Origin of the sequence: Bacillus sp. 95MFCvi2.1, from assembly GCF_000374965.1 — a bacterium.
GTDB lineage: Bacteria > Bacillota > Bacilli > Bacillales > Bacillaceae_G > Bacillus_A > Bacillus_A pseudomycoides.
This window is the reverse complement of sequence record NZ_KB895690.1, coordinates 346029-461371: the sequence shown is the minus strand read 5'-3', so window position 1 is coordinate 461371 and position 115343 is coordinate 346029. Positions and strand designations below refer to the sequence as shown.

At 33.8% G+C, this 115343-nt stretch carries 119 protein-coding genes and 7 pseudogenes (1 of these 126 only partly in view); 93 read left to right on the top strand and 33 right to left on the bottom strand.

Features of this window, described 5'->3' with window-relative positions; all coding sequences use genetic code 11:
• The 9 genes from C568_RS0102520 to C568_RS0102480 form a co-directional block, all read left to right on the top strand.
• Positions 1-19 carry the 3' portion of a DNA alkylation repair protein gene (locus C568_RS0102520; RefSeq protein WP_018780696.1) on the top strand. It extends 665 nt beyond the left edge of the window, so the window shows 19 of its 684 coding nt (coding positions 666-684); its start codon lies off the left edge, out of view; its stop codon occupies positions 17-19.
• 15 nt (positions 20-34) lie between these two features.
• Positions 35-736: a nucleotidyltransferase domain-containing protein gene (locus C568_RS0102515; RefSeq protein ID WP_018780695.1), complete on the top strand. Its 702-nt coding sequence runs from the start codon at positions 35-37 to the stop codon at positions 734-736.
• 15 nt (positions 737-751) lie between these two features.
• Positions 752-1306 (top strand): GNAT family N-acetyltransferase, encoded by a 555-nt coding sequence (locus C568_RS0102510; protein WP_018780694.1) that lies wholly within the window; start codon positions 752-754, stop codon positions 1304-1306.
• A gap of 64 nt (positions 1307-1370) precedes the next feature.
• Positions 1371-1871, top strand: coding sequence for a GNAT family N-acetyltransferase (locus C568_RS0102505; RefSeq protein WP_018765729.1), 501 nt, complete (start codon positions 1371-1373; stop codon positions 1869-1871).
• A 9-nt stretch (positions 1872-1880) separates the two neighbouring features.
• Entirely contained in the window at positions 1881-2825 is a 945-nt protein-coding gene (locus C568_RS0102500) for an alpha/beta fold hydrolase (protein ID WP_029426847.1), read from the top strand.
• Positions 2822-3337 carry a DinB family protein gene (locus C568_RS0102495; protein ID WP_018780692.1) on the top strand — a complete coding sequence of 172 codons (516 nt, stop codon included), beginning with the start codon at positions 2822-2824 and terminating at the stop codon, positions 3335-3337. The genes C568_RS0102500 and C568_RS0102495 overlap by 4 nt, the downstream gene beginning before the upstream one ends.
• Positions 3338-3430: 93 nt before the next feature.
• Positions 3431-4369 carry a DMT family transporter gene (locus C568_RS0102490; protein WP_006095128.1) on the top strand — a complete coding sequence of 313 codons (939 nt, stop codon included), beginning with the start codon at positions 3431-3433 and terminating at the stop codon, positions 4367-4369.
• A gap of 232 nt (positions 4370-4601) precedes the next feature.
• On the top strand, positions 4602-5330 hold the full coding sequence (locus C568_RS0102485) for a histidine phosphatase family protein (protein ID WP_018780691.1): 729 nt from the start codon (positions 4602-4604) through the stop codon (positions 5328-5330).
• Between the two features lie 120 nt (positions 5331-5450).
• The gene (locus tag C568_RS0102480; RefSeq protein ID WP_018780690.1) at positions 5451-6665 is read left to right on the top strand and encodes a GNAT family N-acetyltransferase; all 1215 of its coding nucleotides are present in this window, start codon (positions 5451-5453) and stop codon (positions 6663-6665) included.
• 106 nt (positions 6666-6771) lie between these two features.
• Here the strand turns inward: C568_RS0102480 and C568_RS0102475 are convergent, their stop codons facing one another.
• Positions 6772-7500, bottom strand: a complete 729-nt coding sequence (locus C568_RS0102475) for a CPBP family intramembrane glutamic endopeptidase (protein WP_018780689.1) — start codon at positions 7498-7500, stop codon at positions 6772-6774.
• Positions 7501-7830: 330 nt separating this feature from the next.
• Here C568_RS0102475 and C568_RS0102470 point away from each other — a divergent pair, with 330 nt between their 5' ends.
• From C568_RS0102470 to C568_RS35140, 6 genes are all read left to right on the top strand, one after another.
• Positions 7831-8637 (top strand): aminoglycoside N(3)-acetyltransferase, encoded by an 807-nt coding sequence (locus C568_RS0102470; RefSeq protein ID WP_018780688.1) that lies wholly within the window; start codon positions 7831-7833, stop codon positions 8635-8637.
• A 3-nt stretch (positions 8638-8640) separates the two neighbouring features.
• Positions 8641-9354 carry a phosphopantothenoylcysteine decarboxylase domain-containing protein gene (locus C568_RS0102465; protein WP_003198137.1) on the top strand — a complete coding sequence of 238 codons (714 nt, stop codon included), beginning with the start codon at positions 8641-8643 and terminating at the stop codon, positions 9352-9354.
• A 16-nt stretch (positions 9355-9370) separates the two neighbouring features.
• Positions 9371-10174, top strand: a complete 804-nt coding sequence (locus C568_RS0102460) for a Cof-type HAD-IIB family hydrolase (protein WP_018780686.1) — start codon at positions 9371-9373, stop codon at positions 10172-10174.
• Complete coding sequence (locus C568_RS0102455) at positions 10158-10631, top strand: tetratricopeptide repeat protein (protein WP_018765719.1); 474 nt, start codon at positions 10158-10160, stop codon at positions 10629-10631. Before C568_RS0102460 ends, C568_RS0102455 begins: the two co-directional genes overlap by 17 nt.
• Before the next feature lie 14 nt (positions 10632-10645).
• Entirely contained in the window at positions 10646-11707 is a 1062-nt protein-coding gene (locus C568_RS0102450) for a hypothetical protein (RefSeq protein ID WP_018780685.1), read from the top strand.
• Positions 11708-11855: 148 nt separating this feature from the next.
• Entirely contained in the window at positions 11856-11948 is a 93-nt protein-coding gene (locus tag C568_RS35140; RefSeq protein ID WP_001289320.1) for a putative holin-like toxin, read from the top strand.
• 229 nt (positions 11949-12177) lie between these two features.
• On the opposite strand, the gene C568_RS0102440 is transcribed toward C568_RS35140, so the two are convergent.
• A complete protein-coding gene (locus tag C568_RS0102440; protein WP_018765717.1) occupies positions 12178-13005 on the bottom strand; it encodes an HNH endonuclease in 828 nt (275 codons plus the stop codon).
• A 151-nt stretch (positions 13006-13156) separates the two neighbouring features.
• Here C568_RS0102440 and C568_RS0102435 point away from each other — a divergent pair, with 151 nt between their 5' ends.
• Together C568_RS0102435 and C568_RS35135 are read left to right on the top strand one after the other, a co-directional pair.
• Positions 13157-14242, top strand: a complete 1086-nt coding sequence (locus C568_RS0102435; RefSeq protein WP_018780684.1) for an AI-2E family transporter — start codon at positions 13157-13159, stop codon at positions 14240-14242.
• 202 nt (positions 14243-14444) lie between these two features.
• On the top strand, positions 14445-14690 hold the full coding sequence (locus C568_RS35135) for a hypothetical protein (RefSeq protein WP_006095119.1): 246 nt from the start codon (positions 14445-14447) through the stop codon (positions 14688-14690).
• Between the two features lie 277 nt (positions 14691-14967).
• Here C568_RS35135 and C568_RS0102430 read toward each other — a convergent pair whose 3' ends face one another.
• From C568_RS0102430 to C568_RS0102410, 5 genes are read right to left on the bottom strand one after another with little or no spacing between them, the layout of a single operon-like run.
• A complete protein-coding gene (locus tag C568_RS0102430) occupies positions 14968-15108 on the bottom strand; it encodes a YrzI family small protein (protein ID WP_006095118.1) in 141 nt (46 codons plus the stop codon).
• Positions 15109-15135: 27 nt separating this feature from the next.
• Positions 15136-15276 carry a YrzI family small protein gene (locus C568_RS0102425; protein ID WP_006095117.1) on the bottom strand — a complete coding sequence of 47 codons (141 nt, stop codon included), beginning with the start codon at positions 15274-15276 and terminating at the stop codon, positions 15136-15138.
• Between the two features lie 29 nt (positions 15277-15305).
• A complete protein-coding gene (locus tag C568_RS0102420) occupies positions 15306-15449 on the bottom strand; it encodes a YrzI family small protein (protein ID WP_006095116.1) in 144 nt (47 codons plus the stop codon).
• A gap of 30 nt (positions 15450-15479) precedes the next feature.
• A complete protein-coding gene (locus C568_RS0102415) occupies positions 15480-15623 on the bottom strand; it encodes a YrzI family small protein (protein ID WP_003198152.1) in 144 nt (47 codons plus the stop codon).
• Positions 15624-15650: 27 nt separating this feature from the next.
• On the bottom strand, positions 15651-15791 hold the full coding sequence (locus C568_RS0102410; RefSeq protein ID WP_016115192.1) for a YrzI family small protein: 141 nt from the start codon (positions 15789-15791) through the stop codon (positions 15651-15653).
• Between the two features lie 645 nt (positions 15792-16436).
• On the opposite strand from C568_RS0102410, the gene C568_RS0102405 reads away from it, so the two are divergent.
• The 7 genes from C568_RS0102405 (at position 16437) to C568_RS0102375 (ending at position 22342) form a co-directional block, all read left to right on the top strand.
• The gene (locus C568_RS0102405; RefSeq protein ID WP_006095115.1) at positions 16437-16814 is read left to right on the top strand and encodes a GntR family transcriptional regulator; all 378 of its coding nucleotides are present in this window, start codon (positions 16437-16439) and stop codon (positions 16812-16814) included.
• Positions 16811-17686: an ABC transporter ATP-binding protein gene (locus tag C568_RS0102400; RefSeq protein ID WP_018780683.1), complete on the top strand. Its 876-nt coding sequence runs from the start codon at positions 16811-16813 to the stop codon at positions 17684-17686. The genes C568_RS0102405 and C568_RS0102400 overlap by 4 nt, the downstream gene beginning before the upstream one ends.
• A gap of 2 nt (positions 17687-17688) precedes the next feature.
• The gene (locus C568_RS0102395) at positions 17689-18348 is read left to right on the top strand and encodes a DUF4052 family protein (RefSeq protein ID WP_033794338.1); all 660 of its coding nucleotides are present in this window, start codon (positions 17689-17691) and stop codon (positions 18346-18348) included.
• 51 nt (positions 18349-18399) lie between these two features.
• Positions 18400-18867: a CcdC family protein gene (locus C568_RS0102390; RefSeq protein WP_018780681.1), complete on the top strand. Its 468-nt coding sequence runs from the start codon at positions 18400-18402 to the stop codon at positions 18865-18867.
• 74 nt (positions 18868-18941) lie between these two features.
• Positions 18942-19412, top strand: coding sequence for a 2'-5' RNA ligase family protein (locus C568_RS31695; protein ID WP_029426844.1), 471 nt, complete (start codon positions 18942-18944; stop codon positions 19410-19412).
• 211 nt (positions 19413-19623) lie between these two features.
• Complete coding sequence (gene helD / locus C568_RS0102380) at positions 19624-21972, top strand: RNA polymerase recycling motor HelD (protein WP_018780679.1); 2349 nt, start codon at positions 19624-19626, stop codon at positions 21970-21972.
• 64 nt (positions 21973-22036) lie between these two features.
• Complete coding sequence (locus C568_RS0102375) at positions 22037-22342, top strand: hypothetical protein (RefSeq protein WP_018780678.1); 306 nt, start codon at positions 22037-22039, stop codon at positions 22340-22342.
• Positions 22343-22440: 98 nt separating this feature from the next.
• Here the strand turns inward: C568_RS0102375 and coaW are convergent, their stop codons facing one another.
• The 3 genes from coaW to C568_RS0102360 form a co-directional block, all read right to left on the bottom strand.
• Entirely contained in the window at positions 22441-23262 is an 822-nt protein-coding gene (gene coaW / locus C568_RS0102370; protein WP_018780677.1) for a type II pantothenate kinase, read from the bottom strand.
• Between the two features lie 52 nt (positions 23263-23314).
• Positions 23315-23722: a 3-hydroxyacyl-ACP dehydratase FabZ family protein gene (locus C568_RS0102365; RefSeq protein ID WP_006095105.1), complete on the bottom strand. Its 408-nt coding sequence runs from the start codon at positions 23720-23722 to the stop codon at positions 23315-23317.
• Between the two features lie 72 nt (positions 23723-23794).
• Entirely contained in the window at positions 23795-24994 is a 1200-nt protein-coding gene (locus tag C568_RS0102360; protein WP_018780676.1) for an LL-diaminopimelate aminotransferase, read from the bottom strand.
• 182 nt (positions 24995-25176) lie between these two features.
• Between C568_RS0102360 and pduL the strand changes: the two genes are divergently transcribed.
• Positions 25177-25746: a phosphate propanoyltransferase gene (pduL, locus tag C568_RS0102355; RefSeq protein ID WP_018780675.1), complete on the top strand. Its 570-nt coding sequence runs from the start codon at positions 25177-25179 to the stop codon at positions 25744-25746.
• 32 nt (positions 25747-25778) lie between these two features.
• Here the strand turns inward: pduL and C568_RS0102350 are convergent, their stop codons facing one another.
• Complete coding sequence (locus C568_RS0102350) at positions 25779-26981, bottom strand: MFS transporter (protein WP_016115179.1); 1203 nt, start codon at positions 26979-26981, stop codon at positions 25779-25781.
• A gap of 231 nt (positions 26982-27212) precedes the next feature.
• Here C568_RS0102350 and C568_RS0102345 point away from each other — a divergent pair, with 231 nt between their 5' ends.
• The 10 genes and pseudogenes from C568_RS0102345 to C568_RS0102295 all read left to right on the top strand — a co-directional run bounded on the left by C568_RS0102345 (position 27213) and on the right by C568_RS0102295 (position 33626).
• Positions 27213-27800: a hypothetical protein gene (locus tag C568_RS0102345; protein ID WP_018780674.1), complete on the top strand. Its 588-nt coding sequence runs from the start codon at positions 27213-27215 to the stop codon at positions 27798-27800.
• Between the two features lie 70 nt (positions 27801-27870).
• Complete coding sequence (locus tag C568_RS0102340) at positions 27871-28656, top strand: class I SAM-dependent methyltransferase (RefSeq protein ID WP_018780673.1); 786 nt, start codon at positions 27871-27873, stop codon at positions 28654-28656.
• A 69-nt stretch (positions 28657-28725) separates the two neighbouring features.
• Positions 28726-28917, top strand: a complete 192-nt coding sequence (locus tag C568_RS0102335; protein ID WP_003198184.1) for a YvzF family protein — start codon at positions 28726-28728, stop codon at positions 28915-28917.
• Between the two features lie 422 nt (positions 28918-29339).
• Entirely contained in the window at positions 29340-29780 is a 441-nt protein-coding gene (locus C568_RS0102330) for a LytTR family DNA-binding domain-containing protein (protein ID WP_003198186.1), read from the top strand.
• A 12-nt stretch (positions 29781-29792) separates the two neighbouring features.
• Positions 29793-30263, top strand: coding sequence for a DUF3021 domain-containing protein (locus C568_RS0102325; protein WP_018780672.1), 471 nt, complete (start codon positions 29793-29795; stop codon positions 30261-30263).
• Positions 30263-30991, top strand: coding sequence for an ABC transporter ATP-binding protein (locus tag C568_RS0102320; RefSeq protein WP_006095099.1), 729 nt, complete (start codon positions 30263-30265; stop codon positions 30989-30991). Before C568_RS0102325 ends, C568_RS0102320 begins: the two co-directional genes overlap by 1 nt.
• Positions 30988-31713 (top strand): ABC transporter permease, encoded by a 726-nt coding sequence (locus tag C568_RS0102315; RefSeq protein WP_018780671.1) that lies wholly within the window; start codon positions 30988-30990, stop codon positions 31711-31713. Before C568_RS0102320 ends, C568_RS0102315 begins: the two co-directional genes overlap by 4 nt.
• A gap of 243 nt (positions 31714-31956) precedes the next feature.
• A pseudogene (locus C568_RS35130) lies at positions 31957-32679 on the top strand (nucleoside hydrolase); the annotation flags it as partial.
• A 207-nt stretch (positions 32680-32886) separates the two neighbouring features.
• The gene (locus tag C568_RS0102300) at positions 32887-33135 is read left to right on the top strand and encodes a GlsB/YeaQ/YmgE family stress response membrane protein (protein WP_003197984.1); all 249 of its coding nucleotides are present in this window, start codon (positions 32887-32889) and stop codon (positions 33133-33135) included.
• 95 nt (positions 33136-33230) lie between these two features.
• Positions 33231-33626, top strand: coding sequence for a hypothetical protein (locus C568_RS0102295; protein ID WP_003197987.1), 396 nt, complete (start codon positions 33231-33233; stop codon positions 33624-33626).
• Positions 33627-33872: 246 nt separating this feature from the next.
• Here the strand turns inward: C568_RS0102295 and C568_RS0102285 are convergent, their stop codons facing one another.
• Positions 33873-34235: a hypothetical protein gene (locus C568_RS0102285; RefSeq protein ID WP_018780670.1), complete on the bottom strand. Its 363-nt coding sequence runs from the start codon at positions 34233-34235 to the stop codon at positions 33873-33875.
• A 198-nt stretch (positions 34236-34433) separates the two neighbouring features.
• Positions 34434-35639, bottom strand: coding sequence for an MDR family MFS transporter (locus tag C568_RS0102280; RefSeq protein WP_018780669.1), 1206 nt, complete (start codon positions 35637-35639; stop codon positions 34434-34436).
• Between the two features lie 48 nt (positions 35640-35687).
• Between C568_RS0102280 and C568_RS0102275 the strand changes: the two genes are divergently transcribed.
• The 5 genes from C568_RS0102275 (at position 35688) to C568_RS0102255 (ending at position 41279) form a co-directional block, all read left to right on the top strand.
• The gene (locus tag C568_RS0102275; RefSeq protein WP_006095094.1) at positions 35688-37478 is read left to right on the top strand and encodes an SgrR family transcriptional regulator; all 1791 of its coding nucleotides are present in this window, start codon (positions 35688-35690) and stop codon (positions 37476-37478) included.
• 161 nt (positions 37479-37639) lie between these two features.
• Positions 37640-38263: a YhbD family protein gene (locus C568_RS0102270; protein ID WP_018780667.1), complete on the top strand. Its 624-nt coding sequence runs from the start codon at positions 37640-37642 to the stop codon at positions 38261-38263.
• Positions 38264-38276: 13 nt separating this feature from the next.
• Positions 38277-38987, top strand: a complete 711-nt coding sequence (locus tag C568_RS0102265) for a polymer-forming cytoskeletal protein (protein WP_006095093.1) — start codon at positions 38277-38279, stop codon at positions 38985-38987.
• A gap of 25 nt (positions 38988-39012) precedes the next feature.
• Entirely contained in the window at positions 39013-39720 is a 708-nt protein-coding gene (locus C568_RS0102260) for a hypothetical protein (RefSeq protein WP_018780666.1), read from the top strand.
• 23 nt (positions 39721-39743) lie between these two features.
• Complete coding sequence (locus C568_RS0102255) at positions 39744-41279, top strand: MDR family MFS transporter (RefSeq protein WP_018780665.1); 1536 nt, start codon at positions 39744-39746, stop codon at positions 41277-41279.
• Between the two features lie 57 nt (positions 41280-41336).
• Here C568_RS0102255 and C568_RS0102250 read toward each other — a convergent pair whose 3' ends face one another.
• The gene (locus tag C568_RS0102250) at positions 41337-41657 is read right to left on the bottom strand and encodes a hypothetical protein (protein WP_003197999.1); all 321 of its coding nucleotides are present in this window, start codon (positions 41655-41657) and stop codon (positions 41337-41339) included.
• 292 nt (positions 41658-41949) lie between these two features.
• On the opposite strand from C568_RS0102250, the gene C568_RS0102245 reads away from it, so the two are divergent.
• Positions 41950-42348, top strand: coding sequence for a YxeA family protein (locus tag C568_RS0102245; RefSeq protein WP_018765696.1), 399 nt, complete (start codon positions 41950-41952; stop codon positions 42346-42348).
• Positions 42349-42458: 110 nt separating this feature from the next.
• Here C568_RS0102245 and C568_RS0102240 read toward each other — a convergent pair whose 3' ends face one another.
• Positions 42459-42890 carry a GNAT family N-acetyltransferase gene (locus C568_RS0102240; protein ID WP_003198003.1) on the bottom strand — a complete coding sequence of 144 codons (432 nt, stop codon included), beginning with the start codon at positions 42888-42890 and terminating at the stop codon, positions 42459-42461.
• A 263-nt stretch (positions 42891-43153) separates the two neighbouring features.
• On the opposite strand from C568_RS0102240, the gene C568_RS0102235 reads away from it, so the two are divergent.
• Positions 43154-44014 (top strand): DegV family protein, encoded by an 861-nt coding sequence (locus C568_RS0102235; RefSeq protein ID WP_006095090.1) that lies wholly within the window; start codon positions 43154-43156, stop codon positions 44012-44014.
• A gap of 152 nt (positions 44015-44166) precedes the next feature.
• Here C568_RS0102235 and C568_RS35125 read toward each other — a convergent pair whose 3' ends face one another.
• Positions 44167-44370, bottom strand: coding sequence for a hypothetical protein (locus C568_RS35125; protein WP_018780664.1), 204 nt, complete (start codon positions 44368-44370; stop codon positions 44167-44169).
• 211 nt (positions 44371-44581) lie between these two features.
• Between C568_RS35125 and C568_RS0102225 the strand changes: the two genes are divergently transcribed.
• Together C568_RS0102225 and C568_RS0102220 are read left to right on the top strand one after the other, a co-directional pair.
• Positions 44582-46003 carry a zinc dependent phospholipase C family protein gene (locus tag C568_RS0102225; RefSeq protein WP_003198006.1) on the top strand — a complete coding sequence of 474 codons (1422 nt, stop codon included), beginning with the start codon at positions 44582-44584 and terminating at the stop codon, positions 46001-46003.
• A 112-nt stretch (positions 46004-46115) separates the two neighbouring features.
• Positions 46116-46964, top strand: coding sequence for an endonuclease I family protein (locus C568_RS0102220; protein WP_003198008.1), 849 nt, complete (start codon positions 46116-46118; stop codon positions 46962-46964).
• 295 nt (positions 46965-47259) lie between these two features.
• On the opposite strand, the gene C568_RS35120 is transcribed toward C568_RS0102220, so the two are convergent.
• A complete protein-coding gene (locus C568_RS35120; RefSeq protein WP_158319624.1) occupies positions 47260-47409 on the bottom strand; it encodes a hypothetical protein in 150 nt (49 codons plus the stop codon).
• A 312-nt stretch (positions 47410-47721) separates the two neighbouring features.
• Between C568_RS35120 and C568_RS0102210 the strand changes: the two genes are divergently transcribed.
• Both C568_RS0102210 and C568_RS0102205 read left to right on the top strand, forming a co-directional pair.
• A complete protein-coding gene (locus tag C568_RS0102210) occupies positions 47722-48408 on the top strand; it encodes an N-acetylmuramoyl-L-alanine amidase family protein (protein WP_018780662.1) in 687 nt (228 codons plus the stop codon).
• 436 nt (positions 48409-48844) lie between these two features.
• Complete coding sequence (locus C568_RS0102205; protein ID WP_018780661.1) at positions 48845-49834, top strand: aldo/keto reductase family protein; 990 nt, start codon at positions 48845-48847, stop codon at positions 49832-49834.
• 122 nt (positions 49835-49956) lie between these two features.
• Here the strand turns inward: C568_RS0102205 and C568_RS0102200 are convergent, their stop codons facing one another.
• Entirely contained in the window at positions 49957-50856 is a 900-nt protein-coding gene (locus C568_RS0102200) for a LysR substrate-binding domain-containing protein (RefSeq protein ID WP_029426842.1), read from the bottom strand.
• A 403-nt stretch (positions 50857-51259) separates the two neighbouring features.
• Here C568_RS0102200 and C568_RS31690 point away from each other — a divergent pair.
• The 5 genes and pseudogenes from C568_RS31690 to C568_RS0102175 form a co-directional block, all read left to right on the top strand.
• Positions 51260-52134 (top strand): annotated as a pseudogene (locus C568_RS31690) (APC family permease); the annotation flags it as partial.
• A 144-nt stretch (positions 52135-52278) separates the two neighbouring features.
• Positions 52279-53919 carry a M3 family metallopeptidase gene (locus C568_RS0102190; RefSeq protein ID WP_018780658.1) on the top strand — a complete coding sequence of 547 codons (1641 nt, stop codon included), beginning with the start codon at positions 52279-52281 and terminating at the stop codon, positions 53917-53919.
• A 44-nt stretch (positions 53920-53963) separates the two neighbouring features.
• Positions 53964-54716, top strand: a complete 753-nt coding sequence (locus C568_RS0102185) for a WecB/TagA/CpsF family glycosyltransferase (RefSeq protein WP_018780657.1) — start codon at positions 53964-53966, stop codon at positions 54714-54716.
• 49 nt (positions 54717-54765) lie between these two features.
• Positions 54766-55467, top strand: a complete 702-nt coding sequence (locus tag C568_RS0102180; protein WP_018780656.1) for a 5'-methylthioadenosine/adenosylhomocysteine nucleosidase — start codon at positions 54766-54768, stop codon at positions 55465-55467.
• A gap of 76 nt (positions 55468-55543) precedes the next feature.
• Positions 55544-55993, top strand: coding sequence for a GNAT family N-acetyltransferase (locus C568_RS0102175; protein WP_371389012.1), 450 nt, complete (start codon positions 55544-55546; stop codon positions 55991-55993).
• A 51-nt stretch (positions 55994-56044) separates the two neighbouring features.
• Here C568_RS0102175 and C568_RS0102170 read toward each other — a convergent pair whose 3' ends face one another.
• A complete protein-coding gene (locus C568_RS0102170) occupies positions 56045-56464 on the bottom strand; it encodes a hypothetical protein (protein WP_018780654.1) in 420 nt (139 codons plus the stop codon).
• Positions 56465-56638: 174 nt separating this feature from the next.
• Here C568_RS0102170 and C568_RS0102165 point away from each other — a divergent pair, with 174 nt between their 5' ends.
• The 7 genes and pseudogenes from C568_RS0102165 to C568_RS36195 all read left to right on the top strand — a co-directional run.
• The gene (locus C568_RS0102165; protein ID WP_006095078.1) at positions 56639-57286 is read left to right on the top strand and encodes a response regulator transcription factor; all 648 of its coding nucleotides are present in this window, start codon (positions 56639-56641) and stop codon (positions 57284-57286) included.
• Positions 57279-58676, top strand: coding sequence for a sensor histidine kinase (locus C568_RS0102160; protein WP_018780653.1), 1398 nt, complete (start codon positions 57279-57281; stop codon positions 58674-58676). The genes C568_RS0102165 and C568_RS0102160 overlap by 8 nt, the downstream gene beginning before the upstream one ends.
• A 118-nt stretch (positions 58677-58794) precedes the next feature.
• Positions 58795-59223 carry a cell wall hydrolase gene (locus C568_RS0102155; protein ID WP_006095076.1) on the top strand — a complete coding sequence of 143 codons (429 nt, stop codon included), beginning with the start codon at positions 58795-58797 and terminating at the stop codon, positions 59221-59223.
• Positions 59224-59515: 292 nt separating this feature from the next.
• Positions 59516-60010 (top strand): transglycosylase SLT domain-containing protein, encoded by a 495-nt coding sequence (locus C568_RS0102150; RefSeq protein WP_018765688.1) that lies wholly within the window; start codon positions 59516-59518, stop codon positions 60008-60010.
• A 104-nt stretch (positions 60011-60114) separates the two neighbouring features.
• Positions 60115-61911 (top strand): Xaa-Pro dipeptidyl-peptidase, encoded by a 1797-nt coding sequence (locus tag C568_RS0102145; protein ID WP_018780652.1) that lies wholly within the window; start codon positions 60115-60117, stop codon positions 61909-61911.
• A 248-nt stretch (positions 61912-62159) separates the two neighbouring features.
• Positions 62160-62390 (top strand): hypothetical protein, encoded by a 231-nt coding sequence (locus C568_RS0102140; RefSeq protein ID WP_003198034.1) that lies wholly within the window; start codon positions 62160-62162, stop codon positions 62388-62390.
• 504 nt (positions 62391-62894) lie between these two features.
• Positions 62895-63050 (top strand): annotated as a pseudogene (locus C568_RS36195) (DJ-1/PfpI family protein); the annotation flags it as partial.
• 76 nt (positions 63051-63126) lie between these two features.
• Here the strand turns inward: C568_RS36195 and C568_RS0102130 are convergent.
• Positions 63127-64053, bottom strand: coding sequence for an aldo/keto reductase (locus tag C568_RS0102130; protein WP_018780651.1), 927 nt, complete (start codon positions 64051-64053; stop codon positions 63127-63129).
• A gap of 283 nt (positions 64054-64336) precedes the next feature.
• Between C568_RS0102130 and C568_RS0102125 the strand changes: the two genes are divergently transcribed.
• From C568_RS0102125 to dltD, 8 genes are all read left to right on the top strand, one after another.
• Positions 64337-64690 (top strand): FtsB family cell division protein, encoded by a 354-nt coding sequence (locus C568_RS0102125; RefSeq protein WP_018780650.1) that lies wholly within the window; start codon positions 64337-64339, stop codon positions 64688-64690.
• Positions 64691-64867: 177 nt separating this feature from the next.
• Entirely contained in the window at positions 64868-65620 is a 753-nt protein-coding gene (locus C568_RS0102120; protein ID WP_018780649.1) for a serine hydrolase, read from the top strand.
• Between the two features lie 129 nt (positions 65621-65749).
• Positions 65750-66076: a DUF3870 domain-containing protein gene (locus C568_RS0102115; protein ID WP_003198042.1), complete on the top strand. Its 327-nt coding sequence runs from the start codon at positions 65750-65752 to the stop codon at positions 66074-66076.
• 68 nt (positions 66077-66144) lie between these two features.
• Positions 66145-67194, top strand: a complete 1050-nt coding sequence (locus C568_RS0102110) for a dipeptide epimerase (protein ID WP_018780648.1) — start codon at positions 66145-66147, stop codon at positions 67192-67194.
• Between the two features lie 67 nt (positions 67195-67261).
• Positions 67262-68263, top strand: coding sequence for a C40 family peptidase (locus C568_RS0102105; protein WP_006095070.1), 1002 nt, complete (start codon positions 67262-67264; stop codon positions 68261-68263).
• A 39-nt stretch (positions 68264-68302) separates the two neighbouring features.
• Positions 68303-69925 (top strand): peptide ABC transporter substrate-binding protein, encoded by a 1623-nt coding sequence (locus tag C568_RS0102100; RefSeq protein WP_018780647.1) that lies wholly within the window; start codon positions 68303-68305, stop codon positions 69923-69925.
• 149 nt (positions 69926-70074) lie between these two features.
• The gene (locus C568_RS0102095) at positions 70075-70599 is read left to right on the top strand and encodes a GNAT family N-acetyltransferase (protein WP_018780646.1); all 525 of its coding nucleotides are present in this window, start codon (positions 70075-70077) and stop codon (positions 70597-70599) included.
• Positions 70600-70967: 368 nt separating this feature from the next.
• Entirely contained in the window at positions 70968-72149 is a 1182-nt protein-coding gene (gene dltD, locus C568_RS0102085; RefSeq protein WP_018780645.1) for a D-alanyl-lipoteichoic acid biosynthesis protein DltD, read from the top strand.
• A 52-nt stretch (positions 72150-72201) separates the two neighbouring features.
• Here the strand turns inward: dltD and C568_RS0102080 are convergent, their stop codons facing one another.
• A complete protein-coding gene (locus tag C568_RS0102080) occupies positions 72202-72426 on the bottom strand; it encodes a hypothetical protein (RefSeq protein WP_006095066.1) in 225 nt (74 codons plus the stop codon).
• 305 nt (positions 72427-72731) lie between these two features.
• A complete protein-coding gene (locus tag C568_RS0102070) occupies positions 72732-73337 on the bottom strand; it encodes a DedA family protein (RefSeq protein WP_003198056.1) in 606 nt (201 codons plus the stop codon).
• 571 nt (positions 73338-73908) lie between these two features.
• Between C568_RS0102070 and C568_RS34565 the strand changes: the two are divergent.
• Positions 73909-75036: pseudogene (locus C568_RS34565) on the top strand (HD domain-containing protein).
• A 42-nt stretch (positions 75037-75078) separates the two neighbouring features.
• Here the strand turns inward: C568_RS34565 and C568_RS0102050 are convergent.
• Positions 75079-75843, bottom strand: a complete 765-nt coding sequence (locus C568_RS0102050; protein ID WP_006095061.1) for a DUF1836 domain-containing protein — start codon at positions 75841-75843, stop codon at positions 75079-75081.
• 265 nt (positions 75844-76108) lie between these two features.
• Between C568_RS0102050 and C568_RS0102045 the strand changes: the two genes are divergently transcribed.
• Positions 76109-76558, top strand: a complete 450-nt coding sequence (locus tag C568_RS0102045) for a hypothetical protein (protein ID WP_003198066.1) — start codon at positions 76109-76111, stop codon at positions 76556-76558.
• On the top strand, positions 76546-76854 hold the full coding sequence (locus tag C568_RS0102040) for a YxcD family protein (RefSeq protein WP_018765672.1): 309 nt from the start codon (positions 76546-76548) through the stop codon (positions 76852-76854). The genes C568_RS0102045 and C568_RS0102040 overlap by 13 nt, the downstream gene beginning before the upstream one ends.
• A gap of 152 nt (positions 76855-77006) precedes the next feature.
• On the opposite strand, the gene C568_RS0102035 is transcribed toward C568_RS0102040, so the two are convergent.
• The 4 genes from C568_RS0102035 to C568_RS0102020 all read right to left on the bottom strand — a co-directional run bounded on the left by C568_RS0102035 (position 77007) and on the right by C568_RS0102020 (position 80584).
• Complete coding sequence (locus tag C568_RS0102035; protein WP_018780642.1) at positions 77007-78251, bottom strand: NAD(P)/FAD-dependent oxidoreductase; 1245 nt, start codon at positions 78249-78251, stop codon at positions 77007-77009.
• The gene (locus C568_RS0102030; RefSeq protein WP_018780641.1) at positions 78248-78580 is read right to left on the bottom strand and encodes a (2Fe-2S)-binding protein; all 333 of its coding nucleotides are present in this window, start codon (positions 78578-78580) and stop codon (positions 78248-78250) included. Before C568_RS0102030 ends, C568_RS0102035 begins: the two co-directional genes overlap by 4 nt.
• Positions 78577-78849, bottom strand: a complete 273-nt coding sequence (locus C568_RS0102025) for a (2Fe-2S)-binding protein (protein WP_018765669.1) — start codon at positions 78847-78849, stop codon at positions 78577-78579. The genes C568_RS0102030 and C568_RS0102025 overlap by 4 nt, the downstream gene beginning before the upstream one ends.
• Positions 78850-78922: 73 nt before the next feature.
• Positions 78923-80584, bottom strand: coding sequence for a sigma-54 interaction domain-containing protein (locus C568_RS0102020; RefSeq protein ID WP_018780640.1), 1662 nt, complete (start codon positions 80582-80584; stop codon positions 78923-78925).
• A gap of 180 nt (positions 80585-80764) precedes the next feature.
• Between C568_RS0102020 and C568_RS0102015 the strand changes: the two genes are divergently transcribed.
• The 8 genes and pseudogenes from C568_RS0102015 to C568_RS35115 all read left to right on the top strand — a co-directional run bounded on the left by C568_RS0102015 (position 80765) and on the right by C568_RS35115 (position 88467).
• Positions 80765-81940 carry an NAD(P)/FAD-dependent oxidoreductase gene (locus C568_RS0102015; RefSeq protein WP_018780639.1) on the top strand — a complete coding sequence of 392 codons (1176 nt, stop codon included), beginning with the start codon at positions 80765-80767 and terminating at the stop codon, positions 81938-81940.
• Complete coding sequence (locus C568_RS0102010; protein WP_018780638.1) at positions 81937-82974, top strand: proline racemase family protein; 1038 nt, start codon at positions 81937-81939, stop codon at positions 82972-82974. The genes C568_RS0102015 and C568_RS0102010 overlap by 4 nt, the downstream gene beginning before the upstream one ends.
• Positions 82971-83924 carry a proline racemase family protein gene (locus C568_RS0102005; RefSeq protein ID WP_018780637.1) on the top strand — a complete coding sequence of 318 codons (954 nt, stop codon included), beginning with the start codon at positions 82971-82973 and terminating at the stop codon, positions 83922-83924. Before C568_RS0102010 ends, C568_RS0102005 begins: the two co-directional genes overlap by 4 nt.
• A gap of 52 nt (positions 83925-83976) precedes the next feature.
• The gene (dapA, locus tag C568_RS0102000; RefSeq protein ID WP_018780636.1) at positions 83977-84873 is read left to right on the top strand and encodes a 4-hydroxy-tetrahydrodipicolinate synthase; all 897 of its coding nucleotides are present in this window, start codon (positions 83977-83979) and stop codon (positions 84871-84873) included.
• A 20-nt stretch (positions 84874-84893) separates the two neighbouring features.
• Positions 84894-86378 carry an aldehyde dehydrogenase family protein gene (locus tag C568_RS0101995; RefSeq protein WP_018780635.1) on the top strand — a complete coding sequence of 495 codons (1485 nt, stop codon included), beginning with the start codon at positions 84894-84896 and terminating at the stop codon, positions 86376-86378.
• A gap of 113 nt (positions 86379-86491) precedes the next feature.
• A complete protein-coding gene (locus C568_RS0101990; RefSeq protein ID WP_018780634.1) occupies positions 86492-87982 on the top strand; it encodes an alanine/glycine:cation symporter family protein in 1491 nt (496 codons plus the stop codon).
• Between the two features lie 46 nt (positions 87983-88028).
• Positions 88029-88211 (top strand): annotated as a pseudogene (locus C568_RS30380) (carboxymuconolactone decarboxylase family protein); the annotation flags it as partial.
• Between the two features lie 103 nt (positions 88212-88314).
• The gene (locus C568_RS35115) at positions 88315-88467 is read left to right on the top strand and encodes a MarR family transcriptional regulator (protein ID WP_080740304.1); all 153 of its coding nucleotides are present in this window, start codon (positions 88315-88317) and stop codon (positions 88465-88467) included.
• Positions 88468-88578: 111 nt separating this feature from the next.
• Here C568_RS35115 and C568_RS0101980 read toward each other — a convergent pair whose 3' ends face one another.
• Entirely contained in the window at positions 88579-89385 is an 807-nt protein-coding gene (locus C568_RS0101980) for an alpha/beta fold hydrolase (protein WP_018780632.1), read from the bottom strand.
• A 199-nt stretch (positions 89386-89584) separates the two neighbouring features.
• On the opposite strand from C568_RS0101980, the gene ppaC reads away from it, so the two are divergent.
• Together ppaC and C568_RS0101970 are read left to right on the top strand one after the other, a co-directional pair.
• Positions 89585-90517: a manganese-dependent inorganic pyrophosphatase gene (gene ppaC / locus C568_RS0101975; RefSeq protein WP_018765661.1), complete on the top strand. Its 933-nt coding sequence runs from the start codon at positions 89585-89587 to the stop codon at positions 90515-90517.
• 282 nt (positions 90518-90799) lie between these two features.
• Complete coding sequence (locus tag C568_RS0101970) at positions 90800-91252, top strand: DUF6884 domain-containing protein (protein WP_006095049.1); 453 nt, start codon at positions 90800-90802, stop codon at positions 91250-91252.
• A gap of 342 nt (positions 91253-91594) precedes the next feature.
• Here the strand turns inward: C568_RS0101970 and C568_RS0101965 are convergent, their stop codons facing one another.
• Together C568_RS0101965 and C568_RS0101960 are read right to left on the bottom strand one after the other, a co-directional pair.
• Positions 91595-91957 carry a hypothetical protein gene (locus C568_RS0101965; RefSeq protein WP_016115111.1) on the bottom strand — a complete coding sequence of 121 codons (363 nt, stop codon included), beginning with the start codon at positions 91955-91957 and terminating at the stop codon, positions 91595-91597.
• A gap of 978 nt (positions 91958-92935) precedes the next feature.
• Positions 92936-94198 carry an APC family permease gene (locus C568_RS0101960; RefSeq protein WP_018780631.1) on the bottom strand — a complete coding sequence of 421 codons (1263 nt, stop codon included), beginning with the start codon at positions 94196-94198 and terminating at the stop codon, positions 92936-92938.
• A gap of 125 nt (positions 94199-94323) precedes the next feature.
• Here C568_RS0101960 and C568_RS0101955 point away from each other — a divergent pair, with 125 nt between their 5' ends.
• The 9 genes from C568_RS0101955 (at position 94324) to C568_RS36050 (ending at position 105872) form a co-directional block, all read left to right on the top strand.
• On the top strand, positions 94324-95238 hold the full coding sequence (locus C568_RS0101955) for a LysR family transcriptional regulator (protein WP_018780630.1): 915 nt from the start codon (positions 94324-94326) through the stop codon (positions 95236-95238).
• Positions 95239-95287: 49 nt separating this feature from the next.
• Positions 95288-97405 (top strand): DNA helicase RecQ, encoded by a 2118-nt coding sequence (gene recQ, locus C568_RS0101950; RefSeq protein WP_018780629.1) that lies wholly within the window; start codon positions 95288-95290, stop codon positions 97403-97405.
• Positions 97406-97428: 23 nt separating this feature from the next.
• Positions 97429-97806 (top strand): gamma-glutamylcyclotransferase family protein, encoded by a 378-nt coding sequence (locus C568_RS0101945; RefSeq protein ID WP_018780628.1) that lies wholly within the window; start codon positions 97429-97431, stop codon positions 97804-97806.
• 468 nt (positions 97807-98274) lie between these two features.
• Positions 98275-98562, top strand: coding sequence for a hypothetical protein (locus tag C568_RS0101940; protein WP_003197969.1), 288 nt, complete (start codon positions 98275-98277; stop codon positions 98560-98562).
• A gap of 92 nt (positions 98563-98654) precedes the next feature.
• Positions 98655-99641, top strand: a complete 987-nt coding sequence (locus C568_RS0101935) for an LLM class flavin-dependent oxidoreductase (protein WP_018780627.1) — start codon at positions 98655-98657, stop codon at positions 99639-99641.
• A 338-nt stretch (positions 99642-99979) separates the two neighbouring features.
• Positions 99980-102076 (top strand): HelD family protein, encoded by a 2097-nt coding sequence (locus tag C568_RS0101930; protein ID WP_018780626.1) that lies wholly within the window; start codon positions 99980-99982, stop codon positions 102074-102076.
• Between the two features lie 682 nt (positions 102077-102758).
• The gene (locus C568_RS0101925) at positions 102759-104462 is read left to right on the top strand and encodes a M4 family metallopeptidase (protein WP_018780625.1); all 1704 of its coding nucleotides are present in this window, start codon (positions 102759-102761) and stop codon (positions 104460-104462) included.
• A gap of 205 nt (positions 104463-104667) precedes the next feature.
• A complete protein-coding gene (locus C568_RS0101920) occupies positions 104668-105738 on the top strand; it encodes a Rap family tetratricopeptide repeat protein (RefSeq protein ID WP_018780624.1) in 1071 nt (356 codons plus the stop codon).
• Between the two features lie 5 nt (positions 105739-105743).
• Complete coding sequence (locus tag C568_RS36050) at positions 105744-105872, top strand: hypothetical protein (protein WP_006095044.1); 129 nt, start codon at positions 105744-105746, stop codon at positions 105870-105872.
• Positions 105873-106312: 440 nt separating this feature from the next.
• Here C568_RS36050 and C568_RS30375 read toward each other — a convergent pair.
• A pseudogene (locus C568_RS30375) lies at positions 106313-106639 on the bottom strand (phospholipase); the annotation flags it as partial.
• A 739-nt stretch (positions 106640-107378) separates the two neighbouring features.
• Here C568_RS30375 and hblC point away from each other — a divergent pair.
• From hblC to C568_RS0101890, 4 genes are all read left to right on the top strand, one after another.
• Complete coding sequence (gene hblC, locus C568_RS0101905; RefSeq protein WP_018780622.1) at positions 107379-108698, top strand: hemolysin BL lytic component L2; 1320 nt, start codon at positions 107379-107381, stop codon at positions 108696-108698.
• A 70-nt stretch (positions 108699-108768) separates the two neighbouring features.
• Entirely contained in the window at positions 108769-109989 is a 1221-nt protein-coding gene (gene hblD, locus C568_RS0101900) for a hemolysin BL lytic component L1 (RefSeq protein WP_018765647.1), read from the top strand.
• Between the two features lie 36 nt (positions 109990-110025).
• Entirely contained in the window at positions 110026-111153 is a 1128-nt protein-coding gene (hblA, locus tag C568_RS0101895; protein WP_018780621.1) for a hemolysin BL binding component B, read from the top strand.
• Between the two features lie 281 nt (positions 111154-111434).
• A complete protein-coding gene (locus tag C568_RS0101890) occupies positions 111435-112562 on the top strand; it encodes an HBL/NHE enterotoxin family protein (protein WP_003210117.1) in 1128 nt (375 codons plus the stop codon).
• An 840-nt stretch (positions 112563-113402) separates the two neighbouring features.
• Here the strand turns inward: C568_RS0101890 and C568_RS0101885 are convergent.
• Entirely contained in the window at positions 113403-113792 is a 390-nt protein-coding gene (locus tag C568_RS0101885) for a hypothetical protein (protein WP_018780620.1), read from the bottom strand.
• Between the two features lie 417 nt (positions 113793-114209).
• Here C568_RS0101885 and C568_RS30370 point away from each other — a divergent pair.
• Positions 114210-114572 (top strand): annotated as a pseudogene (locus C568_RS30370) (SAM-dependent methyltransferase); the annotation flags it as partial.
• Positions 114573-114753: 181 nt separating this feature from the next.
• On the opposite strand, the gene C568_RS0101875 reads toward C568_RS30370, so the two are convergent.
• Positions 114754-115119 carry a hypothetical protein gene (locus tag C568_RS0101875; protein WP_003203567.1) on the bottom strand — a complete coding sequence of 122 codons (366 nt, stop codon included), beginning with the start codon at positions 115117-115119 and terminating at the stop codon, positions 114754-114756.
• Positions 115120-115343: the final 224 nt, after the last annotated feature.

The following is a 115343-nucleotide window of genomic DNA, read 5'->3' as shown; positions in this document are numbered from 1 at the left end:
AAATAAAAAAAGAAAATGAAAGAAGGAGAACAGCATGAAAGCAATTGACGCTGCACAAAAAATTATTGAATCACAATTTCCACATTGTGACGTCGCTTTATTAGGAGGAAGTATTGCAAGGGGAGAAGCGACAAAAACATCTGACCTTGATATTGTAATATTTGATGAAAGTCTATCTCATTGTTATCGTGAATCTTTTTTTAGCAATGGTTGGCCAGTTGAAGTGTTTGTACATACTTTTGAAACATATAAAGAATATTTTAGGAGTGACTGCAAGCGTGGGAGACCTAGTTTACCACAATTAGTTTCGGAAGGGATTATTTTAAAAGGGGAGGAAGGAATTGTAACTAGCTTAAAACTGGAAGCACGGCAATTATTAGATAAAGGTCCTGAAAAGTGGACAGAAGAACTTATCAGACAGAAGCGTTACTTTATTACCGATGTGCTAGATGATTTTATTGGTGCGACAAAGAGGGAAGAAGAATTGTTTATTGCTAATCTTCTGGCAGACTTAGTTCATGAATATGTCCTTAGAGTAAATGAACAATGGGTTGGAAATTCTAAATGGTTTATTAGGGTGTTAAGAAAATATGATGAATTATTTGCAGAGCAATTTGTTGAAGCTTTTGATCATTTTTATAAAACTGGAGAGAAGAAGAAACTTATTGCTTTTGTAGAGAACACTTTAGAAAACTATGGAGGCAGGTTGTTTGAAGGTTTTTCTATAGGGAAATAAAAGGGAGATGGAAAAATGAATGTACCAATTGTTCAATTAAGAGAACTTTCACTAGAAGATATAGAAGATCGATATCAATGGTCATTAGATAAAGAAGTAACAAAACATTTAGTTGTACCTGATCAATATCCACCGTTTACACGTGATGAGACAAAAAGATGGATTGAGATGTGTATGAATCGAGAAAATGGGTATGAACAACGAGCTATTGTTACTAGAGATGGTGTGCATATCGGCTGGGTCGATTTAAAAAACTTTGATACAACGAATAAAAATGCTGAATTAGGAATTGCAATTGGTAACAAAGAATATTGGGGGCGAAGATATGGTATTGCGGCCCTATACAGCATGTTACAAATTGGATTTTATGAATTTGGTCTAGAGAAAGTGTGGCTACGTGTTGATGCGGATAACATAAATGCGATAAAAAGTTATGAAAAGGCTGGGTTTGTTTGTGAAGGAATCATGAGAAATGATAGATTACGAGAAGGTGCATTTATTAATCGGTATCGTTTTAGTATGTTGAAAGAAGAATATGAAATTATTAATAAAAAAGTTTCGAACATATAATATTATTATGTAAACAAAAGTGGATTAAGTTTAGAAATTTAATGATATGAGAGGATGCATACAAATGATTCGAGTTTTATCAGACTTAGATGCAGTACAATATTGGAACTTACGCTTACAAGCACTACAAATGAATCCAGAATCATTCGTGACGACTTACGAAGAAGCGATGCAAAAAGAAAACCCTGTTGAGGAAGTTGTTCGAAATTTAAATTCAAAAACTAGTTACACATTCGGTGCTTTTAATAAAGAGAATCAACTAATGGGTGTAGTAACGTTACTAACGGAACAAAAAGCAGCATATAAGCATAAGGGGCATCTTGTTGCCATGTATGTAGATCATCAAAGTAGAGGGAAAGGCTTAGCAAAATGCTTAATTCGAGCGTTAATTGAAAAGGCAAGAGAACTAAAAATAGAGCAAATTAGTTTAGGGGTTGTTTCAGATAATGAAGCAGCAAAAAAATTGTATCAATCAATGAGTTTTACAACGTATGGGATAGAAAAAAAGGCACTAAAAATGAATGGCATATACCGCGATGATGAACATATGGTTTTATTTCTCTAAGCGTATATGATGTTTAAAAGTAAGAAGCGTATTGCTTTGTTTATCGTGTCAATTGTTTTGGTTGCTAGTGTACTGTATCAAGCTATTTGTGTAAATAATTATACGGAAGTACCTGGTAAGATAATTGAAGTTAACAATCATGATATGCACATTTTTGCAACAGGAAAACGTGAGGATAAACCAGTGATAGTTATTACAGCAGGAAGTGGAACGACTACACTGTATGCAGATTTTTATCCACTGTATAATAAGTTAGAAAAAGAAAATAGAGTAGTTGTGTATGAGCGACCTGGCTACGGATACAGTGAAAAAACAGAGAGAAGTAGGGATATTGATACAGTTGTAAGCGAATTGCATGCATTATTAATAGAGTCTGATGAGAAACCTCCCTTTATATTAGTAGGACATTCAATGGGAGCATTAGAAAGTATTCGTTATGCACAATTATATCCAAATGAAATTGAGGGATTAGTTTTTATCGATGGAATTAGTCCGGAATACGCACAGAATTTTGAAATGGATATAGGTATGAAAGTTAGTTGGCACACAATGAATACAGCTAAAAATATCGGCATATTGCGTACGTTATCATTGTTTGGAATCATGGATAACGTATTTATAGATATCCCTAATTTACCAAAAGAATTACAAGAACTTAAAATTTCAATGGCTCTTAAAAATACAAATAATCGAAATATGAAAGAAGAATTAGAGTGGATGAGTAGAAATGGTAAAAAGGTAATAGAACAAGGGGATCTAGGAACTCTGCCAGTATTGCAATTTTCCGCAACAAATAATGGATATGAAAATTGGGAGAAAACGCAGAATGAACTGTTAAAAATATCTTCAAGAACGGAACAGGTTATATTTCCAAATACAAAGCATTATATTCATCATGAAAAGGCACATGAGATCAATGAAAGGATTAAGAGTTGGATAGGAGAATTGCAGTGAAAGATTTATATGTAGAAAGGGATATGAACCCTCACGTTGCAGTGTTATATGCTACTGTAAGTGATACATTCAAAAGATTAAGAGAATTAGTAAAGGATGTAGGGAAAGAAGAACTACATTACAAAGGTTCTTCTAATGATGAAAATAACATTGGGCAGATTCTTCAACATCTAGCAGTTGTAGATTTACATTGGGTATATCGCTTGAAAGGTGCGCAAGTTCCACTATCATTACATGAAAAATATGGTCCTATACTTGATGAAAAAGGAGAATTACCTAATACAACAAAAGGTTCTTTGCGAGAAATCATGCGAGATTATGAAGATGTTCAAAATATGTTTTATGACGAATGTATGAAGCTAACAGAAGCAGACTTAACACGAGAAGTATATTATGAAGATGGTGAAACTGCTACGATTAGGTGGGGAATCTGGCATATAGCTGATCATAATCGGTATCATCAAGCTCATATAAGTCGATTGCGGAAATTGTACCGATATGATTCTAGATAAATGTACAAAGATATCACTTGTAGTATGAAATTTATTTTAAATTAATTGTGTTCTGTTATATAGTAGAAGAAAAAATGTATAAGGGGTTTTAGGATGAAAGCAATTGCAGCGGGGGTATTGGCATCGTTTTTCTTTGCCTTTACATTTATTTTAAACCGTGCGATGGATTTACAAGGCGGAAGCTGGATTTGGAGTGCATCGTTACGATATTACTTTATGGTTCCACTACTTTTAATTATTGTCATGTATAGAGGGAATTTAAAGCAACTCTTTCAATATATGAAAAGTAATCCGAAAGAGTGGTTGTTATGGAGTATTGTTGGCTTCGGTCTTTTTTACGCACCACTTAGTTTCGCAGGTGCATTTGGACCAGGATGGCTCGTTGCCTCAACATGGCAAATTACAATTATAGCAGGGATTTTATTAACACCATTATTTGCAACAAATTCGCTACATAAAAAAATTCCAATGAAAGAATTGATGATGTCTGCTGTCATATTATTAGGTGTGCTTCTTATGCAAGTGGAACATGCTTCTTCTTTAGGGATTCGTGAAACAGTTTTATGTGTGGTGCCCGTAATTGTAGCAGCATTTGCTTACCCGCTTGGAAATCGAAAAATGATGCAAGTATGTAAAGGAGAGTTAGATGTTTTTCAACGAGTTCTTGGAATGACACTCGCAAGTTTACCATTTTGGTTTTTGTTATCAGGCTATGAGGTTTCTACAAATGGATTACCATCAAGTGACCAAGTTTTTCAATGCTTCATCGTAGCAATTAGTTCTGGTTTAATTGCGACTGTATTATTTTTCTTTGCAACAGATCTTGTAAAGGATGATCCGCAGAAATTGGCAACAGTAGAAGCAACGCAGTCAGGTGAAGTTTTATTTGCATTACTCGGAGAATTAATCTGGCTATCTGCTCCATTTCCATCATCATTATCATGGATTGGAATGAGTTTAGTTGTTGTAGGAATGATTCTGCATAGTTATGTTGCAGTTGTTATGAAAAAGGAAGAAAAGATAACAGCATAAAAAATGAAAGATAGAAAAGGAATGGATTCGTAATTATAAGGGTCTGTTTTTTTTTGTTTCGTTTGAAAAATATGAATTGATGGAAACTAAAATTATATATTTTATCCACGTATGAAACTATTTTGATAAAATTATAATATAGTTGTTAGTAAAGGAAGTAGATTTTTAAGTTTTGGTCGATAAGAAGCAGTGACTTTACAAGCAATGGATTACTCTAAAGGGAGAGACATGAATGATGAATATGGAAAAAGATATGAACTTAACAAATAATAACAAGGATAATACCGTTACCTTATATATTACTAGACATGGAAAAACAATGTTAAACACTAGTGAACGTGTACAAGGCTGGGCAGATTCTCCATTAGTAGAGAAGGGCATTGAAATAGCGAAGGGTTTAGGAAATGGACTACAAGATATACCTTTTGTTGATGCGTATAGTAGTGATAGTGGCCGTGCAATTGAAACTGCTAACTTAGTACTAAAGTATAGTGGACAATCAAAGTTAAAATTTGAACAACGGAAAGATTTACGTGAATTGAATTTTGGGATTTTTGAAGGCGATAAGATTGAAAATATGTGGAAGGCTATGCAAGATACTGCTGGTGTTAAAGCAGTATCTGAATTAATGAAGTTCTCTATTAAAGAAATTACGAATTTCATTGCAGAAGCAGACACTACGAAACAAGCTGAAAATTGGGAAGTATTTTCAACTCGTATAAAAAAAGAAATCGATAAAATTAGTGAAGACACCGCTAAAGATGGAGGAGGTAACGTTTTAGTCGTATCTCATGGACTGATGATCACTACATTAGTAGAAATGCTTGATAGTAGTAAAACAAAAATGGGAGTAGAAAATGCAAGTGTCACTAAAATTCTCTATAAAGATGGGGCATATAAAGTCGAATCTGTTGGCGATATGAGTTATGCTGAAAAAGGAAGAGAAATTGTGGAATTATAAAAATGCGCGCATACAGTCTTGATAATGCTGTATGCGTGTTTTCATTATCTTTTGTATATACTAACTAAATGATAAAAATAATATGATATTTTAGTTTGTGTTACAAAGGAGCATATGAAAATGAATGAGAAGTATTATAAAGGTTTGATTATGAGACCTATTAAGGAAAGTGAAGTGGATCAGTTTTCAAACTTAATGAAATATGTGTTTCAAGTTTCTAAAAAGATGATTAATGATGAAGAAAAGATGGTACAAAAGAAAAGCCATCAATTAAAGCCAGGGACTGCATTAGGCTGGTTTGATCATGATAAATTAATTTCTCAAATTGTTGTTTTGCCATTCCAAATAAATATCCATGGTGTGATTTATGAAATGGGAGGAGTTACTGGAGTTGGTACATATCCAGAATATGCAGGGCATGGATTAATGAACTCATTAATGAAAGAAAGCTTAAAAACGATGAGAGAAAATGGACAATATATTTCTTATTTGTTCCCTTACTCGATTCCTTATTATCGCAAAAAAGGCTGGGAAATTATTTCTGATATCATCGAATACCAAATTAAAGATACACAGCTTCCTAAGTATCGTGGAAACATTAGTGGCCGAGTAAGGCGAGTTGAATTGAAAAGTAAAGAAAAAGAAAAAGTTTATGATGAGTTTGCTAGAAAAACAAATGGAGCGATGGTTCGAAATACACTTGCATGGGAAGAACGATTTCGTGAGGAAACAATTGATTTGCAATTAGCAATTTATTATACAGATGAAGATATTCCACATGGCTATTTATTTTATCGTGTCCTTGAAGAGAAGTTTTATATAGAAGAAATGATTTACTTAAATGAAGAGGCGAGAAGAGGGTTATGGAATTTCATTAGTGCACACTTTTCAATGGTGTATTATGTTAAAGGAAAGACATGCGTTCATGAACCGGTTGCTTTCTTACTTGAAGATAGTGAAATAAAACAGACAATCGCCCCTTACTATATGGGAAGAATTGTCGATGTAGTTGGTTTTCTGAAACAATATCCATTTAAACATGTAAAAAATGAAAAGCTAATTTTACATATAGATGATCCAATGTTGGAGTGGAATAAAGGGACTTTTTCTTTAAAGTGGGATTATGACAAACAATTACATATAACATATGAGAAAGAACCAAATAATATGGAGGGAATGTCCTTAACGATTCAAACATTAACAACTATGTTATTAAGTTATAAAAGCCCTGCATTTTTGTATGATATCGGAAGAATAAAAGGAAGTCATGAAATGATAGAGGTGCTTGAGAATTTAATTCCGGATTCACCGCCATGCTTTTTTGATTATTTTTAAACGATTGAAAGCCTTCTTCTAAAGTGAATACAAAAGGGGGCTTTTATCATATGTAGGTAATTCATACATGTTCAATTATTGCACCTTTAATGGGGCAAGAAAAATGTTACATGTTTACAGCAGTCGTTTCATCATTCCCTAGCTTTTTACGATACCACAGTTCACAAGGATACAATAATAGGTGGAAAAGCATATGAACAATGATAGCGGCAATTAAACCATTCGACCAGAATTGCCAGCCACAAAAAATACCTACCCACAAATTTCCTAATACAGCATAAGAATATAGCCATCTTGATTTTTTCATTCCTTTTACACCTAGAAAGTGTGTGACTGCAAATAGAATACTAGATAGGATAATTCCAAGAACTACAATAATCTGAGTGACAGCATGAAAAAAACTCATCAACGTGATGAAAAGTGACATAAGACCCCACCGGAAGATGATTTCTTCAACAACTCCGCCATATAGGACTCTGGCTCCTGATCCTACACTATGGCGCTGATGTTCAATTTGTAGAAACGTTTCTTTATCAATAACTTTTCTAAAGAATCCATAATATATAATAACGTGTCCGAAGGAGCAAATTACTCCAATTAGAACTGCTTCACCAATGTTGCTCGGTAAAATAATATTTCCATCTTGGATCTTTGATAAGAAAAATGCACCCATTCCGGAAAAAAGTAAAACGAGTAGAGTATGGATAAAAAGACTTAGGTAGATAGAGGGTGTTTCTGGAGTGTTTTCTAACTTTTTGTTTATTTTTTGTTCCGCTAAGCTCATTGTAACAATTCCTGGTATAGCAATGCTGAATACAAAGATCCAGTTGAACATATGGTTTCATCTCCCTTGAAAATAGACTAAGAAAGACCTTTTATGTATGTTGACGCTATGCAAAGTTGTGATAGTCTTTCATAATTCTTCTTTTTATAGACCGACCAGTCGGTTTTATTGTATAATATTTACCATAATAATACAAGTGTATATGGAGTAGTGCTATGGTTCAGTTGTCTAGGATACATAAGTCAGTATGAACAGAATTTTTTAGGAGGTCTCTTTGGCGTTTGGATTAAAAATTAAGAAAAATATGATAATATATTGATGAGATTTAAAATTCAATTTGATAGTTTATAAGCGTAGAGAGAACCTTATGGGGGAGTAATCATGAAAATAAACGACATTGTGGCAGAAACGCAATTACCAAATACAATTGAAACTGTATCGAATGATTTACAGGCATTAGGACTTAAAACAGGAATGACAGTGATCGTCCATTCTTCTTTGAGCTCAATTGGCTGGGTATCTGGTGGGGCCGTCGCCGTAGTTGAAGCTTTAATGAATGTAATTACTGAAGAAGGTACGATTATCATGCCAACTCAAACGTCGGATTTGTCTGATCCGAAAAACTGGCTAAGGCCACCCGTTCCAGAAAACTGGTGGCAAATTATTCGAGACAATGTTCCAGCGTTTCATCCGGATATAACTCCAACACGCGCGATGGGGAAAGTTGTAGAATGTTTTCGTACATATCCAAATGTAAAACGTAGTAAGCATCCGTTAAATAGTTTTGCTGCATGGGGGAAACATGCGGAGGCTATTATAGCGGAGCATTCACTTTCAATTAGTTTTGGAGAGTACTCACCACTAAAGAAAATATATGATTTAGATGGATATGTATTGTTGATAGGTGTAGGCTACGATTCTAATACATCGATTCACTTATCTGAAATACGTACAGGTGCACGTGAATTGGTGAAAGTGGGGGCGCCTATTATAGAAAACGGTGTCAGAGTATGGAAAGAGTTCGATGAAATGGACTATGATTCTGACTTGTTTGTTGAGATTGGAAAAGAGTTTGAACATATAAACGCTGTAACAATTGGTAAAGTGGGAAATGCAACGTGTAGATTAATGAAACAACGAGAAATTGTTGACTTTGGTGTACAATGGTTTCGTTCGAAAAATAAGTAAGGGATGGTTATGATGAAGGGGAAAAAGATTTTAATTACGAGTGGTGGCTGTTTAGAAAAATGGGATCAAGTACGTGGTCATACGAATTTAGCAAAAGGTACAATCGGAAAAATTCTTGCTGAAGAAGCGATGTCAAAAGGAGCACATGTCATATACTTACATGGTTATTTTGCTGAAAAACCGAATGCTACAAATAGCGAATTAGAATTACATCCATTTGAAGGTATTATTGATTTACAAGATAAAATGAAAAGTATCATTACACATGAGAAAATCGATGCTGTGATTATGGCGGCAGCTGGATCGGATTGGATTGTTGATAAAATTTGTGATCAAGAAGGAAATGAACTTGATAAGAATGGGAAGATTTCGAGTGATATAGCACCAATCGTTCATTTTCAAAAGGCACCTAAAATATTAAAACAAATTAAACAATGGGATCCGGAAACGATTTTAGTTGGATTTAAACTTGAAAGCGATGTCACAGAAGCTGGATTAATCCAACGAGCAAGTGAAAGAATGGAACAGGCAAAAGCAAATCTGATGATAGCAAATTCTCCGCATTCACTGTATTCACATGCAGCCATTCATCATGTGATTGGAGAAGATGGCAATGTTTGGGTTTGTGAAGGGAAAGATGAAACAGCGAAAGAGATTGTAAACAGGTTAGAAGATTTGTGTAATCGTGTAAACGAAATAAGTATTGGTCATATGTAAATAGAAGGAGGAGCTTATGCTTTTTAAAAATATAAAAGTTATTGTATTAGATTTAGATGGCACATTATTAAATAACGAAAAGAAGGTATCAGAGAGAAATATAAAAGCGGTTATGGATTGCCATAGAAAAGGTATACATATCATTTTTGCGACAGCAAGAGCTCCTCGTTCTGTAAAGCAGTTTCTTCCCAAGGAATTACAGAATATTGGCATGATGGTGTATTACAATGGCGCTCTATTACGGGATCAAATAACAAAAATGAATTACCATTACCCAATTGATGCTATGTATACCGCAGAAATTATCAATTTTGTTACGCAGAAGGAACCTGATTCTTTCATCGCTATTGAGGTGGAAGATACATGTTACATTAATCAAAATATAAAAACAAATTTTATAACAGCAACAAAGCCTATTGTGATTACAAATGAAGAAATGAAGCAACGCTCTGTATCTAAAATACTGTTACACTCGTTTTCTCATCATGAGAAATTAGAAGAACAATTTCGACATAAAGTAAATGTAATTTGTACAGATCAAAATCAGCTTGTCCAAATTATGGGGCATAATGTTTCGAAAGAGAATGCTGTGTTAAATTGGTGCCAAAGGCAAGAGATAAGTGCAGAGCAAGTCATGGTATTTGGTGATGATTGGAATGATATCGGTTTGTTCCAAGAATGTGGTTATCCAATTGCAATGGAAAATGCAATTTCAGAGTTAAAAGAATTAGCATATTATATTACGGATAGTAATGAAGAGCATGGTGTAGCATCTATTCTGGATCAAATAAGGAGCGATGCAGGTGAAACAGTTATTTGAGCAAGCGATTCAATTTCGGAATGAAAAAAAATATGCACAAGCAAGGGACATACTCATTGGGTTAACTAACTTTACTCAAAATCCAGAAGTCCTCTATGAATGCGCTTGTATACATGATGTAATGGGACTTGAAACAGAAGCTGTTCCATTTTACGAAAAAGCAATTGTAAATGGACTTAAAGGAGAATCATTATGTGGGGCATATATTGGACTCGGTAGCACATATCGCTGTATTGGTCAATATAATAAAGCGATTGTTACGTTAGAAGCTGGAATCAAACAGTTTCCAGACAATGATACCATGAAAGTATTTCTTTCCATTGCCAAATATAACATTAAAGAATATGAAGAAGCAATGAAATTATTGCTTGAAACTGTTGTAAAACTAGAAGGTGTAAAAGAGTATGAACGAGCTATTTTGTTCTATAAAGATCATCTTAATGAGATTTTTAAATAAAAAGGTGGGATTATATGAGTAAATCCATTTCACGTAAAAGAAGAAATATTTCGATTGGTTTTATAGCTTTAATTGTAATATCAAATTATCTAGCATATACACTTCCTATTGTACCCGCTGTACCGAAGGAAATGGTGTTAGGGTCCTTGTTAGATTTTCTTATTGTCATTCCAGTCATTACGTATTTCTTTATTATACGTAAACGCTATTCGTTAACTTATATATTTCCAGTTGTAATAGCAGGCTATATTGCCGCAAGATTTGTTATTCCAAGCGATTATTTACAGTCGTTTTCGTTTGTTTCTTATATTTTAGTGGCAGGAGAAATTGCGTTTATAGGTTTAGAGTTATTTATGCTGTATAAGATTGCTAGAGCTTTGCCTACGGTTATACGATGTTATAAACAATATAAGAACGAATATCCATCATTCTCCTTTGCAATTGATAAAGCCTTTGATACTGTGTTGAAAAGAAATACTGTAGTAGATGTTATTGTTTCGGAATGTAAATTATTTTACTACGCTTTATTTTCGTGGCGTACAAAGATGCCGGAAAGTCAGCATGTTTTTTCATATCATAAAAAGACCGGAGCAATCCCGTTTTATATTATGCTGATTCACGCAACATTAATTGAATCAATTGGATTTCATTATTTACTTCATCAGTGGAATGAGGTAGTTGCTTGGGGCTTACTTATTGTAAATATATATGGAATTCTTTATTTTTTAGCTGAGATACAAGCAATTCGTACGAATCCATATATGATGACGGAAATGGAAGTAATTATCCAAGTTGGATTTGGGAAGAAAATCATAATCCCATTTACTCAAATAAAGGAGATTACATTTTATAAAGGCGAGGTATTAACGAAGGAAGAAGGAAAAGAAGTATTCGAAGCAACGGTAATGGAATTTATAAAGGAACCGGCTACTTTTGAAATAAAATTAAAAGAGCCGTTAACAGCGCAGTTATTATATGGGTTTACCAAAAAGGTGAATCGTGTACATGTAAATGTGGATGATGAGCGGGAATTTTATGAAGCGATTGTTGGAAAACTAGTGCAAGATGGAGAATAAAAGAATAGGAATCAGTAAAACCGGCAAGCGAGAGACTTGCCGGTTTTCATCGTAAAAGATTAGAAAATATGATAAAATTAAGAGGTAACTTATGGTATGGTTGGTTGTTCAATTATCACTTCTCCGGATAGAAGGGAGGTGATAATAAATGAGTGAAATTGCGTTGTTACTGCAAGGTGGATTATTTCTCGTTGCATTGTTAACGTTTGTTGTCGTATTAATTGACAAGCTCAAAAAATAACAACCCACCTATGCCAATAGAATGTGGGTTGTCTCGTTTGTAAGAAACAAATAGGATAAATGAACAATCCAATCTGCTAAGTTACATAGACTGGTGTGTAGCCGCACACTAGTCTTTTTTATTTATATACAATTTATAATTGTTTTATGTGATTGTATTGTTCTTTTCATACTCATTATAGCATAGTGTCTTTTCATCAAGAAAGGAGACCGTATGTTCTGGTTTGTAATTAGATATGAGTTTTTGGGCTTTTTTGTTTAAATAACTTATCCATGTATTGTTTTAAATTCTCAATATAGAATTCTTGTTTTTCTATATCATTCACTCCAACAATTGGAGATGGAAGTTGATATTTTTTTCTAGAAAGATGGACAACAACATCAAAAATATCAAATAGACGAATGAAGCAGAATAGACCATCTTTGTCACTTAATAAAATAAAGTAGTGATTATCGCTAGTTGTATTGAGGGTATTCCACAATGAACTTTTACTTAGATCACGAACAATGCTTCGTTCTTTTAATTCGATAAAGTCAACATTCGATATAATAGTAGAAATATCAATCGCATCTGGATCATTAAAATAACCGTCAATTGTATGTACTGCGAATGTATAAGCCATTTTTAAGATACTCATTTTATATTTACGGTTATCTAAAAGTAATTCACGTTGAATTGAGCTTGCTACTTTTGTTACGCGCTCTTCTTTCCAAATTTCATTATGCAATGAAATATCATGTTTTTTACATAGTTTCATAATTAATTCATTAGAATAGTATATTTCATCGTTTGTTTCAACTTCTTCAGTTTCTGCCGCAGCTAATTCTTGACCATATTCATTCGTATAAAGAGGAGAATCAATTTGTTGCTTCATTTGTTCGATTTTATATTGAATCAATTTATGCCGAATTAATGGTCGATCCACGTTTATTGTGAGATGTTCATAACAAGTATCACAAATTGAATTTGTAAAATAATGTCCACATAAAATCTCTGGGATAACATGTTGTTCACTAAGTTCTTTCGTTTCTTTTCTGCAAATAATACATTGCGTCATATTTATCACCTTTTACCCTGCAAATTTGTATGTAATCTCATTGTAGTGTATTTATTCGCATTTTGGAACATTGAAGGTGAAAATAGCATGTAAAATTCATGGATGTTTTGATACAATATAGGGAAGTGCTAGTTTAAAGGAGGACGTTTTTTTGAAATCGAAAGTGCACTTTTGGACATTAGAAGTGCTAATGGTTGTAGGAATTATATTTATTTGCACAAAAATATCATTTTTATTTCAACCGATTGGCATATTCATTTCCACTTTATTTTTCCCGATTTTAATCGCTATGTTTTTATATTTCATCTTTAATCCAGTGTTAGTGTTTTTAGAGGCGAAAAAAGTTCCTAGAAGTTTAGCGATATTGTTGTTATATGTTTTTATCATTACACTGGCAGCAGTTGCAATTGGTGTAGTCGTTCCAACGATTTCACAGCAGCTAATGGACCTAGTGAAAAACATGCCAACATATATTAAAGAGGGGAAAGTATACATACAAGAATTATCTCATCATAGGCTATTTGAATGGCTGGCTACACAAGATTATGTATCAATTGAAACGATTGAAAAAAACGCAATTGAGTATTTAAAAGAGATACCCAATACAATAACGTCGAGTGCAACGGCTTTATTCGGTATTATTACAAACGTTGCATTAGTCGTATTTACAGTACCATTTATCTTGTTTTACATGTTTAAAGATGGTCATGCATTTCCAGGAAAAGCTGTTAGTTTTTTACCAGAATCGTATCGTGAAGAAGGACTTCGTATTATAAAAGAAACAGGTGAAACGTTGTCTGCCTATATTCAGGGGCAAGCGCTCGTTTGTTTATTCGTCGGTGCATTTACATTTATCGGATATGTCATCATGGATTTGCCATATGCTTTTGTTTTAGGTATTATAGCGGCATTTACAAATATTATCCCGAATTTAGGACCTTTTATTGGGGCAGCACCAGCTGTAATTGTTGGATTATTTGTATCTCCAATGCAAGCATTCTGGGTAATTGTTATCGTAACAATTGTACAACAATTTGAGAGTAACATCATTTCACCGCGTATTATGAGTTCGAAATTAAATATCCATCCTTTAACAATTATTGTGTTAATTCTTGGTGTAGGTAATTTCGCGGGTATTGTTGGGATGATTTTAGCAGTACCAGCTTACGCTGTGACAAAAACAGTTGTTTCAAACTTGGTGAGATTATTTAAGATGAAAAGAAATAATCGGAAATAAAAAGAATTCATATGAATCAAGAAGGATACATTGCTTGTTAAGCGATGTATCTTTTTTGATTTTATAGAGGGGAGGTATCACGAGTGGCGTATTACCAAAAGAAGACTATGAGAAAGTGATAGCTTTTGTTCATTCCTGATCAAAATGGGAAGATCAAGAAGAAAAATATTTTCTACATGATGACGCCAGTATTCATAATTTTTTGTTTCATCATGAAGTGTTGAATGGAATTATTGATCCTTCGCCGATGGTGGGGTCATTATTTTATGATTTTACATACGCATTTTGTTCCTCACCAAATAATCTAGACACAGAGACGTTATTTACGGCATTTTCGCAATTGAACGATTTGAAGGTTGAAAACTCAAGATTAATAGAAGAGGGAATTGCACAAGTATATACCCGCATTGGGGTGGGGGCTGTGCGAAAGTTCATCCGCATGATTTAAAAGATTACTTGAAGACGTGGGAATACTAGAGAAAATTACTACCTTGTTATAAATGAGGATGAAAGTTAACTTTAGGTATCACAATAAAAACACCTAGTTTTAAATGGAAATTAGGCGTTTTTATTGTGTGATTTTTTCGTGTTTATTTGAAAAAAATAGCCTTTTAAAATATCATACATTGGACTATGTGGAATCCCTCTCAATAATCCAAATCATTTCTTTACAACGCGCCATTAACATCTTAATCCTCTCCTCTCATAAGATTTAAATCGCATCATTATAGATGTGTATAATATTTGCTTCTACGATCTCGAATGTCATCCATAATCTTTTTATATTGCTGTTCTTGCACAATTTCAGCTTCAGATAACCGCATCTTTTGAATGCTAATCGTTAAAAAGAAAACATGAAATTTCATAAATGAATTCCTCCTTTCGTAAAGGAATTATAGGTGACTACAATAAGGGACTTGACGTTCTTTCACTTCATCCATAGCATTTTGAATGTGTTGATCGTGTAACATTTCGAACTCGGAAAATTTGTTTTTGTGAATTGTAATAGTTAAAAAGAAAACTTGGAATTTCATAAGGTGATTGCTCCTTTTTATATAAATTTTTAGTACATATCGTTGTAATAAGAAACTTGACGTTCTTTCACTTCATCCATCATTTTTTTGATTTGCTGTTCTTGTAAAATTTCAGTTTCAGAGACTTTACTTTTGTGAACAGTAATGGTTAAAAAGAATACTCGAAATTTCATCAGAAGATTGCTCCTTTTATAAATTAATTTTTAATACATTTGATTATAATAAGAACTCTTGCGATCTTTTACTTCGTCCGTAATCGCTTTTAATTGTTGTTTACGTAAAATCTCAGTTTCAGATAAAGATTTTTTCTGAAGAGCAAACGTAAAAAAGAAAATATGAATCGTCATAAATGAATTCCTCCTTTCGTAAAGGAATTACAGGTGACTACTGTAAGGACATTGACGCTCCTTTATGTCATTCATAGTCTTTTGAATGTGTTGATCGTGTAACATTTCAACTTCAGATAATTGCTTTCGTTGGATTGTAATACTGAAAAAAAGTACGTGAAAAGTCATTGAATATTTGCTCCTTCCGAAAAGAAATAGTGTTAGAGATTAAAAAATCGCACAAAAAAGCCACAGGAAGATATAATTCTCCTGTGACAGGCATGAAAAAGCCACAGGAAAGTATACGACCTCCTGTGGCGAATTTGCTAATTAAAGAAAATACCGAACGATTTTCAATTCTCCATTAGGGTGGTCGAATTCATATTTAATTGTAAAATAGATGCAACATGTAATTGTAATTTCATCATTTTATTCGACCTCCTTTTAGAATTTTTTTCTTACGTTAGTAAGTATATACAATTAATGGATAATTGTAAACATAAAAAATGAAAATTTTTAATTTTGATTAAAATGCGTATGTTTTGAAAGGAAGTTTTGATAAGGTATTGAGCATACAAGTTATCATCTAGGACAGGTAGTAGATCGAACAAAATTATTAAAGGGAAAGAAGTTTGATTTTTGTCAAAATGGTTTGAATGAAAAGAACTTGAGGTTCAGTATAGAAAATACAACGGTTTTATAAAGAAGTATCATTCTTTAAGGTATGATACTTCTTTTTTGCGAAAAAATTATGGAAAAATATTGAATGGAAATATATTCTTGTGATATGGTTAATTGCATAAGTAATGAACCTATGAACCTAAGGGGGAAGGTATGAAACAATCTCTTGAACAAAATAAGTTAATATACATACAAATTGCAGAAACCATTGAGTCGGATATTTTAAAGGGAATACTGCTTGAAGAAGAAAAGGTTCCGTCAACAAATCAATTTGCAAAATTGCTGCAAATCAATCCGGCGACAGCGGCGAAAGGAGTAAATTTGTTAGTCGATGAAGGTATTTTATATAAAAAGAGAGGGATTGGGATGTTTGTTGCAAAGGGAGCGAAGGAAGTGGTACTAAAGAAGCGACAAAGTGCTTTTAGGAATGAATTTTTGCCTAAAGTGTGGAAGGAAGCGGAGGTACTTGAAATCTCTAAAGAAGAGCTAATCAAAATGATTCAAATGGTTACAAAGGAGGGAAAAGAATGACAATTGTAGTGAAAACTGAAGAATTGACAAAACAATATAAGAAAAAGATGGCTATAAATGGATTAACCTTTTCATTGGAAGAGCATAAGATATATGGTTTGCTTGGTAGAAATGGAGCGGGGAAAACAACGCTACTTCACCTTCTTACTGGACAAATCGTTTCAAGTAAAGGTAGTGTATCAATATTTAATGAAAATGTGTATGAAAATAGTCATGCATTACAAAATATTTGTTTTGTAAAAGTGAAAGAAGAGATTTATTCGAATTATAAAGTGAAAGAAATTTTTAAGTTATGTAACATGTTTTATAAAAATTGGGATCAGAAGTTTGCGGAGGAACTTGCAGTAAAGTTTCAAATAGATGTAAACCAAAAGTACGATAAATTATCACATGGCATGCAGACTGTTGTCGGAATCATTAAAGGATTAGCAAGTAGGGCACCTATTACCATTTTTGATGAGCCGACTACCGGTTTGGATGCAGCGCACCGAGAATTATTTTACAGTATGTTGTTAGAAGACTATGGCAATCATCCCCGAACAATTATTTTATCAACGCATTTAGTAGAAGAGGTAGCGCATGTTGTAGAAGATGTGCTGATTTTGAAAGAAGGAGAAGTAGTTGTTCAATCAGCAGTTGAAGATTTATTACAGCAAGGCCATTACATATCAGGGCGAAAAGATAAAGTGGATGAATTTATGATAAATAAAAATGTTGTATACCGAGAATTGTTTGGAAATAAAAGGATTGGTGTTATATGGGGAGAGCTTTCTAAAGAAGACTATAAATATCTTGAAAGTGAAGAGTTAGAAATTGAGGGAGTGTCGCTTCAGAAATTATTTATTTATATAACGGATGGTGACGTAAAGTGAAGATGCTAATGAATCAGTTGAAATTACACATTAATTATCATTATAAAGCTATTTTAATATTTTGGATTGTAGCGTTAATCATAAAAGGTTCAACGAGTTTAATAGATATAAAAGATATACGAGTTGGCTTTTTACAAGATGTTTTCAACAATCCTTCTATTGCCATTATATTTTTTATTGTAGTGAGCACTTTCTTTATACAGCTAGATGTATTTCGCTTAGCTGTTTCGTTTGGGACAACAAGGTTACAGTTTTTCATTGGATCAGTTTGTTATATTGCTTTACAATCAGCGCTTTTTTCACTGTTTCAAATGGTTTTCTTACAGGACTTATTTTATCGTGTGGAAAGTGCTAGTTTGATAGGAGGTTCAATTGAGCAGTTTTTTGTACAGTTTTTACTTTATGTTACTATAGCGAGTCTTTTTCAAGGAATTGTTATTTTTCAGCAGAGATTTAACTGGATTGGATGTGGAGTTGGTTCAATCTTTTTTATAGGCTTAACAAGCGTATGTTATGACAGTGGACTAAAATTGACCCTTACAAAAACTGAAGTTTTGATGAATATACCTTCGTTCATAATCATTTCCAGTGGGCTAATTGTGTTTTACTTTGTGATTAGTGGCATATGTATTCGAAAAATTTCTTTAGAACAAACGGTTTAATAAATTGTATAGCAGTGTTAGATAAAATATTTTAGGAGAGAAGGCAAACATATGGGAGATACATCTTCGTTAATAACGATGTTTTTATGTATTGCATTATTGATTTTATGGCGGCGTTATCGCTCTATGCATAGACCGATAAAGGGAAATGGTAAGCGAATTTTATTACCATTGCTTTTTTTATCACCAGGAATTTTAATGTTTTTTGGTCCTATTCATCCGGCTGCAGTATACATTGGCTTTGCGATGTTATTTGGAATTCTTTTCGCGATTCCACTTATTATACTTACAAATTATGAGAGAAGAGAAGATGGGAATGTCTATACGAAGAAAAGTGTAGCTTTTCTCATTACTTTTATTGGGATTGTAATTTTAAGGTACGTTTCTAGGCAATATATAATTGATTTGGATCAGCAAACGATAGGGTTATTGTTTTATGTTGTTGCGATTTCTTATATAGTTCCATGGAGAATTGCTTGTTATATGAAGTTTAGAAAAGTTTTTTGTGCAGTTTCATAGAGCTGAGTTTTTTTGTTTCGTTGGAGGGAGGGTGGAGAGTGCGTACTATTTTACTTTTTCTAGGTTAGGCGCAAATAGATGAAATTGAAGCAATTAGAAAAAAGCACGATCCTTTATTTGGATTCATTCAACCACATATTACACTTGTGTTTCCTTTTGAAAGTGCACTTTCTAATGATGAACTAAGAGCGCATATAGCCCGGAAATTGCAAGGGATTCATCCAATAGAAATTGAGCTTATTGATCGAATAAGTCATGAAGGTGAGTACTTGTTCTTACATGTTGAAAAGGGAAGGGAACAGGTAAGGGAGTTACATGATGAGTTATACAAAGGGCCTTTGACGGAATTTTTGCGAAGTGATATACCTTATATACCACACGTTACAGTTGGACGAAAAGAAAATGAACAACGGGCAATAAAAATCGCAGAGAAGATGCTGAAATTAAGCACGCGATTGCAATGTATAATTGAAAAAGTAAGTGTTGAACGTATTGGAGAAGACGGAGAATCAATAATAGAATTTGAAGTGGAACTTCCAAAATAAAAAGGAGATACAAATTTGTATCTCCTTTTTATTGATTTTTCATATATATGTGTTAAAATGGAAAAACGCTCATCGTTTATTTTTTCGAAAACTCAATAATTACCCAATTTAATTATAACAAATTAAATGCTTGTTTGTCAAACTTTTTATTGAATTTGTTATAGCATCAAACAATGAGCATCAGAACGATTAGTTGATAAGGAGTGGCAATATGGGGAAAACAGGTCAAGAGTGGAAACAGGAACAACATCGTGTGAAAGAAGTAGTTGGAAAGATTGAAAAACATATTGATACATTAGAGCAATATACAAGTGCAGCAACAAAAGATGTTGTCCAGATTCGAAAACATTTTTGGGACGATGTAACTGTGAATGTTGATAATACAGAAGAGGCTATCGAAACGGCAGCAAGTATCAAACAACAAGCAGAGTTATTATCTGAACGAGAGCAAAGTCACCGCCATGCTTACAATCAACTAAAAGGATTACAAAGATTACAGCAATCACCATACTTTGGAAGGGTAGATTTTTTAGAAGACGGTGAAAAAAGTGAGGATGCTATTTATCTTGGTATTCACTCATTCTACGATGAACAGACAGAACAATTTCTTGTGTATGACTGGCGAGCCCCTATATCAAGTTTGTATTATGACTATTCTGTAGGAAGAGCTAAATACGAAGCACCTAATGATACGATTTCGGGTGAGATGACATTAAAAAGGCAATATGTTATTCGGAATGGTCGAATTGTAAGTATGTTTGATACAGGAGTGACGATTGGCGATAAATTGTTACAAGAAGTATTAGGAAATAACGCCAATACACAAATGAAAAGCATTGTTTCAACAATTCAAAAGGAACAAAACCAAATTATCCGGAATGAAAAGAGTCGTTTACTTGTTGTTCAAGGAGCTGCAGGAAGCGGTAAAACATCGGCAGCTCTTCAGCGCGTTGCATATTTATTATATCGTTATCGAGAGACATTACACGCCGATCAAATCGTTCTCTTTTCTCCAAACTCGATGTTTAATAGCTATGTATCTACAGTATTGCCGGAACTTGGTGAAGACAATATGAAGCAAACGACATTCCAAGAATACTTAGAGCGTCATATTGATAAGAAATTTGAATTAGAAGATCCATTTACACAAATGGAATATGTACTGACAAGAATGGAAGAAAAGAGTTATAAAACACGATTAGAAGGGATTAGATATAAAGCAAGTTCTGATTTTATTGAAGTAGTAGATCAGTATGTATCTTATTTAAAACGAGAAGGTATGTTATTTAAAGATATAAAATTTAGAGGGGAAGTATTAATCTCTAAAGAACAAATAAAAGAACAATTTTATAAATTTGATCCTTCAATACGGATTCCGAATCGAATAAAGTTAATTTCTGAGTGGTTGTTAAAGGAGCTGAAGGAGCAAGAAAAAATAGAGAGGAAAAAACTTTGGGTGGAAGAAGAAGTACAGTTATTAGATAAAGAAACATACGCAAAAGTTCATCGGAAATTACAGAAAAGACAAGAATATTCCGATGGTACGTTTGATGATTTTGAACGTGAACAAAATATGTTAGCAGCTATTGTTGTGAAAAAATATTTTAAACCGCTCCGAAGACGTGTGAAAAAATTACAATTTATTCATACATCAGCACTCTATATACAGTTATTTAAAGATCCCGAGTTTGCTAAGCAACTTGTAGAAGAATATAAATTACCACAAAAATGGGATGAAATATGCGGAGAAACAATAGAAAAAATGCAAGGTTTTTATATGGCGTATGAAGATGCAACGCCTTATTTATACATGAAAGACCAACTAGAAGAATTACAAAAAAATACATCTGTGCAGCACATATTTATTGATGAAGCGCAGGATTATTCTGCATTTCAATATGCATTTTTAAAACGAATATTCCCTCATACAAAAATGACGATACTAGGCGATTTTAATCAGACCATTTATGAACATGCGTCAGAGAATGAATTTTCACAGTTAAGTACCTTGTATGGGGAAGAACTAAGTGGAAAAATTGTTCTTACACGTAGTTATCGCTCTACAAAGCAAATTATTGAATTTACGAAGCAGTTAATTGACGGTGATGAAATTGAACCGTTTCAGCGTGAAGGAAAACAACCGATTATAACAGAAGTGAAAGAAGGAGAAGCTCATCATAAAAAGATTGTGGACCAAATCGAACACTTGAAGCAAAGTGGTCACAGAACAATCGCGGTTATTTGTAAAACAGCGGAAGAAAGCGAAGAAGCGTACTATGCCCTACAAACATCATTACCAGTTCGCCTCATTAAGAAAGAAACGAGTTCGTTTGATGAAGGTATTTTGATTATCCCATCGTATTTATCGAAAGGGGTAGAGTTTGATGCGGTCATTATCTACGATGCATCAGAGAAAAAATACAGCCGAGAAAGTGAACGTAAGTTATTTTATACCGCTTGTACGCGTGCGATGCATGAGTTATATATTTATTCTGTAGGGGAGATGAATGAATTTTTACAGTCTGTTTCTCCAAAAACGTATTGTTACAAGAAAATATAGAAGCGGAATAAAAGAGGTTGTTACATGTTAATGTACCTAAGTTTTCCTTAAAGGGGCGGATTACATGGAATTAATAAATATTAATGGGGATACTTATAAAATGGAATGTATACCTTTTGAAGACAAGAGTGAACAGGATGAAGAGGGATATTATGAATATTATTATAAGGGAATATATATATCGTTTCATTCAGACAAAGATATAATAAAAGCTAAAATTTATGATGGGGAAAAAACAATCTCGTTTTTGAAAAACCCTATTCCTTATTTTGGTGAAGGGTTTGAAGCGATGAGAGGATATGTAGCGCAAGCGTTTGGTGTAAATCGTTTTCAATATCTTGGTGGAGAAAAAGGATATGTAGAGCTATAGTTCAAATAAAAAAGCTGGTCTAAAAACCAGCTTTTTTATTATGTGAAATTTTGACTCATGTTTTCTCTTTCACAGAGGCTCTTTTCTTTGTAATATATTTATTTTACCGCACTCAATAAAGCACCAATAGCCCCGCTAAAACCGTGATCTTCTAAGAAGATAGGTTTTTTATTTTGATACAAAGTATAACTACCTATAATTTCTTGTAGATGTGTATTATTTGATAGTGTAGATCCAATATAAACGATATGATCAATATCTTTTGCTTCTGCAAATTGAAGGCTTAATGCAGTAACTACTTCACCAACAAGACCTTGAAGGGTAGCGAGTAAATCGGGGTTGTTATAATCCGCTTCACTCATAGCAGCTTTTCCGAAATTACTAGCTGTTAAATTACTATCAATAGGAGATAGAATCCCGCTATAAATATCTCCAACTGTTATATCGAGATTCTGCCTAGAACCTAGTTTTGTCTGCTGGATTACTTCTTCAAAACCATCTATATTCGCTAATAGTTTCGACAAGCCCATGATAGTGCCTCCACCAATACCAGTTCCTCCAGCACGAATATAATTTTTATTATGGACATAATGAATGGATGTTCCTGTACCGATATTTGTTAAAACAAAGTTGTTTATGGAATAATTTCCGTTGTTAATAAGATAGTGAACGCCTGCAAGTGTGGCATCGAATTCTGCAACATACTCTATAGTGTATGTTGCAGAAAATAATGTTTGTAACTGTTCAGCTTTACCACCAGTCAGAGACAATCTATTTATATACTTATTTTTATTTAACCACTCTTGAATTTTGTTTTGTTCATGAGAGTAAAATTTTTTAAAATGCAATTCATTTTCTTCATTAAAATAAGCAATTTTTGTTAGTGTTCCTCCAGCATCAATACCGACGGTGCTCTTCATTTTTGTACTCCTTATCATTGTGTAATAATAATGAACATCTATCATTCACTCTTTATGAAGTAATGTAAACTAATAACTTTTCAACTATAACAATGGGTTTACCATTTACAGAAGCAATTCCTTTCCCGAGAACAAATCCTCGTTTATTCCGCAGAACTTCATATTGTAAATCTAGCTTGTCACCAGGTATAGCAGTGCCATTAAATGTTACACCGTCTAATGAGGAGAGGAATCCTAATCCGGTAGACTCACTTGTTCCTACAAATGCTCCAAGCTGTGCAAGGGCCTCTACAATTAGCATGTGTGGCATGCTGTTTTGATTCGGATTTATAAACCATTCGTTACTTGTGATTAATTTATATCCTTTTACGGATTTTTCATTTTCAATTTCTGTGATTCTATCAATCATTAAAAATGGGTAGCGATGAGGAAGTGTATCGTTAATATTTTTGATATTCATAAAGGTCTCCGATCTTTAATCCTTAAATGGGAAAATAATAGCCCCTGCTAAAAATAAGCAGGGGATTTGTAATTAATTATTGACTAATGCATCTGCTTTTTCGGGAGAGAAAATACCGCTATTTTCAATATTTTCAACAACTTGTTGTAACACTTCTTTATCTTGGACAAGTGCGATACGAACGAATCCTTCACCATGTGGTCCAAAAGCATGACCAGGGGTTACAACAACATGCGCACGATCCATTAGTGCATAGGTAAAGTCTAATGAGGTCCAGCCTTTTGGGATTTCAGCCCAAACAAACATACTACCAGCTGGTCTATCAACATGCCATCCGAAAGAAGCAAATCCATCAACTAAAGTATCTCTACGTTCTTGGTAGATAATCCGATTTTTGGCGCAGAAATCGGCCCCTTTACGTAAGGCAACTGATGCGGCCTTTTGAATTGGCAAGAACACGCCGTAGTCTGTGTTTGATTTAAATTGCGCTAGTGCACCTACAATTTCTTCATTTCCAATCATATAACCAATACGGCTACCAGCTAAGCTATAGCTTTTGGATAGGGAATTAATTTCAACACCAACTTCTTTGGCGCCAGGAACAGATAAGAAACTGATTGGTTTCTTTCCATCGTAATAAAATTCTGCATAGGCGAAATCATGTACCACAATGATATTGTGCTGTTTTGCGAATGCAATGACCTCTTTGAAGAAATCTTCATGAGCCATTGCCGGAACTGGATTTCCAGGGAAGTTTAATATCATCATTTTTGCTTGTTTAGCAATTTCCTCAGGAACGTCTTGTAAATTAGGTAAAAAATCATTTTCCTTCTTTAAAGGCATGAAGTAAGGCTTTGCACCTGCCATTTGAATACCCGTCTCATATGCTGTATATCCAGGATCAGGTACTAAAATAAGATCACCTGGATTTGCAAAAATCATAGGCAAGTGAACGAGTCCATCTTGGGAACCCATTAATAATAAAACTTCATTGTTTGGATCTAATTTAACATTGTGATTGTTATCGTAATATTCAGTTACTGACTCATGAAATTCTTGAATACCTGTTAAAGTATAACCGTAACTTTCTTTTTCATTTGCTGTATGTACCATAGCTTCTCTTACAATATCAGCAGGAGGCATATCTGGATTGCCGATACTCAAATCAATCATTTTGTGACCTGCTGCAATTTTTTCCTTTTTATAAGCTGCTAATTCACTGAATATAGAAGATTGAAATGCTTTCATTCTAGTTGCTAACGTATAAGTCATCAAAACCCCTCCTAAAAAACTGTGCTTTCATTTTCTGAATTTTATATTCTTTTATTATTCTGAAAACACATAATTATATTTTATCACTTTTGAGTCAGAATTCAAAACGCAGTTGTGTAAAAAGAAAAAGAAGGGAAGGCTAAAGAGTATGAATACTACCACATAATGAAGAGGTGTTAAAGGTGAAACAAATTCCAATTGGTGTATCAAATCGGCATGTCCATCTGACAAGCGAAGATTTAGAAAAACTTTTCGGGGAAGGATATGAGCTCCTGGTTGCAAAAGAACTTTCACAACCAGGAGAGTTTGCAGCGAAAGAAACAGTAACGATTAAGACTGAAAAGGCGGAAATCCCAAAAGTCCGTATCCTTGGTCCTATTCGAAAGTTTACACAGGTTGAAATTTCAAAAACAGATGCACGTAAATTAGGAGTGGATGCTCCGATTCGAGCATCAGGCAATATTGATGGAACACCAGGGATTACTCTTATTGGTCCAAAGGGTTCTTTAAAAATTGAAAAAGGTGTAATCATCGCTGAGCGCCATATCCATATGACACCTCAAGATGCTGAAAAATTTCAAGTGAAAGATGGACAATATGCAAGTGTGAAAGTAGAAGGAAACAGAGGATTGATTTTTAATCAAGTGTTAATTCGTGTAAAAGATACATACGCCTTAGATATGCATATTGATACAGATGAAGCAAATAGTGGGAATATAACAACAGGAGACTTAGGTCATCTCTTACAATAAGAGAAAAATCCATCTCAATTTGGAGATGGATTTTACATGTTCGATACTTGGGAAGTGTTTTTACTTGCCTGCTTGTGCTTTGATAACGACATGAAAATAATTAATAATGAAATAGCGCCAAAAATAAGAACCATATATCGTAACCCAATTGTGTCTAAGAAGAATCCAGTTCCAAGTAAGACAATTTGGAACATTACCCTTTCAAACATATTACGGAATGAGAAAAGACGTCCATGATAACTTTTTTCAACTTTTGTTTGGAAAATTGTTGACATGATAGGGAAGAAACAGCCAACGCTAAATCCAAATAGACCAAATGATACAAGTGCCATCCATTTCACATCACTAAAGAACAATGAGAGATGCGCAAAAGCAGTACAGAAGGCGAAGAAATAAAGTAATTTATCAGGTGGGAAATGATCAGATAAACGCTTAATTACGAAAGCTCCTAACATAAAAGCCACACCTTCAATGGTATAAATAAACCCTTTAATTGTCGGATCATGTTGCATTTCGCTAATGTTAATAACCATTAAATTGAAACCAGCGATGAATAAAAGGGGAATAATACTTAAAATAAGTGCCCGAAATGCAACTGGGATTCCTCTTAAAATCCGAAATACTTCCATAAAGCTATTATCTTTTGCTGCTTTTTTACTTGATGTATTTGATTTTTGATCTTCAAATTGTAGGAAAAAGGTCGAAAGGAATAATAAAGCGTATGCTGCCATTGAGAACGCGTACATGTACTGTAAACTCATAACGACAAGAAGAACACCACCTAGTGAGGTTCCAGCAATACGAGCGATTGTTCCGATATTCATATGGACACCATTCATCTGTAATAGTTCATGTTCACGAACAATAAGCGGAATAACAGACTGCAATGCAGGGAAATAAAAAGCCGCTGAAATTTGAAGGGCAATCATAAAGGCAATCATAAAGGCGATACTTTCATATTGAATAGCGAAGAACATAAAAATAACACTGATAACACGGCCGAAACCAGCATAAAGAAGGACTTTCTTTTTTTCGTATTGATCGATAACACGACCAGCCATCGGACCAACAAGAACACCGGCTAATAATCCAATAAATAAAATAACCGACTTCATAAAATCAGAAGGTACATACTTCTGCATAAATTCTAGATTGCCAAGAATCCCAAGCCACAAACCAAGCCCAGCGATAAACTCACCGATTAGAACAATCCAGACATTTTTATTACGCCACATAACAAAACCTCTCAGTCTTATAAAATAGGAAAAATCGTATATAAATCCTCCTCTTCATTCATACATTTGAATCATTATTTTTTAGAGTCAGAGTCTATATTACGTGTTTGATAATGAAAGTTCAATCTTTTTGATTTGGATAAAACTTTGCTTTTATAGAGCTGAAAAATCAAATTTACATATTAGAAAATAAATTGGAATAAATTTAAAATGTACGAGGGAGGGATACTTATGATTCAACAATTTTTCAAAAAATTGTTCGACCAGTTTTTAGAGAAGCAGGAAGAGGAAATAATAGCAAAGCTTTGTTTTTGGATTGTCTATTATTACATATCAGTCCCAAAATATATGGTGAACTCTAGTGGTATTTTAGTACATATGAATCAAACGCATGAAGGCTATACGTATGATACAATTGGAGATTTTTTACGCGAGTATAGTGGGAAAACAAGGGGAGCGTTCTATTTTGAAAGTAGAATATACTATATTAAATTTGAGGAAATGATTAGGGAGAAGTGTCGTGAAATGATTTATGCTTATTACTTTCCACGCTTTATTGATGGACATTCGTTATTATGTAAAGAGCTATTAAGAGAAATAGGTGTAGGTAAAATAGAAATTGAATGCGGAAGTTTCTATACGTTGATTTTTAATTATTGTACAGAAACAAAGGATTGGGTTGATGAATACGAAGAGAATGTGTTAAAAGAACTATTTGTATTGTCACTTCCCTTCATTGTACAAGCATATGGTATAAATGTATGTAAATATATAAAACAAGAAGAAAATCGGAAGGAAATAGAGTGCTTAGTTCATTGAATAAAGAGGATATTTATATATTCTTGCTGAAAAAGAATATGTAAATATATGTAGAAAGAAGATGATTGAAATGAGTAACGAAGAACTTGTGAAAACACAATTTGGTAGTAATGCTGAAAAGTATGTGAATAGTCAAATTCATGCAAAAGGACCAGATTTACAGTATGTCGTTCAACAAGTAAAAAATCGTAAAAATATTCGTCTTCTTGATATCGCTACAGGTGGCGGTCATGTTGCTAATTTATTAGCCCCGATATTTAAAGAGGTTGTTGCGCTCGATTTAACAGAAAAAATGTTAGAAAAAGCGAAAGCATTTATCCAGACAAACGGACATGAAAATGTATCATTTGTAGTAGGAAATGCAGAGGATTTACCATTTTCTAATCAATCGTTTGATACGATTATTTGTCGCATTGCAGCGCATCATTTTTCAAACCCTTCTCAATTTATTTTTGAAGTACATCGAAAGTTAGAAGAGAACGGGTTATTTATATTAATTGATAATGTCTCCCCAGAAAACCTAGAATATGATACATTTTATAATTTTATTGAGAAAAAGCGAGATCCAAGTCACAGGAGAGCGCTTAGAAAAACAGAGTGGATTTCATTATTAGAAAAGCAAGGTTTACAAATGCAATCATGTTTCACATTTGAAAAACAATTTAATTTTGATTGGTGGTGTAACATGATGGATGTCCCATCGCCAACACGCTCCAAGTTAACGGATTGTATGATGAAAACGTCAAATGAAATGAAGGAGTTCTTCAACATACAATTTAACAATAATAAAGTAGAATCATTTTATACGGAGATGGCACTGTTTGTATGTCATAAAAGTTCAACGCTAAAAAGATAATTTTCTTGCAGTCTTTTCTCAGTACGCTATACTTAGTACAGAGAAATAGAGAATTGAGGAGTAATAACAATGATTCGTGTACGCGTTGAGGGAACGGAAAAAGAGATTGTTGAATTTTTGGAGAAAATGCCTGAAATTCCTGGGTTTGAAAAGACACATGTTAGAGAGCCGAAAAAAGGAAACAATCCTAAATATGATACAAGTAAGAATGTATTAGCATATTTGTCGTATAAAAAGATGGAAAATGCTGTTCACAAATAATAAAGTCCTTTAAAAACAATAAAATTGTTTAATGATAGAGAGCCGAAACGACACAAAATACAGTGTCGTTTTTTCTATTCATGTATAATAGAAATGTAAAAAGTTATTTAATTAATAGGGGAGAACTTTTTAATGAAAAAGTATTTTGAATATTTCGTTCCTTCCTATATTAGCTATACATCTATATGAAAAAATAATTTAATAAATTGATTTTTATTTAGAAATACATAAGTTGAATCAGCACACAGAAGATCTGTTTTGTGTGCCTATTTATTGTAAAGAAAGAATATGTTCCTGGAGTATCTAATTGTTATATTTGTTTTTTGACCAGTTATCGTGTGAAAACAACCGGTTATCGAAAATCCATTTACAGTAACTTAAATAGCTTTTATATTTAGAGCGAGTGAAAGGGAAGTGGTGAAGTGAAGTTTGAAGTGTCGATTGATCCATCTTATAAAGAGCCGAAAATTATCATTCTAACGGATAAAATGACAGATGAGATATCTGATATTATGAAGCGACTATCGGAGACTCATATGGATTCATTAGCTGTATTTTCAGAAAGAGGTGTTGAAATTGTTGAATGTAAAGATATCGTTAGAATCTATACAGAGAAACAGAAGGTATTTCTCCAAACCGCTGCTGGTATTTATACCGTTCGCTCAAGGTTATATGAACTGGAAGAGAAATTAAATAGTCAATTTTTTGTTCGTATTTCAAATTCAGAGATTGTTAACATTAAAATGATTACGAATATGGATATTAGTATGACAGGAACAATTGGCGTGTCATTAACAGGGAATATCAAAACGTATGCTTCTCGACGCTATGTTTCAAAAATTAAGAAACTGTTCGGAATATGAGGTGAAAATATCTTGAAAAATATAATTAGTCGAGTTGTTGGTGGTTTTGTTATCGGTGTGATTATTGGACAAATCGTACAACTCCTTATTTCGCTCCCATTAGGTCAAGGAGAATATATGCCAGTTGTGGAACAGTTTCGCTCTTTATTTGTTAGTAAGATGTCAGCTGTCACGGTACAAATACTGTTAACAGGGCTGATTGGGGTCACATTCGCTACAAGTTCGCTTGTTTTTGACATAGTGAAGTGGAGTCTACTAAAACAGTACATCGTTCATTTTTGTATAACAGCACTAGTATGGGGGCCGATTGTAACGCTACTGTGGATGCCCAAAACATCTATAGGCACACTGATTTTTTTGATTGGTTTTTTAGGTACGTATGTCATCACATGGGCTATTCAATACATGATTTCAAAGAATGATATAAAAAAAATTAATGCTGCGATTCAATCAAGGCAATTTGAAGGGAGAAGTGATGAATAATGGCCATAATTATAAAAAATCTAACGAAAAAATTTAAAGAGCGCACAGCTGTTGACAATCTTTCACTGACGATTAAGAAGGGAGAATTCTTCGCACTTTTAGGGCAAAATGCTGCTGGAAAAACAACAACGATTAAAATGCTTAGTTGCTTACTTACACCTACAAGTGGCGATGCACTGATGTTAGGAGATAGTATCATCAAAAACCCTACGGCAGTAAAACAAAAAATAAACATTTCTCCGCAAGAAACTGCGGTAGCTCCGAATCTTTCTGTAAAGGGAAATTTAGAATTCATCTCGAGTATCTATGGAAGCAATAAGCAAGAGGCTAAGCAAAAAGCGGTGGAAATGATGACAAAGTTTGGACTTTCGGAGCGAGCAAAAAATAAAGCAAAAACATTATCAGGTGGGTTGCAGCGCCGGCTAAGCATTGCGATGGCACTTATTTCGTCTCCCCAAATCATTTTTTTAGATGAGCCAACACTAGGACTTGATATTCGTGCTAGACATGATCTGTGGAAGACTCTACTTGAATTAAAGGGTAAAATCACGATTATTTTAACGACGCACTATCTAGAAGAAGTAGAAGCACTTGCTGATCGCGTCGGTATTATGCATGGTGGTAAATTGCATGCACTTGGAACGATTGATGAGTTAAAAGAAAATACGGGACAATCTTCTTTAGAAGATATTTTCCTTACACTAACTGAAGAGGGAGGCGGACTATGAGATATTTAGCATTTGCTTCACGTAATCGTAAGGAGATTTTACGAGATCCTCTGACGCTTCTTTTTGGGATTGTGCTTCCGGTTATTATTATGTGTCTTTTTTCAATCATGCAGAAAAATATGCCTTTGGACCTTTATCATATAGAAAACTTAACGCCAGGTGTAATCGTTTTCAGTTTTTCTTTTATTACGTTATTTTCAGGGATGCTGATTGGTAAGGATAAAAGCAGTTCATTTTTAATGCGGATTTTTGCTTCCCCTATGTCTGCCTCTGATTATATTACTGGGTACGCTCTTCCACTATTACCGGTTGCCATTCTTCAAATTGTTATTTGCTTTATTTCAGCATTCTTCTTAGGTCTATCATTTAATGCGAATGTATTAGGTGCCACTATTCTACTCATTATCATTGCAATGCTTTATATTGGATTTGGTCTACTACTTGGTACGTATTTTACGGATAAGCAAGTTGGTGGGATTTTTGCGATTTTTGTTAATCTTACAACATGGTTAAGTGGCACTTGGTTTAAGTTAGATATGATTGGTGGTACGTTTAAAACAGTCGGTTATGCATTGCCATTTGCTCATGCGGTTGATGCTACACGATTTGCTTTATCTGGTGAATATGGTGATCTTGTTGTACCTTTATTATGGGTAGTTGGTTATATAATCATTATCTTCGTAATCGCTGTTTTGGGCTTTAAGAGGAAAATGAAAAGGTAAATAAATTGTATTCATAGTGAAAAATACACGATAGTTGAATAAAATATAAACAATTTTATTATCTCCATATAACCGCCAGTAAATAGGCGGTTTTTTTATTTGATACTGTTTCACCGCCTTGTCTTTTTCGCATAATAATAATAGTAGAAAATGATGAGGAGGGTGAGAGGAGTTAATAAAAAATCTTTTTTGGAGATTTGGGTATCGATGATGCAGTTGCTTTAATTTATGCCGATAAAACATGCAATATTATTTCTTTTGTATCCAGATGTAATGGACCAAGTATGCGCTTATTATATAATGGGTGGCGCATTTTTATTTCCAGGTAATGTTACTCCTGTTTCAGAAGCTAACTTTTACCCCGCATTAACGGGCAGTAAGACCCCCACCTCAAAGTTCAGCGAAAGCAAAGAAGTTAGGTGGGGAACCAACTGCCCATAAAAGCCCGATTCGTTCAACTAATAATCAGAGGGGGATGAAGAAAATCCCCACTGATTAAAGGTTCACTTTATGGAGATCCAATTGCAACTAATATTGTCATGAAATATGCCAAGAATGTTAGTGTTTATCCGTTAAATGTAACGCAGCAGGCACTTATTACTCCTGAAATGGAAACATTATTAATGAAAAGGGAACAGGGCTAGCAAAACTAATTAAGCCAATGATTGATTTTTATTATGAGAACTTTTATAAAAAAGAATACCGTGGAATTGGTAGAAGTCCCATTCATGATTTATTACCGTTTATTTCATTAATGAATGATAATATCTTTGAATATAAAAAGTCTGCTGTATGGATAAGTACAACAAATGACGAAACTCGAGGACAAAGTGTAGCTGATTTTAGAAAGATTGCTGAACCCATAAGATTTGATAATCGGTCTGTACAAAGAATGGCCATTGATTTTAACTATCAAACGTTTTAAAAAAATTTATGAGAACAATGTTGAAACCAGATTGTTCTTAGGGAATAAGGCTATGAGATCATCGAGGAATAATATGGTTTGGAAAAATAATTTATTTTGAATGGATACAAAACTGTACTAATTCAATTGTATAAAAAGCTATACGTGGCATTTAAGGTATAACTTATCAAAAATAGTAGCATAACTAATGGTAAGCAATAATTTATAGGAATTATTTTTGTTTTGTAAAATTAAGGAGGTATAGTGATATGGCATTTATATGGTCTTTAATTGTTGGTGGTATTTTAGGATGGCTAGCAAGTTTAATCGTTGGTAAAGATGTACCTGGTGGTGTGATTGGAAATATTATTGCTGGGATAATCGGTTCTTGGCTTGGAACATTGTTATTGGGTACGTTTGGACCGGTTATCGGAGGGTATGCAATTATTCCAGCATTAATTGGTGCCATTGTTTTAATTTTTATTGTCAGCTTATTACTGCGTGCAATGCGAAAATGAAATTAGGTGGATCGCTGAAAATTGTCAGCGATCCATTTTTGTATTATTTGTCCTAATCTGTTATGCTACTGTTATACAATCAGGAGGTGTAAGCATTGAAATCATTTACAGTAAACTTTCATCAAGAAGACAATGCAAAAGCAACAACAGTACATAAGTTAAGTGAAGAGGACTTCAATAAAGTAACAGAAAACGGTACTCGTCATCTATTTGATCTAGATACAAATGTTGGTTTCTTTGTATTCTTTGATGCAGAAGATGCAGAAGGCAATGAACAATACTTAATGTTGCAATATGAAGGAGATCATGAAGAGCCAAGTGCTTGCTACGGATTTGATTTGAAATTATTCTATCAATTTTTAGCACTTTACTTAAATGACCTTGAATTCCAAGGTGAAACAGATGAAGAAGAGGAAGAATATGGTCCAATTCATCATTTAGCTCATTTACTTTACCACATCGTTGAAGATGGAAAAAGTATTGAAGTATAAATACATAGCTAAAGCTGCCTTTAATAGGGCGGCTTTTTTATTTTGGATAAATTTCACAAAAATGGTTATACAAATTGTTAGCAGAAATCTAAAAAAATAACAATTTATTAGTAGAGAAGGAGGATATCTGCTCAAAGGAGCATCCATACCATGAAAAAGTTTCTTCGGACATTTGAAAAGTGAAGCTTTTTACTTGTAAAAGATAAAAATTATCCAACATAACCGAGTGAAAGAGTGCACTAGAAGTCAGCCTTTATTGCAATTGTGTGCAAATTCATTCATGAGTTCAATAACCATATCTTCTGATAAACGTGGGTATGCAGAAGGGCCAATGATAAGAGTTCCTTCCATGTATTCATGATCTACTATGTGAATTAAAACAAAATTTTCTAGATAACGATTGATCTTGATGAGTGGAAAGTTATAGGGATCATTTTTTTGATAAAGGTCATTTAGTTGTTCTTTCTTAGAGGAATAAAAAGGACTACAACTATCGTTAGAAATAAATTCATATAAGATATCATTATTTGTAGATAAAAAATGAACAGGAATTGAAAATGTTTGATATATTAAATGACACAGATATTGTATGTCGATAGCTTTATTCATTATACCTCTCCTTTAAAGTGAATAAAATGGTTATCAAACCCAGTAAAATTTTCCTATTATCTATTCAGTATAACAAATAAATGGGATATGTTTTAAGGAAGAAATTATGAATAAAGAATATATACATGTAGAGTTTTCCACAGAGGACAGTGTTAATAATATGGCAGGGTAGTTGATATAAGAAAAAGAGCTGTTCTGTTATAAGAACAGCTCTTTTGATTTATTACGCTCTACTGAATATACAAAATAAGTTTGAATGATTCCACCAATTATTAATAAGCAGGCACAAATATAAAATAGGGTACTGCCGTTTACATGACTTAATATAACTGCACCTATAGCAGGACCGCACGTTCGAGAAATATCCCAGTGTATGCCGTAGATAGAAAAATATAATCCCCGCTTGTGACTTGGTGCTATTCTGGAAACAAATCGTAGTAAGTGATTTAAAGCAATACTTTCACCAATTGTCAGGAAAAGCAATGTGAAGAAGAGTGACCATAATGTTGTAGAATAACCATAACCAATAGCAGCGAATGTATAACAAATATATGAAATTACAATTATTTTAGGCATTGAAAATCGTTCAGACCATTTGACAAGACCAACTTGCAGGATGATTTCCATTACAGCTTTACAAGTCGAGATAAATGCGAGAACAAATAAGAAATTTGGAAAGATATCTTCTGCGAATACACGATAATTTGTTTCAGTTTGGGCATAGAAAAAGCTAATCGGAAGAGTAGATATCATGAGTCCAAATATAGCATAATGCTTAAAAATAAACTGTGTACGTGTTGTTACTTGTGCTGATTTTTCATTAGTTTGAATGATTGGAGCTGTTTCTGGCAGTTGTGTCCAAACGAGAATGGCATACAGCAGGAGAGTTACAGCTTGAATGACAAATAAGTATTCAGGGTGACTATTGTAAAAAAAGGCACCGATGAATGGACCAATCACAGCACCGATAGCTCCTACTGTTTGAAGAACAGCGAATATTTCAGCTTGTTGTTTTTGTTCAGTTAAATCGGCAATTTGTGCACGCTGAGCAGGAATATATAAGGAGCGGCCAATACCGTTCATTACATATAACAAAGCAAAGAATAGGACTGATTCAGCAAAAACAAATCCGCCTATTGCAATTGCTTGCACGAATAATCCGAGTAACATAATTTTCTTTCTACCGTAGCGATCTGTTACACCTCCAGCAATGATTGTGAACACAATATCAGAAAGTGGCTGCAATCCAAACAGAAGCATTGTCATAATCACATTACCTTCTAGTGCTTTATTGACATGGACAATAAAAATAATTGCTAACATGGCCTCAGTTGTTCTAGTTAACAACTCACCTAATAATCGAATCCGGATTGGTTTATTATAGCGTTTTATAAGATGATTCATTCTTCATTTCCCCCTTTCTATATAGAAATCTTAAGATAGAAGCAAGAAATGAAAAAGGGTAGAATGAAAGAAGGAGATTTTTCATCTTTTAGGGGGAAAAGTATGGTTATTTTGGAGCAGTACATACAGCTGTGGGTCCAGTATGGAAAAGGGAGAACAGAGGAAGAAAAAATAGAAATATCATTACAAAATATATCGGAAACATTGTTTTGTACGGATCGTAATAGTAAATTTATTATAAAAAAATTAGAAGAGTTAGCGTGGATTTGTTGGTTTCCAGGACGCGGAAGAGGGAATCGATCAAAGTTATCGTTTCAAAAAAATCCTATTTCTTTAATTTTAGAACAGGGGAAAGAAATAACGAAACAAGGGGATGTAAAGGGTGGAAAAGCATTTGTTGAGCAATATAGCTCATATTTCCCCATATTAGAAAAACAATTCCAAGCTTGGATAGATTCGATATTTGGTTATCAAATTGAAATGACTTCTCGAGGAAGACAAGATGTACTGCGTTTACAAGTTGAAATGAACCTGAAAATTTCTTTAGATCCTGTATATGCTACAATGCGTTCGGAGTGTCATATGGTAAAACATCTATATGACACGCTTATTTATGTTAATGAGAGCACAAATACAATAGAACCGAGACTCGCTTTTCATTGGGAATATAATGACAATCTAAAACTATGGACTTTTTATTTACGAAAGGGGGTTCGATTTCATAATGGAAAACGATTTACAGCTCATGATGTTGTATATACATTTGGTAGGTTTATGAATAAAGAGGATAATCCGTATTCATGGATGCTTCAACATGTTGAAAGTGTTCGTATTGTAAATGAATATATTGTAGAAATGCACTTGCATACGGAAAATCAATTGTTATTACATGCTTTAAGCTCAGAACAGTGTTCTATTGTAATGGAAGATGAGGAAGACAAATTAATTGGAACAGGACCGTTTAAACTGTGTGAAAATAATGAGTCTATTTTTGTATTAGAAGCTCATGATTTGTATTTTCGTGAACGACCCTTTCTCGATCGGATTGAATTATGGAATGTGCCACAAAGTATTGATACATATGATGTTTTCGTAAAGGCGCAACATAAAGAATTAGAAAAGTATCATAAGGAACTTTCTATACTGGAATCCAATGTAACATATATAACGTTAAACACTGAGAAACAAGGACCTATGCAAGATATTACATTTCGCAAAGCGTTGTATAAAATTATTCATAGCAGCAAAATAATAGGTGAGTTAGAGGGAGAGCGTGGCGAGGTAGCAGGGGAATTATTATTGACGAATTTTTTTATGCCAAGAATAAAAGAGGATATTCAAATCTTGGTTCAAAATAGTAAGTATAATAATGAAATATTAAATTTATACACATTTAAAGGACAAGATCATGTAGAAGATTCATATTGGATTCAAAAAGAATGTGCCAAATATGGAATTGTAATTGAAATAGCTTTTCTTGATACACAGGAATTATTACAGGTTCAAATGATAAAGCAAGCAGATATCATTCATGATAGTGCTACCATTAGCGAGCAAACAGAAAGCAGTTTTCTATATATGTTTCTTTCAAAAAATAGTTTTATTTATCAGCATAGCTCTCTGGATTTTAATGAGCAATTACATTCATATTTTATTGAACCTAATTTTGAAAAGCGAATTACACTGTTACGCGATATAGAGGACACATTGTTACGTAATATTCATATTGTTCCTTTATATCGTAATAAACAACACATACGTACACATGAAAAAGTACAAAATATAATCATCAACGCTCAAGGTTGGATTGATTTTTATAATATATGGTTTAAACCTTAATATATAAGCATTTAATAAAGGTTCTTTTGAAAAATCAAAAGGGCCTTTTTGTATGGAAGTACATTTTGATTTTGAACGTTGTTTCGCACATTTTTTATAAACACCCATTTACAGTGTAACAGTGTTATGTTACACTGTTATCAGGAAGGAGTGTTATACAGTTGAGTACGGATTTAATTTCAAAAAAGGATTTATTAGAACTGACTGGTATTTCATACGGACAGCTATATAGGTGGAAAAGAAAGAATTTAATACCAGAAGATTGGTTTGTAAGAAAATCAACTTTTACAGGGCAAGAAACATTTTTTCCGAAAGAAAAGATATTAGAACGTATTGATAAAATTCAAACAATGAAAGAGGATTTGTCTCTAGATGAATTAGCGAATATGTTTTCACCAAGTGTAACAGAGGTTTCTTTAACGAAAGAAGACATGATACGAAAGGGTATTGCCTCCGAACCGGTTGTGCAGTTTTTTATAGAACAAACGAATAAACCGGTAGAATTTCAATTTGTTGATATTCTCTATGTATACATTTTAGAAGAATTACTGCAATCTGGAGAAATTAGTTTAGAAGAAGGTAAGATGATACTGCAAGTGCTGCATGAGCACTATGAAATCATGAAACAAAAGAATAGTGAATTAGTTGTGGTTCGAAAACTAGGTATTGCTACATGTCTCTTAGTTTCAAATGTGGAAGATCTATTTTTTGAAAAAGGTACGAAGATAGTCGTACGTTTAACAATCATGCAATATACAGAAGCATTAAAATCAAAACTATTGTAGTGGAGGAGAAATAATGCATACAGAAAAATTAATTATAAATGGCTATGGTTCTTCAAATGGTGGAGAGTTCCATAAAGTACAGTTAAATGGAAAAGGAACTGTTAATGGAAATATTGACTGTGATGAATTTGAATGTAATGGGTCAGGTAGTGTAAATGGTGATTTAAAAAGCGAGAACACAAAAATTAGTGGATCCGGTAAAGTTGACGGTACAGTAAGCACTGAAAATATGCGAATTGATGGAAAAGCAACGATTACAAAAGATGTAAAGGCTAACAATTTAAAGATTGCTGGAAAAGGAACAATTGGTGGTACTTTGACAGGAGAAGAGCTTAAAATCCGTGGGCAAGCGACTATTGACGGTAATTGTGAAGTAGATATCTTTTCGTCAGAAGGGCAATTCACAATTGGTGGCTTACTAAGCGCAGATGAAATTGACATCGATATTCATGGTACATGTAGAGTAAAAGAAATAGGTGGTCAAACAATTAAAGTAAGACACAGACCAACAGCATTTAGTGGGCTTTTTAAAACGGTGTTTGGATCACATTTAGAAGCTGAATTGTTAGAAGGTGACAATATTGATATTGATTACGTGCAAATTAAAACTGTAAGAGGTAACAATGTTACAGTGGGGCCGAATTGTGAGATTGGACTTATAGAATATACGGGAGTTCTTCATGTCGATAAAAATGCAAAAGTAAAAGAAATTCAGCAAGTTTAATTTTTTTATAGAGAGAGGAATGTAAATGGAAAAGCGAAATAGTCTTACATTGAATGGTTCTGGTAGTTCATCAGGTGGAATCTATAATAAGGTGAAAATTCGAGGAGAAGGAACAATTTCAAATGATGTGAACTGCAATGAATTTAAAGCATATGGAACGAGCGATGTTCGTGGTGATATGACGACAAATTCATATATTGTGTATGGAGATAGTGAAGTACAAGGTGGTTTGCATGCTGAGTATGTGAAAGTATATGGTAATACACAAGTGCAGAATGATTGTCACATTAACAAAATAAAAATTCGAGGTATGTTCGAAGTGAATGGAAAGTTATTCGGAAACTTTGTGGACATTAAAGGAGGGCTGACTGTAAAAGAAGATATTGAAGTTGAAGAATTTTTATTAACGGGTGGTCTTGAAAGTGAAGGGCTTTTAAATGCTGAAAATATTAACATTATCTTGCGTTATGAAGGAAGTAAAGTAAGAGAAATTGGTGGGAAAAAGATTACAGTACGAAAAAAAGCTAGATTTATTCCTTTTACAAGTCATACTGGTAATCTTCAAACATCAATTATTGAAGGTGATGACATTTATTTAGAGCATACAATAGCTGAAGTAGTGAGGGGGAACAATGTTACAATTGGCCCTGGCTGTGAAATAAGTGTTGTTGAATATCATACTAGCTTTAATCAAAAAGGCAAATCAGTTGTAAAAGAACATAAACAAATATAGTTGTAAGAGGGAGAGCAAGATATATGGTTGCAAAGAATAGTAAACTTAGCTTTGTAGTTGCTGGTTTATTGCTAGGGATTTTAATGGCATCAATGGATAATACCATTGTTGTTACAGCGATGGGAACAATTGTTGGCGATTTAGGCGGATTAGAAAACTTTGTTTGGGTTGTATCGGCGTATATGGTAGCAGAAATGGCAGGAATGCCGATTTTCGGAAAACTATCAGATATGTATGGTAGAAAAAGATTCTTTATTTTCGGCTTAATTGTCTTTATGATTGGTTCGGCACTTTGTGGTACCGCAGAAAATATTACGCAGTTAGGTATTTATCGTGCGATCCAAGGTATTGGTGGCGGGGCACTTGTTCCAATTGCCTTTACTATTGTTTTTGATATTTTTCCGCCCGAAAAGCGCGGGAAAATGGGTGGATTATTTGGTGCGGTCTTTGGATTATCTAGTATTTTCGGTCCTTTACTTGGCGCATATATTACAGACTACATTAGCTGGCACTGGGTGTTTTATATTAACTTACCGCTTGGTATTCTATCACTTATTTTTATTGTATTCTTTTATAAAGAATCGCGCGTTCATCAAAAACAAAAGATTGATTGGTTTGGTGCAATTACACTAGTCGGTGCAGTTGTTTGTTTAATGTTCGCATTAGAACTTGGTGGACAGAAGTATGATTGGGACTCTACTTTTATTTTAAGTTTATTTGCGGCATTTGCTATTTTAATTATTATGTTTATTTTTATTGAAAGAAAAGTGGTAGAACCTATCATATCGTTTGAAATGTTTAAACAGCGCTTATTCGGGATGAGTACAATTATCGCTTTATTTTACGGGGCTGCTTTTATGTCAGCAACTGTATATATTCCTTTGTTCATTCAAGGTGTATATGGCGGATCGGCAACGAATTCTGGCTTATTACTATTGCCAATGATGTTAGGATCAGTAGTTACAGCACAGTTAGGTGGATTTTTAACGTCAAAGCTAAGTTACCGTAATATCATGATTATTTCAGCTGTGATTATGCTTGGTGGATTGTTCTTATTAAGTACATTAACACCAGAAACGAGCCGTGTATGGTTAACCATTTATATGATTATTATTGGTTTTGGCGTAGGTTTCTCATTCTCTGTATTAAGTATGGCTGCAATTCATAATTTCGGTATGAACCAGAGGGGATCAGCAACTTCAACGAGTAACTTTATCCGCTCATTAGGAATGACCCTTGGGATTACAATATTTGGTATGATTCAAAGAACAGGTTTTCAAGATCAATTAGAAGAAGCATTTAAAGGAATGGATGGCGGAATAAATAGCAACGCTCTAGGGAATTCAAGAGCAATTCTTTCAGAAGGCGCAAGATCTCAAATTCCGCCACAAATATTAGATAAAATTATTGAAGCCCTTTCAAGTTCTATCGTTCATACTTTTATGCGGGCGTTAGTTCCAGCAGGTTTAGCATTCGTGTTTATTTTCTTTATGGGGAATGAACGAATGGTATATAAGAAAGAACAAGGTAAGATAAAGGCTGAAACATCAAAAGCATAGAAGAAAAAAGCTCCTTTCTCAAATAGAAAGGAGCTTTTTTGTATGTAACTTTACAAATTAACCTTCGATTACTTCATATTCTTCGTCTGCTAATAATAAAATCTGTGTTTTTTTACCTTTGTTTTGTACTTCAATTACATCGTATGTGCCTAGGTCTCTTAATTTATTTTGAGACACATTTACCATTACTTCAATAGAATCGATTAAAATATCTTCTTCGATATATGATTCAGGCAATGCCATATCCTCTGTATCTAATACACATGTGTATAGATTTTGTAAATCTGCAGTAGATGGGTTTTGTTCTTCAACATCAATGATGTTTTTTACTGCATCCATATTTTCTTCTTTTACTTGATACACTTTAATTTTAGCCATTTTTTAATCTCCTTTATAACGTAATCGTAGAGGCTACAGTTTATTATAACGTTTTTTAGTGGAAAGATGAAATTGTTTCCTTATTATCATTCTCAATTATAATATTCGCATCCAAAAGTTCGGGTAGGAGAAGTGCTATTCAGTGAAGGGAAAGGAAATCCTTGCTAATTCAAAATTGGTTCGAATTTATTACAAAAGTGTAAGGTTTTTGTAAGGAAAATAGATAAATAGATCATAAGGTTTCTGATAGTATACGAGGTGTCACATACTATTAAAACAAGAGGTTGAAAACATGAAGAAACTGTTAATAACTTTGATTGCTTTTCTCGTATTATTAGGTCTTTTAATGACTGCTTTTGTAAGCTTTGATTGGGATTTAGCTGAAATGAAGCAAAAATTGGGCAAAGATAAAATGTATGTTCATATTACGGAGAACGGAAAAGAATATCAGGTAGATAAAGATGATCCTACTTGGAAGCGTTACGAGTATAACGTAATTGCATATGATAAAGATGGAAATAAGACGAGTATTAAGTTCGATGCTAATAAAAATTTAAAGCTAAATGCTTTTTTACGTGTGTATGTATTTGATGAACCAAATAGTGAGGGATATAAAGGGATTTCAACATATGAAGAAGTCCAACAAAATGAAATTCCTAAAAAAGCACTAAAGCAGATGGATAAAAACTAATATATAAGGATTGTTCATAGATGAAAAGGCAGCATGTATAATTGTACATGCTGCCTTTTTGTTTGAAGAAGAAAATAATGGTATGAAATGAAGTTTGAATTTAAAAGTGCTTATAATTTAAACAACAAAACATTTTTATCATATTCCCGTAAACACCAATTGTATTTATTTAATACAGTAGGATGAACACCCTCTTGATCAGTATTAATTTCTTTAAAACCATATTTTTTATAAAAAGCTGCCAGTTCTTCAAAAGGAATGCAATAAATATTAGGTACATTGGATTGCTTTGCTTCGTCTACTAAGAAAGAAAGGAGATCGCCTGCTAATTTATAGCCCCTGAATTTAGGAAGTATATAAATACCGCCCATTTCTAACGTGCTTTGATCAATTTTAACTAAACGTCCAAGTCCAACATATTCTCCGTTGTATGTCACAATTGCCACTTTATCTTTTTTTAAATCACTTGGCACAAATCCAACTGATTTATACTGACTGTTAATCCATTCTAAATCCTCTGGTGAAGCAAATTTTATTTTCATAAAAATACACTCCTTGAAAAATTCTGATATTTCTATTGTATAGGAAACAAAATGATTTGTAATGAAATAATGGTACTTGGTTCAATTAGATATAACTCGTTTGAGAAATTGATTTGATCATGAAGTTAATTTCTCCACATTCCACGCATAGAATATAGAATAGTTTAATAATACTTTCTCTTTCTTCATAAGTGTTTTACGTATATAATTTAAAGGTAATTGTTCTTATTTTAGTATACTTATAATAGAATAGAGGTTTAAAAATGAGCGTTAAAATCATTACGGATAGTGCTGCTGATTTACCAAAAGAATTGCTGCAAGCTTATGATATAGATTTGATTCCACTCCGTGTATATGATGAGGCAGAAACAGAGTATTTAGATGGAGTAACATTAGATTCGGTTCAATTATTACAAAAGATGAGAGAAGGCGAGGTATTTAAGACATCGCTGCCATCATTAGAAACATTCCAAGAAAAGTTCGTTACATATGCAAAGCAAAGTACACCTTGTATATATGTAGCTTTCTCTTCTGAACTTTCTGGTACATATCAATCTTCAGTAGTGATTAAAGAAGAAGTACAAGAAACATATGCAGATTTCGATTTAGAAATTATTGATACAAAATGCGCTTCACTTGGTCAAGGTCTTGTTGTATTAGAAGCTGCGAAAATGGCTAAAGAAGGTGCATCCAAAGAAGAAATTTTGAAACGAATTGCTTTTCTAACAAAACATATGGAGCATATCTTTACAGTTGCTGATTTGCAGTATCTTGTTAGAGGTGGTCGTTTAAGTAAGGTAGCTGGATTTATTGGTGGTTTATTAAATATTAAGCCGATTCTAAATGTGGAAGAAGGAAAGCTTGTACCACTTGAAAAGATTAGAGGTAGAAAGAAAGTTTTAGGCCGAATTGTCGATATAATGGAAGAGCGAGGAAAAGACCTTAAAGGTCAAACAGTTGGCATTACACATGGTGATGATTTAGAAACTGCGAATGCATTAAAAGCGTTAATTACTGAAAAATTTGGCTGTGATGTGTTTATTGTAAATACAATTGGAGCAGCAATCGGTGCGCATACAGGACCAGGTGTTTTAACATTGTTCTTCTTAAATGAAGTAGAGTAAAGGATTGATCTTTTTGATCAATCTTTTTTTTTTACAATCATAGCTTTGTACGAAATAGATGAGGATAACATCGTAGGAGGAATTAATATATCAAATGCAATAAAGAATATATGTAATACAAACGATTTACAGTAGCAGACGTAACTTTTTTATTATTCACTAGCTTTTTTTCTAACAGGCAAGAAGGTAGAAAGGAAACTAGTGAGAACTAGTATGAAAGAAACTCTCTCAGTCGTATCAATCTCTAAACCGTTATTCCATTGATATATAAAGGATACTAGTATTAAAAGTATAACAAATTCTGCAACATATCTTACTGTTTTTCGCGCCTTTTTGTCATTTGTTCTCAAAATCATATTCGTCCCTCTTTCTTATTTAATAAATATTTTTGATTTCAATCATCGATAAACTGTAGTCTTTTTAGCTAGCAACTAAATATGTATAATTGCATAAAAAAATTGAAATATATAGGTTATTATTAAACTACATTTTTAATGTGGAAGGGTATTTTTGTTTAAAAGTAAAATCGTTTACGTTATTGATGAAATTGAAATTTAGGAGAATCGTATGAAAAAGAAATTATGTACACTAGCTTTTGTAACAGCAATATCTTCTATTGCAATGACAATTCCAACAGAAACATATGCTTGTGGAATTGACGAAGTAATGAAACAGGAAAACCAAGAGCACAAACGTGTGAAAAGATGGTCTGCGGAGCATCCGCACCATCCTAATGAAAGCACACATTTATGGATTGCACGAAACGCAATTCAAATTATGGGTCGTAATCAAGATAAGACGGTTCAAGCAAATGAATTACAATTTTTAAATACTCCTGAATATAAGGAGTTATTTGAAAGAGGTCTTTATGATGCCGATTACCTTGATGAATTTAACGATGGCGGTACAGGTACGATAGGCATTGATGGGCTAATTAAGGGAGGATGGAAATCTCACTTCTACGATCCTGATACGAGAAAGAACTATAAAGGAGAAGAAGAACCAACAGCTCTCTCGCAAGGAGATAAATATTTTAAATTAGCAGGTGAATACTTTAAGAAGGATGACCGAAAACAAGCTTTTTATTATTTAGGTGTTGCGACGCACTACTTCACAGATGCTACTCAGCCAATGCATGCTGCTAATTTTACAGCCGTCGACATGAGTGCTTTAAAGTTTCATAGCGCTTTTGAAAATTATGTGACGACAATTCAGACACAGTATGAAGTATCTGATGGTGAGGGCGTATATAATTTAGTGAATTCTAATGATCCAAAACAGTGGATCCATGAAACAGCGAAACTCGCAAAAGTGGAAATCGGGAACATTACCAATGACGAGATTAAATCTCACTATAATAAAGGAAACAATGCTCTTTGGCAAGAAGAAGTTATGCCAGCTGTTCAGAGAAGTTTAGAAAAAGCTCAAAGAAATACAGCGGGATTTATTCATTTATGGTTTAACACATTTGTTGGAAATACTGCTGCTGAAGATATTGAAAATACGATAGTAAAAGATTCTAAAGGAGAAGCAATACAAGATAATAAAAAATACTTCGTAGTACCAAGTGAGTTTCTAAATAGAGGTTTGACCTTTGAAGTATATGCTGCGAATGATTACGCACTATTATCTAATCATGTAGATGATAATAAAGTTCACGGTACACCTGTTCAGTTTGTATTTGATAAAGAGAATAATGGAATCCTCCATCGCGGAGAAAGTGTACTGCTGAAAATGACGCAATCCAACTATGATAATTACGTATTTCTTAATTACTCCAACATGACAAATTGGGTACATCTTGCGAAACAAAAAGCAAATACTGCACAGTTTAAAGTGTATCCAAATCCGAATAATTCAGCTGAATATTACCTATATACAGATGGATACCCAGTAAATTATCAAGAAAATGGTAAAGGGAAGAGCTGGATTGTGTTAGGAAAGAAAACGGATCAACCAAAAGCATGGAAATTTATACAGGCTGAATAGGATTTCCTAGAAGAGAGAAAGAAAAATTTATATATTTTAATAATACTTCATGTATTTAGAATGAGTTTTTTGTTCATTAACTAGCATCTAATTTTAAAGGGGATTTGTGTATATGCCATTTCAAAAAATAAAACTAAGTATGGTTGCTATTTCTTCATTCTTTATTTTAGGTTCCTCGTCCTTATCATTTACAGATACTACATATGCTGAAGTAGTGTCTGCGTCTCCGAAAGCAGAGATGATTTTAACACAAGAGGTTACTGTAAAAAATTATGATGATACATATTATAATAGCGCAAAGGGAAAAGCGGGTTCAGAATTAAAAAAGGAGCTTCATAATATTATTGATAATCATACAAAGATATCATACAGTGCGGTTTGGGAAGCACTAAGAGATACTGATGAAGATCCAAATAATAAAAACAATGTTCTTCTCTTATATACAGGACGTTCGCAAGGGAAATTTACAAATGGTTCAGGGGTCGATAATTGGAACCGAGAGCATGTTTGGGCAAAATCTCACGGTGATTTTGGGACAGCTGCAGGACCAGGAACGGACCTTCACCATTTAAGAGCTACGGATGTATCTGTCAATAGTTCACGTGGGAATTTGGATTTTGATAATGGCGGTGTGAGTCATTCAGAAGCAACAGAATGTAAATACGATAGTGATTCTTGGGAACCTCGTGATAGTGTAAAAGGGGATATTGCTAGAATGTTATTTTACATGGCTGTTCGTTATGAAGGAGACAATGGCGAAGTAGATTTAGAGCTTAATGAAAAAGTGAATAACAATAAAGATCCATATATGGGGAAACTATCTGTTTTACTAAAATGGAATGAACAAGACCCTGTCGATGATTTGGAACGAAAGCGTAATGAAGTTATTTTTACAAAATATCAACATAATCGTAATCCATTTATTGATCATCCTGAATGGGCAAATGAAATTTGGAAATAAATAAGTAAAATCATACCTGGGTAAATTTTAAAGTAGAAAGGAGTGATCATAAGAATCACTCCTTTTTTGGCGTTTACTCCCATCACAATCAACCTAAGAAAAGCAAATACCCCAAAACGAGAAAATTGGCATCTCCCGGTGAAAATGTACAATTTTTTGTTTTAGGGGTGTTATAAAATTCTTAAGTTGATGGACATGGGGTCCCGCCAACCAAATGACATAAAACCCACGCTAATACATTTTTTAGAAGAGAAAAAGCTGACTTTCCCTCGTTAAGGAATTCGGCTTTTATGTTTTACTTTCGAAGTGGCCGTAATGATTCTAAAGTGGTTGATTGCTTAAATTTATACTCATCAAGGAAGTTAATATGTTCCCATCCTAGCGGTGAAATATGGTGTAGCGATTCTTCTTGTATGATACCTTTCTCTTTTTGATTCTGGTGCAAAAGTTTTAGAGTTTTTGCACTAGAACCCATTTATTTTTTTTATCTTTGATTTCAATTTCTTATATTCTTTCTTCCACTTTTGGGATGTACTTAAAAATTCATCAAACTTGAATAGCAGAGGGATCTTCTTCTCGAAGCAAAAGAATGAAGCAAGAACAAGGAGTTTATAGATTTTCAAGAATGCAATTTTATTTTTTGGCGATTACTTTAAATATGGAAAAAGAGAATTATATTTTTATTAAAACATAGAAAACAAACATTTTTATTGTTAAAATGAGGAATAATATATATTATGGAGAGGAATTTTGTCGTATGAAGAAAAGAATACTATCAATTTGTGTAGCCGCTAGTTTATTAGTGCCAGCTTCTTTTTATGGGGAAAGAAATGTACAAGCTGAAAGTAACAATATTGTACAACAAGCTGTACAAAGTAATAAAGGCTGGGTGAATGAATATGGAGTGTGGTATTACTATGAAAACGGTGTGAAAAAGAAAGGTTGGCTAAATAGTGGGGGTTCATGGTATTACTTAGATAAAAATTATGGTTATATGCACACAGGTTGGTATAACGATGGATACAATGAGTATTATTTAGACGAGAGCAGCGGGGCAATGCAAACAGGTTGGATGTTTGTTGGATACAACTGGTATTATTTTGAGGGAACTGGAGCAATGAAGAAAGGTTGGTTAAATAGTGGAGGTTCATGGTATTATTTAAATCAAGAAAATGGTTATATGCATACAGGAGAACTCTACGATGGAAAAGATTTATATTACTTAGATAATCAAAGTGGAGCAATGAAGACGGGTTGGGCATTTAATGGATATAATTGGATGTATATGAATGGGAATGGTAAGGCACATGGCGGCTGGTTAAAAGAGGGGAACTCATGGTACTACTTAAATCCTAACTATTATTACATGTCTACCGGTTGGGATATAATTGATGGGAAATTCCATTACTTTGCTCACAATGGGGTTTGGCAGTACTCAGAATAGTAAGCGGTTAAGCGGTTCAAATACTAGATAGTATCTTTCATTTAATCTAAATAAATAAACATAAAGTAACTCCAAAATATACAATAAAAGTTAATTTTGGAGTTATTTTTTTGTTTACTTATATATTATTGGGGTCCTACCACATCGCCATCAACTTAAGAACAAAAACAAAATGAACTTCCGTTTATCAGAAATAAGATATTCTTAAAGTAGAGGTACACTCTTAAAAATGTGCATGCCAAATAAACCTAGATAGGCATCATTATTGGCTTGATAGCAATGTGGTAATACCCAATAGCCTTGCAAACTTCTGATTACACAGAAGGGCACTGCATTCTTATATAAATTTTATATAAATTCATTATTAATAATATATTATCCGTATTAAAATGTGGTCTTTATAATGAAGATATCACTTTTAAAAGGAGGAACTAGAATGGAGTTTAGTAAACTTGGCAATAGCGGATTAACAATAAGCAAGATTGCATACGGAAACTGGATAAATCATGGGGGTAAAGTAGATGAGGATACTGCAAAAGAGTGTGTTAAAGCAGCACTAGATGTCGGTATAACAACATTCGATACTGCTGATGTTTATTCAGACACTAAAGCTGAAGAAGTACTCGGCCGGTCTTTACAAGGTATACGACGGGAGAGCATTGAACTATGTACAAAGGTGTGCCATCCGACTGGGAATGGGCAAAACGATAAAGGTTTATCACGAAAACATATTCTAGAAAATTGTAATGCATCGCTGCGTCGGTTACAGACCGACTATATTGATGTCTATTATGCACACAGATTTGACCCAACTACTCCTCTTGAAGAAACGATGTTAGCTTTCGCAGATCTTGTAAGACAAGGTAAAGTGCTTTATATCGGTGTAAGTGAGTGGACAGCAGAACAAATCACCCGTGGTGCAACACTTTCACGGGAATTGAATATTCCGCTCATCGCTAGCCAACCCCAGTATTCAATGTTGTGGAGAGTTATCGAAACCGATGTGATACCAACCTGTCAACGTGAGGGACTTGGGCAAGTAGTATGGTCGCCTCTCGCACAAGGTGTTCTCACTGGAAAATATCACCCCAAAAAACCAGTACCAACTCAATCACGTGCTAATTCCCCTGCTGGCAAACCATTTTTTTATAATCTTGCACAACGTTGGATGAATGACAATGTGCTCACTGCTATCCAGAAGCTCAAACCCATCGCACAAGAGATTGATCTTACCCTCGCTCAACTCGCAGTAGCTTGGGTACTACAAAACCAGAATGTTTCCTCAGCAATTATCGGTGCCTCGAGACCGGAACAGGTAAGAGAGAATGTGTTCGCTTCTGATGTCAAACTGAAACCTGAAATAATGAATCAGATTGACAAAGTACTAGAAGGTTTCGTTGAGTACGATCCGAGTAAAACAGGTTAAGTTTTTGCACGTGACTTAATCAGAAATATATACAAAATCTTTGTAGTCTTACTTTAAAACTTAAGTTAAATTAGAATTCTTCCTTTGTAATATTTTACTACCCATCCCATCAGGGTGGGCTTTTATTCTTGGTGATCAAGTTGTAAAATCGAATACACCTCTCTAACAACTGTTAAGAAATGATCTACTACTGCAGATTTTTCATCCTGTCTCCATCCAACATATAGATTTACTTTTGGTGTAGTCTCTTGGATTTTTTTATAGATAACCCCAGGGCGTTTATAACTTTCCACCGACGATGGAACGACAGAAACTCCCATTCCTGTTGCAACTAAATTAACAATAGTTTGCATTTGAACAGCTTCTTGAACAACATTTAAACTTACACCATGATCCCCAAAATAGTTAATAATTAAATCATAAAAATTTGGACCAAAATGACGAGGAAACAAAATAAATGGTTCATCAATTAACAATTGGAGTGGAATTTCGGGCAATGAGGTGAAAGGGTGATCTTGATGTAAAACCAATCTTAAAGATTCTTCAGAACAAACTTCAGAAGATAGTATCCCGTTGTTCTGTTTAGAACGAATAAATCCAATATGAATTTGTTTCTCATAGAGTGCTTTTAGTTGCTGCTCCGTTGTCATTTCACGCAATATAAGATGGATTTTAGGAAAGCGTTCTCGAAATTTATTAAGAACTTCTATAACGATTTCTGTGGAATCGACAAAACCGATTATTAAGTTCCCTATTTTTCCTTCAGCTGCAAGTTGTGTTTCTTTTATGGCTCTTTCTAATTGAAACAGTGTTTGTTGAGATCCTTCTAAAAATATCTTCCCAGCATCCGTAAGCTCAACCATTCTTTTTGTTCGATGAAAAAGTTGAACTCCCAATTCTTCTTCTAATTTACGAATTTCTTGGCTTAGAGGAGGTTGTGCCATCCTAAGACGTTCTGCTGCACGACTAAAATTCAATTCTTCTGCCACCATTATGAAATATCGCATTTTCCTAATATCCATTTTCATCCATCCCTTCTACTAAAATCTAATAAGGACTTCTCTTTTATTATCAAACTTATTTAGGTGCCTAGTATTTTCGTAGCCATGCTTTTTATGTTTTACGGCTCTTTGGTATTAGAGAGAGGAGATGTTTTAGAGTTTATCGATCAGTTCCATAGATAAGGGGAAAAATACCTCTCTTCAAATAACCTGTCAGTTAGTTAAGTAATTACACAAACCCACTTTAACATAATATCCCACTTTTGAATCGAAATTTTCTGAATAGGGGATGAAAGAAAAAAAGTAGATTAAAAGTTTTTCTCCTTCTGCAACTAACCTGCATCGTTAGTTTAAGTACATTTCTTCACAATCTTTATAGTGATATTAACATAAATATCCAATGAAAAATCATCTTATTTGTTCAAATTTCTTCGGGTTAAAAATGAGTGGAGTATTTCAAGTATGCATAGATGCATTAACTTTTCTTATCTTACTCATAACAATTGTTTGTTCATTGCCTTATATTGAAATGGAAAACATAAATATAAACATTTCATTAAATGAAATACACCCTATTTTACATGCTACATTATTAATATTTTAGTCTTTTTTGGATGGGAAGCAATTTCAAGTTTAGCGCCTGAATTCAAATCTCCGAGAAAAAGAAATATCTTTTTTTCAACAGGTGCTGCGATTATTATTATTGGCCTTATTTATATAGGAATTGCTATTTCAGTAATTGGGACAGGAGAATATTCTATAAAGTCTGATAATAGTACCGCTCTTGTAATCGTTATAAAAAATACATTAGGTGACCAATTTGTATGGTTAGTTGGATTAGTAGCTTTCATGATTTGTTTAGGTACAACAAATGCATGTATAGCAAGTATGAGTCGGCTGGGTTATTCTCTAGGAAAAGAAGAATTTGCACCTGAATATCTGGGGTATTTGAATAACAAAAGCAATACACCAACGAATGCTTTAATGATAGTAGGTTTCATCGCAATAACAGGGCTTTTAATAAGCTTCTTTTTTCATATTCGCGTAGATCAATTAGTGCTAATCCCTAATTCATTAGGAATTGTTACATATATTGTAGGTACTGCAGCGGGAATAAAGCTAATCAAGAATAGACTAGGAAAGATTTTTTCTGTAACAGCATTCACATGTTGCGTAATGGTATATCCGTTTATTGGTGATGTAATTGCCATTCCGATTGTAGTTGTATTGATGTGTTTGGTGTATATATATCAAAAAGAAAAGGTAGTAAATACACGCTATATAAATAAGAAGAAATAGAATAGGAAAGGAGTGAAAGTAATACTATTTAAAATACCTGCACAAAAGTCGGAATATTTCAAGATGTTGAAATTTAAGTGATTCATATATAATTAGCTAATGAATGCATTATTGTAACTATCTGTAAAAACAGGAGGCTATAAAATGAATCAAATGATCAATCATCCAACGCGATGGGATTTGGAAAGGTTATATCCTGAAACAAAAGATCCTACGTTTTCTACAGAAATAGAGATAATCGAACAATTAATAGGAACATATAAAGAAAATAGCGACCCAGCAATCCTCTCAAGAATTATACAAAGAATTGAAAAGGCAGAGTATTACTTTTATTGTCTTTCTGCTGAACACGCAGATGAATTTACAGCTGCTTTACCTCATACAAAAATAAATAAGTTGAAAACAGAGGTTCGTTTATTACTACAAGAATCGAATCATGAAAAAAGTAACTTCTTCGAAAATCAAAATATCAACTTTATAGAAAATGAATTAAAAGCTTGGGAAGACATGTACATACAATTACGAAATAGATTAGAAGTACATCATAATAACGAGATGTTATCATTTGGAAAAGCAAATTATCTTGCGATGAATGGTGAAACTCATCATGAAAGATTAGCGGTATTTTCTTCTCTTACAGAGGCATTGGAAAAGGAGAAAACAGTATTTGCTAGCGTACTTAATCAAATAGGTAGATTGCGTAACCTAAAAAGTAACCTGTTACAAGAAAAGGAGGTATTGTCACAATCGCTTCAAGCAAACGGTATTTCTAAAAATGCATTATTGGAAATGTGGAATGCTATTGAAGGGAATCTTGAAAAGTTATCGAGTGTTATAGCGTTTCATAAAAGAAGTAAGGAGACGTTTACTTGGCATGATTTGATGACATTGGAAGAAAATAATCAGGTTCAAATTCCGTTTTCAATAGCAGTAGAAAATATATATGAGGCCTTAAAGGATATCGATGAAGAACTAGCTCAATTTGCACAGCACGCTATTATGAATGGTTGGGTTGATGCTGAGCCAAGAGATAATAAGCCACCTAGTGGATTTTGCGCTCCTTTTTTAAGTGAAGGAGAATCTCGAATTTCATTACGGTATGATGAAACAATTGATAGTGTAAGAATATTAGCTCATGAATTAGGGCATGCATGGCATTTTTATGTAATGAGCAATGAGCAGTCTACTGCTTTTTTAGATGACTACCTTCCAATGTGTATGGCAGAATCAGCATCTATTTTCTTTGAGATGGTACTTGTAGATTACTTAGTTAAAAGAGCAGAAAGTGAAGAACTGAGAAAATCATTGCTTAGCTGGAAAATCAGAAATAGCTTTAATTATGTAATAGCCATTCGAGCTTCATTTCAATTTGAGCAAACATTTTATGAAGAAAGTCAAAAGGGACCTTTAAGTGCGGATGAATTAGAGAGATTATCTATACTTTCACAAAAAGCAGCTTATGGAAATTCTTTAACAGAATATCAACCTTTTGTTTGGATGAAATATGGTCAATTTTATACAGCGAGTGTTCCTTTTTACAATTATCCATATACATTTGGTTATCTACTAAGTTTAGGATTATTAGAAATTGCAAAACAAGATGGTAGTGAGTTTCATTCTAAATACAAAAAATTCTTGTGTGAGACTGGAAAACGCCCAGTCGAAGAGTTGGTGAAACAATACTTTCACATCGACCTTGCTGATAATGAGTTTTGGGAGAAAGCATTACTTCAAATAAATAAGGATATTGATGAGTATTTACAGTTTGTACAAGAGGAAGTTTAAGTCATTTATTATAAGAGAACACATAGGGGAAGTGTATATAAGAAATGGAACAACAGTACATAAAAGGCATACCATTTTGTAGCTTAGAGTATAAGAGAGTAATAGATTTATTAAAAAATTGGTTATCTGAAAAGGAAAATAAACCAAAGTTTATTGTTACGGCAAATCCCGAAATTGTAATGTCTGCTAAAGAAACTTCAGCTGTATCTGTACGTTTTAAAAAGATTTTGTTATCAGCGGACTTAATAACAGCGGATGGAATAGGAGTAATACTTGGTTCTAAAATTTTAAAAGGAAAATTAAAGGAGCGCGTTACAGGTGCAGATTTAACTCATGACTTAATAGAGTATTGTAATCAAGAGGGATACCGGGTGTTTCTTTTTGGTGCTGCACCAGAAAGTAATGAGAAAGCATTAGAAAATTTGAAAATACGTTTTCCACATGCGGTTTTCGAAGGACAGCATGGCTTTGTGAAAAATGAGCAGATAGAAGAAGTCAAAGTTCGAATTCAACAATTCGAGCCACACTTGCTATTGGTAGGATTAGGATCTCCTAAGCAAGAGGTATTCATCTATGAAAATCTTCAAGAATTAAACGTACCTTTATCTATTGGTATTGGAGGTATGATTGATATTTTATCCGGCACGGTAAAACGAGCTCCGAAACTAATGAGGGATACTGGTACAGAATGGTTATATAGGTTAGTAACACAGCCTAAAAGAATAAAACGACAGTTAATACTTCCGAAATTTTTACTATCGGTTATGGCTGAGAGAGTTAGAAAAAGCGTGCAGTAACTTTTTATAATAGAAACTTCATATATAATCGAGAAGAGGTAGACGACAAATGAAAAAAATCGGTATTATTGGAGCCATGCAAATTGAAATAGACTTACTTTTGGAAAAGTTAGATGTTCACGAAGAATATACAATTGCAAGAATGCCTTTTTATAAAGGAATATTTATGGATAAAGAGATTATTGTTACTCGCTGTGGTATTGGGAAGGTCAATGCCGCTTCATGTACACAAATTTTAATAGACAAATTTGAAGTGGATTGCATGATTAATACAGGTATTGCGGGAGGGTTACATCCTGATGCTAAAGTTGGAGATCTCGTAATTTCCACGAATGTTACACATCATGATGTGAATAAAAATCAAATGAAGAATCTGTTTCCATTCCAAGAAACATTTATTGCAAATCAGGAATTAAGAGAGCTTGCACGAAAAGCATGTAATACCAGTGGTTTAGACATAAATGTTCATGAAGGAAGAATTGTAAGTGGAGAATGCTTTGTTGAAGATGCAAAGCTAAAAGAGAAACTGCTGGATGAATATGCGCCTCATTGTACTGAAATGGAAGGATCAGCAATTGGGCATGTTGCCTTTATCAACGATATACCGTTTCTTATAATTAGAAGTATTTCTGACAGTGCGGATGATGATGCAACTAGTTCTTATGAAAACTTTGCAAAAATTACAGCTGATCAATCTTCAAGAGTTATAATGGAAATGATTAAGAATATATCAAGTAACACAGTTGTATGATTTATATGTAAAGAAGGGCCTCTTTAATAAAAGAGGCCTTGTTAAGTTAAAAGAAATTTTTAACAGAGAGGTGATTATAATAAAGATTGTAGAAATTAAAAAGATTATAGATCTTTCACAACTTGATATCACTCATCTTATAAAAGAAAGTAAAGAAGAGGGATTTCATTTTCTTCTGAAATTAGTAAATGAATACAAAAGCAAAACGAACACATTTAGTAAGATGGGTGAATGTTTATATGGTATTTTCCATGAGGATACTCTAATAGGAATTGGTGGATTAAATCAAGATTCATATACGAAAACTGAAACGATTGGACGGTTAAGAAGGTTTTATATTTCCAAAGCATATCGAAGGAAAGGGCTAGGAAACTTATTATTAAAGAGGATACTATCTGATGCAAGGGAACATTTTCAAATTGTCGTTCTATATACAGACACAGAACGAGCTAGTCAATTTTACACTTCAAATGGATTTCTGAAAAGTGAAGAATATAAAGGATCAACCCATTATGTAAAATTATAAAAAAGATTCCATAGACGATGTTTTATGGAATCTTTCTCTTTCTATTAGTGATTATGATGATGTAACTTTCAAATGCTTTAATAAATTTTCAGGGTGACCTTGTACATAATAAAAGTGTGGATTATTTTCATCATCATAAATCATGATATATGGCTTTTCGTTAAGCGGAAGGAGTACAAGAACTTCATCTATCGTTGTATGTATCCATTGATTTGTGATGACTACAGGTTTAGATAAAGGGATTTTCACCATATGTCCAGTTTTAGGGACAACATTTAGATTTTTAAATGCTCCGGTAATTGATTTTGCATATTGTATCGCCTCTTTTTGAATTTCTGTGTTTAGAGATTGTTTTTGTATGACCATTTCCTTTTGACAATCAAATACTTCAATTTGTTTATTTGTTTCTGCGAGAACAGTTGTGGATAATAAAAATGAAAACAGAAAAATGAATCCTATTTTTTTAAACATGGAACAACACCTCATATTTACTATACCCTCAAACCCTATAAATATTTTTTGTCACATTCATGTAACAAAAATGTTGTACCATAACAAAGTAAAATAAGAAATTCATGTTACTTTGTTATGAAAATGATTACAATTTATAAGGCACATATATATAGTTAATGGAGGAAGGTACGAGTGAGAGTATTAATCGCAGATGATGAGCAGGATATGCTTAAAATTTTAAAAGCTTATTTTGAAAAGGAAGGCTTCCAAGTTCTTTTAGCGAAGGATGGAGAAGAAGCACTTGAAATATTTTATGAAGTGAAAATTGATTTAGCAATTTTAGACTGGATGATGCCAAAAAGGAATGGGATCACTGTATGCCAGGAAATAAAAAAGAACTCGAGTGTGAAAGTATTGATGCTTACTGCTAAAAGTGAAAATGAAGATGAACTTGTGGCCTTACAAAGCGGGGCGGATGAATATGTGAAAAAGCCATTTCATCCAGGGATTTTACTTACAAGAGCTAAAAAACTACTGAATCAAGATGAAGTCATACAAGTTCAAAATCTAAAAATAGATTTGATAAAGAATAAAGTATATAAAAGTGATAAAGAATTAGAAATTACAAAAACAGAGTTAGAATTAATTAAATGTTTTTTAAATCATAAAGGTACAATATTAACACGTGAAAAGTTACTAGATATTGTATGGGGATTTGATTATTTTGGAGATGAGCGAACAGTGGATACACATGTTAGACGATTGCGAAAAAAAATAGGGGAAGATATTATTAAAACGCACCGCGGTTTAGGTTACAGTTTGGAGGATGAACGTGAATAAGCTTGGTAAAAAACTTTTTTTTAGTATATCGTTAACAATCGTTCTTATATTTACTATTTCATTATTGTTAATGAACTATTTTTTACCGAAATATAATATATACAAAACACGAGAAAAGTTAAATATCATTACAGATCAAATCCAGTCTTCGTCTGTTGAACACTTAACAGCTACTATAAATCAAATTGAGAATGAGAATAACGTAACAATTGTGTATACTCCTATAAAAAATACAGAGGATGAAATTAATGAATCGTTACGCTCTGGGCTTATAAAAAAAAGAGTAACATTGAACAAGTTTTGGATTACAAAAGAAGACGTAATGAAAGTAAAAACTTCTGGACAAGCAAATAAATTATATGATCAAGAGAAGCTAAAAGCGAGCTTTTTTGCGAAATTTATTTCAAAAAATGAAATGTTAATCTTAGTAGGAGTATCTATCGCTCATTCGAATGAACTAATCGAGACACTTAATACATTTAATATATATATTTTTGGTTTTTCAATATTTCTTGTCATTGTACTTGTTTGGATATTATCAAAAACGATTACAACACCGTTGAAAGAATTAAGCGATGTTGCAGAAGATATTTCCAATCTAGAATTTAAGAAAGCAAAAGTGAAAACAAACGATGAAATTGGCGATTTAGCCAATAGTATTAATATTATGAGTGATAAATTATATGAAGCTCATCAAGATTTAACGAATAGAAATGAACATTTAAAACGGTTTATGGGGGACATTACTCATGAATTAAAGACCCCCATCGCTTTAGTCAAAGCATATTCTATGGGGATTAAAGACGGTCTCGATGATGGGACATATTTAGATACAATTATTAAACAAACTGATCAAATTTCAAATTTAATAGAAGAGTTATTACGTTTTTCGAAATTAGAAAGAGACTTGTTACAAAAAGAAGAAGTGCAGATAGAACCCCTTATTAAAAGTATAATTGATAAACATGAAATTGAGTTCCACGCAAAAGGTATACATTTACAAATAGATTGTCGTGCGAGAGATGCTAGTGTTTATGTAGATTTGGATAAAATGAAAATGGTATGTAATAATTTAATTTCAAATGCAATCAAATATACAACAAATCAAAATATCAAGATTGTATTGGAAGAGAGAAAAGATTATGTATATTTTAGTATCCAAAATGGAATTGCTCCTGAAGTAAGTACAGATATCGAAAAAATTTGGGAACCATTTTATGTATTAGAAGCTTCACGTAATAAAGAAATATCAGGAACTGGATTAGGATTAGCCATTGTAAAGAGTATTTTAGAACGACATGGTTTTGAGTATGGTGTCTCCATTATAAAAGAGGAAATACAATTTTATATGTATATGGAAAAGAGTTTACGAAAGTTAAACATACGATAATTTGAAGAGGATACCATGTCCAATATAAATTAATTTAGAAAACAACCTATATTAAACAAGTCATTATCCTGACCAATAAACAATACTATAAAGAGAAAAATATAATGGGGGTGGAGTCATGGGAGTTGTTAACGCTACAGATGCAGATATTGCACTTTTAGCAAGATTACTCAGAGCAGAAGCCGAAGGAGAAGGAACTCAGGGTATGTTACTCGTCGGAAATGTAGGAATTAACCGACTAAGAGCAAATTGTTCTGACTTTAAAAACCTTCGTACCATTAGACAAATGATTTTCCAAGAACATGCATTTGAAGCTGTTACGCATGGATATTTCTATCAAAGAGCAAGAGAAAGTGAAAAACGTTTAGCTCGTCGAGTTATCAATGGAGAGAGGTACTGGCCTGGGAAATTTAGTTTGTGGTATTTTAGGCCACCAGGCGATTGTCCTCAACAATGGTATAATCAGCCCTTTGTAGGACGCTATAAAAAACACTGTTTTTTTCAACCAACAGCCGAAACCTGTGAACAAGTTTATAACACATTTTAAACACTGATAAAAAAGTCTGTGATTACAGAAAAACCAATCCAAAAATGAACTGTACCTTATAAAGTGGACAGTTTAATAAAAAGACCTTTAGAAATTAAGCACTTAAAAGATGGTTCCGGTATTCTACCGGAACCATCTTTTTGAGTGCCCACGATTTGGGGTACAGTTCAGATAATCTTCGTAAGCTCTTTTTATTTTTTGAAATTGTATTCTGTCAAATAGATGTCACATGAACATTTTATAGTATAGGTATACAAGGATTGAGCATAAACGATATAGGAGATATGAATCTATGAAACAATTATTAAAATATATAGTAGTAATTTGCACGTTGATGCTTTTATGTTATGCAGCTTATATGAAGTATGAAAAACAAAAAGAAATTGAAAATAATAAATTAGTAATTACTGAAATCTCGAAGCAGTACGGTATACCAGACTGGATTCCACTTGCAATTGCTGATCATGAAACAAAATTTAATCGAAAAGCTGTTGGAGATAAAGGGACATCTTTTGGGCTATTTCAGTTACATCGGGGCGGATTAGCACCTGCACAATTATCAGAAGAGAACTTAAAAGATGCAAAAACGAATGCAATAATAGCAATCTCACATATGGTGAGTTCCTATAAACGTGGAGTAAACAAAGGATTAACAGAATTAGCTCTTTTAAAATATGTTGCCAATACATCGGGATGGCCTGGAAATTTAGGAGAAGATTGGACAAATAATAATACGAAATATAATGTTGGGTTAGAGAAATCCTATGAGCTATATAAGGGAGAGTAAAATATAACAAATTCCTCAAGTTTTCGCCTCTTTATAAACTGAATTTTCTGTTATTTTGTTGTATAGTGAAAGAAGTGGTAGAAGAATATAAAGGGGGAAGGAATTTGAGGAAAAAACAGTTTGTAATTGCGCTTTCAGCAATGTTTTCTCTAACACTTACATCTGGCATATCTAGTATTACGGTACATGCAGAGCAGAAAGAAGAGAATTCAAAGAAATTTACTTTACCGCTAAATGGGAAAGTACCAGAAACGTTAGCTCAATCGGCAAAGATTGAGTTAGAAAATGGAATGACGAAACCAATTTATTCACTTGATGAGGCAATTGTAGAAAATTTATTTGTAGAAACAGAGATTGATAGTGACCGAGATGGTAAAAAAGATCGTGTATCGGTAAAGGTAATGCGACCGAAAACAGAACCGGGTGTGAAAGTTCCTGTTATTTATGAAATGAGTCCTTATCGTTCAGGGATAAATAATGTACCAGTTTATAATGTAGATGAAGAATTACATCCTACGGAAGGTAAACCTTATGCAGGACCAGCTAACCTCGGTTCATATGGAAATTATTATGTTCCTCGTGGATATGCCGTTATTTTAGGTGAAAGCATTGGTACTGGGAAATCAGATGGATGTCCAACAACTGGTGACGAACAAGAAATTATCGGTACAAAATCTGTTATTGATTGGGTAAATGGAAGAGCAAAAGCATTCACAGAATATGGTGAGGAAATACAGGCGGATTGGTCTACAGGAAATGTCGGGATGACAGGTGCTTCATATAATGGCACATTGCCGAATGCTGTTGCAACAACAGGAGTTGAAGGGTTAAAAACAATTATTCCTATTGCCGCGATTAGCAGTTGGTATGATTATTACCGTGCAAATGGTGCAGTTGTTGCACCAGGTGGTTATCAAGGTGAAGATACAGATAATATGGCCGAAGCAGTATTAACGAGAAAAAATCCTGAAGTTTGTCAAAAAATCATTAAAGAGCTTACTGATGGGCAGGACCGAAAAACAGGAGATTATAATGATTTTTGGGACAAGCGTAACTACGTGAAGGATGCAAAAAATATAAAGGCAAGTGTATTTGTTGTACATGGTTTAAACGATTGGAATGTAAAGACAAAACAGTTTTCACAATGGTGGGAAGCTTTAGGAGAAAATAATGTGCCACGTAAAATGTGGTTACATCAAGGAGGGCATGGGGGAACATCTAGTAATAACTGGCAGCAAACACAAAATAAATGGTTTGATTATTGGTTATACGGAATTGAAAATGGAATTATGAATGAACCGATGGTAGATGTACAGCGAGAAAATAAAACGTGGCAAAAATTAAAAAATTGGCCAGACCCTGCAGCAGCTCCGTCTAAAATACGTATGCTTTTAAGTAATAAAGCAGTAGATTTACCGCTTCGAATGGGTGCGGTACAACAAGTGTCTTCATTGTTAGATGATGCAAAAATTAAATCGAATCAATTACTAACAAATCCAGAATTAGAATCACCAAATCGGTTAGTATATGTAATGCCTAAGCTCGAAAAAGAAATGAGAATAAGTGGTACACCAAAAATTTCATTTAAGGGGAGTATTGATCGTCCAGTTTCAAATTTAACCGCATTACTTGTTGATTATGGTGGTGAGAAACCAGAAATTGTGACGAGAGGATGGATGGATCCACAAAACTTGAATGGAAAAGAAGAGTCAACACCAATTATACCAGGAAAAGATTACACATTTACATGGGACATGCAGCCGGATGATTATGTATTCCAAGCCGGCCATCAAATCGGAGTCGTATTAATTGCAAGTGATTATGACTATACGATTCGTCCAAAAGCAGGGACGAAACTTACAGTAAAATTAAGTGAATTAACACTGCCAATTGTAAAATAGAAGGAAGCCTCCGAATGTGGAGGCTTTTTTTGTACTGAAAAAAGGGGATGGATTCTAACATCAAATTGCCGAAAGGATGTTAGAAAGGGAATGAAAGAAACGAAGAGAGTATTTCTAACTAGAAGGATACCCTACATTCTTAGTATAAGTATTATGTTATTTTGAAATAACAATAGATTTATTATATAATATTTTCGTATTAATAATGGAGAATAGTAATTTTTAAAATAAGGAGAATGTAATATCCTATGAAAGATGTAGATTTTATACTAGAAAGTGACGAAACATTAAAGCCATCTGAACGATTAGTATTATTACTATTAGAAAAACATAGAATTCTATATACAAATGATCTGCTAGCACTATCTAATTTATCATATAAAACATTAACGGATTCATTAACTGAACTCGTAGTAAAATCATATGTATTAAAAGAGACGGGGAAGGGAAGAAGGCAAAATTGCTATAGGCTAATGTAAAAGTTATTGTATCTATAAAAGAATATAAAAATCATTTTTTAAATGAAATACAAAAAACATTTTTGAATTTTATTTGAAAAAATATAATTTAAATAGGCACCTACTAATGATTGTTTTTATATTAAAACTAATTAATCATTTTCGTGTTTTTAAAAAGATATTCGAAATAAAAAAATGAAATGTAATAAAGTCACTGCGGTACGGAGTTTTTTTATTTCTATATAAATGTGGTGGTTTATTTTATAGAAAGATACAAAAATATATTTTTGATTAAACCCAAACAGTTTATTCTAAAAATGAATTATTTTTTTATTTGGTAACAAAGTAATGAAAATGAGGTTTAATATTTATAATATTATTATGTAAACTATAATGGGTTGAAAAGGAATTCTCCATGTTTAATAGAATTATTTCATAGTTAAAAAATGAAACGAGTCTATGTAAGAGGGGGATAAAGATGAATCCAATTGTAGCAATTACAAATGCTGTAATGAATGGAGAACAAATGTAAAGTTTGTTGATGAAGGACATATTATTACTTCTGGAGGAATTTCGTCCGGAATTAATATGTCATTTCATATAGTGAAAAATTTATTAGGGGTAGAAATTGCAGAAGCAATAGCAAAAAGAATGGAGTATGATATTGAGTTGTGCAATTAGTTGAATATGAAAGTCTTATTTATGTAGTGGGATAAAAAAGATCAGTAACAATGAATTGTTACTGATCTTTTTTTGTTTAAAGCTTTCGTATATATGCTAATTCTTCTTCTAATAGAAGTGGTCGTACAGAAGCAGCGGCATTTTCGGCTGCTTGATTAGCTGTTTTTGCTCCGGGAATAGCAACAGATACAGCAGGATGCGAGAGCACATAACGAAGGGCCAACTGCCCCAAAGTTTGTTTAGGGTTTGAAAGGGATCTCAATTGTTCAACCTTTCGTAAATCATCTTGAAACCATGTTTCTTTTGGCCAATCTTGTCGTAAATCACCATCAGGGAATGTTGTTTGATCAGTAAATTTTCCTGTTAATATTCCCATTTTTAATGGTCCACGAATGACAGCTCCTAAGTTTTTCTCTTGTAAGTAAGGTAAAATATCATTTTCAGGTTCTCGGTTAAGTATGCTGTAGTCAAGTTGTATAACATCAATCTGCCCGTCTTTATTAAAATTTTTAATATATTGTAAATCATGCGTAGAAACACCAACTGCTCTTACTTTTCCATCTCGTTTTAAAATTTCAAATGCGCGAAGGAACGCTTCGGTTTCTTCTTTTTTATCCCACCAAATATGACAAAAGTAAACATCAATGTAATCTGTTTGCAGGCGAAGTAAACTAGTTTCAAATACTGCAATTACTTTTGCTGCTGTATCGTAGACAGGTTCTCCATCAGGATCATAGTGATGACCAATTAAACCTCCCTTTGTGGAAAGGATGATATCATTACGATGTTCTTTGATTGCTTGTGCCACTAATTTTTCACTATGACCTAAACCATATACATCAGCGGTATCAATAAAATTTACTCCGCATTCAATTGCTTTTTTCATTGCAGAGATAGAATGTTTGTCATTTACAGGACCCCATTCATCGCCACCAATTGCCCAAGCGCCAAATCCAATTTCAGAAACGGTTAAACTGGTTTTTCCTAATGCGCGGTATTTCATTTGTTTACCTCCTTAATAAAAGGAATCCCTAATAAATTATTCACTGAAAAAGCGAATGTGTTTGTGAGATCTTTTTGCTTAGCTTAAAAACATAAAACACTAATATATAGCACAAAAAATAAAATTTTCATCTGAAATATAGAGATGTCGTCGAAAGCTATCTCTAATTGGTTAATTTATGAGATTTTTTTATGGAGGAGCTTATTTTACGAGAAGAGAATTTAGGTTAGTAAGAAAGTATGCCTGTGGTAGTGAAATAAAATGGGTTAGGGGGATTTGAAAAATGAGGAAACTCAAGAAAGTAAATGTTCCTAATACACCACAACAAACACAGTCTAATGAATACCGAGTTATGAATAAGAGAAAATTGCGTCGGTTTATTTTAGCTTTTATTTTTATTTTTTTAGCAACTTTTTATGTTCAATATATCCTTACTAAGCAACAAGAAATGATTGTAGAAAAGCGAGATACGATTAAAAACCAGCAAAAGCAATTACTTTCTTTAGAAAAAGATTCGCGTTATTTAAAGAGTAAAGTTGAAAATTTGACAGATAATGAAGAAGAAATTTTAAAGTTTGCGAGGAAAGAGTATCAATTCTCTAAGCCGAATGAAACTATATTTGTACTACCTAAGTAGATATACAGTAATGAAAGGAAAACATCTGTAACAGTTAGGAAATAGCTAACTGTTTTTTTATATTAAATATTTTTATTCGTTCTTTGTAGGCAGTAATACTTTCTTATTTTATAAAAAGATATGTCATAACTGAGAATCTGTATAGATGGTATAATTCTCAAAAAAGGAGAGGGTAATATGAAAAAAGCAGACTTTATATATGAATTAGAGAAACGGATTGAAAGTATAAACGGAGACGTAAGTATCATGATCCAAGGGGAAATTATGTATCGGTACAATGAACAATTGGTGCATCCATCAGCTAGCCTTATTAAGTTACCTATTCTTTCATGTGCTATAGAAAACATGAAGGATGGAACCTTAAATCCATATGAATTAATTCCTATTTCATCCCTCGAAAAGACTGGAGGAAGTGGCATTGTTGCTGCATTACATACACCAAATGTAACGATACAAGATCTCATTACGTTGATGATTACAGTTTCTGATAACACTGCGACAAATTGGCTTATAAATAAGTTGAAAATAAATGATATTCAAAAACATATTGATTCACTGCAGCTAAATGGAACGAAACTACAACGATATATGATGCAAACACCTAAAGAAACGGGAAAGGATAATTTCACAACAGCTGAAGATATTATATCTCTTCTAAAGCATTATGATAACGATGAACAATTTTATTACCCACTTGAAAAACAACAATTAACTCATAAATTATGTGGGAATTTAGAGGGGATTGAAGGACTTTCCATAGCAAACAAAACAGGAGAACTGCAAACTGTTACACATGATGCTGCACGACTAAACATAAATAACAAAACGGTATATGTAGCTGTTTTAAGTTCGAATGTTGAATGTGTAAATCATACGAATTATATATTTTCAGAGATTGGACATTTAATTGTACAATATTTACTAAAATAAATATTGTTAAAATTCTGTCAATTTTATATAATATACAGTAAGCGGATACATTTCTTAATTAACGATGAGTCTACAGCTTATCCGCCTGTTAAGAAAACCATTATCCTTGTATAAGAAAGGAAGATTTATGTGTACGCTTCTAATACGATTTATATCGTAGGGGACGCAAAAGCACCTCAAAACAATCCAATTACAGAAAAATTTAAAAGCTATTTTGTTGCATTTGTTGTTGAAAAAGATACAGGGAAAATTGTAGATGCGGATTGTTCAGCAACCATTTCATTAACTGCTCAATTTGTAAAACATTTATTTCTACATAGAAATATGAATGATCCACAATTAGTAGAAGAAATTAAAAATCGTTATTTCGGATCATCTCAAAAAGCATTGCTTGTAGCATTAAAAGATGCACAAAAAAAATATAATCAAATTGCTGCTTTGTCTACACATTCATAGACAAAATCCAGCCATAAGATTCATTCTTATGGCTGGATTTTTTTATTGGACAGAAAGGATGAATAGAAATGAAAATCATGGATCTAACAGTAAAACGTCGCTATATTAAGCTTCATACACCATTTAAAACAGCTTTGCGCACTGTAACAGAAATTGAAAGTATTGATGTTTTTATTCACACAGATGAAGGAATTGTAGGAAAAGGGGCTGGGACTGCGACTCCAGTTATTACTGGGGATTTTGCGAGTGGAATGGGAGAAGCTATTTTAGGGCCAATCCGCTCTGTGTTAATCGGGAAAGAATTGCAGCAATTTCAAACGTTGTTGTTACAAATCCAAATGAGCTGTGTAGGCAATACGAGTGCGAAGGCAGCAGTAGATATGGCTGTATATGATGTGTATTGTCAATTTCATAATATCCCATTATATGCGTTATTAGGTGGAAAGAAAGAGATTCAAACAGATATTACAGTAAGTGTTGATGAACCTTTATTAATGGCGAAAGAAGCAAAAAGTCATGTGGAAAAAGGCTTTAACACATTAAAAATTAAAGTTGGTAAATCAACAGAATTGGATTTAGAACGTATTGAAGCGATCAGAAATGTTGTGCCGAAGGATGTAACTTTGCGATTAGATGCAAATCAAGGATGGAGTCCAAAAGAAGCTGTATCGATTATTCGAGAAATGGAAAATAGAAATTTAAATATAGAATTTGTAGAACAGCCCGTTCATGCGAAAGATTGGGAAGGAATGAAATATGTAAAAGATCATGTGCAAACACCAATCATGGCTGATGAAAGTGCTTTCTCGGTGCAAGACGCTTTAAAGCTTGTTCAAGGGCAATACGCCGATTTATTAAATATTAAATTAATGAAATGTGGCGGGATACGGGAAGCATGGAAGATTGCCGATATTGCTGGCGCTGCCGGTGTAAAATGCATGGTTGGTAGCATGATGGAATCATCGCTTTCTGTGGCGGCAATTGCACATGTAGCAGCCGCTCATCCAAATATTCACTACTTTGATCTTGATGCTCCTTTATGGTTAATGGAAGAGCCAAGCGGAATCACATATAACGGACCAAGGGTAAACCTGCACCACGCAGTGAATATAGAATAAAGTTTCGGCAGAAGAGTTGTTTTTGATGTCACGCTTTGCTTGAAATTAATAAAAGGAGGATATATTTATGAGAAAATCCATTACTTTGCTTTTTAGTTGTTTGTTAGTATTTTCATCTATTTCAGTTGCAAATGCTGAAGAGGTAAAAAGTAATCAAGCGTATGTAGATGTGGCAGCAGCAACATTATGGACTGGGCCAAATTTACTTCGTCCAATTGATGAACCAAGTGCGATGAATCCAGTTAATCTATGGAAATGGACGAAATCGATGACGCTCGATGAAAAGCTTTGGTTAACAAGTACAAATAAATTAGAAACACAAGCTTTATTGGGGCAAGAAGTAACAATCATTGATCGGCAAGGTGAGTGGGCAAAAGTAGTTGTTCATGGTCAGCCAACGCCAAGAAATGAAGCGGGATATCCAGGATGGGTCCCGGTAAAACAGCTAACCTATAATCAAGAATTTGCAGGGAAAAAGGAACAACCCTTTGTTCTTATTACAAAACCGACAGCTATTTTATACATTAATCCATCTGATAAATATAAATCTTTAGAGGTTAGTTATAACACACGGTTACCACTAGTAAGTGAAGATAATATGTCGTTTCGTGTATTATTACCAAACGGACAAAAAGCATGGTTACGGAAAAATGATGGAATGGTTTATAAATCGCAAAATGAAATTCCTGTTCCAACAGGCGACGATTTAGTGAATACTGGGAAGTTATTTTTAGGATTGCCGTATATATGGGCTGGAACAAGTGGTTTTGGTTTTGATTGTTCTGGTTTTACACATACAATTTACAAATCTCATGGTATTACAATCCCGCGTGATTCTGGTCCACAATCAAAAGCAGGTATTGCTGTTGAAAGAGAAAACTTGCAAAAAGGTGATTTGCTGTTTTTTGCTTACAATCAAGGAAAAGGAAGTGTTCACCACGTAGGAATGTATATTGGAGATGGGAAAATGATACATTCTCCAAATGCAGCGAAAACAGTTGAAATTATACCAGTAGATACACCAGGTTACATTGAGGAATATGCAGGTGCACGTCGCTTTTTACCTTAATGTGAAAGATTAGTAGGAATTTAAAAAGGGGGTTTTAAAGTGAAAAAGGTTATTCGCTTTTCATTGGTTAGTACGTTACTTCTTTCTTCGTTTTTAGCTGGTTGTGGAAAAGAAAAGTCCACGACAAAACCAAAAGAAGAGAAGAAAGTATTGCAGTTAACAGAAACAGGAGAAATTCCATCATTAAATTCCTTAAAAGTAACAGACGCTGTTTCATTTAACGTATTAAATAATGTAATGGAAGGATTATTTAGACTTTCAAAAAATGATGAGGTCATTCCTGGAATTGCTCAAAAGCATGAGATTAGTAAAGATGGGAAAACATATACATTTCATTTGCGTGATGCGAAATGGTCTAACGGTGATCCTGTAACAGCACATGATTTTGTATATGCTTGGAAGCAACTTGTTAATCCAGAAACGGGCTCTGAATATGCATATATTATGTATGATGTGAAAAATGCAGAAAAGATAAATAAGAAACAAATTGGATTGGATGAATTAGGAGTAAAAGCTCAAGATGATAAAACGTTTACTGTAGAGTTAGAACACCCTGTCCCTTATTTTACAAAATTACTTTGTTTACCATCCTTTTATCCAATTAATGAGAAGTATGCGAAAGAACAAGGAGATAAATATGGTTTAGAAGCAAATAAAACTCTATATAATGGACCATTTACATTATCAGAATGGAAGCATGAAGCAAGTTTTACAATGAAGAAAAACAATCAATATTGGGATAAAAAAGAAGTGAAATTAGATGAAGTAAATTACCAAATTGTTAAAGAAATTTCGACCGTAGTAAATCTATATCAAACAGATAAAATTGATCGTGCTGTTATTTCAACAGAATTTGTTGATAAATATAAAAATGATAAAGAATTGAAACAATATACAGATCCGGTTATGTATTTCTTCCGATTTAATGAAAATGTACCAATTCTAAAAAACAAAAATGCCCGCCTCGCACTTAGCATGGCTTTTGATAAAAAGGGACTTGCGACTTCATTTTTAAACGATGGATCAGTACCTGCAAACTACTATGTTCCAAATGGCTTTTTAAAAGGGCCAGATAAAAAAGACTTCAGGGAAACAACGACAGAGTTTAATAAAACGAATGTGAACAAGGCAAAGGAATATTGGGAGAAGGCCAAGCAAGAAACAGGAACGAATGAAGTTACGTTAGAAATGTTAAACTATGATTTAGAAAACTTTAAAAAAGTAGGGGAATATATTAAAGAACAATTAGAGAAAAACTTACCAGGATTGATGATAAAAGTGAAACTACAACCGCACTCTCAAAAACTAGCGTTAGAGAAAAAGAAAGAATACGAAATGTCATTATCGCGTTGGTTACCGGATTATCCAGATCCAATGACTTACTTAGATGTCTTTATTTCAGAAAGTGGTGTCAATAATACTGGCTATGCAAATCCAGAATATGATGCATTAATTAAAAAGACAAAAATGGAATTAGGAAATGACGAAAAGGCACGTTGGAAAGCGATGCAAGATGCAGAGAAAATGCTATTGGATGATGCGGTAATTGCACCGGTGTTCCAGCGCGGATTATCTTATTTACAAAAACCATATGTGAAAGATTTATATGTACATCAATTCGGACCCGCGACTAGCTTGAAATGGGCAAATGTGAAAAAATAAAATGAAATATACAAAAACCAGACTGTGCCTAGAGAACAGTCTGTTTTTGTATATAACAATGTTTCATTATTGAAATTAATAAAAGAGAGAAAAATCATGCTATAATTTACCAGGATGAAAATTAAGATTTTATTGAAGGGGGAAAGGATATGTTTATTCATGTGAATGTAAAATCAATGAATACGAAAAGACTCTATATGAGAAAACCTCGTTTAGAAGATGTGGATGCTTTCTATCAAATTGTAAAAAACAATGAGGTAGGTAAGTGGCTTGCGATATCTAGAGGTATGTCACGAGAAGAAACTGAACAATATATTGGAAAGTTCATAGCGCATTGGAATGAACATAATTTTGGTGTATGGCTTATATTCAATCCTATCACGAGGGAAATGATGGGACACTGTGGTTTAAGGTATATTGATGGAACAGAAGATTTAGAAATCATGTATCTTCTCGATGCGAAGTTTTGGGGAAAAGGATATGCTACAGAAGCAGCCCATGCATCGATTCAATATGCTTTTCATGATTTGAAAGTCAAAAAATTAACTGCAAGAATTAGAATTGCCAATGAGAAGTCAAAGAATGTTTTAGAAAAGGCTGGATTTAAGTACACACATGATGTGGATTTTGATGGACATCAATTATCATATTATGAGTATAAGAATTTATTCTGATGAAAATTTGAATATTCATACAAATTACCCAGATAGTTTGTAAACATCGTATAGATTTATATACAAGTTTAACTTGTCGAAAGATAAAATCATTACTGAATTTAGAGTGTGAAAGAAATACAAAATCTTGTATAATTAAAATGTTTACTTGGAAACATTTCTTATAATGGATGCGTACATAAGTTGTGATAAGAGGGGGAAATACATGTAAATGATAGATGAATAGAATGGAGCATTTTTACGGAATAAAGGAGAAGAGAAAGAATGATGACGTGTTGTAAGCAAGGGTTAGAATTATTAGTAGACATGCAATATCGAGGTAATAAGAGAATGATTGTAAGTGGTTCTAGTGTAAGGTGGGTAAACAAATGAAGATGAAGCATGCTTTTGGCCCAATCATTTTAGCATGTATAATCTTTATCGTTATATTGCTTATTCCATCTAAATATCTAGTTTCACTTATTAGTAATGAAAAGGTAGAAGATGCGGCGACTTCATTACAAAAAGAAAAATTACAAGGTGTTTTTTTACAACAAAAAATGTTGGAGAATTTGAATTATTTGCCGATGTACGGTTCATCTGAATTTTCCCGAATGGATGCATATCATCCGTCTAACTATTTTAAAGTAAAACCCGAAGGATTTACACCGTTTCTAATAGGAACTGGCGGAACGCAGAGTCTTGCTCATATTTTAAATGTGACTTCCACAATGGATCAATTAGAAGGAAAAAAAGTAGTATTTATTCTTTCACCACAATGGTTTACCAAGCAGGGGGTAAATGAAGGGAACTTTAGTAGTAACTTTTCTAAACAGCAAACATATCATTTTATTTTTAATGATCAAATAAAACCTGAAATGAAAAAGAAAATTGCGAAGCGGTTGCTAGATTTTAATGTTGTCCGCAAAGATTCTATATTAAAAAGCTCACTAGAAGGTATTGTATATAATGATACAACTCATAAGATAAAAGCGGGAGTATTGAAGCCGATTGCCTATATAAACCGAAACATTGCGGATCATAAGGATTTAGTGACATCTATATTCAATATAAAGCCAAAAAAAGAACAAAGAAATATGGAATTACGTTCACTTTCCTGGGAAGAAACAAGAAGGCATGCTGAACAGGTTGGGAAAGTAGAGTCTACATCAAATCCATTTGGAATTGAAAATCCATATTACTATAAAAACAAATTTCAAAAGAAATTACATGGATTAAAAGGATATAAGGCAAAAGAATCTTATGATGAATCGCCAGAATATGAAGATTTACAAATTATTTTAGATATTTTTAAGCAAAAGAAAGTTAAACCGCTTTTCATTTCTGTTCCTGTAAATGGACCTTGGTATGATTACGCAGGGTTCCCAAAAGAACGTCGTGATGTTTATTATAAGAAAGTTCGAGAACAAGTTGAGAAAGCTGGATTTCCAGTTGCAGATTTTACTAGTCATGAATATGACAAATACTTTCTAAAAGATACCATTCATTTAGGATGGAAAGGCTGGGTATATGTGGATGAAGCATTACAACAATTTCATGCAGGGAAATAAATTTTAAGATTAAACCAAAAACAGGAACGGCTTTTTAAGCTGCTCCTGTTTTTTAATACAAAGGATTCTGATGTGGACAATTAGGAAATGGATGTATATCTTGAATTTGCCTAAAGTCATAATGTTTCATTGCGAATTGCGCTTGATACAAGTATTCATACAAATAAATATGTCCACCATGCACACCGCATAAAACTCCAGATGTACCCTGACCATTTACGAGAGAAACACCAACGGGCTGACCAATTAAATATTGTACTTTTTGTTGCCAATGCATGTGTATATCCCTCCTTTTAAGATAATATACAAACTTAGAGAAGGAATGGTTGCTTATCCAGTTAATTTTACATAGGAGGATTTTAATACTTATTATCGATTTGGGAAAGAAAGTATGAAATTAAATGATTATTTCTTGGATCTTGTTCAACAGGATTTAAAGCATAAAGAAGAAATTCTGGATCTTTTAGAAGATAAGCATATCAAATTATAAAAGTAAGAATAAAAGAAAAATGAAATAAAACATCATACATCTAATTGAATGTATGGCGTTTTATTTCAAATTCATTATCTCGAATGATTCATTTAAACAAGTTTTCTTCGTTTCTTTAGCCATATTTTTAAAGTGAAATACAAAACAATTAGTATTACTCCGCCAATTGCAAACGATGTTACATACGGCCCAGCAACTTCATCGATATTGCCCCAATTTTCTCCTAGCTTTTCACCTAAATAGATAAAGATGATTGACCACGGGATAATCGCAAGCGCTGTAAGGGTAATAAATCGGATAGGTGACATTTTTGTAATGCCGGCAGGGATTGAAATGGCATGACGAACGACTGGAATGAAGCGTGCTGTGAAAATAACACCGGTTCCATAACGATTAAACCATGCTTCTGCAGAATCGATTTGTTTTTTATGAATGAAAATGTACTTGCCATAACGCTCTAGTACAGGTCTTCCTCCGTAACGCCCAATCCAATAAATAAAGATTTGTGCGATAACACCACCAATAGTACCAAATACAATGGCGCCTATAAATGAGATGTTTCCTGAAGATACTAAATAACCTGCATAAGCGAGAACGATTTCACTTGGAATAATCTCAATCATGAGTCCAAACATTATGCCCCAATAACCTAGTCCTTCTAAAAATAGTAATACAGAATGAATAAAACTACCTAACATGTTGCACCTTCTATTTAATAGATTTTTTCAAATGGTAAGAGGAGAAATACTACTTACTAATAAAAAATAATATGTACACAATTTCTTATATACAGATTATACCTTAATTGTTGATTTTATAGCTATTTTAAGATTTCATTTTTAACATGATTACGAAAGAGAAATCGCGCTTTCATTCAAGAAAATAAAATGAGTGAGAAGTGTTTATATGATGCTTACAACTTATAAATTTGGTTTTTATCTGTATTATCTTTCTTATAGTAAAGTATAGAAATTAGAATTTCGTGAAGAGAGAATGAAAAGTATGTTAGAAATTTCTCATATTGTAGTAAAGGGGATTTTATCCCGTTATTCGCCGGTGATAAGACACTCATCTTATAATTAATAGGGAAGTGGAAGTCAGAGAGACAGGTAGAGCTAACAGCTAGTAAAATCCAGATCGATTTAATTATCAATAGGAATGAAATTCACTAATAACATGGGTGTTTTATAAGGGAGAAGATAAAAAATTCGAAAAAAAGAAAAAATCGTTATAATAATGCAGAAATTTATTTTGGAAGGGTGAGAAATAATGGAGATTACAGATTCCATTTATGGAGTGATTTCTATTCATGATAGAGACATAATTGAATTAATAGAAACGAAAGTATTTCAAAGATTAGCTTATATTAAATAACAAGGGCATACATACTATGTACATTCAAATGCGACACATACAAGGATAGAACATTCTATCGGAGTATATGTGCTTGTGAATAAAGTTATAGATCATCTCATTGAAATAGGAGATATTACTTTCTCAGAATATGAAAGGAAAGTTGTTTCTGTTGTAGCTCTTCTTCATGATATTGGTCACGGGCCATATTCACATTGTTTCCAACGAATATCAGGTCAAGATCATGGTGATTGGACGATACGAATTATTCAAGAAGATAGAGAAATACGTACTATCTTAGAACGGACATCTGATTTATTAGAAGATGTAATTAAAGCTTTGTCAGAAGAAAATGTTTTTCCAATTATAGATGAAATTTTATTTTTATCATTAGGCATGGATCAGCTTGATTTTTGGAATCGGGATTTGCATTATTCATCATTGGAATTAGAAAGAGGTCCCATTGAAAAGCTTATTTCTACTATGCGTATGATCAATCAAAAGCTTGTTATTGAAGAAACAGGGATACCATAAATAGAGCATCTTGTAAAGGTGAAAAGCTCTCTTTATCACAATGGATTTGGCCATCCGTTTGTAGTGGGAAAAGATTTGTTATTACTACTTATTTTTCAGAAAATCCAAGAGTTACAGCTTCCTTTGTATAATCCGATATTACAAAACTTCTTTCATAAGAGAGAAGAACTGAAAGTGAATGATTTCCTCCCTTTAAATGATCAAGCTATTTTAAACGAGTTACAGTGCGTTGCAAAATCTGAACATGAGGAATTAGCAAAACTAGCTCAATTATATCTTTCAGCATCAAAAAGTTTGAATTGGAAAGAGGGAAAAGAAGGTGATTTTAAGAATTGTAAAAAAGAAGCTCGATATATTTCTGAAGTTATGAGTGAGAATAAAGGTTATAGTTCATACATAGGCGGAATTTATATAAATAGAAATGCACGTTTTGAGGACATTTTAGAGACTTCTAAATACATTCAAGAAGTAACTGCTTTACCCAAAAGAGGGTACATGTACTATTTATAGCAGGATAAACAAAAAAGAGGAGCGCTTTGCGCTCCTCTTTTTTTATGGCTTTACATCTAAATTTTGTAAAAATAATGTTGCAGAAACATAGCGTTTCGCTAACATTTGTACATATGCCGTATGTACAGAAAGTGTTGCGATAATAATCGCATTACGAATGGCTTCTCGTTGCTCATTGTTGATTTGATCAAACTGACTTGCGATTTTATCTGCTTTTTCTTTTACAATATTTTCAATTGTACGAATGGTATCAGTCGCGTTTAATTGTAAACAACCACCTTGATTCAATTCCTCAAATAAAGAAGAATAAGCGACGTATAAATGAACAGGATTGATTAAATCATCACTTCGATCTGCTGGATCATTTACGATGAGTCTTAACAGCTTACGAATGGATTCAAAATCAAGTGCTGTTTTTAAATCTTCAACAATGAATAATAAAGCTGCTTGTTCGATAGAATATTTTTTTCCTTTTTGTGGTGAACCAATCATTTCTTTTATATCTCGTTTTACCCAGTTTTGCATAGCTGTTACAGAAAAACTGGTATTTTCAATTTGATTACCAAGCGCAACGATCTCATTTAAAGAAAAGCCAATATCTGTATCTTCAATTTTAATGAGCTTTTCAAAAATAGGTGAAAGAGCGGTTGTAATAAAAGCTGTAACACTTTGTCCACATTCAATATCTTTTTTATGTGACTTTGCCCAAGCTTCTTGTAAAATAACGAGAGGCTTTTTTGCATTCCATCCTCTAAGAGAAAGAAGGAGCATTGCCATTTCGTTTCGTGTGAGATGAAATGTTTCCATCTTTTCACCTCCAAAATTATAAAAGTTCTTATGAACTTATAATATGTTTTGTTGCTTGTAAAGTCAATTCTGTTTTTCATTATTTTTCCTGTCATTTTATAAATTGTTAATAAAGTTAAATAAATAACACTTGCTTATTATAGAAAAAGTTCATATAATAGGTTCATAAGAACTTTTTGTTTAACTTTAAAATAAATCTATCATTCTTATTTTAAAGAAAGATAGATTTCACATATATCTATAGTAAAAGGAGAATGGATATAATATGTTGAAAAAAATCGTTACAGTAATGACTGCATTAATGGTTGTTTTTGGGGCTAGTAGCTTTGTTTTCGTAGATCATGCGGCAGCGAAAAGTTACAAGTCAGGTCAAAAATCATTTACACCAAGTTCAGGACAAAAATCAAAAGTTGATTTAAACAAAAAAGATTCTAATGTGAATGCACAGAAAACAAACCCTGATACAAAAACAAAAGCATCAAACACAGCACCGAAGAGTAATAAAGGGAGCTTTATGAAAGGTTTATTACTAGGTGGTCTTGGTGGTCTACTAATGGGAAGTTTATTTGCAAACATGGGAGCACTTGGTTCTGTATTAGCGTTCATGGTAAATATGCTAGTAATGGCTGGTATCGTAATGTTAGCGATTCGAGCATTTAAATATTTCAAAAATCAACGTAAGAAACAGGCAGAAGAAGCAGTATGGAAACGATAAAAATTTCTGAACAAGAGCTGATAAACGCACTATGTGTGTATATCGCAGAAAAGCGACAAGTTGGCCCAGAAGCAGTTTTAGTTGAACTAATGTATGATGATGACTATGGTTTTTCTGCTGAAGTAGAAGTAAATGGTCGCAGGCAAATTTTAATTCAAGCAAACTTAATTGAAGCACTTCGCTTATGGCTTGATAGGGAATACAATGTCAATCCGTTTGCGGCAAGGTTACAGCTTGAGTTAGATGATGAAGAAGGTATTTTCGCATTGGCGAATTTAAATAACTCGGATGAGTAGTCAAAAGGAGCTGTTGAGATTAATTTCAACAGCTCCTTTTAGTATGCACATTTTTAATGAAATAATGAACCTAGTAGTTAAGTAAGGGTGAATACCTTTGCTTCTTCATTTGTGTGCCCAGCTAAGCTGGGCACTATTCTCTAGGCAATGAATTATATAACTTCTTGAGGCGGATTTTGATCATCCTGATTTAAACAAAAATGACTCCAAAGTTCACTCATTTTACGTCTACCAGCGGTAACCATTGGGTTAAATTGAATTGCAGCTTGTTCGCGGACAGCCTGGACATTCTGGATAGCTTGCTGTAATTGTTGTCCGACTGAGTTTAATTCTGTACAAGCATGCTTAACAATTGAAAGACCGGCAACAGTTCCTTGCGCCATAGCAATTTTCCCACTTTCAATTCCAGTAATATTTCCAGCTACAAATAATCCGTGAAGAGGGGTTTCCATTGTCTCTGAATGGAATGGGACATGTCCACCCAGTTCAGGAATGTAATGGAATGGGCATCCTGCTACGGCAGCGAGCTCTGCAAGTGGATATAATCCTCCTGCGATACAAACAAAGTCTGCTTCATATATTTCTTCTGATCCTTTTATAATATTTCCTTTCGAATCAATGTTAGCAACACGAACACCCTCTACTTTATCCGTTCCGATAATTTCAATTGCAGCTTTGCAAAGGTGGAGTGGTGTACCATTTATTTTTATACCGTTATTCGGATAAAAGGTTAAACCAGCTTTTCGAATCCAATCATGTTTCATAAAGCGACTTCCGATGCGTAGTAAAGCTGATGGGGCAAGGTGAGCAGCGTTTAATAGTGACTTTAAAACTTCCTCTGGTTCACCAGCTTTTTGGCTAAGGTCACCCTTTTCAGGGAGTACGATATGATCAACAGTAATACCAGCTAGTTGTAATTCATTTAAAATTGCAAATGATAAAATATTGGCTCCGATAATAATTCCTTTTTTCCCAACTTGGACTCTATGAACATTTGTCATAACTTGAGCAGCGCCAATTGACATGACTCCTGGAAGAGTCCAGCCAGGAAGTGGGATAGAGTATTCAGCAGCCCCGGTAGCAAGTAGTACAAAGGGGGCTTCAATTGTACCTATGCTTGTATGTACATACCAAATGTTTTCGTCTTTTTCTAAATTGTATACTGACACACCGCATCGAATATCTACTGAGAGTGCTTTTGCATCTTGATGAAGGCGTTCGGATTCTTTTATTCCGTTCCACCATTCTCCAGTTGGTTCTTGATGTAATTGTCCTAACAATCGTCCGCCAGGCTTCATAAATTCATCAATAACAAGTACGTTAAGTCCAGAACTAGCGCAAGCAATTGCACCAGCTAATCCTGCTGGTCCCGCGCCAATTACAATTACATCCATCATCGCTTTTCCACCATCTTTCTAATAATATTTGGATGCTGTTTCCCACTTTCAACAATCATTTCGTTTTCTACAACAGTTAAGCACGCTCGGACGTTCATTTGATTATTAACTGTTACGCGGCATTCAGAACAATGTCCAATGTTACAGTAAATTCCTCTAGGTGTACCACTATCTTCGTGAACGCGTAACGTTCTAATTCCATTTGCAAGAAGGGCAGCAGCAATCGTTTCATTTTCATATGCTTCGTATTCTTTATCGTTAAATTGAAATGAAATACGTTTTCTATCGTCTAAGTTTCCTAAAATAGGATGATGTAAAATTCTATTCATTGCTTTTCACCTACCGCTCCAAAAGTTACTGCGCGTATTGGTGGTTGATATTTTAATGGAATCTCATGAGGTGATGTTCCAGGATTTGCAATTTCTATCATTCGATCTATTGTCGTTCTACATGTACGCCCCCCGCAAAAGCCCATCCCAGCACGTGTTCTTAGTTTTAGCTCCCGAGCCGAGCAATTATATGCAGTAATTGTCGATTGAAGTTGTCCGTATGTAACTTCTTCACAACGACAAATAATTAAATTCTCTTTATTAGACATGTATATTCCTCCTCTAGTTCGGTTTATAAAAATTATAATGCAAAAGGTATGCCAATATAGAGGAGGGGAGGTTTTATTGTAACCCGAGTCTTTTTAAGCGGTTGTATAAAGTAGCTCTTGTTACACCAAGTTGTTTCGCACATTCTAATTTATTACCATTTAAAATTCGTAAAGCTCTTTTGATCACTTTTTTCTCGTGTTGATCCATCTCTTCTTGTAAGGAAAAAATCGTGTTGTTGTTACTGACTAATGAATAATGAGATGCTATGTCCTCTGGAGTACTGTTTGTATGAAAGGGTAAATATTCTTGCTTTATAATGCCGTCCGTTGCAAATACGACGAGTCTTTCTATAACGTTGCGCAGCTCGCGAATATTCCCCCGCCAATCGTAATGAAGGAGTTCGTGCATAATTTCTGGGGGGAAATCATGAATTGGCCTTTTGTAATTTATTGAAAAGTCGTTTAAAAAAGAATAGGTTAATTCTATAATGTCTTCTCGTCTTTCGCGTAATGGTGGAATGTGTAAGCTAACTACATTTAAGCGATAATATAAATCTTCACGAAATGTTCCTTTTTTCATCTCTTCTTGTAAATTGCGATTTGTAGCTGCAATAACACGAAAATCAATATTAATTTCTTTTTCTCCACCGACACGATAATATTTTCGTTCTTGCAGTACACGCAAAAGCTTAACTTGCATATCGAGTGGCATTTCGCCTATTTCATCGAGAAATAAAGTGCCACCTTGTGCAAGTTCTATTTTGCCTTTCTTTCCTTTACTATTCGCTCCAGAAAAAGCTCCGCGCTCATAGCCGAATAATTCACTTTCAAATAATGCTTCTGGAATTGCACCACAGTTAATCGAAATGAAAGGGGCATTTTCTTTCTCACTTGCTTCATGAATCGCTTTCGCAAATACTTCTTTTCCGACACCGCTTTCCCCTAGTATTAAAACGGTCGATTTAACAGAGCAAACTTTCCTAGCCAATTGGATCGTTCTCTGTATGACAGCACTCTTTCCTTTCATGGAATGAAAGGGATCGGATGTGTCTTTATATTTTGCTACTTCTTGTTCTAAGCGGTGCACTTCATGTGACATATTAAATAACTTTTCATTTAGTACAACCTGACTTGTAACATCCGTTTCAGAAACGACTGCACCGATAATTTTGTTGTCGCAATAAACAGGATTTGAATTAATTAATACAAATAGATCGGAGCGAGGTTGATGATACTGAGCTATTATACGTTTTCCTTTATGTAATGATTGTAAAATTTCTAGATCTTTATAATCAAAAAAATGAGTAATAGGTTGTCCGATAATGTCCCCATGTTTTACTGAAAATATTTTTTCGGCTCCATCTGTCCATGTACGAACACGTTCATTATCGTCGATAACAGTAACTGAAGAATCTGTCGTTTGAAGAACGGTATTGTAAAATGCCTGTAATTGATTGTAAGAATTATAGAGAAAAGGGACCATTTGGGTAACAGTTATACAGTGTGTTGGATCTTGTGTTTTATTGAGAATAACGACTACAAAATGATTAGAAAATGCTTTGATTAAATTAGAGAAGGAGTCTTCTTCATATAAAGTTGCACAAAGTAATTCTTTCGTATGTGCAGTAAGGTAATAAAATTCGCCATTTTTTTGTTTGATGTGACTTATGTCGAATGTATGATTTGTTGAAAAATATTTTATAAGTTCTTTTATTGATGGGAATGAAAATGCCATATTATCCTCCTGTAGTGTGAAAAATTTTAGACACTGATAAAAAAATAATACACTTATTTCTGTTAAATTCAAAATATTTTTACATCTATTTTTCTCACATATGAAAATAAATATATTTTGAGTTGGCATACCAATTGCATAAATAGAGGATGAGAGATTTGAAAGAAAGGAGGGGGCTGCATGAGACACTGTGACGTTTTAATACTAGGCGGTGGAATTATTGGCTGTTCTATTGCTTATTACACTTCAAAATATGGAAGAGACGTAACAATCATTGACAAGGGGGAATTTGTCAGTGGCACGTCTTCACGGTGTGACGGCAACATTTTAGCCATTGATAAAGACCCAGGCTTTGATAGTCAGATGTCGCTAGTAAGTCAAAAATTAGTAACGGAATTAAGTGAAGAATTGGAACATTCGTTTGAATACCGAGCGCCAGGAAGTATTCTTGTCTGTGAGTCAGAGAAGGAAATGGAGGCAGCTCAAAAATGGGTGAATCGTCAAAAAGAAGCTGGCTTACCGTTTCGGATGCTTGATAGACAAGACATAAGAGAAGAATCACCGTTTTTCGCTGATGATTTATTAGGTGGTTTAGAATGTGCAACAGATTCGACTGTAAATCCGTATCTCCTTGCTTTTTCACTTCTTGCAGAAGCGGAAAAATTGGGGGCAAAATCTTTTAAGCATACAGAAGTAAAAGAAATGAGGAGAGCCATAGATGGTTCCTTTATTGTAGAAACGACAAATGGAACGTTTACTGCAAAGCAAATTGTGAACGCAGCGGGAGTATGGGCCCCTAAAATTGGAGAAATGTTGGACCTATCTATACCGATTGAGCCAAGAAAAGGACATATTATTGTAGCTTCAAGGCAACAACATGTAGGCTCTCGCAAAGTAATGGAATTTGGTTATTTAATTTCTAAGTTTGGTGGGAAACGGAAAGTCGATGTTTTGACTGAAAAATACGGTGTAGCTCTCGTGTTTGAACCAACAGAAAGTCAAAATTTTTTAATTGGTAGTAGTAGAGAATTTGTAGGATTTCATACGAGGATAAACAACGAAGTAATTAAGTGTATTGCGAATCGAGCGATTCGTTTTTATCCAAAAATGGCAGATATGATGGTTATTCGTTCTTACGCTGGCCTGCGTCCATGGACAGAAGATCATTTGCCGATCATTTCACGAGTAGAACATATTCCAAACTATTATATCGCTGCAGGACATGAAGGGGATGGAATTAGTCTCGCAGCAGTTACAGGGAAAGTTATTGAAGAGCTCTTAAACGAAAGAGAAACATCAATTCCGATTGAACCGCTTCGTTTGAATCGTTTTACAGAAAGGGTGTTAAACGGATGAGGTCACAAAGAGTATTTACGACGATTGATACGCATACAGGTGGAAATCCTACGAGGACGTTAATTAGCGGACTTCCAAAGTTAATAGGAGAGAACATGGCAGAAAAAATGCTTCATATGAAGAAAGAGTACGACTGGATCCGTAAATTGTTAATGAATGAACCGCGCGGTCATGATGTGATGTCTGGGGCGTTATTAACAGATCCGTGTCATCCAGAAGCGGATATAGGTGTCATCTACATAGAGACAGGTGGATATTTACCGATGTGTGGTCACGATACGATCGGTGTATGTACGGCTTTAGTTGAATCAGGTTTAATACCTGTATATGAGCCGATAACTTCTTTGAAATTGGATACACCAGCTGGTCTTGTTGAAGTGGATATTTCTGTTCAAGACGGTAAAGCAAAAGAAGTATCTTTTTGTAATATACCAGCTTTTTTACTAAAGAGTATTTCTGTCCATGTTGAAGGGATTGGAAATGTAGATGTTGATATCGCATATGGCGGAAACTTTTATGCCATTATCGATGGGGAAGCGCTTGGTCTAGAGTTAGTGCCAGAAAATGCTTCTACAATAATTGATAAAGCGATCCAAATAAGAAATACGATTAATGAAAAATTTGAAGTTATTCATCCGCAATATTCATTTATAAAAGGGGTAACACATATTGAATTTTACACAGATCCTACCCATGAAACGGCACATGTAAAAAATACCGTTGTTGTTCCGCCGGGAGGAATTGATCGTTCTCCGTGCGGTACGGGAACATCTGCGAAGCTAGCTGTATTATACGCTAATAAAAAAATTGCAATGCAAGAAGAATTTGTTCATGAAAGTATTGTTGGCTCGTTATTTAAAGGAAGTGTAATAGATACAACATATGTGGAGAACATTGAAGCTGTAGTAACAAAGATCACTGGTTCAGCTTGGCTAATGGGAATGCATAGATTTTTTTACAATGAAGAGGATCCACTGAAAGAAGGATTTTTGCTAATTCCGCCGATGGAACATGAAACGGAGGAAGTGAAATGAAGATTCAAAAAATGTATATGACAGTAGATGTACACGTAGCTGGTGAAGCGTTTCGTGTAATTAAAGACGTACCGTGTAAATACTATCATAGTTTGGAACAACTAAATGAACAAATTTCTGGTGAATTAGCAGAGGAAATGCAGCTTTTATTAAATGAACCACGTGGGTTCATAGGTTTAAACGGATGTGTTGTCGTTCCTTCTATTCATAGTGAAGTTGATGCAGCTGTATTATTTTTTAATCATAAAGGATCAATTCCTCTTCATTACGGTGGGATTGTCGCGGTAGTAACTATGTTACTTGAAAGTGGACACTTAAAACAAAGCGATTCAAATCAATACAAAATTGAAACGCTATGCGGTGTGTTTTTAGTCCGTGCACATGTAGAAAAGGATGAAGTCGTTTCTGTATCGCTAGAAAGTAAAGTGTGTTACTCAATCGAAGAGAATCTACCACTACATAGTCCTATTGGAAATATACACTACTCTCTCATACAAGCTGATCAAGTATATGCAGTGTTTCAGAAAGAGGAATGTTCTCCGGAAATTTGTATTGAAAACATTTTTGAATTAAAGAACTGGGGGAAAGCTATACTTGAGTCCATGCCAAAGCAGCCACTTATAAAAAGAATCGTTTTAGTAGATTCTTCCCACATAAAAGAGAATCGTATAAAAACAATTACGTTTCAGGATGACGACTATATTGTGCGTTCGCCTGGATTCGCATCAACAAGTGTTTCGTATATAAGTAGCCTTTCTATAGGTGATGTACGTACGGAAGAACCTTTTATTAATGAGAGTATTTTTAATAGTTTTGTGAAGGTGCAAAAAGTGAATAAGGAAGAGAAAGGATATACATTTACTTTCACAAGCAGAGGGTTTATTACAGGTATGCAAACATTTGTATTAGACCCTACTGATCCATTTCCAGTAGGCTTTTTATTAAAATAACGGTTAATACAGTATGTGGAAAAAACAAATGAAATGTAAGGGAGAGAATATGATGAAAAGTATAAAAGGAGCATTTCCAGTATTAATTACTCCGATGGATGAATTTCAAGAGATTGATTGGAACGGAGTGAAACAGAACGTAAACTATTTTATTGAGCAGAAGGTTGCCGGCATCATCATTAATGGAAGTACGGGAGAATTTGTTAGTTTATCAAAAAAAGAACGATTTAAGATGGCGGAAACGGTATTAAAAGAAGTTGATGGACGCATTCCTGTAATTGTTGGAACTGCTGCAGAGACGACGAAAGAAACGATTGAATATACGAAGCATGCAGAAGCTCATGGCGCAGATTGTGCATTAATTATTAACTCTTATTATTGTAAACCGAAAGAAGAAGAAATCTACTTTCATTTTAAAGAAATCTCAAATGCTGTAAATATACCAATTATGTTATACAATAACCCGTTTACCTCTGGTGTTGATATGAGTATAGAGCTTATGCTTCGAATAGGAAAAGAATGTGAAAATGTTACACATATTAAAGAATCTAGCGGAGATATTCGTAAAGTGAGAGATTTAGTAAGACAAGGAGAGAGTGCTTTTCAAGTCTTTTGCGGATCCGAAGATTTAGTTATGGAATCATATTTAGTTGGTGCTACTGGATGGGTCTCTGTGGCGGGTAATATCGTTCCGGGACTTGTTACAAAAATGTATGAGCATTTTCAAAATGGAGAGTTCGAAAATGCATGGGAGATTAATGATACAATTTTGCCTCTTTGTGAATTCCTAGAAGGGTCAGGGAAATACGTACAAATTGTTAAACGTGCAATGGAGTTACACGGACAAACTGGAGGTCCATCTCGTTATCCAAGATTAGGATTGACACAGGAAGAAGATCAAAAACTTCAACAGATTTTATTACAAATAACGGCTAATTCAGCTGTTTAAACTAAGGAGGAGGGGAAAATATGTTAACGACAAACATGGAGCTAAAATCAAAAGTGAAAGCGTTTTTAAATGAAGAAATCAAATTGTTTATTAATGGTGAATTTGTGCCTTCTATTAGTGGAAAGACGTTTAAAACATATAATCCGGCTACAGAGGATGTTCTTGCGGTAGTGAGTGAGGCGCAAGCGGAAGATATTGATGTAGCGACGAAAGCTGCAAGAGAAGCTTTTGAAACGGGTCCTTGGTCTGAAATGACTACTGCAGAAAGAGCACATCTTATATATAAATTAGCTGATTTAATTGAAGAACATAAAGAAGAATTAGCGCAGCTAGAAGCTTTAGATAATGGGAAACCGTATCAAATTGCGCTTGAAGATGATATTCCAGCGACAGTAGAAAATTACCGGTATTATGCTGGTTGGACTACAAAAATTGTAGGACAAACAATTCCTATTTCAAAAGATTATTTAAATTATACACGTCATGAACCGATTGGGGTTGTTGGTCAAATTATTCCTTGGAATTATCCGTTAGTTATGTCCGCTTGGAAAATGGGTGCTGCTCTTGCGACAGGATGCACGATTGTATTAAAACCAGCAGAGCAAACACCGTTATCTTTACTATATGCTGCAAAGCTTTTTAAAGAGGCGGGATTTCCAAACGGTGTTGTAAACTTTGTTCCAGGTTTCGGACAAGAAGCAGGAGCAGCAATCGTAAACCATCATGATATTAATAAAGTAGCTTTCACAGGTTCGACAGTTACAGGGAAATATATTATGCGTCAATCTGCTGAAACAATTAAACATGTAACGTTAGAACTTGGAGGTAAGTCACCAAATATTATTTTAGAAGATGCCGATTTATCTGAAGCTATTAATGGTGCCTTCCAAGGCATTATGTATAATCATGGTCAAAACTGTAGCGCAGGATCTCGTGTGTTCGTTCATCGGAAACATTATGAAAGAGTAGTAGATGAACTTGTAGAAATGGCGAATAAAGTTAAGCTTGGTGCCGGTATGGAAAAGGATACAGAAATGGGCCCGCTCGTATCTAAAAAACAACAAGAGTGTGTGCTAAAGTATATTGAACAAGGAATGGCTGAAGGAGCAACAGTTGTAGCTGGGGGAGAACGGGCATTTGAAAAAGGTTATTTTGTGCAGCCCACAGTTTTTACAAATGTTACAGATGATATGACAATCGCAAAGGAAGAAATATTTGGACCAGTCGTTGTAGTTATGCCATTTGATTCGACTGAGGAAGTAATTGAAAGAGCGAATAGCTCTTCTTACGGATTAGCAGCAGGTGTATGGACACAAAATATTAAAACTGGACATCAAGTCGCAAATAAATTAAAGGCAGGAACCGTTTGGATTAATGATTATAATTTAGAAAATGCAGCGGCACCATTTGGCGGATATAAACAATCCGGAATTGGACGCGAATTAGGGTCGTATGCACTTGATAACTACACGGAAGTAAAGAGTGTTTGGGTTAATATAAAATAATGATCAAATAGGAAGAGTGAACGGACAACTTGAATGAACGGTGAGGTTGTCCGTTTTATTTTTTAAGCACGCAATAAATAACTCTTTTTCACACAATTATGAGGGGGATTGGGATGGAAAAGTTAGTAGAGTGGTTAGTAGGACAAGTATGGAGTATAGGATTAGTTATTTTTGCGTTAGGAGCAGGCGTGTATTTCACAATTGCTACTCGTTTTTTACAAATTCGGTATTTTAAAGAGATGATCAAACTATTATTTGAAGGAAAGAGCTCAGAGACCGGGATATCTTCATTTCAAGCATTTTGTTTAGCGTTATCGGGCCGGGTCGGAATTGGAAATATTGCTGGTGTAGCGACAGCTATTGCTTTTGGTGGTCCAGGAGCTGTGTTTTGGATGTGGGTGATGGCTCTATTAGGAGCAGCTAGTGCATTCGTTGAGTCAACGCTTGCTCAAGTGTATAAAAGTAAGGTAGGAAATGAATATCGAGGTGGTACACCATATTTTATTGAAAAAGGCTTAAAAATAAAATGGTTTGCCGTCATTGTAGCGGTTGTCGTGACGATTTCATACGGCGTTTTATTGCCAGGGATTCAATCAAGTAGCATTGCGGTTGGATTTGAAAATTCTTCTGGTATTAGTAAATATATGACTGGTGTATTTTTAGTTGTATTGCTGGCAGCGATTATTTTTGGCGGAGTAAAGAGAATTGCTGCTGTTTCTCAAACTCTAGTGCCGTTTATGGCAATTGGTTATGTAATTGTTACATGTATCGTTTTAATTGCTAATATAACGGAAATCCCTAATATGTTCACACTTATTTTCTCAAGTGCATTTGGAATCGATGAAATGTTTGGCGGAATTGTTGGGGCAGCCATTGCATGGGGAGTGAAACGAGCTGTATTTTCAAATGTTGCTGGTGTTGGAGAAGCAACGTATAGCTCTGCAGCTGCTGAAGTATCACATCCTGCTAAACAAGGATTAGTACAAGCATTTTCGGTTTACATCGATACAATTGTTGTGTGTACAGCAACAGCTCTCATGGTTTTAATAACAGGGATGTATAATGTCATACCTGAAGGAAAGAGCGCCATTGTGAAAAATATGGGGAATGTTGAAGCAGGGCCAATTTACACACAACAAGCAGTTGAAACTGTTATGACAGGTTTTGGTCCATTATTTATTTCAATCGCAATCTTTTTCTTTGCATTCACAACTCTACTAGCATATTACTATATTGCCGAAACTACACTTACTTACTTGGATCATAAATTGAAATTTAAATGGTTAAAAACGATTTTGAAATTCGGATTTTTAATTATGGTTTACGTCGGTAGTGTGGAATCAGCTTCACTTTTATGGAATCTTGGAGATTTAGGGATAGGTAGTATGGCATGGCTGAATCTTTTAGCGATTTTATTGTTAAGTAAGACGGCATTAAAAGTATTAAAAGATTATGAAACGCAGAAAAAAGAAGGGAAAGATCCAATATTTGACCCTAAAAAAGTAGGGCTTGAAGGTGTTGTATTTTGGGAAGAAAAGTGTAAAGAAGGTGAAAATGAAATTTCTAGAAGAAAAGTACCAGTAGATGATAGTGTGAAATTGTAGCGTTATATATTTTTAAGGTTAAAAAACTGAAAATTCTATCTTTTTTATGATAATATATCAACAACATGGTTTTATAAATGATGTATTACTTCATTACAAAGAGGGCATTGGAAATTTTTTAAAACCAATTCCAGAAATCACAGAAACATATCATGCATTTACACAAGCTTGTTTCCAGGAAGGTGCATTAACAAAACGCGAAAAACAGCTCATTGCGTTAGGGATTAGTTACTAAAAAATTAATCACGACAAAAACGATTCCAAATAATAAAAAGGAAATCTTATTTAAAACAACCTCTTTAGGAAAAGAACTGTTTTACTTACACCAGGCGTTGCATGATGTAAGTAATAGAGAAGTTATTCGATTTTTAAATAGATATAATCCAAATGAATTAAAGTTGGTTTCTCGTTTCCTAGAAGGTACTTTAGAAGCATCGTGGGTAAGGGGCGAACTTAATAAAATAGAAGATAAAAATTTTGAGTAAAAGGAATTGTGCAGAAATTAATTTTAAAGGCCATTGTTTTAAATGGCCTTTTTGTTTTGATTAAAAAATGAGTTTTAAAGTTTTAACATACTAGGTCCTTTGAAAAATACGTTATGACAGTGATTGAATAAAAGAATGTAGCACATTGTTAAAATGGTCAGCTTCTTCTAGAAATGGACAATGACAGCTGTTTTCGAAAATAACGAGTTGAGAGTTATTAATATGTGCGTGTAAATGTTCGCCCGCAGCAACTGGAATTAATTTTTCTTCTCTACCGAAACAAAGTAAAGTTGGTTTTGTAATTGCATTTAATTCTTTCCGATAATCAACAACAGATTGATCGAATAAAATCGCGCTCGCAATAGATGCTGGAACCTTTGTTACCTCCTCAAGTATCCAAGTTGAATCTTCTGTAGAAAGGGGATTTTTAAACATGAGAGGGATAAAACCCTTTAGAAACTCAACTTGATTTGTTTGAACTTCTCTCATGAAATGAATAAGTGTTGGGAAATCAAAGGCACCAATAGGGAAATCGGGCCATTTAAAATCTGATGCTAATTCATCAACAATAACAGAACCTTTAATATTTTGTTCTCCAAATTGCTTTATATATTCCCATACAACAAATGCTCCCATTGACCAACCGACTAAGATAACATCTTTTAAAGATAAACTTTCTATAAAAGCATGCACATCATGGGCATAGTTTGTAATTGTATGTCCAGTTTCAATATGGGGAGAGCGCCCGTGACTTCGTAAGTCAATTGAAATCGCACGATATTTTTCACTGAAATAAGGGATTTGTTTATGAAAAAAACGGCTGCTCATCCAGACGCCGTGAATAAAAAGAATGGGTGTACCTTCTCCGCGCTCTTCGTAGTATAAGTTCACACCATTTTCAAGCTTGATAATAGGCATAACGGAAAACCTCCTTTTAATAAATGGACTTTTTATGATTTTATTCTGCTTTTCATGTTTTTTTCCTCTTATATAGGAGAAGTAAGATGTTTTTTTGTGTAAAATAGGGCAGAACCTTTATTTTATTTATAAAAAATGTGTTTAAAATATTGTCATATTTGCTTCTTTAAGATATCCTTTTCATGAAGAGGTGGAAATCATGGAAAAAGTACTAGTTTTCGGGCATAAAAACCCAGACACAGATGCAATTTGTTCTGCAATTGCTTATGCAGAGCTGAAAAAAGAATTAGGAATGAATGCTGAGCCTGTACGTTTAGGTGAAATCAGCGGTGAAACTCAATTTGCGTTAGATCATTTTAAAGTAGAAGGACCGCGTTTTGTTGAAACAGTAGCAAACGAAGTGGACAACGTGATTTTAGTTGACCATAACGAACGTCAACAAAGTGCTAACGATATCGAATCTGTTCGTGTGTTAGAAGTTATCGATCATCACCGTATTGCTAACTTTGAGACAAGCGATCCTTTATACTACCGTTGCGAGCCAGTTGGTTGTACAGCTACAATCTTAAACAAAATGTACAAAGAAAACGGCGTTGCAATTCGTAAAGAAGTTGCAGGTTTAATGTTATCTGCAATTATCTCAGATTCTTTACTATTTAAATCTCCAACTTGCACAGACCAAGACGTAGCTGCAGCTCGTGAATTAGCGGAAATCGCTGGTGTTGACGCGGAAAGCTACGGCTTAGAAATGTTAAAAGCTGGTGCAGATTTAAGCGGTAAAACAATGGAGCAATTAATCTCTCTTGACGCAAAAGAATTCCAAATGGGCGATGCAAAAGTTGAAATCGCACAAGTAAACGCTGTTGATACAAACGACGTTCTTGTACACCAAGCGGAATTAGAAAAAGTAATCTCTGCAGTAGTAGAAGAAAAAGGTTTAGACCTATTCTTATTCGTTGTGACTGATATCTTAACTAACGATTCTGTTGGTCTTGCTATCGGTAAAGCGACACAAGTTGTTGAAAAAGCATACAACGTAACATTAGAAAACAATACAGCAACTTTAAAAGGTGTTGTATCTCGTAAAAAACAAATCGTTCCTGTATTAACAGAAACGTTCCAAACTCTATAAGAGAAGTTTTGGATGAAAAGGAAAGGACAAACAGATATATAGTCTGCTTGTCCTTTTTTGTTTTTAGGAAGCATAAAATTTCGGATATTAAGGTCTGTTATTTTAATGTTTCATTTAGGGAAAATGGAACTTGGGTAGGAAGAAAAGAAAAACTTGATATTTTTATCTGTGAATTAAAAATGCTATGATTTCATTAGTAATTACTATGTCTTAAAAGTAATAATGAAAAAATAAAACAAATTATATATAGGATCGAAAGAGAAAAGAGGGAAAAAGGGAATAATGAAAAGGCTATGCATCATTCCATGTGGAAAAAAGAAAATCTGGGATCAGTATCCTGATAAGGGACCAACAGAAGCAAAGGATGTATACATTAGTCCATTCGGAAAAGCATGCCAAGCATATGCTTCGCAATTTTTTTCACACTGGGTTATTTTATCAGCTAAACATGGATTTTTACTGTCAACTGATATAGTAGAAAAAAACTATGATCTTGCTTTTAATTCGAAAAGTAATGAGATTATTAGTATGGAACAACTAAAAAGACAAATGATTGAAAAGAAATTATTAGACTTTAATGAAATTGTCCTGCTTGCAGGCAAGAAGCATAAAAAAGTAGTGACAAAGTTATATCCGGAAGAAATGATTTCCTATCCGTTAGAAGGCTGTAAAGGAATTGGATATATGCTGCAGAGGTTGAAGTGGGCGGTTGAAAATCATAACGAGATTCAGTAAAAGTTAAAAGAACTCGATTTATCCCGCATTAACGGGCAGTAAGCCCCCGCTGATTAAAGTTTCACTTTATATTGTACATAAGGGTGCTATGTATTGTTAGAAATATAGACTTATAAGGAAAAAAGCTAGATGAGGAGTTAATGGGCGATCCATTTTTTGTTGATGTAAAAGATGTTAATTTCCCAGTGCATACAGCTGAACATGGAATGGGTTAGTGGGAGAGGTAATTATGTTATGTAGATATTGTCAGTCTTTAGTACAACAACCAAAACAAAAGAATATAAGTGGAAAGCACCCAAATTGGGTGCTTCTATTTTTAAGAGAATTTCCATTTAGAACATACTAAACGTTATAGTTTATTACTTGCTTCATAAGGTTTCTTATCTCTTTAACTGGTGGTTTTTTATCGTATACATCAACATATGAAAAATAATAATTTAAATTTCTAACAAGACCTTTTCCAATTTTTGCACTTAGGAAAGGAAATACTTGTCCAGTGTAGTCTTCGAGAGATTTACAATAGTATTTTTCATCCAAATAAATACTATATTTACATGTTAGCTCTACTAGTGGGTTACCTTCAGAATCATATACATCTTTAGATTCAATAATGTCTATTAGTGCAAATCTATCATTAAGATAAACTTTTTTCTTCTTTTCAGGTTTATTAGAAAGAATAAAAGCGAGACCTAGTGCATTAATCAATACGTTTCCTCCTACAAATAAAAAAGATATTAATAAAATATATCGATACATGTTAAATGTAAAGTGGTAAGGCAAATGGTAAAAGATTACTGTAAATATTATTAAGGGATTTCTAGAAGATAAAAAATATTATAGAGTTGGATTTATGCAGAATTTTAAAGAAAATATTCTTGAGTAAATTATAGGGAATTTAGTTGAAGTAGATGTTAATAAAAGTGAATATAAAAGAAATGAATCCCTGCAAGGGAAGTTGCAGGGATTCATAAGGGTATTGTCGAGAATGTCGAACTCGACAAAGTAATCTTAGCATGAATTTCTTGGGAAGAAACCTGGTAAATGTGTCCAAATGAATGTCTAGTATGGGGGCTATAAGAAACCTTTCAGACAAAGTCAAAGAGACCTACTTCCCGCAGCAGGTCCCTTTAACTAGATAATGTTGATGAGCAATAACCCATCTGGAGTACTTTTATCGTAACAAATGGAAAGGGTTTTGTGTATTGAGAAAAAATTTTAAGCAGACATTTACGGTAGCCATATATATGTCGAATTTTTACGCTTGTGTTCAATTCATAGAGTAATGAAGGAATAAAAAAGACCTGCAAGTAAGAAGCAGGTCGTAAGAAGGGGCTTTAATCCAACAGATTAATTAAACGTTATCAATTGTAATGAATGAAGTCCATAGGTTATATGTTGAGAAACTTTATATGAAAGATATTAACGTTTTGTATTCTTGAAAAAGAGATTGAAAAGAGATGTGAAAATCTTCCTATACGAGAATAAAGGTCTATATTTATAAAGAGATTCATATTTCCAAGCATCACGATTAGAAACCTGGAGTTGTTTATTCGAAGAGCGAAAAACAATTAGATTATTGTTGCGTTTCATAAATAAACCTCCCTTAATTTGATGCGGATATATTATGGGAATGAATCTGTAATTTGTGTGAGAAATAGTTTAAATGAGAATCTTTTCTTTTCATTATCGTATTGAAATTTCCTTTTCATAAGTATTTGGTCTGTTTTTGAAGTACTGTAACCCATAGAAACCAACTAGTATTCCAATACTTATTAAAATCCAGATGGAAGAGAAAGAGAGAATGATAAGAAAACAGACAATCAAACTTAAAGAAAGAATTTTGTTAAAGAGACCTGGTAATAATTTATATGCTGCAAAGATTCCACAAATGGCATTACAGATAAAGAAAGCATTTGCAATGGCTACAATTTGTTCTACTGTAATGAAATCGTTATAAAGACAGATAAATACAATGGTATGTATGCCGATTAAGAAAAGTAAAGAATAGATTGATACATTCGATTTCGTACGATAGGAAAGTGTATATAATTTCTTTATATATTTTGCTTCGGAAGCGATAAGACGCGAGACCCCGCCAACAACTAATAAATATGTACTCATGCAAAGAACGGTAGTAATAAAGGCGATAAGAGGAACAGCAAACTCTCCAAATAAAGTAGCTAATATGGCTGTTATTCGTAAGTCTTCTTGATGTGAACTGGGAATTACAATCCATTGTGTGGCGCCTGCCACGACAAGACAAACAACCGTTACAGTAAGTGTGCTTATCGTAATTGCTTGTGGGATGGTTTTTTTTCGATTTTTGACATCCATACTGTAATTCCCAATAATCTCCCAACCTACTAAAGCCCAAAAGAGCAATAAAATACTATATCCAAAATCTCCAAAAGAAAAAGATGTTTGAACTAGCTGTTCCGATCGAAAATGAGGGATAGAACCAATTCCACCGCTCAATAAAAGAACAGTTGCAGCTGTTGAAAATACAAATGATATTTTTCCAATAGATGATATATCTAATAATAAAATCAATACACAAAGGCACATTAAAAGAAAACCAATTCCCTCTAATGGAACTTTAAAGTTTGAAAATAAAGCCGCTATATATTGACTGGCTGTCATAAGAACAGCTGTAGGTCCTAGACAACCTGCTATGATAAAGAAAATAGAAGTTAATTGCTTCATAGAAGGTCCAAAAGCTTGATCTACCGCATGTGCAACCCCAGATTCACTAGGGAAGAGAATACTTAACTTACCAAATAAGGAAGCGAATAGAAAACCAATTCCCATAATAAGTAGCCAAGCGATAATGGCATAATCTCCAGTTGTTTTGTAGATCAGTGGAGGAAGTAAAATAATCCCAGACCCTAAAATTGGACCAATAATTAAACCGCTGAGCAGTACTGGTCCTAATTTTTTCTTTCTCATATATGTATACATCTCCTTTTGAAAAATTGTGTTTCTTCTATTGTAATTCGAGTTTATCTATCAGTAAAATAGATATATATGAAGTTATTAATCGGAAATTGCGATGTTAGAATGGAGAGATTGAGATGGAGATTCGGCATTTAAAAACATTTAAAACAATTGTTGAGTTAGGAGGATATACATGGGCAGCCGACTATTTAGGATATGCACAATCTACTGTAACAGGGCATATTCAAGCAATTGAACAAGAAATGGGACAGCCTTTATTCAATCGATTAGGGAAAAAAATGGTGTTAACAGATGTAGGAAAGCATCTACTGCCTTATGCAAATGAAATGATTGCTTTGTCTGAGAAAGCAAAACAAATCCCAAGTGTGGATAATGAGATTACTGGAAAAATTGTAATTGGTGCCCCAGAATCATTAACAATTTACCGCTTGCCCTCTATTCTTCATGAATATAAAAAGAAGTATCCAAAAGTAAAAATTACATTAAAAGCTTCAACGTGTCGGGAATTGAGAAATGATTTAAAGAGTGGAAATATAGATATTGCTTTCCTCTTAGACACTGAGCGTCAGGAAGAGGATTTACATATTGAGCAACTTGTCATGGAGCAAATGGCATTTGTTTTTCCAAAAGATTACACTGTGACACAAACAGATTCGCAAGATGTCCAATTTTCTCAAGAGGAAACGTTTTTGTATACGGAACGTGGTTGCAGTTATCGAGCATTTTTTGAGCATTATTTACAAAGACAAGGCATTCAGCATGAAAGTACATTTGAATTTTGGAGCATTGAGGCGATAAAGCAATGTGTCATGTGCGGATTAGGAATTTCTTTATTACCAATTATTACGGTTGGGCAAGAGCAGAAAGACAAGAAACTACAAGCTGTTATTTTAGATGAAGCAAAGTTTGCAACACAACTTGTATATCATAAAAATAAATGGTTTTCTCCAGCTTTACATGAGTTTTTAATGATTATTCGTAAGCATGTGAAGGGATGGAGAGAAGTAGAGAGTACAGTAACTTTTAACTAATGATATAATATTAATAGATGAAAGACTAAGAAAAGCAGGTGAATCTTTTTTGTTTACAAAAGCACAAGAACTTTTAGCTTCCTATTTTGGCTACTCGTCATTCCGTAGAGGGCAGGATGAAACAATTAAAAATGTATTGGCTGGAAAAGATACAGTTTGTATTATGCCAACAGGCGGTGGCAAATCAATTTGTTATCAAATTCCAGCACTAGTATTTGAGGGGACGACATTAGTTATCTCACCTTTGATCTCACTTATGAAAGATCAAGTAGATACATTAGTACAAAACGGGATTTCAGCTACATATATTAATAGTTCTATTTCAATTACAGAAGCAAATCAACGAATCCAATTAGCGAAACAAGGTCATTATAAGTTGTTATATGTGGCGCCGGAGCGTCTTGATTCAATGGAATTTGTAGATCAATTAATTGATATGAAGATACCGATGATCGCAATTGACGAAGCCCATTGTATTTCGCAGTGGGGGCATGATTTTCGTCCAAGTTATTTACATATACATCGTATATTGGACTATCTTCCAGAAAAACCACTTGTACTTGCGTTAACTGCGACTGCAACACCGCAAGTGCGTGAAGATATTTGTCGTACGCTAGAAATTGATCAAAAGAATACAATTATGACAACGTTTGAACGGGAAAATTTATCGTTCTCAGTAATCAAAGGACAGGACCGAAATGCATATTTAGCGGATTATATTCGTCAAAATAAAAAGGAATCTGGAATTATTTATGCAGCGACAAGAAAAGTTGTTGATCAGTTGTATGAAGATTTATATAAAGCAGGCGTTTCAGTTGCACGTTATCATGCTGGAATGAATGATCATGATCGAAATGAACAGCAAGAGCGATTTTTACGTGATGAAGTGAGTGTTATGGTAGCGACATCTGCATTTGGTATGGGGATAGATAAATCAAACATTCGTTATGTGATTCATTATCAACTCCCGAAAAATATGGAAAGTTATTATCAAGAAGCAGGACGTGCTGGTCGTGATGGATTAGATAGTGAATGTATTTTGTTATATTCTTCTCAGGATGTACAAGTGCAGCGTTTTTTAATTGATCAATCTACTGGGGAATCACGTTTCTCAAATGAACTTGAAAAACTGCAACATATGACAGATTACTGCCATACAGAACAATGTTTACAATCATTTATTTTAGAGTACTTTGGAGAAGAGCCGAAAGAAGATTGTGGACGCTGCGGGAATTGTACGGATGAACGTGAGAGCGTCGACGTTACGAGAGAATCACAAATGGTCTTATCGTGTATGATTCGAACAAACCAGCGATTTGGAAAGCAAATGATTGCACAAGTATTAACGGGATCAAAAAATAAAAAAGTAATTGAATTTAATTTTCATACATTACCAACTTACGGTCTTTTATCGAACCGTAGCGTAAAAGAAGTAAGTGAGTTTATTGAGTTTTTAATTTCAGAAGAATTAATTACGGTAGAACACGGGACGTATCCAACCTTAAAAGTGACAGCCAAAGGGAAAGAAGTATTACTCGGAAATGAAAATGTGTTACGGAAAGAAAGAGTAGAAACAAGACAGATTGTAGGGGACCATCCACTGTTTGAGATATTACGTGAAGTGCGGAAAGAAATTGCACAAGGAGAAGGCGTACCACCGTTTGTTATTTTCTCTGATCAAACGTTAAAAGATATGTGTGCGAAAATGCCACAAAGTGAAAATGAATTACTACAAGTAAAAGGAATTGGGGAGCATAAACTTGCGAAGTATGGTTCCCACTTCTTACAAGCAGTTATTCATTTTATGGAACAAAACCCAGATTACGCTGAAACAATGAAAATAGAAGTTGTTACGGAACGAAAAAAATCTGGAAAAGCATCAGCAAATTCTCACTTAGAAACGTATGAAATGTATAAACAGGGAACCGAGTTAAGTACAATTGCCAAAGAACGAGACTTATCACGCCAAACTGTCGAAAACCACTTAATTCGTTGTTATGAAGAAGGTATGGAAGTAGATTGGCCAAGTTTCGTTCCAGCAGAATACGAATCTCTTATTGAATCAGCAGTACAACATGCAGAAGGCGGATTAAAATCTATTAAAGAACAACTTCCAGATGAAGTGAGTTACTTTATGATTCGTGCATATTTACAAATAAGAAAATAGAGAAGTATTAAGGGGACAGGGAAATGCACTATGTTTTTGTTTATGGCACTTTAAGAAAACAACAAGCAAATGCCCATTATTTACATGGGGCAACATGTATAGCTGAAGAAGCATGGACTCATGGGAAACTATTTGATACAAATCAAGGTTATCCTGCAATGATTCTTTCGAGTGATAATAAGGTATATGGAGAAGTATATGAAGTAAGTGATGAGATTTTAAAAAAGTTAGATGAACTTGAAGAATATACAGGTAATCCAGAAAAAGATTTATATGATCGGATTACACAGACCATCTATTTTGGGGATAGAAGTATAGGGGCATATGTCTATATTGCACAAAATGACGGGATGTTACAGAGACTAATAATTACTGGTGATTGGGCGAGTTATCGAAATTGAATCGATAAGGGAAGTAAGGAATTATCCCGTATACATGCATCGTTGCAATTCTTTAGAAACCAATTCTAGTTCATCAGAAATCGATAAATTTATATCAAAAACGCCATTCTTTCTGTATATTTCTACAAAAAGAATAGCGTTTTTTTTCATTATGTGGATAGAAATTTATCCCGCATTAATGGGCAGTAAGACCCCCACCTCAAAATTCAGCAAAAGCAAAGAAGTTAGGTGGGGGATCAACTGCCCGTAAAAGCCCGATTCGTTCAACTAATAATCAGTGGGGGATGAAGACAACCCCCACTGATTAAAGTTTCACTTTATATTATCTTGATAGTGATGGGGCGAGACTCCATTATGTTAAATCGATAATATAATGATACAATTGACAAAATACGCGATATTGTTATAATAGTACACTGTTATATAGGTAACAAAATATTGTTTTTTTAGCGAGAAGGGTGTGTGATTATGAAACAACATAATGAAAAAATGAGTGGAAAAGATCAAAAAATTAAAGTTGAACGTGTACAAACTGGCATTAGAATGGAAAAAAGAATGGTAAAAGTTTTGAAAGCGATGGCAGAGTATCATGATATTTCACTAGGCGTTCTTCTTGAAAGAATAGTTCTTCATGCTTTTGAAAACAAACCTGTATTTAGCCAAGAGAGTCTTGAAAAGGTTAAAGCTATAAAAGAAGTTTATGATATGGATTATGGTTTAGAAATCAGCCGTAGGTGGAATGATTCGGAAAATTAGAGTGATTATTTTTAAGTGCATTATCATCTAGATTTCTTGAAAACAATCCGTGAAATAAAGAAGCTAAATAAAATTATCAGGAGCGATATGAAATGAAATTTAGCACATTAACAATATTTGACAATTACCCCGATCAATTATCCCGAACTTCTAGACAATTCTATAATGAGGTATTGGAGCAAGCCATTCGGGCTGAAGAAATGAATTTTGACGGAGTATGGTTTACAGAACATCATTTCTCAGATTTTGGTATTAATCCCTCTCCAGCAGTTCTGCTCGCTGCGGTATCTCAAAGGACGAATAGAATTCGCCTTGGTGTGGGTGTTTCAGTACTTCCATTACACAACCCTATACGAGTTGCTGAAGATTATGCGATGGTTGATCTTTTATCAAACGGAAGATTAGATTTGGGGTTAGGTAGTGGATATGCACAGAAGGAATTTGATGGTTATAATATTTCATTGGAGGACAAAACTGAGCGTTTTAACGAATCTCTAGAAGTGTTACGTAAGGCGTGGTCAGGTAAGCCTTTTTCCCATCAAGGAAAGTTTTTTCAATACAATGATCTTAAACTTAATGTCCAGCCAATACAAGCTCCGTTTCCGCCTCACTGGATTGCAACCTCTAGTGAAAAAGGTGTTAGTCATGTTGCTAGTATGGGAAGCAATTTCATGGGCCTTGGGTTTAGTAAATCACGGGATGAATTAGCAAAGCTGATTGATACATACAAAAATATGTATCTGAAATCAGGATACGGTAATCCAGACCAGTTGGAAATCCCTGTTGCATTTCATGTTCATGTTGGTGAAACATATGTAGATGCTGAATCCAATGCAAAAGATCCTTATCAACTATTTATGAATACTCCGCGTGGGACGAATATCTCATATGAAGACCTTAAACATAAATTCAATCCAGTAATAGGAAGTCCTGATGAAGTTATTAAACAAATTCAGTCCTACAGGGAAATAGGTGTTACGAATTTTATGGCAGTAATGAATTTTGGTGGATTAGAACATCATAAAGTGCTTTCATCCTTAGACTTATTTGGCAAGTATGTAGTTCCAGTATGTAAGTGAAAAATTGATAGGACCAATTACACTTCAAAAAAGATGGTTTTATTTACTCCGACTGGGAATTAATAGCTTAATAAGTGAATTTAGCATATAAATTTCATATTTGATGGCGATGGGATTTTATTTATGCCTTTATCTATTTTATCAATGAACATTTTTGTACGAATGTTTATCGTATAAAAGAAAAAAATTAAATAATGAATAGTGAAAAAAGGCGGAATTTTTTCTTGTATTCTTATATTTTAGAAAATTCCAGCTCGAACTATTGACTTTATAAATGTATTTTTTATACAATTGTATCTCGACTGAAAAATTCGAACGGACAGGAGGGAATCAGCATTATGAGTACTATATTTGAAGAAGAATTACAGCGGATGAAAAAAACTTTATCTACAATGGATGAACAACTAGACAAATTGGAAAAAATCCCAGTTTACTATGGCGAGGATTTTAAAGAACAAATACTTGAAAGTATGAGGGAGTCAAATCGGCAAAACCTACGTATTGGTGTGCAAGAACCATACTTTGGGCGATTAGATTTTCAGGAGGATGGACAGCCAGAACCAAACCCGATTTATATTGGTAAAGTAGGTGTTTCTGATGAAGAAACGATGAAACCAATTGTTATTGACTGGCGCGCACCTGTTGCTAGTATGTTTTATTCGTTTACTGGTGGTGAAGAACTGGCTTTTTATCATTCACCAGATGGCTTAGTAGAGGGCGATGTGTATTTAAAAAGGAACATTGCTATTCGCAAAAGAGAACTGGAACGTGTTGTTGATACATATGTAAAAGGAAGTGAAGATGTATCTCTTGCAGATGATTTCCTTCTATATCGATTAGGTGAAAACAAGGATAATAAATTAAAAGATATCGTTTCGACGATACAATCTGAACAAAATGACATTATTCGTGCAGAGAAAAACATGCCATTATTAATTCAAGGGGTTGCAGGAAGCGGAAAAACAACAATCGCTTTACATCGCCTTGCTTTTTTAATTTATGAATATCGCGAGCAGCTAGAGGCAGAGAGAATGATTGTATTTGCTCCAAACAGTTTGTTTTTAGATTATATTTCTAGTGTACTTCCTGAACTTGGTGTAGGAAATATTAGGCAAACAACATTTCAAGATTGGGCGCTAAATACATTAGATGATGCGGTGAAATTGAAAGATACTGACGAAAAGTTGAAAGAAGCTTTTTCGATAAATCGCGATGATGAAAAGGTTATGCTCGGTAAATTAAAAGGAACGATGAAATTTAAGTCATTTATTGAAGAAAATATTGTTCAATTTGAAAAGAATTTATTACCAACAAAAGATTTTGAGGCATGGGATAAAGCATTTATTACAGTAGAAGAAATTAGAAAATGGATGCAAGTGGAATATAAGCACTATCCATTAAGGAAGCGTAGAGAAAGATTAGTCGGCCGAATAAAGCGCTGGATTGAGATTGAACTTAAAAAGTTTGAAGGAACAAATGAGAAAAAAGCATTAAAAAAAGAAGCTACAAAGAGATTAAATGCCTATATGAAATTTTGGCCTAAAATGAGCCCGTTATCATTTTATAGTTCGATGATGAAGCAAAAAGAAATATTGGAAGTTTTACCTGAAGAACTTGTTCAGGAAACAGAAAAAAATTGTCGTAAAAAAGAAGTGTATGTAGAAGATTTAGCACCTCTTATTCATATTCACCATCGATTAGCAGGTATCGAAATCGGGCAAAAATTCCACCATGTTGTTATAGATGAAGCACAAGATTTTTCACCATTCCAAATTTATATATTAAAAGAAATTACAATGGGTAACTCGTTTACGATTTTAGGTGATTTATCGCAAGCAATATATGATTATCAAGGGATTGAAGACTGGAATGACTTTAAAGAAGTATTTCAAGAAACCGGTTATTATGAACTGACGAGGAGTTATCGTTCTACAAAAGAAATTATTGAATTTGCAAATGAAGTCATTAAAAATGCTGAAATTCCAGTAGGGCTCGCAACCCCTGTTTTCCGTAGTGGTGAGAAAGTAAAGATTATTTCTACGGACAATCAATTTGCCGCAATTGTAAAGACTCTACAACATATGCAGAGTGAAAATGTGAAGACGATTGCTGTTATAGGAAGAACAGATGATGAATGTCGTGATATATATGAAAAGTTAACAGCTACAGGAATCACTGCTAACGTCATCGAAGCAAACCAAAGTAAATATGAGGGTGGTATTTCAGTTGTACCTGTGTATTTAGCAAAAGGGCTAGAATTTGATGCGGTACTTCTTATCGATGTTGATGAAGTACATTATAAAGGTACAAAGCATGATGCGAAACTATTATACGTTGGCTGCACGAGATCTCTCCATGATTTACGGATTTTCTATTCTGGGGAAGCATCACCTTTAATTCAAGGAATACAAGAAGAGTTTTATGAAAGTAAATAATAGATGTTTCAAGAGGATTTTCAAGTAATGGGGTAGCACCCCATCGTCATCAACCTAACGAAATTAAATACCCCCAAAACGAAAATTTTCTTTCTCTACAGTTAGTTCTTTTGAGAATGCAGCGTATTTTTTAGTTTTAGAGAATAATGAATTTCTTAACTTAACGGCTATGAGTGCTATCTCCTATAGTGAATATTTTTTTAAGCGGTTCAGGAACAAACATAGGCTGTGGAGAAGAATTTCTCCACAGCCTAAACTTCTTAATAGGAGCAGTTTTTAGTATGTCTTGAGTAAAAACTTTGATCTCTTCATGTATAAACTCTGATGAAATACGATTCCTGATTTGTTTCCTCCACAATCCATTCTGCCATCATATAAAGTAAAAAAGAGATAAGAACACTGTATGAAGTATAATTTCTCTCCTCGAATATATATTCTTGGCCCACGTAACCGGCTACTAAAAGAATTACCTTCTTCAACCGTTTTCCTTTAAAATATCCCATTCATTATAAACATTAATTTTTTCTAGAATAATTGAATTTAAATAACGGATTATCGACATTAAATTATGTAATTTTGCATAATGTTACATAAATTCGGCATTTTCTCTTTTTTTTGACAAGAATAGACAGTATACTTTTTACAAGTTTAATATTTCAGAAAATTATACGAGGTGAAAAACATGAAAAATAAAAAAACATTAGCTACAGTTGCATTAACAACAGGATTAGCTTTAACAACTGTAACACCATATGGACTAGGTCATGCGGAGGAAACAGATCAACTACAAGTTCAAATGCAAGAGGATTCGTTTCGTACAGGTGAACTTACACGACCATCACAAAAGGCACCAGAAAATGTAGTAAAAGATGCTCTTAAGGAGAAGACAGAGCAAGCTTTGTCTCCAAAACAAGTTAATGGAGAAACGGGAGTAGATTATAAGGTTCTTCAAAAGCGTGGTTCTTATGATGGAACTACACTTGTGCGTATGCAACAAACATATGAAGGAAAAGAAGTATATGGGCATCAATTGACTGCACACGTAGATAAAAAGGGTGTTATTAAAAGTGTTTCAGGAGATAGCGCGCAAAATTTAAAACAAGAAGATTTAAAGAAGCCTATTAATCTATCACTAGAAGAAGCGAAACAATATATTTATACGAAGTACGGCAATGATATCAAGTTTATTTCTGAGCCAGAAGTAAAGGAAGTTATTTTTGTTGATGAAAATAATGGACAAGCCAGCAATGCATACCAAGTTACATTTGCTGCTGCAACACCAAACTATGTATCTGGAACCTATTTAGTGAATGCTCATAATGGTGATATGTTAAAAAATATGGTACAAGAATCAGATTTAAAAGCAAGTGAAAAGCTTGTTGGAGCCTTAAAGGAAAGTAGAAAAAGCAATCTTACATCATTAACTGGAACAGGAAAAGATGATTTAGGTATATCTCGTACATTTGGTATTTCTAAACAAAGTAATGGGAAATATGCACTTGCTGATTACACTAGAGGGCAAGGAATTGAAACGTATGATGTGAATTACAGAGATATTACTAAAGAGGAAAGCTATTACCCTGGTACACTAGCAACTAGCACTTCAACAACATTTAATGATCCAAAAGCGGTAAGTGCTCATTTCTTAGCAACAAAGGTATATGATTTTTATAAAGATAAATACAAGCGTAATAGTTTTGATAATAAGGGACAAAAAGTAGTTTCAGTTGTACATGCCTGGGATTCTGAAGATACAAATGATCCGAAGAATTGGCAGAACGCATTAAGTGCTAATAATGGTAGCATGCTTGTATATGGAGATCCTATTGTAAAGGCATTTGACGTAGCAGGACATGAATTTACACATGCGGTTACATCTAGCGAATCTAATCTTGAATATTCCGGAGAATCTGGTGCGATTAACGAGGCGTTATCTGATATTATGGGAACAGCTATTGAGAAATATATAAACAAGGGGAAATTTAACTGGACAATGGGAGAACAAACTGGATCAGTTTTCCGTGATATGGCAAATCCATCTTCAGTTCCTTCTTCAACTGGAGTACCGTATCCAGATGATTATAGTGAATTTAACGATTTTAATGGATGGGATAATGGAGGTGTTCATTTCAACTCAAGTATTATTAATAAAGTTGCGTATTTAATTGCAAAAGGTGGCACTCATAACGGTGTAACTGTAAAAGGTATTGGCGAGGATAAAATGTTTGATATTTTCCATTATGCAAACACTGATGAATTAAACATGACTTCTGGTTTCTCCGAATTGAGATCGGCATGCCTTCGAGTTGCAGCAAATAAATATGGGGCGAACTCAACTGAGGTTCAAGCAGTTCAAAAAGCTTTTGATGCAGCAAAAATTAAGTAAGTAAGAAATATAGTTCTTATCCGTATTGATGGACTCAACACATAATGGTTGTATAAGCAAGAGGATAGGCCAGGTTCTGCTATTGTTTCGACAACATTATGGAAAGTTAGATAGTACCTTAGGTACTATCTAGCTTTTTACAGAATAAAATGTCGGAAAGTTTGTTTTTTTGTTATAATATTAATATAATAGGATGAAGAATATTATGGATACACATATAATAGCAAAAGAAGAAATAATAACATTATTAAGCAGTTGGTATAATGCAATTATTTCTCAACATATAATAAAAGCTAAACACTTAAAAGAAGAGATTGATAGAAATATTCATAGTATTGAAGAAGACTCTAATATCTCTATCTATTATTCCCTACTTAACTTTAGATATAATTTACTGGTTTGTGATATAGATGGTTCTAAAGACTGTCTAGAAAAGATTGCTCCATTTCCAGAACAAACCGAAACATTTTTGAAATATTATTATCATTTCTTCAAAGCTATTTATGCAATTTCAGTTGGAAATCATAATGAAGCTAAAGAACAATATGAGAAGGCTGAAAAACTCTTAGCAACTATTCCAGATGAATTAGAAAAGGCTGAATTTGATTACATGTTTGCAGTATTCCATTATCAATCCTTAAACCCGTTGTTGGCTGCTAAATATGCTAATAAGGCAAAAGAGGTATTTTCGAAGCATACAGGATATGAAATGAAAGTTGCTTCCTGTCAAAACACCATAGGACTTGCTTGTACTAAACTTAGGCTGTATGAAATTGCTGAGGAAAATTTCATTTCAGCTCTTAGAATATTTGAAAAATATGGCGAAGAACAATTAATAGCTAAAGTGAAACATAATTTAGGATTATTATATGCTGATCAAAACCTTTCAGAGTTAGCGATTAAGTATTTAAAGGATTCCTTAAAAAATAACCCTAAAACTATGTTTTTATTAGCTAGGGAATACTATAAGTTAGGAGAAAATTTTCTTGCTGCAGATCTAATTGAACAAGGATATAACCTTACAAAACTTAAAGAATATAAGTGCCATTTTGCTATCTTAAGAGAACTGAATAAGGGAGCAGAGATTGAGGAACTAGAGAAAGTTATTATGACAGGAATATATTACTTCAAGAAAGAAAATCTATGGGGTCATGTAAAAGAATATGCTTCAATTCTTGGAAATAAATTCTATGACCTAAGCAATGATGAAAAAGCCAGTAGATTCTTTCACATTGCCCTAGATGCTGACAAAAAAGATTTGGAGAAGGGAGCCTAAAAATAATGAAAAAAGTACTTTTAACTGTAATGATTTTTACAGGGATTTTATCTTTTGGTGTTGCTAATCAATCTATTGAAGAGCCATCAGCTAAAGCTAATCTACTTTGTTTAGATCATGGAGAAACTATCTAATTGAAAAAAGAGAGTGCCTTTTTGGGAAAAGGGACTCTCTTTTTTCAATTATTTTATTATTTATGATTCACATACGTATCAAACTATAAGTGGATATATCCAGCTGTGTAATACGTTGCGCCTCCATTAAATGTTTTCCGGTCACCGGTGTTACTTCAACACGCCGTTTATTCCGCTATTTGTGGGCAGTAATACTCCCGCCTCAAAATTCTGCGAAAGCATTGTCCAGCTCTAGCGGCTAGAATCTCCGGTCGTTTCGCCCTCTCGGACGAGGCAAAAAGCGCCTCTCTGTCGGAGGCTCCAACGTCCTGCGATTCTGAGCGAGCCGCTTCCGCTTTTCTAAAGAAGCTAGGTGGGAGATAAACTGCCCGTAAAAGCCCGATTGGTTCAACTAATAATCAGTGGGGGATGGAGAAAACCCCCACTGATTAAAGTTTCACTTTATCAGCAGCGTCTTGTGATACAGTGGCATCTATAAACAACTCTTTCGTCTTATCATGTACAATTAATGGGAAAACAGCTTTTGCACCAACTGCAGAAGCGTGAACCCAGTCTTCTGGATTTACACTTTTCCAGTTCAAATAGCCATTTCCATCTTTTACTTTATAATTGTCTTTTACAGTAGCGACGAAGTTTTCATATTTTGAGTGTAAGGCAACTGGAAGCGAAACATTAGTAAAGTTTGCTGCATGCATAGGCTGATTAACATCTCCTAAATAATGAAGTGATAATCCTAAATAGAAAAATGCATTTTTCAAATCGTTATGGGAAGTTAATTAGATCCATCTTATAAAATAATAAAGATGATAAAGTAATAGGAATACTGTTTTAATAATCTATTTCTTAATATTGCTGTCTATAGCAAAAATGTTCATTTTAATTACAACCTAAATAATAATAGATTGGTAAATATTATATCACTGTGCCCCGTTTTTACACGTATCTCGGCTGAACCCCTAGAAGAAAATTTCCCCTGTAATGTTTATGGAAAATTAAATTACTATTCATAAGATAATAATAGTATGAGTTATTTATGGTTGATATGACTATATTTATATGTAATTGTGCATTTCCAAATAAAGTAAAATTATATATGAAGTACCATTAAATTATATTGAAAACATTTTTTAGCAAGAGATTAATATAGATCAATGAAAATCACTATATTTTAGGTTTAATTATCATAGTATAATTATTTCACTTAGTGAAGTGATTAATAATATTTAACTTTTTTTAATATAATTTTTTTATATTATAAATATAAAATATCTGAATTATTAAATATAAATGATGGAATTTTATTGTTTACTTATTAAAAACATAGTGTTTAAATGAGGGGGAAGTAAGGTCCTTACATTCTATGAGAAGTAAATAATAACCAGAGTTTAACACTCTATCCGAAAGAATTCTCCTTCCTCAAGCGTGTGCAAGGAGAGAGCCTAGCGCTAGGTCGTTCAAGATATATGAATAAGATTGTAAAAAGACAATAGTAAAGAGGTGTACTGAATGAAAAATAAAATAATTAAAGGATTTTTAATAACATCCATTGTTACTGGGGCAGCTATTCCTATCAATACTCTCGCAACGCCAATCGTTAAGGCAGAAACGCAACAAGAGAACACGGATATTTCCTCATCATTACGAAAATTAGGTGCGCAATCTAAATTAATCCAAACATATATAGATCAAGCTTTAATGAGTCCTAATGTACAGCTAGAGGAAGTTCCATCTTTAAATACGAACCAATCCCTAATCAAGAAAGATATGACAGAATGGTCATCGGAACTTTATCCAAAATTAATTCTATTAAATTCAAAAAGTAAAGGATTTGTAACTCAATTTAATAGCTATTACCCAACATTAAAACAGTTTGTAGATAATAAAGAAGATAAAGAAGGGTTCTTGGATAGACTTGAAGTTCTTCAAGATAAAGCTATGACAAACCAAGAAAACGTACAACGTCAGATTAATGAATTAACAGATCTTAAATTACAGCTTGATAATAAGCTTAAAGATCTCGATACTGATGTGACAAAAGCACAGGGTGTACTAAGTTCAGAGGGAACAGGGAAAATAGACCAGCTAAAAAATGAATTACAAAATACCCAAAAATCAATTCAAAATGATTTACAACAAATAGCATTGTTACCGGGAGCTTTAAATGAACAAGGACTTACTATATTCAAAGAAGTCTATAATCTTTCAAAAGATATCATTGAACCGGCTGCCCAAACAGCGGTGGCAGCGTATAACAAAGGAAAAGAAATTAACAACTCTATTTTAGAAGCAGAGAAAAAAGCAGAGCAAGAAGCGAAAGAAAAAGGTAAATCTGCTTTAGAGATTGAAGCTGCCAAAAAAGAAGCTCGTGAAGCAATTGAGAAAAGCAAACAAGCTGAAATAGCTGCAGCTGCAGTTACAAAGACAAAAGAGTATAACCTTACGAAAGTTATTGACCCTGAAAAAATTAAAAAAACATATAGTGCCTTCGCTGAAGTAAATAAACTAACAGCAGAGCAACGAGCGCATTTAGATGATTTAGAGACACAAAACCAAAAATTTTATGATTTAACAAAGAACCTAACAGTAGCAGATTTACAAAAATCTATGCTTCTTATTATGCAAAATGATTTACATACATTTGCAAATCAAGTAGATGTAGAACTTGACCTACTAAAACGCTATAAAGAAGATTTGGGTCTAATCAAAAATAGTATTACAAAATTATCTACTAATGTTGATACAACTGACCAGCAGTCTCAAAAGGATACATTAAGACAATTAAAAAATGTAACAAGTTACCTTGAAGAACAAGTTTATAAGTTTTAATATTTAGAATTTAATAAAAATAATATAGAGATTATAAGAATCTATCAAAAAACTGAGAAGGAGAATAGTTATGAAAAAACTTCCATTTAAAGTGTTAGCTGTAGCCACTCTAGCAACATTTATAACTGCTACGAACGGTAACACTATTCATGTACTTGCACAAGAACAGACCGCTCAAGAACAAAAAGTAGGGAATTATGAATTAGGGCCTGAAGGGCTGAAGAAAGCATTAGCTGGAACAGGATCTAATCTTCTTGTAATGGATTTGTACGCAAAAACAATGATTAAACAACCAAATGTAAATTTATCCAATATTGATTTAGGTTCAGAAGGAGCAGAATTAATTAAAAATATTCACCTTAATCAGGAACTGTCACGAATCAATGCGAATTATTGGTTAGATACAGCGAAGCCGAAGATTCAAAAAACAGCACGTAATATTGTAAATTACGATGAACAATTTAAAAATTATTACGATATATTGGAAGCTGCTGTACAAAAGAAAGATAAAGCAGAGTTAAAAGAGGGCATAAATGATTTAATCACTACAATTAATACAAATTCAAAAGAAGTTACAGAAGTAATTAAGATGTTACAAGACTTTAAAGCAAAACTGTATGACAATTCTATAGGGTTTAAAAATAATGTTGGTGGCCCAGATGGGAAAGGTGGATTAACGGCACTATTAGCCGGAAATAATGCCCTAATTCCACAAATTCAAGCTGAAATTGAGAAGCTACGTTCTACTCAGACAGAGCATTTTAACAATGTATTAGCATGGTCAATCGGTGGTGGATTGGGAGCAGCCATTTTAGTTATTGGAGCTATTGCAGGAGCGGTAGTAATTGTTGTGACTGGCGGTACAGCAACACCGGCCGTTATTGGCGGACTTTCGGCTCTCGGTGCAGCTGGTATCGGTTTAGGAACAGCAGCTGGTGTCACGGCGTCTAATCATATGAACTCTTATAACGAAATTTCTAAAAAAATCGGAGAACTAAGTACGAAAGCCGATCTTGCTAGCCAAGCAGTTATTTCGCTTACTAACGCGAAAGCAACTTTGACAGATCTGTATCAAACAGTGGATCAAGCAATACTGTCTCTAACAAGCATCCAACAACAATGGAATAAAATGGGGGCCAATTATACAGATTTACATGATAATATCGACTCTATGCAAGAACATAAATTCTCTTTAATACTTGATGATTTAAAAGCTGCTAAACAAAGCTGGAGTGATATTCATAAAGATGCAGAATTCATTTCGAAAGACATCGCTTTTAAACAAGAATAGAACTTACAATCAAAACCTATATTGGAGGAATATGAAATGATGAAAAAAATCCCTTACAAACTAATCGCTGCATCGGCATTTTTAACCTTGACAACAACTTCTGTAGTCTCACCAGTAGCAGCTTATGCAAGTGGAATTGAACAAACGAACAATGGAGAGACGTCTCTTTCAGCAAATGAAGCGAAAATGAAAGAAGCCTTGCAAAAGGCTGGGTTATTTGCAAAATCTATGAATGCCTATTCTTATATGTTAATTAAAAATCCAGATGTGAACTTTGAAGGAATTAATATTAATGGATATGTAGATTTACCTGGCAGAATTGTACAAGATCAAAAGAATGCAAGAGCACACGCTGTTATATGGGATACGCAAGTAAAAAAACAACTTTTAGATACATTGACAGGCATTATTGAATACGATACAACATTTGACAATTATTATGAAACAATTGTAGATGCGATTAATACAGGAGATGGAGAGACTTTAAAAGAAGGGATTACAGATTTACGAGGTGAGATTCAACAAAACCAAAAGTCTGCACAAAAATTAATAGACGATTTAACTAACTTAAGAAACGAGATTGGAAAAGATGTTAGAGCATTCGGAAGCAATAAAGAGCTGTTGAGTTCGATTTTAAAAAACCAAGGTGCTGATGTGGAGGCCGATGAAAAGCGTCTACAACAAATTTTAGACTCAGTAAACTATTATAAAAAATTAGAGTCTGATGGATTTAATGTAATGAAGGGCGCTATTTTGGGCCTACCGATCATTGGCGGTATCATAGTGGGTATAGCAAGAGATAATTTATCTAAGTTAGAGCCTACATTAGCAGAATTACGTCAGACTGTAGACTATAAAATAACATTAAATCGTGTAGTTGGAGTTGCCTATATTAATATTAGTGAGATGCATAAGGCACTTGATGATGCTATTAATGCTCTTACTTATATGTCCACGCAATGGCATGATTTAGATTCTCAATATTCGGGAGTACTGGGACATATTAATAATGCATCTCAAAAAGCTGATCAAAATAAATTTAAATTCTTAAAACCTAACTTGAATGCTGCTAAAGACAGTTGGAAAACATTAAGAACAGATGCTGTCACATTAAAAGAAGGGATAAAAGAATTAAAAGTGGAATCTGTTACTCCTCAAAAATAAGGAAATATTGGTTCCGTTGCAAAGTTACTCAAAACATAGAGAATCTATGATTACATTGTTAAATGGTTATAAAATAATTAGTAAATCCCTATATAACGAAAAGGCGAAGTCTGATTCAAGACTTCGCCTTTCACTATAAATTTTCTTTAATACTTGATGATTTAAAGGCTGCTAAACAAAGTTGAAATGATATTCATAACGATGCAGAACTAGCTTCAAAAGATATCGCTTTTAAAGGAGAAATGAACTTACAATCAAAACCTATATAGGAGGAATATGAAATGATGAAAAAACTCCCTTATAAAATACTCGCTGTATCAACGTTTTTAACTATGACAACCACTTATGCAGTCACACCAGTAGCAACTTTTGCAAGTGAAATTGAACAAACTAACACTGGAGATATGTCTCTTTCAGCAAATGAAGAGAAGATGAAAACAGCTTTGCAAGATGCTGGGGTATTTGCAAAATCTATGAATGACTATTCTTGTTTGTTAATTAATAATCCAGATGTGAATTTTGAAGGGATTATTATTAATGGGTATGCAGATTTACCTATTAAAATTGTACAAGATCAAAAGAATGCAAGAGAACATGCTGTTAAATGGGATACGCAAATAAAAGGACAGCTTTTAGATACATTGACAGGCATTATTGAATACGATACAAAATTTGATAATCATTATGGAACATTAGTAGAGGCAATTCATACAGGGAACGGAGATATTCTTAAAAAAGGGATTACAGATTTACGAGGTGAAATTCAACAAAATGAAGAGTATGCACAAAAATTAATACAAGAATTAACTAAGTTAAAAGACGATATTGGACAAGATGTTAGAGCATTTGGAAGCGATAAAGATCTCTTGCAGTCGATTTTAAAAAACCAAGGAGCTGCGGTTGAGGACGATCAAAAGCGTCTAAATGAAGTTTTAGGACAAGTAAACTATCAGAAAGACATAGAATCTAAAGGATTGACAATGGTAAAGATTCCGTTTTTTCCCGTAATGATTTCTGGTGGTATAATGATAGGTGATGCAAGAAGTAAGTTAGGCTGGTTAGAGCCAGAATTAGCAAAATTACGTCAGACTGTAGATTATAAACTAACATTAAATCGTGTAGTTGGAGTTGCGTTTAATAATATTGATCAGATGCATAGTGCGATTGATAATGCTCTGAAATCTCTTACTTTTATGTACGACCAATGGAGTGATTTAGATCGTCAATATGGATCAGTTCTACAATTTATTGATAAGGCATCTGAAAAAGCTGATCAAAATAAATTTAAATTCTTACTACCCAACTTGAATGCAGCTAAAGACAGTTGGAAAACAGTAAGAACAGATGCGTTCACATTAAAAGAAGGGATAAAAGAATTAAAAATGCAACCCGTCACTCCACAAAAATAAGGAGATATCGGTTCTTTTTTAAAGCTTTTGAATAAACATGGCAAACTTAAGTTAGACGTTAAAGTTCTGCCATGATAAAAAAGAGAGCGGTTTGCTCTCTTGAGGGCTCTGGTGCAGAAAATTAAAAATGATTGAAAAAAGTCTTCAAAAATTATAAAGAATAGGTCATAAAGACTATTTAGGTGCAAGTATAATAAATGTAAAAATAATGTATGGACAAATTCCATTTAATCTTTAGAAAAATCTACTTGTTGGTGAGAAATTTATCTTTTGGTTCATGCATTTTCTTTATGTGGAACATCATCAGCATTTGGAGAACTCCTTCGGTTTATCCTACCGAAAAATATACTATTCCTTTTAAATTGGTATGTATAGTGACCTCAATTAAAGGAATAGTATATTTTTTCCGTCTTGGGGGTAATTCTTTTTCTTAGCTTGATGGTGATGTGGCTGTATCCCATATAACTTATGTTATTGAACTCTTTTATTATGTATCAATAAATACTAAGCATACTATTTAAACAACCTTTTAATAAAAAATTTCTTTTCTAAAAACAAACTACTTGTAGTACAAGCCAACATAAATCTAAGTTATTGCCGTTCTTGTTCCGTTACTACACAGATCCTCTTTGCTACTATTAAGGTACCACCAATTGCCCAGTAAATATGTATCAATCAAAATAAAGCAGGCCAAACAAAAGCTGTGTAACCTATACCCTTTAACCATTTCGAACGTTGCTTTTGAGATTTATTTAGTAAAATAAATCGAGGTTCATCTTCCTCTACTTGATGATTTTCGTTCCACGGAATCGCTCATGTCTAATGAGTTTAAGTAGGGCCTTAGGCCACTGGCGTTAGCCCCAAGACGATTAAAAGGAGCGCAACGGACAATAAAATCCAGCTAGGATGAGGGCGGCGCATTACCCAAAAAGAGATGATAGCACCATATAGAAAAGAGCTACCTGCAAGTAGGCCAGTCACGAGCCTTGCATCCTGCTTGAACCAGATTGCGGCGGCAATCAAGGTGAGCCCGCTGATTAACCAATTGAGCGTGGTAAAATGCAAAAGCAATCGTACGAGTTTTTGTATCGGTGCAGATATCTGCCCATTCGTCACAAAAACTGCCTCAATCGGCTTGATTATCAGCCGTTTCATCAGTATGCCGTGAACTATCGCGGTACCACCGCCGATGACCCCGGCTGCCGTCAATGTAATACTATGCCAGTCCATATCCATACACCTCCAGAGAATTTTACTAATGGGGAGATATCACTACATGCGCATCAAGCTATGAAAATATAAGTACTCCAAAACAAAAAAATGTATATTTTTTTGTTTTGATGGGCGTTATAAACTTCTTAAGTTGATGGATATATGGCGGTACACCTATATTTCTATTCGCCTTTTTCTAACATTAGAACCACGAATCTTGGTGAAGACATTGGTTTTCGCCCTGTCCTGGGATCCATCCTCGCTTTTTCTAATTCTTCCGCAACTATTTTTCTTACCTCACCTGCTGCAAACATAACTTGTTAAACTATAGGGCAGGATTATTTAATAAGAATATCTTTAAAGACCTAACAAAGGGGTATTAATTTCCTATATAATTATAACAAACAAAAAATAGATTATTTTAGGATGGCTGATATCTTGAAAACGAAAGCTAAATATCAAACTTGGATACGAATTTACAAACTACTTATTTTTTTTGTTATTTCACTCATTTTTCTCTTGGTAACATTATTACCTGTTAATTTATATCTGCGAGTCCTGTCAGGGGGTTTAGCGTTGCCTTTTATGTATATAGCATTCATACTTTCTTATTCAGTTTACCAATTCGCAGCATTTGGAGGGAATTATCAGTCAAAAATACATGATTTAATTGTTGCCAAGGTGAATTGGGATGGAAAAGGAAAAATACTAGATATAGGAACAGGCAGTGGTTCACTGATTATTAAACTGGCAAAGACTTTTCCTAAGTCCTTTTTAACTGGAATTGATTATTGGGGAGCAACATAGATAGGAAATGATCAAACTTTTTTATAAAAGAGTAAACCAACTGAAAATATTAAGAGCGTGTTTTAATTAATCTTTTTTCAAAACACGCTCTTTTCTATGATTATTTATCAAGATTATTAGTATCAATTTGATCAAACTTTATTTTAAAGCAACACCAGCATTTTGTTTGGAATTATTTTTCTCTTAAACTCGTCTCATATTCTTTTACTTCATCCAGCGTTCTAAATACTACTACATTAAAAATTTCTTTTTCATTACCACAAATAACAACAAACCCATCAGTTGTTTGTAATACTCTTCCTACATTTCCATTCGGAAGAGGAATGCTAGTCGGATGTTTAATATTCATCTTATTTTTCTTAGCAATATATTCATCAATCGGCATCCCAATGGGGAATTCATTTTGCAATTCTTTGGTGGTATACAGGGAAGCTGAACTTTCATTCTTTGCTGAGGCTTTTTGATAATTTGGTGTACAAGCTGTTAAAGACATGAATAATGCACCGGAAACAAAAAGCAAAGAAAGCTTTTCAAACATAAAATAATTCACTCCATTCAGTATTCAATTAGTCACCAAATTAGAATAGCAAAAGGGTTCTATTAAATTTGTTGCAATGTGTCTGTCGAAAAAAGAAAAGAATGCACTTATTTAGTGATTTTCCTCGAAATACTAAAAGGTTACTACGAAAATTTGTAAATATAAGGATAAAATATGCATTAGGGGAGAAAAAAGTTTGTACAAGTTATATATGAAGGGCATAA

Excerpts from the sequence above, each read along its gene's own strand:
- C568_RS0102200 (WP_029426842.1), bottom strand. The coding sequence starts at position 50,856 with ATGGATATTAGGAAAATGCGATATTTCATAATGGTGGCAGAAGAATTG.
- C568_RS0102240 (WP_003198003.1), bottom strand. The coding sequence starts at position 42,890 with ATGAAAATAAAATTTGCTTCACCAGAGGATTTAGAATGGATTAACAGT.
- C568_RS0102125 (WP_018780650.1), top strand. The coding sequence starts at position 64,337 with ATGAGGAAACTCAAGAAAGTAAATGTTCCTAATACACCACAACAAACA.
- C568_RS0101925 (WP_018780625.1), top strand. The coding sequence starts at position 102,759 with ATGAAAAATAAAAAAACATTAGCTACAGTTGCATTAACAACAGGATTA.
- C568_RS0102450 (WP_018780685.1), top strand. The coding sequence starts at position 10,646 with ATGAGTAAATCCATTTCACGTAAAAGAAGAAATATTTCGATTGGTTTT.
- C568_RS0102210 (WP_018780662.1), top strand. The coding sequence starts at position 47,722 with ATGAAGAAAAGAATACTATCAATTTGTGTAGCCGCTAGTTTATTAGTG.
- C568_RS0101990 (WP_018780634.1), top strand. The coding sequence starts at position 86,492 with ATGGAAAAGTTAGTAGAGTGGTTAGTAGGACAAGTATGGAGTATAGGA.
- dltD (WP_018780645.1), top strand. The coding sequence starts at position 70,968 with ATGAAGATGAAGCATGCTTTTGGCCCAATCATTTTAGCATGTATAATC.
- C568_RS0102280 (WP_018780669.1), bottom strand. The coding sequence starts at position 35,639 with ATGAATCATCTTATAAAACGCTATAATAAACCAATCCGGATTCGATTA.
- C568_RS0102005 (WP_018780637.1), top strand. The coding sequence starts at position 82,971 with ATGAAGATTCAAAAAATGTATATGACAGTAGATGTACACGTAGCTGGT.
- C568_RS0102430 (WP_006095118.1), bottom strand. The coding sequence starts at position 15,108 with ATGAAATTTCATGTTTTCTTTTTAACGATTAGCATTCAAAAGATGCGG.
- C568_RS0101920 (WP_018780624.1), top strand. The coding sequence starts at position 104,668 with ATGGATACACATATAATAGCAAAAGAAGAAATAATAACATTATTAAGC.
- C568_RS0102095 (WP_018780646.1), top strand. The coding sequence starts at position 70,075 with ATGTTTATTCATGTGAATGTAAAATCAATGAATACGAAAAGACTCTAT.
- C568_RS0102020 (WP_018780640.1), bottom strand. The coding sequence starts at position 80,584 with ATGGCATTTTCATTCCCATCAATAAAAGAACTTATAAAATATTTTTCA.
- C568_RS0102265 (WP_006095093.1), top strand. The coding sequence starts at position 38,277 with ATGCATACAGAAAAATTAATTATAAATGGCTATGGTTCTTCAAATGGT.
- C568_RS0101970 (WP_006095049.1), top strand. The coding sequence starts at position 90,800 with ATGAAAAGGCTATGCATCATTCCATGTGGAAAAAAGAAAATCTGGGAT.
- C568_RS0102340 (WP_018780673.1), top strand. The coding sequence starts at position 27,871 with ATGAGTAACGAAGAACTTGTGAAAACACAATTTGGTAGTAATGCTGAA.
- C568_RS0101940 (WP_003197969.1), top strand. The coding sequence starts at position 98,275 with ATGAAACAACATAATGAAAAAATGAGTGGAAAAGATCAAAAAATTAAA.
- C568_RS0102105 (WP_006095070.1), top strand. The coding sequence starts at position 67,262 with ATGAGAAAATCCATTACTTTGCTTTTTAGTTGTTTGTTAGTATTTTCA.
- C568_RS0102350 (WP_016115179.1), bottom strand. The coding sequence starts at position 26,981 with ATGTGGCGTAATAAAAATGTCTGGATTGTTCTAATCGGTGAGTTTATC.
- C568_RS0102410 (WP_016115192.1), bottom strand. The coding sequence starts at position 15,791 with ATGACTTTTCACGTACTTTTTTTCAGTATTACAATCCAACGAAAGCAA.
- C568_RS36050 (WP_006095044.1), top strand. The coding sequence starts at position 105,744 with ATGAAAAAAGTACTTTTAACTGTAATGATTTTTACAGGGATTTTATCT.
- C568_RS0102025 (WP_018765669.1), bottom strand. The coding sequence starts at position 78,849 with ATGTCTAATAAAGAGAATTTAATTATTTGTCGTTGTGAAGAAGTTACA.
- C568_RS0101955 (WP_018780630.1), top strand. The coding sequence starts at position 94,324 with ATGGAGATTCGGCATTTAAAAACATTTAAAACAATTGTTGAGTTAGGA.
- C568_RS0101995 (WP_018780635.1), top strand. The coding sequence starts at position 84,894 with ATGTTAACGACAAACATGGAGCTAAAATCAAAAGTGAAAGCGTTTTTA.
- C568_RS35140 (WP_001289320.1), top strand. The coding sequence starts at position 11,856 with ATGAGTGAAATTGCGTTGTTACTGCAAGGTGGATTATTTCTCGTTGCA.
- C568_RS0102395 (WP_033794338.1), top strand. The coding sequence starts at position 17,689 with ATGCTAATGAATCAGTTGAAATTACACATTAATTATCATTATAAAGCT.
- C568_RS0102190 (WP_018780658.1), top strand. The coding sequence starts at position 52,279 with ATGAATCAAATGATCAATCATCCAACGCGATGGGATTTGGAAAGGTTA.
- C568_RS0102365 (WP_006095105.1), bottom strand. The coding sequence starts at position 23,722 with ATGAATATCAAAAATATTAACGATACACTTCCTCATCGCTACCCATTT.
- C568_RS0101980 (WP_018780632.1), bottom strand. The coding sequence starts at position 89,385 with ATGCCTATTATCAAGCTTGAAAATGGTGTGAACTTATACTACGAAGAG.
- C568_RS0101875 (WP_003203567.1), bottom strand. The coding sequence starts at position 115,119 with ATGTTTGAAAAGCTTTCTTTGCTTTTTGTTTCCGGTGCATTATTCATG.
- C568_RS0102500 (WP_029426847.1), top strand. The coding sequence starts at position 1,881 with ATGTTTAAAAGTAAGAAGCGTATTGCTTTGTTTATCGTGTCAATTGTT.
- C568_RS0102415 (WP_003198152.1), bottom strand. The coding sequence starts at position 15,623 with ATGACGATTCATATTTTCTTTTTTACGTTTGCTCTTCAGAAAAAATCT.
- C568_RS0102045 (WP_003198066.1), top strand. The coding sequence starts at position 76,109 with ATGTTGAAAAAAATCGTTACAGTAATGACTGCATTAATGGTTGTTTTT.
- C568_RS0101945 (WP_018780628.1), top strand. The coding sequence starts at position 97,429 with ATGCACTATGTTTTTGTTTATGGCACTTTAAGAAAACAACAAGCAAAT.
- C568_RS0102505 (WP_018765729.1), top strand. The coding sequence starts at position 1,371 with ATGATTCGAGTTTTATCAGACTTAGATGCAGTACAATATTGGAACTTA.
- C568_RS0102140 (WP_003198034.1), top strand. The coding sequence starts at position 62,160 with ATGAAAGATGTAGATTTTATACTAGAAAGTGACGAAACATTAAAGCCA.
- C568_RS0102050 (WP_006095061.1), bottom strand. The coding sequence starts at position 75,843 with ATGGAAACATTTCATCTCACACGAAACGAAATGGCAATGCTCCTTCTT.
- hblA (WP_018780621.1), top strand. The coding sequence starts at position 110,026 with ATGATGAAAAAAATCCCTTACAAACTAATCGCTGCATCGGCATTTTTA.
- C568_RS0102235 (WP_006095090.1), top strand. The coding sequence starts at position 43,154 with ATGAGCGTTAAAATCATTACGGATAGTGCTGCTGATTTACCAAAAGAA.
- C568_RS0102360 (WP_018780676.1), bottom strand. The coding sequence starts at position 24,994 with ATGACTTATACGTTAGCAACTAGAATGAAAGCATTTCAATCTTCTATA.
- hblC (WP_018780622.1), top strand. The coding sequence starts at position 107,379 with ATGAAAAATAAAATAATTAAAGGATTTTTAATAACATCCATTGTTACT.
- C568_RS0102260 (WP_018780666.1), top strand. The coding sequence starts at position 39,013 with ATGGAAAAGCGAAATAGTCTTACATTGAATGGTTCTGGTAGTTCATCA.
- C568_RS35125 (WP_018780664.1), bottom strand. The coding sequence starts at position 44,370 with ATGATTTTGAGAACAAATGACAAAAAGGCGCGAAAAACAGTAAGATAT.
- C568_RS0102320 (WP_006095099.1), top strand. The coding sequence starts at position 30,263 with ATGGCCATAATTATAAAAAATCTAACGAAAAAATTTAAAGAGCGCACA.
- C568_RS0102275 (WP_006095094.1), top strand. The coding sequence starts at position 35,688 with ATGAAAAAGGGTAGAATGAAAGAAGGAGATTTTTCATCTTTTAGGGGG.
- C568_RS0102250 (WP_003197999.1), bottom strand. The coding sequence starts at position 41,657 with ATGGCTAAAATTAAAGTGTATCAAGTAAAAGAAGAAAATATGGATGCA.
- C568_RS0102225 (WP_003198006.1), top strand. The coding sequence starts at position 44,582 with ATGAAAAAGAAATTATGTACACTAGCTTTTGTAACAGCAATATCTTCT.
- C568_RS0102030 (WP_018780641.1), bottom strand. The coding sequence starts at position 78,580 with ATGAATAGAATTTTACATCATCCTATTTTAGGAAACTTAGACGATAGA.
- C568_RS0102510 (WP_018780694.1), top strand. The coding sequence starts at position 752 with ATGAATGTACCAATTGTTCAATTAAGAGAACTTTCACTAGAAGATATA.
- C568_RS0102485 (WP_018780691.1), top strand. The coding sequence starts at position 4,602 with ATGATGAATATGGAAAAAGATATGAACTTAACAAATAATAACAAGGAT.
- C568_RS0102170 (WP_018780654.1), bottom strand. The coding sequence starts at position 56,464 with ATGTTTAAAAAAATAGGATTCATTTTTCTGTTTTCATTTTTATTATCC.
- C568_RS0102315 (WP_018780671.1), top strand. The coding sequence starts at position 30,988 with ATGAGATATTTAGCATTTGCTTCACGTAATCGTAAGGAGATTTTACGA.
- C568_RS0102490 (WP_006095128.1), top strand. The coding sequence starts at position 3,431 with ATGAAAGCAATTGCAGCGGGGGTATTGGCATCGTTTTTCTTTGCCTTT.
- C568_RS0101935 (WP_018780627.1), top strand. The coding sequence starts at position 98,655 with ATGAAATTTAGCACATTAACAATATTTGACAATTACCCCGATCAATTA.
- C568_RS0102010 (WP_018780638.1), top strand. The coding sequence starts at position 81,937 with ATGAGGTCACAAAGAGTATTTACGACGATTGATACGCATACAGGTGGA.
- C568_RS0102180 (WP_018780656.1), top strand. The coding sequence starts at position 54,766 with ATGAAAAAAATCGGTATTATTGGAGCCATGCAAATTGAAATAGACTTA.
- C568_RS0102420 (WP_006095116.1), bottom strand. The coding sequence starts at position 15,449 with ATGAAATTTCGAGTATTCTTTTTAACCATTACTGTTCACAAAAGTAAA.
- C568_RS0102460 (WP_018780686.1), top strand. The coding sequence starts at position 9,371 with ATGCTTTTTAAAAATATAAAAGTTATTGTATTAGATTTAGATGGCACA.
- C568_RS0102390 (WP_018780681.1), top strand. The coding sequence starts at position 18,400 with ATGGGAGATACATCTTCGTTAATAACGATGTTTTTATGTATTGCATTA.
- coaW (WP_018780677.1), bottom strand. The coding sequence starts at position 23,262 with ATGAAGAGCACCGTCGGTATTGATGCTGGAGGAACACTAACAAAAATT.
- C568_RS0102110 (WP_018780648.1), top strand. The coding sequence starts at position 66,145 with ATGAAAATCATGGATCTAACAGTAAAACGTCGCTATATTAAGCTTCAT.
- C568_RS0102205 (WP_018780661.1), top strand. The coding sequence starts at position 48,845 with ATGGAGTTTAGTAAACTTGGCAATAGCGGATTAACAATAAGCAAGATT.
- C568_RS0102285 (WP_018780670.1), bottom strand. The coding sequence starts at position 34,235 with ATGAATAAAGCTATCGACATACAATATCTGTGTCATTTAATATATCAA.
- C568_RS0101960 (WP_018780631.1), bottom strand. The coding sequence starts at position 94,198 with ATGAGAAAGAAAAAATTAGGACCAGTACTGCTCAGCGGTTTAATTATT.
- C568_RS0102480 (WP_018780690.1), top strand. The coding sequence starts at position 5,451 with ATGAATGAGAAGTATTATAAAGGTTTGATTATGAGACCTATTAAGGAA.
- C568_RS0102335 (WP_003198184.1), top strand. The coding sequence starts at position 28,726 with ATGATTCGTGTACGCGTTGAGGGAACGGAAAAAGAGATTGTTGAATTT.
- C568_RS0102440 (WP_018765717.1), bottom strand. The coding sequence starts at position 13,005 with ATGACGCAATGTATTATTTGCAGAAAAGAAACGAAAGAACTTAGTGAA.
- C568_RS0102080 (WP_006095066.1), bottom strand. The coding sequence starts at position 72,426 with ATGCATTGGCAACAAAAAGTACAATATTTAATTGGTCAGCCCGTTGGT.
- C568_RS0102120 (WP_018780649.1), top strand. The coding sequence starts at position 64,868 with ATGAAAAAAGCAGACTTTATATATGAATTAGAGAAACGGATTGAAAGT.
- C568_RS0102040 (WP_018765672.1), top strand. The coding sequence starts at position 76,546 with ATGGAAACGATAAAAATTTCTGAACAAGAGCTGATAAACGCACTATGT.
- C568_RS0102255 (WP_018780665.1), top strand. The coding sequence starts at position 39,744 with ATGGTTGCAAAGAATAGTAAACTTAGCTTTGTAGTTGCTGGTTTATTG.
- C568_RS0102345 (WP_018780674.1), top strand. The coding sequence starts at position 27,213 with ATGATTCAACAATTTTTCAAAAAATTGTTCGACCAGTTTTTAGAGAAG.
- C568_RS0101890 (WP_003210117.1), top strand. The coding sequence starts at position 111,435 with ATGATGAAAAAACTCCCTTATAAAATACTCGCTGTATCAACGTTTTTA.
- C568_RS0102155 (WP_006095076.1), top strand. The coding sequence starts at position 58,795 with ATGGGAGTTGTTAACGCTACAGATGCAGATATTGCACTTTTAGCAAGA.
- C568_RS0102375 (WP_018780678.1), top strand. The coding sequence starts at position 22,037 with ATGGAATTAATAAATATTAATGGGGATACTTATAAAATGGAATGTATA.
- C568_RS0102405 (WP_006095115.1), top strand. The coding sequence starts at position 16,437 with ATGAAACAATCTCTTGAACAAAATAAGTTAATATACATACAAATTGCA.
- C568_RS0102465 (WP_003198137.1), top strand. The coding sequence starts at position 8,641 with ATGGTTATGATGAAGGGGAAAAAGATTTTAATTACGAGTGGTGGCTGT.
- C568_RS0102475 (WP_018780689.1), bottom strand. The coding sequence starts at position 7,500 with ATGTTCAACTGGATCTTTGTATTCAGCATTGCTATACCAGGAATTGTT.
- C568_RS0102185 (WP_018780657.1), top strand. The coding sequence starts at position 53,964 with ATGGAACAACAGTACATAAAAGGCATACCATTTTGTAGCTTAGAGTAT.
- C568_RS0102150 (WP_018765688.1), top strand. The coding sequence starts at position 59,516 with ATGAAACAATTATTAAAATATATAGTAGTAATTTGCACGTTGATGCTT.
- C568_RS0102015 (WP_018780639.1), top strand. The coding sequence starts at position 80,765 with ATGAGACACTGTGACGTTTTAATACTAGGCGGTGGAATTATTGGCTGT.
- C568_RS0102130 (WP_018780651.1), bottom strand. The coding sequence starts at position 64,053 with ATGAAATACCGCGCATTAGGAAAAACCAGTTTAACCGTTTCTGAAATT.
- C568_RS0102220 (WP_003198008.1), top strand. The coding sequence starts at position 46,116 with ATGCCATTTCAAAAAATAAAACTAAGTATGGTTGCTATTTCTTCATTC.
- dapA (WP_018780636.1), top strand. The coding sequence starts at position 83,977 with ATGAAAAGTATAAAAGGAGCATTTCCAGTATTAATTACTCCGATGGAT.
- C568_RS0102515 (WP_018780695.1), top strand. The coding sequence starts at position 35 with ATGAAAGCAATTGACGCTGCACAAAAAATTATTGAATCACAATTTCCA.
- hblD (WP_018765647.1), top strand. The coding sequence starts at position 108,769 with ATGAAAAAACTTCCATTTAAAGTGTTAGCTGTAGCCACTCTAGCAACA.
- helD (WP_018780679.1), top strand. The coding sequence starts at position 19,624 with ATGGGGAAAACAGGTCAAGAGTGGAAACAGGAACAACATCGTGTGAAA.
- C568_RS0101885 (WP_018780620.1), bottom strand. The coding sequence starts at position 113,792 with ATGGACTGGCATAGTATTACATTGACGGCAGCCGGGGTCATCGGCGGT.
- C568_RS0102425 (WP_006095117.1), bottom strand. The coding sequence starts at position 15,276 with ATGAAATTCCAAGTTTTCTTTTTAACTATTACAATTCACAAAAACAAA.
- C568_RS0102035 (WP_018780642.1), bottom strand. The coding sequence starts at position 78,251 with ATGATGGATGTAATTGTAATTGGCGCGGGACCAGCAGGATTAGCTGGT.
- C568_RS0102070 (WP_003198056.1), bottom strand. The coding sequence starts at position 73,337 with ATGTTAGGTAGTTTTATTCATTCTGTATTACTATTTTTAGAAGGACTA.
- C568_RS0102400 (WP_018780683.1), top strand. The coding sequence starts at position 16,811 with ATGACAATTGTAGTGAAAACTGAAGAATTGACAAAACAATATAAGAAA.
- ppaC (WP_018765661.1), top strand. The coding sequence starts at position 89,585 with ATGGAAAAAGTACTAGTTTTCGGGCATAAAAACCCAGACACAGATGCA.
- C568_RS0102470 (WP_018780688.1), top strand. The coding sequence starts at position 7,831 with ATGAAAATAAACGACATTGTGGCAGAAACGCAATTACCAAATACAATT.
- C568_RS0102245 (WP_018765696.1), top strand. The coding sequence starts at position 41,950 with ATGAAGAAACTGTTAATAACTTTGATTGCTTTTCTCGTATTATTAGGT.
- C568_RS0101930 (WP_018780626.1), top strand. The coding sequence starts at position 99,980 with ATGAGTACTATATTTGAAGAAGAATTACAGCGGATGAAAAAAACTTTA.
- C568_RS0102300 (WP_003197984.1), top strand. The coding sequence starts at position 32,887 with ATGGCATTTATATGGTCTTTAATTGTTGGTGGTATTTTAGGATGGCTA.